General features: G+C 62.6%; 104 protein-coding genes and 1 pseudogene (1 of these 105 cut by a window edge). 58 read left to right on the forward strand and 47 right to left on the reverse strand.

The genetic code is table 11. The features are described from left to right. Window positions 1-110 precede the first annotated feature (110 nt). From GWC77_RS09755 to ppk2, 3 genes are all read left to right on the forward strand, one after another. Window positions 111-482, forward strand: a complete 372-nt coding sequence (locus GWC77_RS09755) for a hypothetical protein (protein ID WP_173256712.1) — start codon at window positions 111-113, stop codon at window positions 480-482. 561 nt (window positions 483-1043) lie between these two features. Continuing rightward, complete coding sequence (locus GWC77_RS09760; RefSeq protein ID WP_173256713.1) at window positions 1044-2018, forward strand: LysR family transcriptional regulator; 975 nt, start codon at window positions 1044-1046, stop codon at window positions 2016-2018. Between the two features lie 128 nt (window positions 2019-2146). Further along, window positions 2147-3073 (forward strand): polyphosphate kinase 2, encoded by a 927-nt coding sequence (gene ppk2, locus GWC77_RS09765; protein WP_173256714.1) that lies wholly within the window; start codon window positions 2147-2149, stop codon window positions 3071-3073. Window positions 3074-3151: 78 nt separating this feature from the next. Here the strand turns inward: ppk2 and GWC77_RS09770 are convergent, their stop codons facing one another. The 3 genes from GWC77_RS09770 to GWC77_RS09780 all read right to left on the reverse strand — a co-directional run bounded on the left by GWC77_RS09770 (window position 3152) and on the right by GWC77_RS09780 (window position 5932). Further along, a complete protein-coding gene (locus tag GWC77_RS09770) occupies window positions 3152-3532 on the reverse strand; it encodes a VOC family protein (protein ID WP_173256715.1) in 381 nt (126 codons plus the stop codon). A 14-nt stretch (window positions 3533-3546) separates the two neighbouring features. Continuing rightward, window positions 3547-4938, reverse strand: coding sequence for an FAD-containing oxidoreductase (locus tag GWC77_RS09775; RefSeq protein WP_173256716.1), 1392 nt, complete (start codon window positions 4936-4938; stop codon window positions 3547-3549). A gap of 91 nt (window positions 4939-5029) precedes the next feature. Continuing rightward, window positions 5030-5932, reverse strand: a complete 903-nt coding sequence (locus GWC77_RS09780; protein WP_173256717.1) for a LysR family transcriptional regulator — start codon at window positions 5930-5932, stop codon at window positions 5030-5032. A 120-nt stretch (window positions 5933-6052) separates the two neighbouring features. Here GWC77_RS09780 and GWC77_RS09785 point away from each other — a divergent pair, with 120 nt between their 5' ends. From GWC77_RS09785 to GWC77_RS09810, 6 genes are all read left to right on the forward strand, one after another. Next, window positions 6053-7045 carry a 2Fe-2S iron-sulfur cluster-binding protein gene (locus tag GWC77_RS09785; RefSeq protein WP_173256718.1) on the forward strand — a complete coding sequence of 331 codons (993 nt, stop codon included), beginning with the start codon at window positions 6053-6055 and terminating at the stop codon, window positions 7043-7045. A 92-nt stretch (window positions 7046-7137) separates the two neighbouring features. Continuing rightward, window positions 7138-8379, forward strand: coding sequence for an aromatic ring-hydroxylating dioxygenase subunit alpha (locus GWC77_RS09790; protein WP_254366892.1), 1242 nt, complete (start codon window positions 7138-7140; stop codon window positions 8377-8379). Between the two features lies 1 nt (window position 8380). After that, window positions 8381-8854 carry an aromatic-ring-hydroxylating dioxygenase subunit beta gene (locus GWC77_RS09795; protein ID WP_173256720.1) on the forward strand — a complete coding sequence of 158 codons (474 nt, stop codon included), beginning with the start codon at window positions 8381-8383 and terminating at the stop codon, window positions 8852-8854. An 8-nt stretch (window positions 8855-8862) separates the two neighbouring features. Further along, the gene (locus GWC77_RS09800) at window positions 8863-9174 is read left to right on the forward strand and encodes a non-heme iron oxygenase ferredoxin subunit (protein ID WP_173256721.1); all 312 of its coding nucleotides are present in this window, start codon (window positions 8863-8865) and stop codon (window positions 9172-9174) included. Between the two features lie 97 nt (window positions 9175-9271). Further along, window positions 9272-10606 carry an aromatic acid/H+ symport family MFS transporter gene (locus tag GWC77_RS09805; RefSeq protein ID WP_173256722.1) on the forward strand — a complete coding sequence of 445 codons (1335 nt, stop codon included), beginning with the start codon at window positions 9272-9274 and terminating at the stop codon, window positions 10604-10606. 79 nt (window positions 10607-10685) lie between these two features. Then, window positions 10686-11618 (forward strand): endo alpha-1,4 polygalactosaminidase, encoded by a 933-nt coding sequence (locus tag GWC77_RS09810; protein ID WP_367949030.1) that lies wholly within the window; start codon window positions 10686-10688, stop codon window positions 11616-11618. A gap of 24 nt (window positions 11619-11642) precedes the next feature. Here GWC77_RS09810 and GWC77_RS09815 read toward each other — a convergent pair whose 3' ends face one another. Together GWC77_RS09815 and GWC77_RS09820 are read right to left on the reverse strand one after the other, a co-directional pair. After that, entirely contained in the window at window positions 11643-12023 is a 381-nt protein-coding gene (locus tag GWC77_RS09815; RefSeq protein WP_173256723.1) for a DUF4148 domain-containing protein, read from the reverse strand. Window positions 12024-12125: 102 nt separating this feature from the next. Beyond that, window positions 12126-12275 carry a hypothetical protein gene (locus tag GWC77_RS09820; protein ID WP_173256724.1) on the reverse strand — a complete coding sequence of 50 codons (150 nt, stop codon included), beginning with the start codon at window positions 12273-12275 and terminating at the stop codon, window positions 12126-12128. A gap of 392 nt (window positions 12276-12667) precedes the next feature. Between GWC77_RS09820 and mprF the strand changes: the two genes are divergently transcribed. From mprF to GWC77_RS09850, 6 genes are all read left to right on the forward strand, one after another. Continuing rightward, window positions 12668-15262, forward strand: coding sequence for a bifunctional lysylphosphatidylglycerol flippase/synthetase MprF (gene mprF / locus GWC77_RS09825; protein ID WP_173256725.1), 2595 nt, complete (start codon window positions 12668-12670; stop codon window positions 15260-15262). Beyond that, window positions 15259-16692, forward strand: a complete 1434-nt coding sequence (locus GWC77_RS09830) for a virulence factor family protein (protein WP_173256726.1) — start codon at window positions 15259-15261, stop codon at window positions 16690-16692. Before mprF ends, GWC77_RS09830 begins: the two co-directional genes overlap by 4 nt. Window positions 16693-16905: 213 nt before the next feature. After that, window positions 16906-17295, forward strand: a complete 390-nt coding sequence (locus GWC77_RS09835) for a hypothetical protein (protein ID WP_173256727.1) — start codon at window positions 16906-16908, stop codon at window positions 17293-17295. 73 nt (window positions 17296-17368) lie between these two features. Further along, complete coding sequence (locus tag GWC77_RS09840; protein WP_173256728.1) at window positions 17369-18517, forward strand: transporter substrate-binding domain-containing protein; 1149 nt, start codon at window positions 17369-17371, stop codon at window positions 18515-18517. Beyond that, window positions 18514-19134, forward strand: a complete 621-nt coding sequence (locus GWC77_RS09845; RefSeq protein ID WP_173256729.1) for an ANTAR domain-containing response regulator — start codon at window positions 18514-18516, stop codon at window positions 19132-19134. Before GWC77_RS09840 ends, GWC77_RS09845 begins: the two co-directional genes overlap by 4 nt. A gap of 38 nt (window positions 19135-19172) precedes the next feature. Then, entirely contained in the window at window positions 19173-19646 is a 474-nt protein-coding gene (locus tag GWC77_RS09850) for a CreA family protein (protein WP_173256810.1), read from the forward strand. Window positions 19647-19692: 46 nt separating this feature from the next. On the opposite strand, the gene GWC77_RS09855 is transcribed toward GWC77_RS09850, so the two are convergent. Then, a complete protein-coding gene (locus GWC77_RS09855) occupies window positions 19693-19860 on the reverse strand; it encodes a hypothetical protein (RefSeq protein ID WP_173256730.1) in 168 nt (55 codons plus the stop codon). 399 nt (window positions 19861-20259) lie between these two features. On the opposite strand from GWC77_RS09855, the gene GWC77_RS09860 reads away from it, so the two are divergent. Next, window positions 20260-21801: a methyl-accepting chemotaxis protein gene (locus GWC77_RS09860; protein ID WP_173256731.1), complete on the forward strand. Its 1542-nt coding sequence runs from the start codon at window positions 20260-20262 to the stop codon at window positions 21799-21801. A gap of 5 nt (window positions 21802-21806) precedes the next feature. On the opposite strand, the gene GWC77_RS29570 is transcribed toward GWC77_RS09860, so the two are convergent. Together GWC77_RS29570 and GWC77_RS09865 are read right to left on the reverse strand one after the other, a co-directional pair. Next, the gene (locus GWC77_RS29570; protein WP_254366893.1) at window positions 21807-22064 is read right to left on the reverse strand and encodes a hypothetical protein; all 258 of its coding nucleotides are present in this window, start codon (window positions 22062-22064) and stop codon (window positions 21807-21809) included. 22 nt (window positions 22065-22086) lie between these two features. Then, entirely contained in the window at window positions 22087-22959 is an 873-nt protein-coding gene (locus tag GWC77_RS09865) for a DMT family transporter (protein WP_367949031.1), read from the reverse strand. Window positions 22960-23194: 235 nt separating this feature from the next. Here GWC77_RS09865 and GWC77_RS09870 point away from each other — a divergent pair, with 235 nt between their 5' ends. Beyond that, a complete protein-coding gene (locus GWC77_RS09870) occupies window positions 23195-24751 on the forward strand; it encodes a methyl-accepting chemotaxis protein (RefSeq protein WP_173256732.1) in 1557 nt (518 codons plus the stop codon). Between the two features lie 25 nt (window positions 24752-24776). Here the strand turns inward: GWC77_RS09870 and lhpI are convergent, their stop codons facing one another. Together lhpI and GWC77_RS09880 are read right to left on the reverse strand one after the other, a co-directional pair. Next, a complete protein-coding gene (lhpI, locus tag GWC77_RS09875) occupies window positions 24777-25697 on the reverse strand; it encodes a bifunctional Delta(1)-pyrroline-2-carboxylate/Delta(1)-piperideine-2-carboxylate reductase (protein WP_173256733.1) in 921 nt (306 codons plus the stop codon). A 120-nt stretch (window positions 25698-25817) separates the two neighbouring features. Further along, the gene (locus GWC77_RS09880) at window positions 25818-26726 is read right to left on the reverse strand and encodes a LysR family transcriptional regulator (RefSeq protein ID WP_173256734.1); all 909 of its coding nucleotides are present in this window, start codon (window positions 26724-26726) and stop codon (window positions 25818-25820) included. Window positions 26727-26826: 100 nt separating this feature from the next. Here GWC77_RS09880 and GWC77_RS09885 point away from each other — a divergent pair, with 100 nt between their 5' ends. Continuing rightward, a complete protein-coding gene (locus GWC77_RS09885) occupies window positions 26827-27855 on the forward strand; it encodes a DUF1338 domain-containing protein (protein WP_173256735.1) in 1029 nt (342 codons plus the stop codon). Window positions 27856-27879: 24 nt separating this feature from the next. Here the strand turns inward: GWC77_RS09885 and GWC77_RS09890 are convergent, their stop codons facing one another. Continuing rightward, window positions 27880-28530, reverse strand: a complete 651-nt coding sequence (locus GWC77_RS09890; RefSeq protein WP_173256736.1) for a helix-turn-helix domain-containing protein — start codon at window positions 28528-28530, stop codon at window positions 27880-27882. 366 nt (window positions 28531-28896) lie between these two features. Here GWC77_RS09890 and GWC77_RS09895 point away from each other — a divergent pair, with 366 nt between their 5' ends. The 3 genes from GWC77_RS09895 to GWC77_RS09905 all read left to right on the forward strand — a co-directional run bounded on the left by GWC77_RS09895 (window position 28897) and on the right by GWC77_RS09905 (window position 32952). After that, window positions 28897-30396, forward strand: coding sequence for an aldehyde dehydrogenase family protein (locus tag GWC77_RS09895; protein ID WP_173256737.1), 1500 nt, complete (start codon window positions 28897-28899; stop codon window positions 30394-30396). Between the two features lie 105 nt (window positions 30397-30501). Further along, window positions 30502-31674, forward strand: a complete 1173-nt coding sequence (locus GWC77_RS09900; RefSeq protein WP_173256738.1) for an FAD-binding oxidoreductase — start codon at window positions 30502-30504, stop codon at window positions 31672-31674. A gap of 63 nt (window positions 31675-31737) precedes the next feature. Continuing rightward, entirely contained in the window at window positions 31738-32952 is a 1215-nt protein-coding gene (locus tag GWC77_RS09905) for a PLP-dependent aminotransferase family protein (protein ID WP_173256739.1), read from the forward strand. Here GWC77_RS09905 and GWC77_RS09910 read toward each other — a convergent pair whose 3' ends face one another. The 9 genes from GWC77_RS09910 to GWC77_RS09950 form a co-directional block, all read right to left on the reverse strand. Continuing rightward, complete coding sequence (locus tag GWC77_RS09910) at window positions 32953-34023, reverse strand: DnaJ C-terminal domain-containing protein (protein WP_173256740.1); 1071 nt, start codon at window positions 34021-34023, stop codon at window positions 32953-32955. A gap of 125 nt (window positions 34024-34148) precedes the next feature. After that, window positions 34149-35585, reverse strand: a complete 1437-nt coding sequence (locus GWC77_RS09915; protein ID WP_173256741.1) for an aminotransferase class V-fold PLP-dependent enzyme — start codon at window positions 35583-35585, stop codon at window positions 34149-34151. A 110-nt stretch (window positions 35586-35695) separates the two neighbouring features. Next, window positions 35696-36730, reverse strand: a complete 1035-nt coding sequence (locus tag GWC77_RS09920; protein ID WP_173256742.1) for an XdhC family protein — start codon at window positions 36728-36730, stop codon at window positions 35696-35698. After that, window positions 36703-37269 (reverse strand): CoxG family protein, encoded by a 567-nt coding sequence (locus tag GWC77_RS09925; RefSeq protein WP_173256743.1) that lies wholly within the window; start codon window positions 37267-37269, stop codon window positions 36703-36705. The genes GWC77_RS09920 and GWC77_RS09925 overlap by 28 nt, the downstream gene beginning before the upstream one ends. Beyond that, a complete protein-coding gene (locus tag GWC77_RS09930) occupies window positions 37260-38465 on the reverse strand; it encodes a VWA domain-containing protein (RefSeq protein WP_254366899.1) in 1206 nt (401 codons plus the stop codon). The genes GWC77_RS09925 and GWC77_RS09930 overlap by 10 nt, the downstream gene beginning before the upstream one ends. Before the next feature lie 63 nt (window positions 38466-38528). Further along, the gene (locus GWC77_RS09935) at window positions 38529-39416 is read right to left on the reverse strand and encodes a MoxR family ATPase (protein WP_173256745.1); all 888 of its coding nucleotides are present in this window, start codon (window positions 39414-39416) and stop codon (window positions 38529-38531) included. Between the two features lie 29 nt (window positions 39417-39445). Further along, window positions 39446-40246 carry a xanthine dehydrogenase family protein subunit M gene (locus tag GWC77_RS09940; protein WP_173256746.1) on the reverse strand — a complete coding sequence of 267 codons (801 nt, stop codon included), beginning with the start codon at window positions 40244-40246 and terminating at the stop codon, window positions 39446-39448. A gap of 22 nt (window positions 40247-40268) precedes the next feature. After that, the gene (locus GWC77_RS09945) at window positions 40269-42656 is read right to left on the reverse strand and encodes a xanthine dehydrogenase family protein molybdopterin-binding subunit (protein ID WP_173256747.1); all 2388 of its coding nucleotides are present in this window, start codon (window positions 42654-42656) and stop codon (window positions 40269-40271) included. Further along, window positions 42653-43153, reverse strand: coding sequence for a (2Fe-2S)-binding protein (locus GWC77_RS09950; RefSeq protein ID WP_173256748.1), 501 nt, complete (start codon window positions 43151-43153; stop codon window positions 42653-42655). Before GWC77_RS09950 ends, GWC77_RS09945 begins: the two co-directional genes overlap by 4 nt. 250 nt (window positions 43154-43403) lie before the next feature. On the opposite strand from GWC77_RS09950, the gene vapB reads away from it, so the two are divergent. The 3 genes from vapB (at window position 43404) to GWC77_RS09965 (ending at window position 45364) form a co-directional block, all read left to right on the forward strand. Continuing rightward, window positions 43404-43640, forward strand: a complete 237-nt coding sequence (gene vapB, locus GWC77_RS09955; protein WP_173256749.1) for a type II toxin-antitoxin system VapB family antitoxin — start codon at window positions 43404-43406, stop codon at window positions 43638-43640. After that, the gene (locus tag GWC77_RS09960; RefSeq protein WP_173256750.1) at window positions 43640-44047 is read left to right on the forward strand and encodes a type II toxin-antitoxin system VapC family toxin; all 408 of its coding nucleotides are present in this window, start codon (window positions 43640-43642) and stop codon (window positions 44045-44047) included. The genes vapB and GWC77_RS09960 overlap by 1 nt, the downstream gene beginning before the upstream one ends. An 84-nt stretch (window positions 44048-44131) precedes the next feature. Then, entirely contained in the window at window positions 44132-45364 is a 1233-nt protein-coding gene (locus GWC77_RS09965) for an FAD-binding oxidoreductase (RefSeq protein WP_173256751.1), read from the forward strand. A gap of 35 nt (window positions 45365-45399) precedes the next feature. Here the strand turns inward: GWC77_RS09965 and GWC77_RS09970 are convergent, their stop codons facing one another. Next, window positions 45400-46278 (reverse strand): alpha/beta fold hydrolase, encoded by an 879-nt coding sequence (locus GWC77_RS09970; protein ID WP_173256752.1) that lies wholly within the window; start codon window positions 46276-46278, stop codon window positions 45400-45402. Between the two features lie 118 nt (window positions 46279-46396). Here GWC77_RS09970 and GWC77_RS09975 point away from each other — a divergent pair, with 118 nt between their 5' ends. The 5 genes from GWC77_RS09975 to GWC77_RS09995 all read left to right on the forward strand — a co-directional run bounded on the left by GWC77_RS09975 (window position 46397) and on the right by GWC77_RS09995 (window position 51194). Beyond that, complete coding sequence (locus GWC77_RS09975; protein ID WP_173256753.1) at window positions 46397-47293, forward strand: LysR family transcriptional regulator; 897 nt, start codon at window positions 46397-46399, stop codon at window positions 47291-47293. A gap of 106 nt (window positions 47294-47399) precedes the next feature. Next, the gene (locus GWC77_RS09980) at window positions 47400-48296 is read left to right on the forward strand and encodes an NAD-dependent protein deacetylase (protein ID WP_173256754.1); all 897 of its coding nucleotides are present in this window, start codon (window positions 47400-47402) and stop codon (window positions 48294-48296) included. Window positions 48297-48387: 91 nt separating this feature from the next. Next, window positions 48388-49797, forward strand: a complete 1410-nt coding sequence (gene gndA, locus GWC77_RS09985) for an NADP-dependent phosphogluconate dehydrogenase (RefSeq protein ID WP_173256755.1) — start codon at window positions 48388-48390, stop codon at window positions 49795-49797. 161 nt (window positions 49798-49958) lie between these two features. Further along, window positions 49959-50318, forward strand: coding sequence for a DUF4148 domain-containing protein (locus GWC77_RS09990; protein ID WP_173256756.1), 360 nt, complete (start codon window positions 49959-49961; stop codon window positions 50316-50318). 189 nt (window positions 50319-50507) lie between these two features. Continuing rightward, window positions 50508-51194: a peptidoglycan DD-metalloendopeptidase family protein gene (locus tag GWC77_RS09995; protein ID WP_173256757.1), complete on the forward strand. Its 687-nt coding sequence runs from the start codon at window positions 50508-50510 to the stop codon at window positions 51192-51194. A gap of 68 nt (window positions 51195-51262) precedes the next feature. On the opposite strand, the gene GWC77_RS10000 is transcribed toward GWC77_RS09995, so the two are convergent. Beyond that, on the reverse strand, window positions 51263-51508 hold the full coding sequence (locus GWC77_RS10000; RefSeq protein WP_173256758.1) for a hypothetical protein: 246 nt from the start codon (window positions 51506-51508) through the stop codon (window positions 51263-51265). A 210-nt stretch (window positions 51509-51718) separates the two neighbouring features. Between GWC77_RS10000 and GWC77_RS10005 the strand changes: the two genes are divergently transcribed. Continuing rightward, entirely contained in the window at window positions 51719-54172 is a 2454-nt protein-coding gene (locus GWC77_RS10005; protein ID WP_173256759.1) for a glycogen/starch/alpha-glucan phosphorylase, read from the forward strand. Here the strand turns inward: GWC77_RS10005 and GWC77_RS10010 are convergent. Continuing rightward, window positions 54160-54546: a DUF6232 family protein gene (locus GWC77_RS10010; protein ID WP_173256760.1), complete on the reverse strand. Its 387-nt coding sequence runs from the start codon at window positions 54544-54546 to the stop codon at window positions 54160-54162. The two genes, GWC77_RS10005 and GWC77_RS10010, sit on opposite strands and share 13 nt — an antisense overlap. A 9-nt stretch (window positions 54547-54555) precedes the next feature. After that, window positions 54556-54810: a DUF2866 domain-containing protein gene (locus GWC77_RS10015; protein WP_173256761.1), complete on the reverse strand. Its 255-nt coding sequence runs from the start codon at window positions 54808-54810 to the stop codon at window positions 54556-54558. 493 nt (window positions 54811-55303) lie between these two features. Here GWC77_RS10015 and GWC77_RS10020 point away from each other — a divergent pair, with 493 nt between their 5' ends. The 8 genes from GWC77_RS10020 to GWC77_RS10055 all read left to right on the forward strand — a co-directional run bounded on the left by GWC77_RS10020 (window position 55304) and on the right by GWC77_RS10055 (window position 60436). After that, window positions 55304-55522 (forward strand): glycine zipper 2TM domain-containing protein, encoded by a 219-nt coding sequence (locus GWC77_RS10020; protein WP_173256762.1) that lies wholly within the window; start codon window positions 55304-55306, stop codon window positions 55520-55522. A gap of 49 nt (window positions 55523-55571) precedes the next feature. Further along, a complete protein-coding gene (locus GWC77_RS10025; protein WP_173256763.1) occupies window positions 55572-55730 on the forward strand; it encodes a DUF3309 family protein in 159 nt (52 codons plus the stop codon). A gap of 155 nt (window positions 55731-55885) precedes the next feature. After that, entirely contained in the window at window positions 55886-56356 is a 471-nt protein-coding gene (locus tag GWC77_RS10030) for a PRC-barrel domain-containing protein (protein WP_173256764.1), read from the forward strand. A 141-nt stretch (window positions 56357-56497) separates the two neighbouring features. Continuing rightward, window positions 56498-56671: a CsbD family protein gene (locus GWC77_RS10035; protein WP_173256765.1), complete on the forward strand. Its 174-nt coding sequence runs from the start codon at window positions 56498-56500 to the stop codon at window positions 56669-56671. Between the two features lie 280 nt (window positions 56672-56951). Next, window positions 56952-58109, forward strand: a complete 1158-nt coding sequence (locus GWC77_RS10040) for a methionine aminotransferase (protein WP_173256766.1) — start codon at window positions 56952-56954, stop codon at window positions 58107-58109. Between the two features lie 8 nt (window positions 58110-58117). Next, window positions 58118-58783 (forward strand): DUF2848 domain-containing protein, encoded by a 666-nt coding sequence (locus GWC77_RS10045; protein ID WP_173256767.1) that lies wholly within the window; start codon window positions 58118-58120, stop codon window positions 58781-58783. A 17-nt stretch (window positions 58784-58800) separates the two neighbouring features. Continuing rightward, entirely contained in the window at window positions 58801-59196 is a 396-nt protein-coding gene (locus tag GWC77_RS10050; RefSeq protein ID WP_173256812.1) for a cupin, read from the forward strand. Window positions 59197-59233: 37 nt separating this feature from the next. Next, entirely contained in the window at window positions 59234-60436 is a 1203-nt protein-coding gene (locus GWC77_RS10055; RefSeq protein WP_173256768.1) for an MFS transporter, read from the forward strand. A 75-nt stretch (window positions 60437-60511) separates the two neighbouring features. Here GWC77_RS10055 and GWC77_RS10060 read toward each other — a convergent pair whose 3' ends face one another. The 4 genes from GWC77_RS10060 to GWC77_RS10075 form a co-directional block, all read right to left on the reverse strand. Next, window positions 60512-61627 carry a succinylglutamate desuccinylase/aspartoacylase family protein gene (locus GWC77_RS10060; protein WP_173256769.1) on the reverse strand — a complete coding sequence of 372 codons (1116 nt, stop codon included), beginning with the start codon at window positions 61625-61627 and terminating at the stop codon, window positions 60512-60514. Between the two features lie 208 nt (window positions 61628-61835). Continuing rightward, window positions 61836-62618 carry an ABC transporter substrate-binding protein gene (locus GWC77_RS10065; protein ID WP_173256770.1) on the reverse strand — a complete coding sequence of 261 codons (783 nt, stop codon included), beginning with the start codon at window positions 62616-62618 and terminating at the stop codon, window positions 61836-61838. Window positions 62619-62984: 366 nt separating this feature from the next. Then, entirely contained in the window at window positions 62985-64451 is a 1467-nt protein-coding gene (locus GWC77_RS10070; protein ID WP_173256771.1) for an NAD-dependent succinate-semialdehyde dehydrogenase, read from the reverse strand. Window positions 64452-64482: 31 nt separating this feature from the next. Then, complete coding sequence (locus GWC77_RS10075) at window positions 64483-65772, reverse strand: 4-aminobutyrate--2-oxoglutarate transaminase (protein ID WP_173256772.1); 1290 nt, start codon at window positions 65770-65772, stop codon at window positions 64483-64485. Between the two features lie 252 nt (window positions 65773-66024). Here GWC77_RS10075 and GWC77_RS10080 point away from each other — a divergent pair, with 252 nt between their 5' ends. From GWC77_RS10080 to GWC77_RS10100, 5 genes are all read left to right on the forward strand, one after another. Beyond that, entirely contained in the window at window positions 66025-67062 is a 1038-nt protein-coding gene (locus GWC77_RS10080) for a M14 family zinc carboxypeptidase (protein WP_173256773.1), read from the forward strand. Next, window positions 67059-67832, forward strand: coding sequence for an alpha/beta fold hydrolase (locus GWC77_RS10085; RefSeq protein ID WP_173256774.1), 774 nt, complete (start codon window positions 67059-67061; stop codon window positions 67830-67832). The genes GWC77_RS10080 and GWC77_RS10085 overlap by 4 nt, the downstream gene beginning before the upstream one ends. Before the next feature lie 151 nt (window positions 67833-67983). Next, a complete protein-coding gene (locus GWC77_RS10090) occupies window positions 67984-72852 on the forward strand; it encodes an NAD-glutamate dehydrogenase (protein ID WP_173256775.1) in 4869 nt (1622 codons plus the stop codon). 163 nt (window positions 72853-73015) lie between these two features. Continuing rightward, complete coding sequence (locus GWC77_RS10095; RefSeq protein ID WP_173256776.1) at window positions 73016-75655, forward strand: mechanosensitive ion channel domain-containing protein; 2640 nt, start codon at window positions 73016-73018, stop codon at window positions 75653-75655. A 178-nt stretch (window positions 75656-75833) separates the two neighbouring features. Beyond that, window positions 75834-76895, forward strand: a complete 1062-nt coding sequence (locus GWC77_RS10100) for a purine nucleoside permease (RefSeq protein ID WP_173256777.1) — start codon at window positions 75834-75836, stop codon at window positions 76893-76895. 117 nt (window positions 76896-77012) lie between these two features. Here GWC77_RS10100 and GWC77_RS10105 read toward each other — a convergent pair whose 3' ends face one another. Both GWC77_RS10105 and GWC77_RS10110 read right to left on the reverse strand, forming a co-directional pair. After that, entirely contained in the window at window positions 77013-77306 is a 294-nt protein-coding gene (locus GWC77_RS10105; protein WP_173256778.1) for a DUF4148 domain-containing protein, read from the reverse strand. Window positions 77307-77493: 187 nt separating this feature from the next. Next, window positions 77494-78498 carry a LysR family transcriptional regulator gene (locus GWC77_RS10110; RefSeq protein ID WP_173256779.1) on the reverse strand — a complete coding sequence of 335 codons (1005 nt, stop codon included), beginning with the start codon at window positions 78496-78498 and terminating at the stop codon, window positions 77494-77496. A 179-nt stretch (window positions 78499-78677) separates the two neighbouring features. Between GWC77_RS10110 and GWC77_RS10115 the strand changes: the two genes are divergently transcribed. The 6 genes and pseudogenes from GWC77_RS10115 (at window position 78678) to GWC77_RS10140 (ending at window position 86471) form a co-directional block, all read left to right on the forward strand. Then, on the forward strand, window positions 78678-79523 hold the full coding sequence (locus GWC77_RS10115; RefSeq protein WP_173256780.1) for an alpha/beta hydrolase: 846 nt from the start codon (window positions 78678-78680) through the stop codon (window positions 79521-79523). Window positions 79524-79568: 45 nt separating this feature from the next. Continuing rightward, window positions 79569-80711: pseudogene (locus GWC77_RS10120) on the forward strand (efflux RND transporter periplasmic adaptor subunit); the annotation flags it as partial. A gap of 130 nt (window positions 80712-80841) precedes the next feature. Then, the gene (locus tag GWC77_RS10125; RefSeq protein WP_173256782.1) at window positions 80842-84045 is read left to right on the forward strand and encodes an efflux RND transporter permease subunit; all 3204 of its coding nucleotides are present in this window, start codon (window positions 80842-80844) and stop codon (window positions 84043-84045) included. A gap of 75 nt (window positions 84046-84120) precedes the next feature. After that, window positions 84121-85611, forward strand: coding sequence for an efflux transporter outer membrane subunit (locus GWC77_RS10130; protein ID WP_173256813.1), 1491 nt, complete (start codon window positions 84121-84123; stop codon window positions 85609-85611). 220 nt (window positions 85612-85831) lie between these two features. Next, window positions 85832-86065, forward strand: coding sequence for a DNA-binding protein (locus tag GWC77_RS10135; protein ID WP_173256783.1), 234 nt, complete (start codon window positions 85832-85834; stop codon window positions 86063-86065). Then, complete coding sequence (locus GWC77_RS10140) at window positions 86052-86471, forward strand: type II toxin-antitoxin system VapC family toxin (protein ID WP_173256784.1); 420 nt, start codon at window positions 86052-86054, stop codon at window positions 86469-86471. Before GWC77_RS10135 ends, GWC77_RS10140 begins: the two co-directional genes overlap by 14 nt. On the opposite strand, the gene GWC77_RS10145 is transcribed toward GWC77_RS10140, so the two are convergent. The 10 genes from GWC77_RS10145 to GWC77_RS10195 all read right to left on the reverse strand — a co-directional run bounded on the left by GWC77_RS10145 (window position 86451) and on the right by GWC77_RS10195 (window position 95677). Next, window positions 86451-87683, reverse strand: coding sequence for an ROK family transcriptional regulator (locus tag GWC77_RS10145; protein WP_173256785.1), 1233 nt, complete (start codon window positions 87681-87683; stop codon window positions 86451-86453). The genes GWC77_RS10140 and GWC77_RS10145 overlap by 21 nt on opposite strands. A 37-nt stretch (window positions 87684-87720) precedes the next feature. Beyond that, window positions 87721-88515, reverse strand: coding sequence for an ATP-binding cassette domain-containing protein (locus tag GWC77_RS10150; protein WP_173256786.1), 795 nt, complete (start codon window positions 88513-88515; stop codon window positions 87721-87723). A 27-nt stretch (window positions 88516-88542) separates the two neighbouring features. Then, entirely contained in the window at window positions 88543-89541 is a 999-nt protein-coding gene (locus GWC77_RS10155; protein ID WP_173256787.1) for an ABC transporter permease, read from the reverse strand. An 80-nt stretch (window positions 89542-89621) separates the two neighbouring features. Then, window positions 89622-90617, reverse strand: coding sequence for a sugar ABC transporter substrate-binding protein (locus GWC77_RS10160; RefSeq protein ID WP_173256814.1), 996 nt, complete (start codon window positions 90615-90617; stop codon window positions 89622-89624). A 323-nt stretch (window positions 90618-90940) separates the two neighbouring features. After that, on the reverse strand, window positions 90941-91501 hold the full coding sequence (gene flhC / locus GWC77_RS10165; protein ID WP_173256788.1) for a flagellar transcriptional regulator FlhC: 561 nt from the start codon (window positions 91499-91501) through the stop codon (window positions 90941-90943). Window positions 91502-91511: 10 nt separating this feature from the next. Continuing rightward, window positions 91512-91832 (reverse strand): flagellar transcriptional regulator FlhD, encoded by a 321-nt coding sequence (flhD, locus tag GWC77_RS10170; RefSeq protein ID WP_173256789.1) that lies wholly within the window; start codon window positions 91830-91832, stop codon window positions 91512-91514. A 471-nt stretch (window positions 91833-92303) separates the two neighbouring features. Continuing rightward, window positions 92304-93059, reverse strand: a complete 756-nt coding sequence (pcaD, locus tag GWC77_RS10180) for a 3-oxoadipate enol-lactonase (RefSeq protein WP_173256790.1) — start codon at window positions 93057-93059, stop codon at window positions 92304-92306. Window positions 93060-93092: 33 nt separating this feature from the next. Continuing rightward, window positions 93093-94295 (reverse strand): 3-oxoadipyl-CoA thiolase, encoded by a 1203-nt coding sequence (pcaF, locus tag GWC77_RS10185; RefSeq protein ID WP_173256791.1) that lies wholly within the window; start codon window positions 94293-94295, stop codon window positions 93093-93095. 37 nt (window positions 94296-94332) lie between these two features. Next, window positions 94333-94983 carry a 3-oxoacid CoA-transferase subunit B gene (locus GWC77_RS10190; protein ID WP_173256792.1) on the reverse strand — a complete coding sequence of 217 codons (651 nt, stop codon included), beginning with the start codon at window positions 94981-94983 and terminating at the stop codon, window positions 94333-94335. A 10-nt stretch (window positions 94984-94993) separates the two neighbouring features. Then, complete coding sequence (locus GWC77_RS10195) at window positions 94994-95677, reverse strand: 3-oxoacid CoA-transferase subunit A (protein WP_173256793.1); 684 nt, start codon at window positions 95675-95677, stop codon at window positions 94994-94996. 327 nt (window positions 95678-96004) lie between these two features. Between GWC77_RS10195 and GWC77_RS10200 the strand changes: the two genes are divergently transcribed. After that, on the forward strand, window positions 96005-96745 hold the full coding sequence (locus GWC77_RS10200; protein ID WP_217283234.1) for an IclR family transcriptional regulator C-terminal domain-containing protein: 741 nt from the start codon (window positions 96005-96007) through the stop codon (window positions 96743-96745). Window positions 96746-96787: 42 nt separating this feature from the next. Here GWC77_RS10200 and treA read toward each other — a convergent pair whose 3' ends face one another. After that, window positions 96788-98440, reverse strand: a complete 1653-nt coding sequence (gene treA / locus GWC77_RS10205) for an alpha,alpha-trehalase TreA (protein ID WP_173256794.1) — start codon at window positions 98438-98440, stop codon at window positions 96788-96790. A gap of 168 nt (window positions 98441-98608) precedes the next feature. After that, on the reverse strand, window positions 98609-99025 hold the full coding sequence (locus GWC77_RS10210) for a hypothetical protein (protein WP_173256795.1): 417 nt from the start codon (window positions 99023-99025) through the stop codon (window positions 98609-98611). A 198-nt stretch (window positions 99026-99223) separates the two neighbouring features. Between GWC77_RS10210 and GWC77_RS10215 the strand changes: the two genes are divergently transcribed. Further along, entirely contained in the window at window positions 99224-99634 is a 411-nt protein-coding gene (locus GWC77_RS10215; RefSeq protein WP_173256796.1) for a response regulator, read from the forward strand. A gap of 335 nt (window positions 99635-99969) precedes the next feature. Then, the gene (locus GWC77_RS10220; RefSeq protein WP_254366894.1) at window positions 99970-101544 is read left to right on the forward strand and encodes an ATP-binding protein; all 1575 of its coding nucleotides are present in this window, start codon (window positions 99970-99972) and stop codon (window positions 101542-101544) included. A gap of 26 nt (window positions 101545-101570) precedes the next feature. Here GWC77_RS10220 and GWC77_RS10225 read toward each other — a convergent pair whose 3' ends face one another. Next, window positions 101571-102197 carry a glutathione S-transferase family protein gene (locus tag GWC77_RS10225; protein ID WP_173256798.1) on the reverse strand — a complete coding sequence of 209 codons (627 nt, stop codon included), beginning with the start codon at window positions 102195-102197 and terminating at the stop codon, window positions 101571-101573. 105 nt (window positions 102198-102302) lie between these two features. On the opposite strand from GWC77_RS10225, the gene GWC77_RS10230 reads away from it, so the two are divergent. Continuing rightward, window positions 102303-103955, forward strand: a complete 1653-nt coding sequence (locus GWC77_RS10230) for an ATP-dependent helicase (RefSeq protein WP_173256799.1) — start codon at window positions 102303-102305, stop codon at window positions 103953-103955. 513 nt (window positions 103956-104468) lie between these two features. Next, complete coding sequence (locus GWC77_RS10235) at window positions 104469-104735, forward strand: YodC family protein (RefSeq protein WP_173256800.1); 267 nt, start codon at window positions 104469-104471, stop codon at window positions 104733-104735. 55 nt (window positions 104736-104790) lie between these two features. Here the strand turns inward: GWC77_RS10235 and GWC77_RS10240 are convergent, their stop codons facing one another. Continuing rightward, window positions 104791-105102, reverse strand: coding sequence for a superinfection immunity protein (locus GWC77_RS10240; protein WP_173256801.1), 312 nt, complete (start codon window positions 105100-105102; stop codon window positions 104791-104793). Window positions 105103-105218: 116 nt separating this feature from the next. Between GWC77_RS10240 and GWC77_RS10245 the strand changes: the two genes are divergently transcribed. The 3 genes from GWC77_RS10245 (at window position 105219) to GWC77_RS10255 (ending at window position 109935) form a co-directional block, all read left to right on the forward strand. Then, on the forward strand, window positions 105219-106676 hold the full coding sequence (locus GWC77_RS10245; RefSeq protein ID WP_173256802.1) for a M20/M25/M40 family metallo-hydrolase: 1458 nt from the start codon (window positions 105219-105221) through the stop codon (window positions 106674-106676). Between the two features lie 96 nt (window positions 106677-106772). Continuing rightward, complete coding sequence (locus GWC77_RS10250; RefSeq protein WP_173256803.1) at window positions 106773-107351, forward strand: NnrU family protein; 579 nt, start codon at window positions 106773-106775, stop codon at window positions 107349-107351. Window positions 107352-107715: 364 nt separating this feature from the next. Beyond that, a complete protein-coding gene (locus GWC77_RS10255) occupies window positions 107716-109935 on the forward strand; it encodes a hypothetical protein (RefSeq protein WP_254366900.1) in 2220 nt (739 codons plus the stop codon). Here the strand turns inward: GWC77_RS10255 and GWC77_RS10260 are convergent. Continuing rightward, a complete protein-coding gene (locus GWC77_RS10260) occupies window positions 109913-111193 on the reverse strand; it encodes an MFS transporter (RefSeq protein WP_173256804.1) in 1281 nt (426 codons plus the stop codon). The two genes, GWC77_RS10255 and GWC77_RS10260, sit on opposite strands and share 23 nt — an antisense overlap. Window positions 111194-111327: 134 nt before the next feature. Between GWC77_RS10260 and GWC77_RS10265 the strand changes: the two genes are divergently transcribed. Beyond that, the gene (locus GWC77_RS10265) at window positions 111328-112245 is read left to right on the forward strand and encodes a LysR substrate-binding domain-containing protein (RefSeq protein ID WP_173256805.1); all 918 of its coding nucleotides are present in this window, start codon (window positions 111328-111330) and stop codon (window positions 112243-112245) included. 54 nt (window positions 112246-112299) lie between these two features. Here GWC77_RS10265 and GWC77_RS10270 read toward each other — a convergent pair whose 3' ends face one another. After that, window positions 112300-112512: a DUF1059 domain-containing protein gene (locus GWC77_RS10270; RefSeq protein ID WP_173256806.1), complete on the reverse strand. Its 213-nt coding sequence runs from the start codon at window positions 112510-112512 to the stop codon at window positions 112300-112302. Between the two features lie 179 nt (window positions 112513-112691). Next, on the reverse strand, window positions 112692-113929 hold the 3' portion of the coding sequence (locus GWC77_RS10275) for an MFS transporter (protein ID WP_173256807.1). 160 nt of this gene lie beyond the right edge of the window; 1238 of the gene's 1398 nt are visible here — the last part of the coding sequence; its start codon lies beyond the right edge, outside the window — the gene reads right to left on this strand; it ends in the stop codon at window positions 112692-112694.

A 113929-nucleotide genomic window follows, 5' to 3' on the forward strand; every position in this document is an offset into this window, starting at 1 on the left:
GCCACACCGATTCCAATTCTTCTCTTGCGAAGGCCGTCATCGCTTGCCCCTCCTGAGCGAACTCAATGGCGGCATTGTGCGATTGCCTTTACGCGAACTCTATAACGCCCATGGCTTACCGCTTACGTTCAGACGTAATCCCTGACGATCTTGAGCGATGCTTCCATCCAGCCGGCTCCGGCGAGGCTGACAAGCTCAAAAAAGGGCTGGAGGCCATCATCGACCTCTCCGAAAACGACCGTATCGAACTGATCGACGAGCAAACCCTGGCATCGGCGATGCAGTCGTTCAAGTCCGATCTGGACGCAGCGAAGCTTCAATATTTTGGGCCGGCATTCGAGAGCATTTTTCCTCACCAAGGAACCAGTACGCCGGAACAGTTCATGGAACTGCTCAAGAATGGTTCGCGTGCCCCTGCAGTCGGCGCTCCGATAAGCGAAGTTGCGACGCTACCGGCGGAGCCTTCGGACTCAGTCGGCTAGTGGGGATCCACCGGTGATCTGAGCTTTTGGAGCGGCATGGCAGAAGTGGCGAGAGTAGAATCATCGTCGGCTGCAGCCGTCAGGAAAGTAGCCCTGCGATCGACCCCTGAGGAAATCTTGAACCAAGTGCACCAGCCCATGCTTCCGGAAATGGCCGAGTTGCCGGAGCCCTTGCTCGTCGATTTCTTCGTCCGACGTCATCGGTGTGATCAGCGCGGGCACGATTCCTTTGAGTGCCACTGATATCTCTCCTGCTCGATGGTGCGCCCGATCGCGGGTGCAGTGTTTTGATCGGTTCGGTCAATCCGAGGCGGCGCGTGGGAGGAGTGTTGCGCTAGCGCGCGCTGAAGAGCCGTCACCGATGATCGATGTAAGCATGTTTGACGACTGAATCGGTCGTTCAAACTCTATGTAAACCCAAATTGTGATCGAATCGATCAGATTATATGCGTCTCCTCGGAGTATCGGTGCGGTTTCCGGCGAAGCGTTACGAAGCCGGAGACTTGTGCCGTGCCCACCCGGTGACCTATTCTCGACTGTTGGCTATTGGGAGGGGCGAGCATGGATCGGCTACAGGCGATGGAAGTCTTTACCCGCGTGGTGGAGGCGAACAGCTTCACGCGGGCGGCGGAAACGCTGCGCATACCGCGCGCGACCGTCACGACCGTCATTCAGAATCTCGAGGCCCTGCTGGGCGTGCGTTTGATGAATCGCACGACACGGCGGCTGGCGCTCACGTCGGATGGTGCGGCGTACTACGAGCACTGCATCAAGATTCTTGCGGAGATCGCGGAGACCGACGCGAGCTTTCAGGTGGGCAATCGCAAACCGGGCGGCATGCTGCGCGTCTATATGCCGGGCGCGCTTGGGCGGCGGCTCGTGATTCCGGCGTTGCCGCTCTTTCACCAGCGCTATCCGGACATCACGCTCGATCTCGGGTTGTCGGACCGTGCCGTCGATCCGGTCGAGGAGGGCGTCGATTGCATGATTCGAATCGGGCCGCTCGAGGATTCTTCGATGGTGGCGCGTCGCATCGGGATGTTGCGGCGGGTCACATGCGCATCGGCAGGTTATCTCGACCGCTACGGCGCGCCGCAAAGCATCGACGATCTCGTTTCTCATCGTGCCGTCAACTACCGCGCAAGCCATGACGGACGCGCCGTGCCGTGGGTGTTTCTGATCGACGGCAAGCCGGTGGAAGTGAAGATGAATGGCGTTGTCACGGTCAACGATTCGGATGCCTATGTCACTTGCGGCTTGGAAGGATTCGGCCTGATTCAGCCGACGCTTTTCATGGTGTTGCCGCATCTGATCGACGGCTCGTTGAAAGAAGTCTTGCCCGATTGCAATCCGAAGCCAAAGCCTATTTCGATCGTTTATCCGCATAACCGGCATTTGTCCGCGAAGGTGCGCGTATTTGCGGAGTGGATCGCCGAGCTCTTCGAATCGACGCCCGCGTTGGAAGGCGGGGAGCCTTGGCGTTCGGCGGTGAACAATCGGACGGCCAAGCAGGACAGGGGGCAACTGGTGGCGTGACGGGCATGAATGGACCCGGAACCGAAGCGAAGCGCCCCAGGTAATATGGTCGTCATGATCCGCCCCGAAAATCGGGGCGGGTTGGACCGTCCGTATTCGCCGCCGCGCATTGCATTGGGAGAACCGCCATGAAGGAAGAGGATCCGAGATCCGACACGTTCGCGCTCGACGAGCGGCAGCGCCGTCTCCACGAGGACCTCATCGACGCCTACGACGAAGAAGTCGAAATGGAAGTGGATGACCGGCTTCTCGACGGTGCAGGCGTGCTTTCGCCCGAAGCACGCGAGGCGCGCAAGCATTATTTTCGCGAGCTCTTCCGATTGCAGGGCGAACTGGTCAAGCTGCAGGACTGGATCGTGGCAACGGGCCATCGCCTCGTCGTCATCTTCGAAGGACGCGATGCGGCCGGCAAGGGCGGCGCGATCAAACGCATTACGCAGCGGCTCAACCCGCGCGTGTGCCGTGTCGCTGCCTTGCCTGCGCCGAGCGACCGCGAGCGCACGCAATGGTATTTTCAGCGTTACGTGGCGCATCTTCCGGCCGGCGGCGAAATGGTGCTGTTCGATCGGAGCTGGTACAACCGCGCGGGAGTCGAGCGCGTCATGGGATTTTGCAGCGATGACGAGTGCGAAGAGTTTTATCGCTCCGTGCCCGAATTCGAAAAGATGCTCGTCAGAAGCGGTATCCAGATCCTCAAATACTGGTTCTCGATTACCGACGAAGAGCAGGAAATCCGCTTCCAGGCTCGCATCAAAGACCCGCTCAAGCAATGGAAGCTGAGCCCGATGGACCTCGAGAGCCGGCGCCGCTGGGAAGCCTATACGCAGGCGAAAGAAGTGATGCTGCAGCGCTCGCATATTCCGGAGGCGCGATGGTGGGTCGTCCAAGCCGTCGACAAAAAGCGCGCACGCCTGAACTGCATCCATCATCTACTGAGCCAGGTGCCGTACCAGGAAGTCGAGCACCCGGCCATTACGCTGCCGGAGCGTGTCTACAATGAGGACTACATTCGAAATCCCGTCCCGGCTGAAATGATCGTGCCCGAGATCTATTGAACGACGCAGCGCGGCATGAGGCACTGCGTCGAGCGACGAACGGCAAACGGCAAACGGCAAACGGCAAACGGCGCCTCCTCAAAGTCCGCCGTACGGTCGCGTGATGATCTCGAGTAAGTGGCCGTTCGGATCTTCGAAATACGCGCCGCGGCCGCCATCGTTCGTGTTGAGCTCGCCCTCGCGTCGCTGGGCAGGATCGGCCCAGTACCGCAGCTTGCGGGCTCGTATGCGTCCCATGATGTCGTCGAATTCGGTCTCGCTGACGAGGAATGCATAATGCTGCGAGGCGGGCCGTTCGTCGGATGCCAGAAAGTCCATCGTTACGCCGTTGCTCAGCTGCACGGCGAGAAACGGGCCGAACGCAGTAGGGGCGGGAAGCCCTAGAATCTCCGTCAAAAACGCAGCGGACGCATCCCTGTCCTGCGCATGGACGATCGTGTGATTGAGCGCCACGCTCATCGTCACTACCTCCTTCAAGCATCGCTATCGGTCAAAGGCTTCAACTCGCCAAGCACCGTTGGCAGCAGCTCCGATACCGTCGGATGAATATGCATCGCATGCTGCATGACGGTGTAGGGCGCTTTGGCATACATCGTATCGAGCACGCAATGAATGGCCTCGTCGCCACCGACCCCGAGAATCGCCGCCCCGAGGATTTCTTTCGTATCGGCATCGACGACGATTTTCATGAAACCTTGGGTTTCTCCCTTTTCGACAGCACGCCCCACGCGCTCCATCGGCCGCATGCCGATGAGCGCCTTGCGTCCCGCGCGGCGGATTTCCTCGAGCGTCATGCCGGCGCGGCCGAGCGGCGGATCGATGAACAGGCCATAGGCCGTAATCCGGTCGCGCACGCTACGGTTATCGCCATTGAGCAGATTGTCGGCGACGATCTCGTAGTCGTTGTACGACGTATGCGTAAAAGCCCCGCGGCCATTGCAGTCGCCGAGCGCCCAGACGTGCGGAACAGTCGTCTGAAGCCGGTCGTCGACTGTGATGTAGCCGCGTTCGTCCACGGCGATACCGGCCCGATCGAGGCCGAGGTCGTCGGTATTCGGTTTGCGTCCGACCGCAACGAGCAAATGCGAGCCGAGGATCTCGCGTTTGCCGCCCTTGCAGTCGAGCTTGACTGCAATATGCGCGCCGCGCTTTTCCACTGCCATACACTCGGCCTGCAGTTCCACCCCGATGCCTTCTTTCGCCAAAATATCGCGCACCGCTGAAGAGACATCCTCGTCTTCGCGGCCGATCAGGCGCGGGCCTTTTTCAACGACCGTGACGTGACTGCCGAAGCGCCGATACATTTGAGCGAATTCGAGGCCGATATAGCTGCCGCCGATAATGATCAGGTGTTCGGGCAGAAAGTCGACGTCCATCATCGTGGAATTGGTCAAAAAGTCGACTTGGTCGAGCCCCGGCATAGGGGGAATGAAGGGACGAGTGCCCACGTTGACGAAAATGCGTTCGGCACTGAGCACGCCGTCGCCGACGCGCACGCTATTGGCCGATTCGAAGCGGGCGTGCCCTTCGAGCACGGTGCAACCCTCGAGCCCTTTCAACCATTTCTCGACATTGGTCCTCGATTTGCCCGATATCTCGTCTTTGCGGGCCTTGACGCGACGCATATCGACGTCGATCGCCCCGCCGATTTCGACACCGAAATCGGCGGCACGACGCGCCAGATGCGCGGCGTAGGCGCTGGCAACCAATGCCTTGGTCGGGATACAGCCCGTGTTCACGCACGTGCCACCGAAAAGATTGCGCTCGGCGATCGCAACGCGCATTCCCGCCGACGAAAGCCGCGCCGCCAGTGCGGGCCCGGATTGCCCTGTGCCGATGATGACGGCGTCGAATCGATCGGTCATGCTGGCCTCCGCATATCGCATGGACGAAACATCGTCCCATCATAGGCGAAGCATCGGCGCTTTGCCGGTTTGCGCGCAGGCGTCGCCGGACTCAAAACGAAAACACGTCGGACACGATTTGCCTCAGCCATTGATTGGCGGGTTCGCGATGGTTTTTTGCGTGCCAGAGTACGTTGATCACGATATCGGGAATTTTCACCGGACACGGTGCCGATTCAAGACCGAACGGCGCGAGCGTCCTGTCCGCGTACGCCTGCGGCACCACCGCGATGAGATCGGTGTTTTGCAGGATGTGCCCGACCGCGACGAAGTGCGGAACGCGCAAGCGGACGTCGCGCACGATGCCCGCGCGCTGAATGACCTCGTCCACCATCCCGTGCCCCGTGCCTTGCGCGACGACAGCGACGTGATGCGCCGCACGGAACGCTTTCAGCGTCATACCGTCTTCCGCCAACGGGTGCCGTTTGCGATACAGGCAGACGTAACGCTGACGGAACAGTCGTCTTTGAAAGAACCCGGTCTTCAGGCCCGGGACGAATCCGATCGCCAGATCGATCTGCCCGCTTTCCATCAGCTCGTGCAAATCGGGCCGACTCGTCGGCGTTGTGGAGATCGTCACGCCCGGCGCGGTCAACGCCAGCCGCTTCATCAGTTCCGGCAGGAAGTAGATCTCCCCGATGTCGGTCATGGCGATCGAGAAATCGCGGCGGCTCGTACCGGGATCGAACGTCACCTTTTCGTTGAGCGAGGTATAGATCGCGCCGAGCGCGTATCCCACCGGTTCGGCCAACCGTTCCGCGAACGGTGTCGGCGCCATGCCCTTGGCGGTGCGCAGGAAAAGCTCGTCACCCAAAAGGCGCCTGAGCCGATTCAACGCATTGCTGACCGCCGGCTGCGACACGTCGAGACTCTCGGCGACGGCGGACACGCGCCGCAGCCGCAATAGCTCGTTGAATACGACGAGCAGGTTCAGATCGATGTCCCGCAACTCCATGCCATTTCCCCGCGTTATCACTGAAATTGATACAGGATATTCACCTGTTTCTATTTATCAATACTATCGGTGCGCGCACTATCTCGCCACACCCAACGATATTTGGAGACGAGCACTGCCATGGAAGTCGCCGTTTTGCCGCTGCAGCGCACGATCGCCGCCGAGCCCGGAGCCAATCTGTTGGACACGCTGCGCGAGCACGGCATCCCCGTTTCGTACAGCTGCATGGCTGGCCGGTGCGGCACTTGTCGATGCAAGGTGGTCGGCGGAAAAGTGATCGAGGCGGGCCCCGAGCAGGCGCGCGCACCGATGGGAGCCGGCGAATCCGTGCTTGCCTGTCAGGCGACGCTCATCGAAAGCTGCGCGATCGAAATCCCCGAGCCGGACGAGATCGTCGTGCATCCCGCGCGTATCGTCAAATCGACAGTCGTGGGCCTCGACCGCGTCACGCACGATATCGTGCGTCTGCGGCTGGCGCTGGCGAAGCCGCTTCAATTCTCGCCAGGGCAATACGCGACACTTCAGTTCGCGCCGGATCTGAGTCGGCCCTATTCGATGGCCTGTACCGATTCGGCGAACGAACTCGAATTCCATATCCGCGTCGTGCCCGACGGCCGCGTGACGTCCTATGTCGCATCGACGCTGAAACTCGGCGATACGGTCCGTGTCAGCGGCCCGATGGGGACCGCCTATCTGCGTCGCAAGCACGAGGGGCCGATGATTTGCATCGCGGGCGGAACCGGGCTCGCCCCCGTGCTCTCGATCGTCCGAGGCGCGATCGCAGCCGGAATGACGAACCCCATTCATTTGTATTTTGGCGTGCGCTCGTCGGCCGATGTCTATGGCACCGAGTGGCTCGACGCATTGAAAGCCGAATATCCGCCGCTGCGCAGCCATATCGTCGTCGCCTCCGCGTCCGAACCCGTGGCGAAGAGCGGGCGAGCCGGCGTCGTCACGCATGCGATCGATGAGGACTGGAAAGAGATGAATGGCTGGCGCGCCTACGTAGCCGGCTCGCCGCTGATGGTCGACGCAGCCACGCTCATGCTCGCACGTAAAGGCATCGCACGCGAACACATCTTCGCCGATGCCTTTTACCCCAGCGGCGTTTGATCGATGAAACCTGCCGACGCGGCGGCGCCGGCCGGCAACGAGGAAATGTGAGTATCCGCGGAAAAAGACAGGAGACGACGATGGCGGACAGCATGAAGCGATCCCAGCCAGCCTGGGGTTCGGAAGGATCGAGTCGCATTCCCTTTTGGGCTTATACCGATGCCGACATTTACCGGCGGGAACTCGACCGGTTCTTCTATTCGGGCCATTGGTGCTACATCGGCCTCGAAGCGGAAATCCCGAACGCGGGCGATTTCAAACGGACTGCCATCGGCGAGCGCTCGGTCATCGCGACGCGAACGGCGGACGGCGAAGTGCATGTCGTCGAAAACGTATGCGCCCATCGGGGCGCGCAGTTCTGCCGCGAAAAGTTCGGCAACCGCAAGGACCTCACGTGCCCGTATCACCAGTGGAACTACGACCTCAAGGGCAACTTGGTGGGCGTACCGTTTCGCCGGGGCGTCAAACAGGACGGCAAGGTCAACGGCGGTATGCCGGCCGATTTCGATCCGAAGGAGCACGGGCTCACGAAGCTGAAGGTCGCTTGCCGCAACGGTGTGATCTTCGCATCGTTCGATCACGACGTGCAGCCGCTCGAGGACTATCTCGGTCCGACCATTTCGCGATATTTCGATCGGCTCTTCGATGGCCGCAAGCTGACTGTGCTCGGCTACAACCGTCAGCGTATCCCCGGAAACTGGAAATTGATGCAGGAAAACATCAAGGACCCGTACCACCCTGGCCTGCTGCACACCTGGTTCGTCACATTCGGCCTTTGGCGGGCCGACAACAAGTCCGAACTGCGGATGGACGAGCACTTCCGGCACGCCGCGATGATTTCGACGCGCGGCGCCGGTGGCAAAGGGGACGTCACGAGCGGTGTCACCAGCTTCAAGGAGCAGATGGCGCTCAACGACGACCGGTTTCTCGATGTCGTCCATGAACCATGGTGGGGCGGGCCCACCGCCGTCTTGATGACGATTTTTCCGAGCGTGATCATCCAGCAGCAGGTCAACTCGGTCTCGACGCGCCATATCCAACCCGTCGGGCCGGATGCGTTCGATTTCGTCTGGACGCACTTCGGATTCGAAGACGATTCCCCGGACATGACGCAGCGCCGTTTGCGGCAGGCGAATCTGTTCGGTCCCGCTGGCTTCGTTTCCGCTGACGACGGCGAGGTCATCGAATTTTCGCAGGAGGCATTTTCGAAGAAGCGAAACCACCGGACGCTCGCGGAGCTCGGCGGGCGCGGCGTCGAAGAGGCCGATCACATGGTGACCGAGACATTGATTCGCGGGATGTATGACTATTGGCGCCGCGTGATGGAGGTTTGAAATGCTGGACTTCGAAACTTTTCAAGCGGTCCTCGCGCTTTATGCCGACTATGCGGCGGTGCTCGATAGCGGCAACTGGGACAAATGGCCCGGGTTCTTCACCGAAGACTGTAGCTACAAGCTTCAACCGCGCGAGAACCACGAACGCAATCTGCCGCTGGCGACGCTTTCGTTCGAAAGCCGGGGCATGTTGAAGGATCGCGTCTATGGGATTTCCGAAACGATCTTCCACGATCCGTATTACCAACGTCATATCGTGAGCATTCCGCGCATCGTTCGCTCGGATGCGCAACGAATCGAGACCGAAGCGAATTACGTCGTGTTTCGTACGAAGCCCGATGGCATGACGACGCCGTTCAACGCGGGCAGATACCTGGACGTCATTCGCCGCACGGTCGATGGACTGAAGTTCGAATCGAAGCTTTGCGTCTTCGACAGCGAAATGATTCCGAATTCAATCATTTATCCCATTTGAGGCGAACCATGGCGGCACAATGGACGAAAGTCATTTCCATCGCAGAGCTTCCAGCCGACGACGTATCGGTGGTCACGCTCGAGAAACGGGAGCTCGCGCTCTATCGTATTGGCAGCGCGGTCTACGCTACGGACAACCTTTGCACCCACGGCAATGCCCGCTTGTGCGACGGGTTTCTCGACGGACATGAGATCGAATGCCCGCTTCATCAAGGCAAGTTCGATGTTCGCACCGGACGCGCGATGTGTGAGCCGCTCACCGAGGATATCGCAACTTATCCCGTCGAACTGCGCGGCGACGACGTGTACGTCGAAGTATGAGCGCCTCGTAAAACGATTCGATCGGCGCGCAGCGACATCGCGCCTGCCCAGACTCAGACTCATAAAACACCAGACGACATCTGGAGGAGACATAGCTATGCAATCGCACCCTGCGAGTGTGGACGTGCGCGCATGGATGGACGCGCAACGTTTTTCGCCATTCCAATGGTGGGTTCTTATTTTGTCGTTTTGCGTCGTGGCCGTGGATGGCCTCGATACCGCATGTGTCGGCTTCATCGCGCCGGCATTGAGACAGGCGTGGCATATTGGGCCTTCGGTGCTCGGCATGCTGTTCGGTGCCGGCCTTGCAGGCTTGATGATAGGGGCGTTCGTGTTCGGACCGGTCGCCGACAAGATCGGGCGTAAGAGAACGTTGATTGCGTGCGTCGCGTTCTTCGGTCTCGCAAGCCTCGGATGCGCCCGCGCTCCGACGATCGAATCGCTGATCGCGCTGCGCTTCGTCACCGGCCTGGGGCTTGGCGGAGCGATGCCGAATGCCATTGCGTTGACGTCGGAGTACTGTCCGCAAGGCCGGAAATCCTTCCTGACCACAGTGATGTTCTGCGGTTTCACATTGGGTTCCGGCTTGGGCGGCGTGTTGTCGGCGCATCTCGTGCCCGAGTATGGGTGGCGCTCCGTGCTCATTGCCGGAGGCATCCTTCCGCTCGCGCTCGTGCCGGTTCTGATCGTGTCGTTACCGGAGTCGGTTCGCTATCTCGTCGCCGTAGGGGAAAAGTCCAAGCGCGTCGCGAGTTTGCTTGCGCGCATCGCCAAGCATCAATTCACCGAAAAGACGACATTCGTCCTAGCCGAAACGAAGGCGGAAGGATCGCCGGTGCGCCAATTATTTGCCAACGGGTTTCGCGCGGGAACGCTGCTGCTGTGGGGCATCTTCTTCATGAGCTTGTTGATCGTCTATCTGATGACGAACTGGCTTCCCACGATCGCACATAACGCCGGCATGAGCTTGACCGACGCTTCGCGTTTGATGATGCTCTATCAGGTCGGTGGGACCATTGGCGCGGTGGCGATCGGCAAGACGATGGATCGGATCAAGCCACCCGTCGTACTCGGTGCGGCTTATGGCGCAGGCGCGCTGCTGATTGCGGCGCTGGGCCAGGCGCAGGGCGTGCCGTTGATGCTTGCGGTAACGGGAGTCGGTTTTTGCATCAGCGGTTCGCAGATCGGCGCGAATGCTTACGCGGCTCAATACTATCCGACCGAAAGCCGTGTGACGGGCATCAGTTGGGCGTTGGGTGTCGGGCGTCTGGGATCGATCGTCGGATCGCTATCGGGCGGCTTGTTGCTCGCCATGAACATTTCGCAATCCTCATTGTTCATGCTTGCAGCCGTCCCCGCGCTGCTGGCTTCGCTAGCGGCATTTCGTTGCTACCCCCGGGAGCCTGACGGCATCGCGACAATAACGACATGACAACCGTCTGAGTTATCATCGGGCCTGCTTCGGACTTGAGTCCCGATCTTCTGCGCGGTTCGAGGCGCATGACAGTTCAGTGTCGACAGTAACTCAGGGGGAAGTCATGCGCCTTGCGGAGCTTTGCATCGGCGCCGTTGCCGCGATGGGGCTCGCAGCCTGCGGCGGAGGCGGGTCGTCATCGGCCGCGGACGCGTCGTCGGCCGCTGCCGGTTCCATCGTGGCATCTTCCGCGGCGAGCACTTCGTCGGTAGGCGCTTCGGCTACGACGGCATCGGCCGCGACGCACTGGATGCCGGTACAAACCGACACGTGGCAGTGGCAGCTGACCGGCGCAATCGATACCAGTTATCAAGTCGGCGTCTACGACATCGATCTTTTCGATGCGCCGCAATCGGTCATCGACAGTTTGAAGGCCCAGGGCCGTAGGGTGGTTTGCTATTTTTCGGCGGGTAGCGCGGAAAACTGGCGGCCCGACTACTCGCGATTCCTGCCGTCCGATCTCGGCAACAGCGTGCAAGGGTGGTCCCGCGAACGCTGGGTGGATACGCGATCGACGAACGTGCGCAACATCATGTCGGCACGGCTCGATATGGCCGTCAGCAAAGGATGTGATGGCGTCGAGCCCGACAACGTGGACGGGTACACGAATAACCCCGGATTTCCGCTCGACAGCTCGACGCAGGCCGACTTCAACCTATTCATCGCAAACGCCGCGCATGCGCGGCACTTGGCTGTCGCGCTGAAAAACGACATCGACCAATTAGGCGAGTTGGGTACGAGTTTCGACTTCGCGGTCAGCGAGCAATGCCATGCTTTCAACGAGTGCAGCGCTTATGGCGCATTCCTGGCCTCGGGCAAGGCCGTTTTCAATGCGGAATACGCGTCCCAATACGTGCAAAACACCGGCGGCGCGCGCGACCAGCTCTGTCAGACCGCGAAAACCGAGCACATACGCACGCTAGTGTTACCGCAGGCCCTCAACGACAGTTTCCGCTTCAGCTGCGATTGAGGGCCGCTGCGGCGGCGCGGACGCTCAGTGATGTCCGAACATCGACCGTTTGCTCATATCGGGTGTCATGGCGGGCATGGTATGTCCAGTTTCGGCAGTGCCCGTCGCCGTTCCGCCGACGCCGGTCGCCGCTCCGCCGACGCCGGTCGCCGCTCCGCCGACGCCGGTCGCCGATGCATCGTTCGTGCCGTTGTGCTTTGCGGCGACGCGCGCTTCGGCGGCCTGAATCTCGGCCGGATAGGTTCCTCGATTGCCATGCGCCGGGTTGTAGCCAGCGTGCTCGAGCTCGATCAGCTGAGCCCGTACCTGGTCGCGCGTCAGCGGGCCATTGGATGTTTGAGCGGATGACAGGGCCGGTACGACGAGTGCGATGGCAATGGCGGTGGTTCTGACGATGGCTTTCATGGTGCGACCTCCCGATCTGTTTGCCAGTCGCGAGCAAAATCGTTCGCGCTCGGCAATATCAGCGTAGGGCGCCAATCTTAAGGTTGGCTTAGCGGCAGTCCGTCACTCGCCGCCGGTCCGTTTGCCGGGCGATTCCCGCGGCGGCCGCGCGCCGCGTTTTCCGAGCAGGCTCAGCAGATGGCCACCGTAAAAAAGCAGTGCGACGATGGCAAACAGTAGACAAACACCCACGAGGAGCTTGATCACAATCATATCGGTCGATGCGCGAGGTTATTGTCCGCGTAATGATATGCCTGGTTGCGACTCCTTTCCCGAAACGCATGCGTGCGCCGCTGCGCGCGGGTCACGGCGCCATGACCGCGGTTCGAAGGTGCGTCCGACAATGCGAACGAATCGCCTAAAGCTTTGCCGGCCTGCTGTCGATATCGAGGAAAGGCCTTTTGCGGTAATGGCGAACGTGCGGTCGGGGTTTCCTCGGGGTGCTATCGAAGTCAACCGGATGCATCCTTCCAACGTTTGTTAGGTCACAATTTGCTACATCGATCGGTAAAAGGGGCTTGATCGCTCTTCTCGACGGTCGGCGACGGGCGTCAATGCTGTCGCGGGCCGGGAGCGGCTGGTCGTGTTACCGGTGTCCAGGAAATATGCAGCGACATGAGGGGGAGTACTGCCGAAAAGCGCTGACAGCGCTTCGCAGTACGTATCGAAGCATCGATTACAAGCGCTTGGTGTCGCCCGCGCTCGCGCTGGGTATCTGCGTACTGCTGCTGGTGGCCATTCAGCACATGTCGCAAGGCATCAACTATCACTCCGTCAGCCGGCAGTTGTTCGCCATTGCTCCGGACAGATGGCTGATCGCACTCGGTGCGACGGCGCTGAGCTTCGTCGCGCTCGTCGCGCGCGACGCTATCGGGCTGCGCCACGTAGCGGCCAAGGTCCCGCGCCCATTGCTCTGGGTGGGGGCAGCGACCGGCTCGGCGCTCGGCAATGCCGCAGGCTTCGGCGCCTTGACGGGCGGCGCGGTGCGTTGTCGCGTTTACGGTGCGGTGGGCGTGACGCCTGCCCAGGTCGGCCGCCTCACGGTGTTCACTGGCGTCTCGCTGGCCCTTGCGCTGTTGCTGTCGAGCGCGCTGGGCGCGCTCTGGGACACGGCGCCGCTCGCGGCCATGATGCATGTGGGCCGCGCGAGCCTCTCGGTCGGCAGCGCGCTCGTGCTAGCACTGTTGGCGGTCATCGTCGCTTGCTGCGGCACTGCAACGCGACAACTGCGTACGCGCTGGCGGGCTATCGCATTCGACGTTCCCTCGCGAGCCGATCTGATCTGGGAAATCGCGCTTGGCGTAGTGGATGTGGTCGGCGCCGGTGCGGCGCTCTGGGTCTTTCTCCCGCAAACGGATGTAAGCTTCGTCAGCTTCCTGACCGTCTATTCGGCGGCGCTGCTGCTCGGCATGGTGGGCCATACGCCGGGCGGCGTCGGCATATTCGAGTCCGTCATGGTCTTTGCGCTGGGCGGGGACTTGAGCGCACCATCGCTGGTGGCGGCTCTCCTCGCTTACCGCGTGGTTTATTTCGGGCTGCCGCTTCTGCTGTCGGCCGGCGTGCTGGCCGGCTTCGAAGGGCGTGCGCTGCGCCAGCGCCTGCCGCTACGGCGTGTCGCGGGTCTGGCGCAACTCGCGCCGCTTTTTCTGTGCCTCATTACGTTTCTCGCGGGCTCGATGCTGATCGTTTCGGGCGCGACGCCGGCTTTCGGACGCCGGCTCGCGATTCTTAGGCATCTCGTCCCGCTTTGGGCGCTCGAGAGTTCGCAACTGGTCAGCGCCGTGCTCGGCGTGCTGCTGCTGTTCGTCGCTCGCGGGTTGCTGCGCCGATTGGATGCGGCTTGGTGGCTCACGCTGACCCTCGTGGCCGTCAGTCTCGTCCTTTCCGTCATCAAGGGGCTGGCATTCGTCGAAGCCGGCATCCTCGCTTCGCTGGTCGTATTGCTGCTTTGTACGCGTCGCCGGTTCAGCCGGCGCTCGTCGCTTTTCGCGGAGCGTTTCACGCTTGGATGGGTCATGTCCGTGGCGATCGTCATCATGTGCGCCGCCTGGGTCATGTTCTTCGCGTACCGCAACGTTCCCTACAGCAACGATCTCTGGTGGCAGTTCGCGTTCGACGAGCGCGCCTCGCGCTCGCTGCGCGCCATGTTGGCGGCCGGATTGTCCGCGGCGGCTTTCGCGCTCTGGCAGTTGCTGCGTCCCGCCAAGGGGCGTTTCGTCCATCCGAGCTCTGAAGACCTGACCGATGCGGTTCAGATCATTCGCGCGCAAGAGCGCAGCGACGCCGGACTCGCGATGATGGGGGACAAGAGTTTTCTTTTCTCGGATTCGCGGCAGGCATTCCTGATGTTTGCCAAGCACGGTCGCACGTGGGCGGCCCTGCACGATCCGGTAGGCCCCCGGTGCGAATGGGCCGAATTGATCAACAAATTCGTGGCCCTCGCGCATGCGCATGGCGGCCGCGCGGCGTTCTATCAGGTCCGCGCGGATTCGTTGCCGCTCTATCTGGATTCGGGCCTCACGCTGATGAAGCTCGGCGAAGAGGCGCGCGTCGGCCTCGATGCGTTCGATCTGAACGGGCCGAAGCGGGCGGCGTTGCGTTACTCGCTGCGCCGCGCGCAACGTGACGGCTGCACGACGGAAGTCATCGATGCGCCGGATATGCCCGCTTACTTTGAAATACTGCGGGATATTTCCGATCGCTGGCTCGACAGCCGGGCCGGCCGCGAGAAGAGTTTCTCGGTGGCCGCATTCAGCGAGGCCTACCTTGCCGCGCAATCGGTGATGCTGGTCCGTCAAAACGGCGTGCCGGTTGCATTCACGACTTTCATGACGACCGATCTGAATGTCGAAGCGACGGTGGGCGTGATGCGGCATCTGCCGGAAGCTTCGCCGTATGTCATGGACTATTTGTTCATCGAGCTCGCGATGCATTTGAAAAGCGCGGGATATCGGTTCCTCAGCCTCGGCATGGCGCCGTTTTCCGGCGTGCAGCCGATGCCGCTCAGTTCGCCGCTTCATCGGCTCGGATCGATGGTCTGGAAATTCGGCGGGCGTTTTTACAATTTCCAGGGATTGCGCGCATTCAAAGGCAAATTCCAGCCGGGCTGGGAGCCGCGCTATCTCGCGGTCTCCGGCTGGATGGGCGCGCTTCTGACCCTGGTCGATCTTTCAATTTTGGCGGGCGGTCGCCGTTCATGACAATTCGTTTGGCAGTACGAAAATTCAGCGCGCTCGCCATGGCGGCGGGCATGTCGATTTACGGCGCGGCGCATGCCGAGCCTGCGCGTATTTCGGGCGGTCGCTACGGCGACATTACGGTAGCGTGGCCTACGGGCGAGTTGCGCGGATTCGTCGTGCTCTTCTCGGCCGGCAAGGGTTGGAAGCCCGCCGATCAGCAAGCCGCCGAGGCATTGGCGCATGAGGGGGCGCTGACCGTAGGCGTCGATACCGAGCGCTACACGGCTCGTCTCGCGGCGGACCCGAATGCTTGCCAGCAATTGGTTGGAGACGCGGAGGCGGTAAGCCATCAGCTGGAGCGGCAACTGAAGTCGAGCCGCTATTTCGCACCGATCGTCGCGGGGATCGGCGCGGGCGGCACGCTTGCGCTGCACGTGCTCGCCCAGGCGCCGGCGAATACGGTGGCGGGCGCCATGTCGATCGATCCGAACGGCACCTTGGACAAGCGGATCAAGCTCTGCCCTCCCGATCCGACGATCAGCCGCGGCAGCGTATTGCCCGGTTTCGTGGAAACGGGCGTGACGAGCCCGGGCGGCATTGCCCCGATGCGCCAGGCCGAACGTTCGGCCGTCAAGGAAGGCGCCGATTCGCCCAGTTTTCGGAATCGGAAGGACGACAAGAGTCTGAGCGCACCGGTCTTGACGCAGCCGCCGCATCTGTTTGCCGCGACCGTGACGCGCAGCGAGCAATTCGTCACGCTGGTCCGCCCGCATCTGCTTGCCGATACGGTCGGCGAACAGGACGTTTCGGATTTGCCGCTGATCGAATTGCCGTCGGCTCATCCGCGCGGGATGCTCGCGATCGTCATGTCGGGTGACGGCGGCTGGCGGGATCTCGACAAGAGCATTGCCGAGGAATTCGCCAAGGATGGCGTCTCAGCGGTTGGCTGGGACAGCTTGCGTTATTTCTGGAGCGAGAGAACGCCGGAGCAGGTGAGCCGCGACCTCGCCCGCGTGATTCGTTTTTACTCGGCGCGGTGGCATATCAAATCCGTTGCGTTGATCGGCTACTCGTTCGGTGCCGACGTGATGCCGTTCGCCTACAATCGGCTGCCGGCCCCGGTGCGCGAGAAGGTTGCGCTCGTCTCGCTGCTGGGCTTTGCGCCGACGGCCGATTTCCAGGTCCGGGTAACCGGTTGGCTTGGCCTGCCGCCGAGCGACAAGGCGTTTCAGGTGCGCCCGGAGGTCGATCGGCTCCCGGCAGGACTCGTCCAGTGTTTTTACGGCGAGACCGAGGAAGACAGCCTCTGCCCAGCGCTTGCCGGCACGCGTGAGGTCATTCGCACGCAAGGAGGCCACCACTTCGGCGGCAGTTACGGCGGGATGGAGGATCAGATTCTCGCCGCCTGGGAAAAGCGCATGCCGGTGCAGGTCACGGGCGCCAAGCCCTGAGCCCGATGGGCGCGCGCAACGCGCGCCGTTTCGCCGCCGACGGATGTCGTCCTGCTCGAACGAGACGCTCAAATAGCTTATATTGAGCGGGCTTGTTCGCAGGGAGTCGTCAGTCGGCCGCGACGTTCGTTTTCGTCTTATCGCGTGCTTCCTTTGCTTATCCATTCGACGCCGCGGTTTTCCGTACCGCCGGCCCCACCAGGAGATCGCCTCATGGACGCACAGCAGCTCATTTCCGAATTTCTTTCCTCCGAACATGGGAGCCAGGCGGCTCAAGCACTGGCGTCGCAAGGCATTGGCGCCGACGATGCTCAGCAGATGCTGAGCCAGGCGGCCGAGACGGCGCATGCTCACGTCGAAGAACAGGGCGGGGGCTTGCTCGGCGAAAGCCCGGGCAAGAGCTTTTTCGCCGCGTTTGCCGCAGGTATCGTGCGCGGCGACGGTGTTTTCAAATCGCTGATGGAAGGCGGCGAAGGCGTGCTCACTGGACGCGTCGCCGAATCGATCGCGAACCGGATGGGCGTCGATCCATCCGTCGCATCGACGGTCGCTGCCGCCGCGACGCCCTATCTCGTCGCCTTCCTGAAGGAACGACTGGGCTGAGGCTCGCAATCGCGATGCCAGTGTGGGCCGCGCCGCGCGGCCGGAGCGCGGCGCGCGCAACGAGGGGACTCAAATGACGCGGGACGACGAAGCGGCTTGGCGCATAGGCATTCTCTATTCGCGTAGCGGCGTCACGGGCGCGACCGAGTCGGAACATTTCTTCGGCACGGTGCTCGCGATCGAAGAGATCAATGCCAGCGCAGGCGTGGCAGGGCGTCTGCTCGATCCGGTCGCATACGATCCCAAATGCGATGCCGACGAGTATCGCCGGCTCGCCACGCGCATGTTGCAAGAAGACGACGTGACCGTCATCTTCGGCTGCTCGACGTCGTCGAGCCGCAAGGCCGTGCTACCCGTGATCGAACGCAACAATGCGCTGCTCTGGTACTGCTCGATCTACGAGGGGTTCGAGTATTCCCCCAATGTGATTTATACCGGCGCCGTGCCCAACCAGAACAGCATGCAGTTGGCCGCTTGGTTGTTGCGCAACCGGGGCCGCCGGTTTTTCCTGGTCGGAGCGGACTACATCTATCCGCGCGAATCGAACCGGATCATGCGCGATATCGTCGAGGAGCACGGCGGCGAAATCGTGGATGAAGTCTATTTGCCCAGCGACGCGGAACCGGCGGCGCTCGAAACGGTGGTTGCCGAAATTGCTCGCATGCGGCCCGACGTCGTCTTTTCAACGCTGATCGGACGCGGCGCACGCGCGTTTTACAAGCTTTATCGCGACCGCGGGCTCGATCCCGCCGACATCCCCATTGCCAGCCTCACGATGACCGAAGGCGAGACACGCATGATCGGCCCCGAGTTGTGCGGCGGACATATCGTCTCCGCCACGTATGTCAATTCGTTGGACAATCCGGGCAATCGGCGCTTTCTGCAAGCGTGGCGGGCTCGGTTTGGCGACCATCCGGCCAGCATGTGGTCGGAGATGGCGTACAACCAGGTGCACCTGTTTGCGCTTGCATTGGCGCGCACGCAAAGTCTCGACACGTCGAAACTCGTCGATGCGGTGCATGAAGTCGAGTTCGAGTCTCCCGAAGGTCTGCTCCGGATCGATGCGGGCAACAATCATGCGATGCTGACGCCACGTATTGCCGTGTGCAAGCCGGACGGGACTTTCGACGTGGTGTGGGAGGGGCGCCAGCCGGTCAAGCCCGACCCCTATCTGACCACGTACGGATTCGCCGAATTCTGGCTGGACGGAGATGCAGCATGAGCGCCACCGCACGGCGTCTGTTCGACGATCTGCGCTCGTTGCGGGTTGCTGTCATCCATCCGCCCGGGGACGATCGAAGCATCCTCGAGGAGCAGCTGCGCCGGATCGGCTGTCCGGTGCGCATCGTATGGCCGTTCCCGCCCCAGCTGCCTGCGGACGCGGACGTCATCCTGTTTTTGGTCGGACCGGAGCTTCGCAGTGCAGGCAACTGGTGCGCGGCCGATACGGCGGCGACGCTGATTGCGTTGTCCGACTACGAAAATCCGACGGCATTGAAAATGCTCGTCGATACCCAGGCGCACGGCGTGATTGCCAAGCCGTACCGTTCGACGGGCATTCTGAGCACGCTCGTGCTCGCGCGCGCATCGTCAGGCTTTCAGCAGCGTTTGCAGAGCAAGATCGGCAAGCTCGAGGAGGCGATCAAGTCTCGGCGCCATGTGGAAAAGGCCATTCGTACGCTGATGGACGCACATCGCCTCAGCGAAAGCGAAGCGTATGAGCATATTCGCTCGCGCGCGACGGAATTGCGCGTGACCATCGGCGAGGTCGCGACGATGGTGATCGATGCGCACGAAGCGATGGAAAAGCTCGGGCTGGGTAAGCCGGCGAAACGGTGATGGACACTCGAAGCAAGCTATCCGTGATGAATATTCAGATGCACCGGCACATTGCCGCCGCTTTGTGGCTCACCACTGCGTTAGGGACTTCGCACGCGCTCGCGGAAGAAATCGGTAGTGTCAATACGAACTTCCGATTGGCGAAATCGGACCGCGTGGTGGTCGAGGCTTACGACGATTTGGCCGTGCCCGGCGTGACCTGCTACGTCTCGCGTGCAAGAACGGGCGGCCTGAAAGGGGCGTTCGGCGTAGCCGAGGACCCGACCGAAGCATCGATCGCGTGCCGGCAAGTCGGCCCGATCCGCTTTCAAGGCACGGTGCGCCAACAAGAAGATGTCTTTAGCGAGCGGATGTCGCTGATTTTCAAAACTTTACACGTCGTGCGAATCGTCGACGCCAAACGCAATGCGCTCGTCTATCTGACCTATAGCGACCGCGTCGTGTCGGGGAGCGCAAAAAACAGCGTGAGTGCGGTGCCGCTTCCCCCGGGAACACAGATTCCGCTCAAGTAGAGGTTCCGGTCCGTCGATCGCGTCTGCGTACTCGCGTACCCACGCATCAACGAACCCGGAAGACGCCGCCGATACCGACGCTGACGGGTGGCGGGGCATAGTACGCCGGCGCATAGGTGTAATAGCCCGGCGCCGGTCCATAGGCATAGGGCGGGGCGACCACGCAGCCGCCGAGACCGATTGCGAGCGCAAGTGTAAGAAGAAGCTTTGGCATCGTATTGTTCTCGTAGAGTGTCAAAGAGTGGCCACAGGGAATTCGCGCTGCAATGATGATTTGGAGCGGTTCCCAATTGAGGCGACGACCGGAGTCTAATGCGCAACAACCTCGGAATGGGTTTCGCGCAGCCTTACACGTGTTACCGGTTGTGACGGCTGGGGGTTGCGCACTTTGTCGTTGCGCGGTGCGTTGGCTCGGCGCGTACTGCCATACCATTAGTAGAACTAAATAGTAATTATGAGGATTAGCCTATCGTTCAAAAAAGTAGGTTTTCCGGGTTTATTCCAATCAAGTCTCTGCCGAATCTGCCGATAGTGCATAAAGGCGCCATGCCCCGGTATTCGTAACACGAATGCTTCGAATATGCTTCGGCGTTGCTCCAAAAACAGGGACGAAATGAACTCGAAACTCACGATCAAGGGACGCATTGCATTAGCGATGGGTTCGCTCGGCGTATTGCTGATTGCGGTAAGTATCTTGGGGCTGATCGGCATGAGTCGCGCAACCGACGCGACATATGCGGTCTTTTCGGACAACCTTCCTAGCGCGGTCGCGACGGGCAACGCCGCGGCATTCGTTTTGCGCGAGCGCGTCGTGCTGGATCGCGCCGCGTTGACGCCGGATGCGCCCGACGTGCAAGCCACGTTCGATCGTGCCAGACGGTATCGCGATGTTTCGAATCAATGGTGGAACCGATATCTCGCGCTCCCTCGCGATGCCGAAGAGGACCTGCTTGCCAGCAAGGTGACGGCGACCCGTCAGCAGATGTATGAGGCGATCGATCGTGTCATCGACGCGATCAAGGGAAAGGACGCGACCGAGATCCGCGCGAAGACGTCTGCTCTGACCGCGCCTTATGTGGCGCTGGGCGCGGCGACCGATGCCTTGACGGATCTCCAGGAGCGCAAGGCGAAAGCGCGCTATGACGGCGCCAGCAGCCAGTACCGGCTGTTTCGTGCGCTCGCGATCGCTATGTTGCTGATCGGTGCCAGCGCTGCGGTCTTTGCTTGGGTGTCTTTACGCCGCGCGATCGGCCGGCCGCTCGACGTGGCGCGCACGCACCTGAGCGCCATAGCCGAGGGCGATCTGAGCCGTGCGGTACCCGTCACGAGCCGCGACGAGATGGGCCAGATTCTCGAAGGGCTCGCGCGCATGCGCGACGCGTTGCGCGACACCGTGCGCTCGGTTCGAGACGGCAGCGAATCGATCGCACAGGCCACGCAGCAGATCGCCGCCGGAAATCTGGATCTGTCCGCGCGCACCGAGGAGCAGGCCGCGTCGCTGCAGCAGACCGCGGCCGGCATGGAGGAGTTGACGGGCACGGTCCGTCAGAACGCCGACAATGCGGGGCATGGCAGCAAGGTGGCCGAGGACGCCACGACGGTCGCCCATCGCGGCAGCGAAGTGTTCACGCGCGTGGTTGGGACGATGGGCGAGATCAGCGACAGTTCGTCGAAGATCGCCGACATCATCGGCATCATCGAAGGCATCGCTTTTCAGACGAACATTCTGGCGCTCAATGCCGCCGTCGAAGCCGCGCGTGCAGGTGAACAGGGGCGCGGTTTCGCCGTGGTGGCCGGTGAAGTCCGCGCGTTGGCGCAGCGATCGTCGGGCGCCGCCAAGGAGATCAAGCAATTGATCGACACATCCGTATCGCGTGTGCAAGCCGGTGCGTCATACGTCAACGAGGCGAGTACCGCCATGCACGAGATCATGGGCTCCGTCGCACAAGTCCGGGAAATCATGACCGGGATTGCATCGGCATCGTCCGAGCAGCGGGTCGGTATCGACCAGATCGCGCTGGCCGTGACGCAGATGGATACCGTCACTCAGCAAAATGCCGCGCTCGTGGAGCAGGCCGCCGCGGCCGCACAGTCGCTCGACTTGCAGGCAGTGAAGCTCAAACAAGCCGTGGCGATTTTCAAGCTGGACGCGTAGCGTTTTCAGCCCACATCGTCATCCGCTGCTTTGCGCTCGCGCCGCGCTTCGTTGCCGCGGCGCGCCCGCAGACGCTGGCGCGAGAGCACATGGATGACTTCCCCGGTGCTGGCGCCGGGGGGTATTTCGTTCCGGATCACATTGGGCAGCATCGGGCGCCCCGCGCGATGTCGGCGCAGCGCGCGCGCAATGGCTTTACGGCAGTCTTCCCCGTGGCAATCCCATTCGTCCCGGATTCTTCCGCAGTATTGACACTTTTCCATAGCGAACAGTCTAGCGGCAATCTCATGAGATGTCCGTGCGCGTGGCCAGATAGACGCCCAGCGCCGCAAGCGCCATGCCGAACCACGCGCGCAACGCGATGGGCTCGTGCAGCGCCACGAGCGCGATAGCGGCGGTCGCGGGTGGCACGAGAAAGAACAGCGCCGAGACGCGCGAAGCTTCGCCGTAGCGCACCATCGCCAGCAGCAGATAGATGGCGACGAGCGAATTGCAGATGACGAGATAAGTCAGCGAGCCGAGCAATTCGATTGTCCACTGCACGTGCATCGGCTCGAGGAAAAACGCGAGCGGTGCGCTGACGGCCAGGCCGACCGCGTATTGCACGAGGCTCGCGGAAACCGGATGCGTCGTCGTGCCGAAACGTTTTTCCCATAACGTGCTGCCGGTGATCGTCAGCAACGCGAGCACCGCGAAGATCAGCGCCCATGTCGACGAGATATGGATGGACGATTGAGCGGTAATGACGATGACGGCACCTGCCACCCCCAGCGCCAGTCCGAGCCATCGTTTTCGCCCAACATGCTCGCCTGCCATCGCGGGTGCGAGCAAACCGATGAGGATCGGCTGCTGCGACGTGATCAGCGCGACGGCGCCGGCGGACATGCCGTATTTGAGGCTCAGATAGGTGAAGGCAAAGTAGCCGGCCTGCAACAGCAGACCTGTCATCGCGAGATGAAGCCAGGTTATCGGCCGCGAGGGAAACCCGGGCTTGAGCAACAGCGCGAGCGCAACGAGAATGCCGACGACGATGGCGTAGCGCAGTGCCAGGAACGTCAGCGGATCAGCGTAGCGCAGCCCGAGCTTGAGGAACACGAATCCGCTGGACCAGAGCAGCAAAAAAAGCGACGGTGCAGCTTTGAGCCAGCGCGGCCGCACGGCGGTGACGGGTTCGGTGGTATGCGTCGGTGGTATGCGACATCGCGTGTCTGTCTTTCGATTCGAAAGGAGCGGTCCGTTTTACCACATCGCACGAATTTGCGAGTCGAGGCGCGCGTGCTTACCATCGGGTGCAGTCGCGTTTTCCCGCTCTCAAGAAACGATTCACGCTGCCGTAAAAAGCGTCGATAGGAGGTGAAATCCTTTCGCCGGCCAGATAGCAATAGAGGAAAAAGTGAATCGTCTCAGCCTGAACGCCAAATTGTGGCTAGCGTTGGTCGTAACGTGGCTCGGCCTGTTGTTCCTGGGCGGCTGGGCCGCCATGCAAACGCGCGACATCATGCTTACGGAACGTAAGGCGGCTATTCGCAATGTAGTCGAGGCTGCCGGTGGCATCGTCGCCGAATATGCGAAGTTGGCCGACAACCATACGCTCACCGAGGAGCAGGCCAAACACGAGGCGATGGCGCGTTTGTCCGAGATGCGTTATCCGGGCTTCGGATACCTGATGATTGCGAATGCGAAACCCGTCGTGCTCATGCACCCGACGCTCGCCGATTTGCGCAACAAGGATGTCAGCAACTATGCCGATTCGAACGGCAAACTGCTGTTCGTCGAGATGGTGAAGGTGGCGCAGGCGAACGGGCAGGGCTTCGTTCCCTATATGGCGCGTCTGCCGGGCAAGACCGACCGCGTGCCGAAAATCAGTTACGTCAAGCGCTTTGCCCCGTGGGATTGGTATTTGATGTCCGGGCTTTATATCGACGACATCGATACTGCGTTTCATGCCGATCTGCTTCGCTATTTCATCGCAGTGCTGATTATCGGCGCGCTCGGCTCCGGCGCACTGATCACGATCATTCGCAACGTCAAACGCAGCCTAGGGGGTGAGCCGGCCTATGCGGCCTCGGTTGCGCAGGTCATTGCCGAAGGCGATCTTTCGCATCGTGTCGTCGTCGATTCGGGAGACGGCAACAGCATGCTGCTCGCGATGCAGCGTATGCAACAGCATCTCGCGCAGGCGATCCGACGCATTCGCGGCAGCACGAAGACGATCGAGGATGCCGTGCAGCAGATTGCCTCCGGCAACCTCGATCTTTCGTCGCGCACGGAACAACAGGCGGCGTCACTCGGCGAAACAGCCGCGAGCATGGAAGAACTGACCGCGACGGTCAAACAAAATGCCGACAACGCGCGGCAGGCGAACCAGATGGCGACGGACACCTCGCGCATCGCAAACGAAGGCGGCGAGGCGGTTCAGCAGGTGGTCGCGACGATGCAGAACATCGCCAACAGCTCGACGCGCGTGGTGGACATCATCGCCGTCATCGAGAGCATCGCGTTCCAGACGAACATCCTTGCGCTGAACGCGGCTGTCGAAGCAGCGCGAGCGGGCGAGCAAGGCCGGGGCTTTGCAGTGGTCGCCTCGGAGGTGCGTAATCTGGCGCGGCGCAGCGCCGATGCGGCGAAGGAAATCAAAGCGCTCATCGAGGATTCGGTGAGCCGCGTGGAGGACGGCAAGTCGCTCGTCGCGGTGGCCGGCACGAAAATGGAGTCGCTCGTGCAGTCGGTCAGGCACGTGAGCGAGATCATTCGCGAGATTTCCTCGGCGTCCGAGGAGCAAAGCCGCGGTATCGAGCAGGTCAATATCGCTATCGCACAGATGGATCAGACTACGCAGCAAAATGCGGCGATGGTCGAAGAGGCGGCTGCGGCGGCCCAGTCGATGCAGGAGCAGGCGCGCACGCTCGCCGACGTCGTCGACGTTTTCCGGTTGCCCGCGGAGGTTTGAACGTCCCCGAGCGGCCGCGCCGACATCAATCGGACCGCCCCCCGATAGCGGCGCGCGCGACACGGCACGCGGCGAGATCCCAGGCACCGCTACCCACGGTCTTCAGCAACACCGGGGTGTTGGCGGGCGCACGCGCGGAGATTGCCGCGCCGATCGGCTGCACCGAGGACCAATCGATACCCGCTTGCAGCAGATCGCCGGCCTCTTCGCGCGCGGCCGCGAAATCGTCCACGAAGACGCGGCTCGCGCGAACGGTGTCGGGACCGATCTCCGCGGCATCGGGCGTGAATGCGCCCACGGCCACGATCAGGCGGTCTGCTCGCGCAGGCTCGTTGTAAACAGGCGTTTTGCTCGTCGTCGCGGTCACGACGACGTCGACGTCATCGGCGATCGTTCCATTCGCCGGCAACACACGGATGCCTTCGCGGCCCGTCTCGTCGCAAAAGCGCTGTTCCGATGCGAGCGCCTTGCCCGCGACGAAGATTGTCGCGCTCGGATACAACCGCGCAATGGCCGCGGCATGATGGCGTGCCTGTTGTCCCGTCCCGATGATGAGGAATCCGCGCGGAGCGCGCGGATAGAGATACTTCACGCCGAGCATCGACAGCGCGGCGGTTCGGCGTCCCGTAACCGTCGGCCCGTCGAGGATGAACTCCGGCGCACCGGTCACCCCGTCGCAAACGGTGACGGTTCCGAAGATGGTCGGCATGTTGCGCGCGGCGTTGCCAGGGCACACGCTGACGAGTTTATGGATGGCCACGTCGCTGGCGGCGGCGGGCATCGAAAGCAGCACGCCGTTGTCCGCCAACGGCACCGCGGTGCGTACCGGCGAGCGAATCGCGCCCGCTTCGAGCTCATGCGCCGCTTGGCTCAGCGCTTCGATGAGCGAAGCGAAATCGAGGAGTTGGGCCGTGGCCGCGGCATCGAAGGTGGGAAGCGTCGACATGATGGGATCGGCAGATCGGATGTTCAAGGGCGGATGAGATGGGATGCGAGTGCGTCCCGCCGATGCTATCTGAAAATGTTTCTGATTGGAAACGCATTTTGACGGCGCGGGTGGCAGGACTCACGTCGTCGGCGAACCGTCGTAGGCGCTGGCCTGTTCCAGGAGCCAGGCGCGAAACTGCTCGAGCGGCTTGCCGTGGCTCAACTCGGTCGGGTAGACCAGGTAATAGGCCGATTCCGCAACGGCAGTCGCCTCGAACGGGATGACGACGCCGAACTGCTCGAGCCGCCCTTCGACGAAGAACTTCGGCACGAGTGCAATGCCGAGTTCGGCTGCCGCCGCACTGAGGAGCATCGTATGAAGCTCGTAGCGCACGCCTTGCATCGCCCGGTTGTCGTCTACGCCGAGTTCGGCGAACCAGCGAGACCATGCATCGGGCCGCGTCGTCGAATGCAGTAGTGGGTAGGCCAGCAACTCGCGGACGTCCTCGAGGGGCGTGGGGATCAGCGCGGGCGAGCATACCGGTACCACTTCTTCGCCGAAAAGGTAATCGGACGATGTGCCGGGCCATGTGGGCTGTCCGTAGTGGATCGCAGCATCGAAATGCGACTCCTCGAACGAGAACGTATCGGTGCGCACGCCCATGTTGACGCGAACGTCAGGGATGCGCGCGTAGAAGTCTTTCATGCGCGGAATGAGCCATTGCGAGGCGAATGTCGGCAATACGGCCAGCTCGAGCGAGCCGCCGCCGCTGCCGTGCGCGATGATCGACAAGGTGTCGCGATCGAGATATTCGAGGATGCGGCGTACTTGTGTGCCGTAAAGCTTGCCGGCTCGCGTCAGGACGACGCGTTGCTTCGAGCGCACGAAAAGGCGAACGCCGAGGTTCGATTCGAGCGACGCGATTTGCCGCGACACCGCACTTTCCGTCAGGAACAGCTCGCGGGCGGCGTGCGTGAAGCTTTCGTGGCGAGCCGCCGCCTCGAACGCGAGCAGCGCACTCATGTTAGGAATCCTGAACTTTCGCACGGTCATTCCAAAAACGCATCAAGTCCCGATTTTATCTCGCTTTACGCAAGCTGGATTCGTTTCGATAATGCGCGCGGTGAAGATTGGATGAGAAAGAGCGATGCGTAACGCGAATGTCGAACTGTTGTTGTCGAACCTGTTGGGCCGGGAAAAAGCCGATGCGCTTTTCTCGACGCTGAATTTCCCGTCGATCCTCGCCGACTGGGAGGCCGGGACCGTAACGCGGGCAGAGCTGGCGCAGGCCATGAACATGGCGCTGTTCGAAGACTTGCTCGCGCGCTCGCCAAACGGGCGGACCTATACGCAGCAGACGGTTGCGCACGGCGGCTCGGTCTACTTCGATCATGGTGCGCTGCGTACCGTGCGCTGGACGCACACTGGCGCTTTGCCGCCGGGCGAAGCGGCCTTCACCCGCATTCTGCGTCCGCTCGGGTTTCGGCTCAACGGCCGTTATCCGCTCGATAAGCTGGGCATGACAGGGCGCGCGTATGCGCACGAGGACGCCCCCGACGAGATCGCCCAATTCTTCGTGAGCGAGCTGCATCCTGAACGTTTTTCGGCGGCGTTCCAGCAAGCGGTGACGAACGTTATCGGGACATCGAAGGACCCGCTGACGCCGCGCTCGCTGGCACAGCTCTGGGAACTCGAGCGCGATGGGGCGCTTCCGATCGATGCGGCGCAAGCGTTGCTCCCGGTCATCGTCGGCGCATTCGCGCGCCAACACGATGTGCCGAGCGAAGCAGATTACGAAACGCTCCTGAGCGAATCGGCCGAAATGGCGTGGATAGCCACAGAAGGCAATGCGTTCAACCATGCGACGGATCGCGTTGCCGATGTCTTCGCCTTGTCGGAAAGCGAAAAAGCCAAGGGCCGGCCGATGAAGCCCGAGGTCGAGCGTTCCCGCTCGGGGCGTGTCTTTCAGACGGCGTACCGCGCGGATATCGTGACGCGGACGTTCAGGGCGCCCGACGGCGCGCTCGTCACGCGAGACGTTCCAGGCTCGTTTTACGAATTCATCACGCGCAAGCGCGAATTCGATCAGGCCACGCGTAGCTGGGTGACGGATCTGCGCTTCGATGCAGGCAATGCGCAAGGAATCTTCAAGATGACGGCGCATGCCGCCGCGTAATGTCCGGAGGGCGAGTGCCGGCGCTCAGGCGGGTCTGGCGCTGCGACCGTTCGCAAGCGGCTTGGCCTCGCTGTCGTAGGGCGCGTAGCCTTCGTCGATGATCCAGAGGACCTCGGCGTCCTCGTCGCTCGTCGATACGGCGGCGTGGCCCATGCGGCTGTCGAAATAGATGCTGTCGCCCGCTTCGAGATGCGTTGGTGCGTACAGCTCGGAGTACAAGCAAACGCTGCCGCTCAGTACGAAAAGAAACTCTTCGCCTTCGTGCCGTCCCCATTCCGTGAATGCGTCGAGCGAGTGCGCCGTAATCCGGATACGAAACGGATGCATGGCCTTTTTTGCCAGCTCGGTCGCGAGCAATTCCATTTCATAACAGCCGGCCGCATGCGGTTGTCCGGCGCCTTTGCGCGTGACCGCGCGCCGGCCGCCGACGTTCGGTTTCGACGCGGAGCCGAACAACTCGCTCAAGTCGATCTTGAGGCCGTGAACGATCTTTTGGAGGACGTCGAACGTCGGAGACATCACCCCGTTTTCGATCTTGGACAGCGTCGAGCGCGATACGCCGCATACGCGGCTTGCTGTTTCGAGCGTGTAACCGTGGAAGAGCCGCGCGGCTCTGACGCGCTTGCCGAGCTCCGACGGCGCCTGCTCGGCCGGCTTCAAAATGGTCCTGTCCATGCGGGGGGATGGGGTAGTACGGTCTATCGGTCCTGCGAGTTTCGCATCATAACATCGGCTCGTTGCCGCGTCGGGTGAGGCGGCAACGAGCCGCCGTGCATGGACGGATTCATCCGGTTTGATGAGCAACGCGCATCATCTGTTGCGCAGATATCGTTTGCTAGTTGTTTAAAGCCTGAACACAATCGCGGCACGCGTTTTCGATCACGGCTACGATCCGTGCAATCGGGTCGGCAGGCTTGCCGCGCCGCGCCAGCATCCGCGTGAATCGGAGTGCAATCGGCGTGGTTGCCGCACCTGTCGCAGGCGTGTATAGTTTCCTAACGTCCCAAAATTTCCTATCGGAAACAATCGAGGTACTTCCCGATGAACGCATCGACCATTCTGTCCGAGCTCGGCATTTCGCACCTTGCGGAAAGCGGCGACATCGCCGTTCGCTCGCCTATCGACGGCGCACTGATCGGTCGTGTGCCGAGCCATACTGCCGCGGACATCGACGCCGCACTGGCGAAGGCGCAGGCTGCCTTCGTTGCGTGGCGCGACGTGCCCGCGCCGCGGCGCGGTGAACTGGTGCGATTGCTGGGCAACAAACTGCGCGAGCGCAAGCACGCGCTCGGCAGCCTCATCACACTGGAGACGGGCAAGATCCTGCAGGAAGGGCTCGGCGAAGTGCAGGAGATGATCGATATCTGCGATTTCGCGGTCGGCCTGTCGCGTCAGCTTTACGGTCTGACGATTGCATCGGAGCGGCCCGGCCATCGAATGGGGGAAACCTGGCATCCGATGGGAGTGTGTACGGTCATTTCGGCGTTCAATTTCCCGGCGGCGGTGTGGTCCTGGAATGCGGCGCTCGCACTGGTATGCGGTAATGCCGTGATCTGGAAGCCTTCCGAAAAAACGCCGCTCACCGCGTTGGCGGTGGACAGCATCCTGCAAGAGGCGCTGCAAGCGTTCGGCACGGCGCCTGCCGGCTTGACATGCCTCATCAACGGCGGTCGCGAAGTGGGCGCGCAACTCGTGGCCGATCCGCGTTCGAACATCGTCAGTGCCACGGGTAGTACTGAAATGGGACGTGCTGTCGGCGTCGAAGTGGCGCGCCGCTTCGGTCGTTCGCTGCTCGAACTCGGTGGCAACAACGCGGGCATCGTCTCGAACACCGCGGACCGGGAACTCGCGCTGCGAGCCATCCTGTTTTCGGCGGTCGGCACGGCCGGCCAACGTTGCACGTCGCTGCGGCGTCTGTTCGTCCATGAAAGCGTGTACGACGAGACGGTCGAGCGCTTGAAGGTGCTTTACGGGAAGGTCGCGATCGGTAACCCGTTGGAACAGGGCGTGCTGATGGGCCCGCTCATCGACTCGCAATCGTTCGAGCGCATGCAGGCTGCCCTCGAAGCGGCGAAGCGCGACGGCGGCAAGGTATTCGGCGGAGAGCGCCATACGGTGGCGGGTTGCGAGCAGGGCTTCTATGTGCGGCCGGCGATCGTCGAGATGCCGGCGCAGACCGGCATCGTGCTCAAGGAGACGTTTGCTCCGATCCTTTACGTCATGAAGTATCGCGAATTCGGCGAAGCCATCGCGGCGAACAATGCGGCGTCGCACGGCTTGTCGTCGTGCGTCTTCACGACCGATCTGCGCGAGAGCGAACGGTTCCTGTCCGCATCGGGTAGCGATTGCGGTATCGCGAACGTCAATATCGGGCCGAGCGGCGCGGAAATCGGCGGCGCCTTCGGCGGCGAAAAGGAAACGGGCGGTGGGCGCGAGTCGGGTTCCGATGCATGGAAGGCCTATATGCGTCGCGCAACCAATACGGTCAACTACTCGTCGGCACTGCCGCTCGCGCAGGGCATCGATTTTTCGATCGAATGATGCGGCTGCCGGGCGCTTGCTACAAGGCACGTGCCCGGCTCGCCAATCCGCGCGCCGCCGTTCGGTGTGCGCGTTTTTCCGACGCAATCCAAGGCGGGGCAACTCGTGAGCTCTCAAGTCGTTATCGTGGGCGGTGGCGTGATCGGCAGTTCGATCGCCTATTTTTTGCGCGCATCCGATCCGACGGTTTCGGTCACCGTCATCGAGCGTGATCCGACCTACGCGAAATCGTCATCGGCGCTTTCGGCCGCATCGATCCGGCAGCAGTTTTCAACGCCGTTATCGGTGCAAATGTCGCTGTACGGTATCGAGTTTCTACGCAATATCGGCGAGCTGCTGGAAGTCGATGGGACAAAGCCGTCGATCGATCTGCACGAAGGCGGCTATCTCTTTCTGGCGACGTCCGCCGGTGCTCCGACGTTACGTGAGAATCATGCGCTACAAACGCGTCTCGGTGCCGATATCCATTTGCTCGATCGAGAAAAGCTGCAGGCGAAATTTCCTTGGCTGAACGTCGAGGATCTCGAGGCGGGCGCGTTCGGCGCGAGCGGCGAAGGGTGGTTCGACGGGTACGGTCTCGTGCAGGCGCTGCGCAAGAAAGCGCAATCCCTCGGCGCGCGCTATGTTGCGGCGGAGGTCGGCGCCGTCGCGCGAGACGGGCGCCGCGTGACACACGTCGAGACGACCGACGGCGAGCGTTATCCGTGCGACATGCTCGTCAACGCGGCCGGGGCATGGGCGCGGAAGCTGTCGGCGATGATGGGCATCGAGATTCCCGTCTTCGCGCGCCGGCGCAGCATTTTCAACGTGTCGTCGCCGGCGCGTCTTTCGCCGTGCCCGTTGTTGATCGACCCGAGCGGGGTTTATTTCCGCCCGGAAGGCAGGACTTACATCTGTGGCACGTCGCCGAGCGCCGATAACGATCCGGACGATCTGCCGCTCGATGAAGTCGACCATGCCTTGTTCGACGATGTCATCTGGCCCACGCTTGCGCACCGCGTGCCCGAATTCGAGGCGCTGCGCGTGGAGAACTGCTGGTCCGGCTATTACGAATACAACGTCTTCGATCACAACGCGATCATTGGCTTTCACCCGGATATCGACAATTGCATCTTCGCCAACGGCTATAGTGGCCATGGCCTGCAGCAAGGACCGGCGACGGGGCGCGGCGTGAGCGAGCTGATCTTGCGCGGTAGATACACGTCGCTCGATCTTTCGCCGCTGGATTGGAGCCGCGTTATCGAGAACCGGCCTATCGTCGAGAAGAACGTCGTTTAGGCCGCGGCACTATCGAAACCGATAGCACCCCATAAGAAGCGAATGCCGAAGCGAGAGGGCGCCATGTACCGATTCACCGAGCCGTTTGCTCATCCGTCCGGCTCGCCGATTCGAGAGCTGTTCAAGTATGTCGGCCAGCCGGGCATGATTTCGTTCGCGGGCGGTTATCCGGCTGCCGATCTATTCGATGTCGAAGGACTGAACGCGGCTCAGACTCGTGCGTTCGAATCGCCGGTTCGCTGCCTGCAGTATGGCCCGACGGATGGTCTGCCCGAACTGAAGCAGGAAATCCTCGCTCTGATGGCGCGGCGCGGTGTTAAGTGCTCCACCGATGAACTGCTGATGACCACAGGATCGCAGCAAGGCTTCGATTTGCTGCTGCGCGTGCTCGTCGGTCCGGGCGACGTCGTGCTGACCGAGCAGCCGGCCTATCCTGCCGTGCTGCAAGCGCTGCGGCTTCAGCAGGCGAAGATCGTGACGGTGCCGATCGACGACGAAGGGATCGACGTGGCGAAGCTGGCCGACATGCTTGCAGCGGGCACGGTCCATCGGCCAAAACTGCTGTACACGGTGCCAACTTTCGCCAATCCTTCCGGCGCGATGCTCACGCACGCACGCCGCATCGCGCTGCTCGAACTGGCCGTTCGTTATGGCTTCCTGATCGTCGAAGACGACCCGTACGGCGATTTGCGCTTCAAGGGCAGTGCACTGCCCTCGATCCTGGCGCTGGCGAAAGAAGTCGACGGCGCGCTTCCGTGGGTGGTGCACTTCGGGAGCTTGTCGAAGATCGTCGCACCGGGCTTGCGCGTCGGCTGGACGATCGCCCCGGCCGAGATCGCCCGCCGCTGCGTCGTCGCCAAACAGACCGCCGATCTTTGCAGCTCGCCGTGGACTCAGGCGATCGCCGCGCATTATCTGGCCGCGGGCTCGCTCGAGCGGCATTTGCCGCACATCGCCGCGATGTACGGTCGCAAGTGCGATGCTCTATGCGACGCGCTCGAGGCGGACTTCGGCACGGCGATCGCGTTTCATCGTCCGCAAGGCGGGATGTTCGTCTGGGCCCGCATCGAGGGCATCGAGGGCATCGACTCATCGGCACTGCTCACGAACGCGATCGAACGGAAGGTCGTATTCGTGCCGGGCAAAGCGTTCTTCTCGGACGATGTCGACATCCATTCGCTCAGGCTGTCATTCGCGGCGCCGGGGATCGACGATATTCGCGAAGGCGTGCGCCGGCTCAAAGCGGCTTTCGACGACGGGGCGCAGCGGCGTTCGTAGCTATGTGCCGCCTGCTCGCTGCGCGGCCAGCGCGAACAGTTCCCGAAAGCGGCACCGCTCCTCCGCGTTCAGATGCAATGCCGCCTCGGGCATCACCAGAACAATGCGCAGCCTCAATTCGCCCCGGTTACCCGAGGCATCGGAGAGACCCTGCGCCGGCAGGCGGATCGTGCTGCCATGCCGGGCGTTCGCGGGAATCGCGACGTTCAGATCGCTGCCCAGTACTTTGACCGTGAGTGGGCCGCCCAGCGTCGCGGTGACGAAATCGACTTCGAGTTCGCCGCTCAGGTGCAGCCCTTCCCGCTGAAAATCGGGCCCGCAGACGATGACGACCGTAAACGTCGCGTCGCCGGGTTGTCCGCCGTGCATCCCCGCGAACCCGCCGCCGGGCACGACGATGCGCTGGCCGTCCCATGCGCTGCGCGGCACGTTCACCGGCTGCAATTTCGTTTGATATTCGACGCCCTTGCTTTGGCATGTCGCACACCAGTGCGCGCTTTTCATACGCCCCTCGCCGCCGCATGCGGTACATGACGCACCGTCGTAACGGATGCCGTAGCCGGCACAGTGCGAACAGGTCAGCACCGTGGCACGGGCGCTCGCGCCCCGGCATTGTCGGCACGTTTCGCTGACCTGGTAACTGGCGAGTACTTCGCCGCCGTTCAATGCCACATCGAGCGGCACGTGCAACTGGGTATGCCGGTTTGCGCCACGCACGGGCATCGGGCCGCCGCTCGCCCCGCAGTACTTCGACCATGCGCCGGCCCCGTCCGCTCCTGCGCTGCGCTCGGCGTCGCGAGTCGACGCGCCTGCTGGCCGCATCTCGGTCCTGCGTGTGCCGGCGGGTGGAGCCGGCTGGGCACGCACGGGCGCCTGCCGCTGCCCCGTGAGAATTTCGAAGGCTTCCTGGACCTTTTTGAATAGCGATTCGGCGGCCGATTCCTCGCCCTTATTGCGATCGGGGTGGTATTGCGCTCTCAGGCGGCGATAGGCTCGCTTGATCTCCGCCGCCGATGCGGCGCTCGGCAAGCCCAATCGTTCGTAGTACTCATCGAGGCTCACGGGTTCCACCCCAACTCTGCATTTCGCAAAGCCGCCAGTTTATCGCGTCCGGTTTCGGAATCGGGAAACGGCGATTCGCCTTCGCTCGCGTCCATGCGCCGGTCGAATCGTTCTTACCTTGGCAAACTCTTCGGTTATTGCTCGATACGGGCTGTACGCATGGCGCGCACGACTTCCGTTACGGCCGCTATGGTTCGAGCCACGTCACTTGCATCGGTCTGCCAATTGCATACCGAAATGCGCATGCACCGTTTGCCGCGCCAAGTCGTGTTGCTGAAAAGCGCCTGGCCGGTTCGAAGGACCGCCTCGGTGACGGCGTCGGTCCATGCGTCATGGTCGCTTTCGGTTGCATCGGGCCGTGGGTCGAGAAAGCGGACCAGCCCTTGGTTGATGCGCGGCGCCCAGACCAACTCCACGCCTGGCTGTGCCGCTATGCCGACGGCCAACGCGTGTGCCGCCTCGCAACAGCGCTCGACAAGCGCCGCGACACCTTCGCGGCCCAACTCGCGCAGCGCCGCATAGGCGGCAAACCCACGGCCCCGCCGCGACCAGACGGGCGTCCAATCCTTTTGCTCGCGAACTGCTTCGTTGTACGAAACATAGCTTGCGTAATGCGACATCGCCGCTCGGTGCACGTCGGCGTGGGCGACGAATGCAAAGCCGCTGTCGTAGGGCACGTTGAGCCACTTATGCCCATCGGTCGCCCAGGAATCGGCGTGCTCGACGCCGGTCAGCAACGACCGGTAGCGTTCGCTCGCATTCGCCCATAGCCCGAAGGCGCCGTCGACATGGACCCATGCGCCGTGGCGATGCGCAAGCGGAATCAGTTCGGAAAACGGATCGTAGGCGCCGATGTTGAGATCTCCCGCCTGCAGCAGGACGATCGTTGCGGTGTCAGGCTCGGCACGCAGCGCTTCCTCGAGCGTCGCCGTTTCCAGTTGACCCATCGCATTCGATGGCAGTGCCTGCACGCATGCAGTGCCCATGCCGAGCAGCCGCACAGCCTGTGTGACGCTGCCGTGGAATTGGTCGCTGCTGAGTATCCGGATGCGCGGCGCACCGAAGAGCCCGTCGCGCTCGACCTGCCAGCCCCGCTGTTCGAGCAGCGCATGGCGCGCGGCCGCGAGTGCCGTGACGTGGGCAGTCTGGCAACCGCTCGTGAGCGCGAAGCTTGCGTGAGACGGCAGGCCGAGCAACTCCTTCAGCCATGCTCCGCAGACTTCTTCGACGACAGCCTCCGCCGGTGCACTGGCGAACGATGCGGCATTCTGATCCCAGGCGCTCGTGAGCCAATCCGCGCCGAGCGAGGCAGGCACCGCGCCGCCGATCACCCAGCCGAAGAAGCGGCCGCCCGCGCTTCCGACGATGCCGCCCTCGGTATCGGCAACGAGTTCGTCAATGACGCGCGCGGCCGGTATCGGAGCACGGTTGAGCGGCTTGGCGAGCCGGCTTCGCAATGTTTCAAGCGAGGCGGTAGCGGCGACCGGCCCGTCTTCGAGATTCCCGAGGTGCGAGAGCGCATGATGCAGCGCGCGTTCGAGCGCAGGGCGGAACGGAGAACGTTCGCTCATGACAAATAGTGTCCTCAGTCTTCGGGTGGACGTGCGTAACGGATGGGAATGATGCTGCGACAGCGCTTCGGGTTCACCCTCTGCATTGGCTGCAGTAAAACGCCGAAGCGCTAACTCCGGCTGGCAGTAGTACAAGCCGGATGTTCACTCTCGGCCCGCTCTCTCGCCGCTTTCGCGCCTTCGACTTGCAGTAGCGTGGGCAACGATACACCGTTCTTGGCGGCCGTTACTTCAGCGAGAATCGAAATGGCGATTTCGGGCGGCGTACGGCTGCCGATATAAATACCGACCGGCCCATGCAGCCGCGCGAGTTGCGCATCGCTCAGATCGAACTCCTTGAGCCGCTCGCGCCGTGCCGCATTGTTACGACGAGAGCCGAGCGCGCCCACGTAGAAGGCGGGCGTTTTCAGCGCTTCCATCAACGCGAGATCGTCGAGCTTCGGGTCGTGCGTCAGCGCGATCACCGCGCAGCGTTCGTCGAGCTTCATGTCCGCAACGGTATCGTCCGGCATCGTATGGACGACCGTCGTGCCCGGAATATTCCATTCCTCGGTGTATTCCTCGCGGGGATCGCAAACAGTCACCTGATAATCCAAGCCCACGGCAATACTGCAAAGATAACGCGAGAGCTGCCCGGCCCCGATGACGAGCATGCGATAGCGCGGACCGTGGATCGTCGATAACGTGTTGCCGTCGAACTGCACGCCGTCGGTTGCCTGCGCGGGGGCGAGCGTGGCCGCGCCCGTTTTCATATCGAGCGTGCGCGCGACGAGCCGGCCGGCTTGGACCGCGCGGTAGAGTTCGTCGATGCCGCTTGCCTTCGTCAGCGGTTCGAGCACGAGTTCGATCGTGCCGCCGCAAGGCAGGCCGAAGCGATGGGCTTCTTCCGCCGTGATGCCGTACTTCACGGCCTCGGGGCCGCTGCCGCCTATGCCGTGTCGGCGCACGCGGTCGATCAGATCGTCTTCGATGCAGCCGCCCGATACGGAACCGGCCACGAGGCCATCGTCCCGCACGGCGAGCATCGCGCCTTGCGGGCGCGGGGACGACCCCCACGTCTTGACCACTGTGACGAGCAATACGCGATGCCCTTCGTCGAGCCAGCGCGCGCTCGATTTCAGGACTTCGAGATCCACGCTTTCCATGATTTGTGTCCTTTGCCAGCGGGTGCCTGTTCGGCTGCTTCGCCAGCCTGCGCCGGCGCTGCGCCTTCATCGGTGCTTTCGGCGCCTGCGCCTGTCTCACCGGTCATCTGTGCTGTAAAGCGCTTGAAGAATTCGCCCGCGACCTTGCGCGCGGCCCCGTCGACGAGGCGCGAGCCGATCTGTGCGAGCTTGCCGCCCACCTGGGCGTGCGCTGTATACGATAACTTGGTCGACGATTCCCCGTCGGCTTCGAGCGTGACCGCGGCGCTGCCTTTCGCGAAGCCGGCGACGCCGCCCTGGCCTTCGAATACGACGGTATAGCTGTTCGGCGGGTCGATGTCGGTCAACGACATGCGTCCCTTGAAATGCGCCTTCACCGGTCCCACGGCGGCGAGCATGGAGACGGTATAGGCATTCTCGCCGTCGGCCTCGATGCTTTCGCAACCGGGAATGATGGTCCGGAGCACCGCCGTGTCGCGCAGCGCTTCCCATGCGTGCTCGCGCGAGACGGGCAGGAGGTATTGCTCGGTCAGTTCCATTGCGGCACTCCTTGGATCGGCGAAATGGGCATCGAGTGGCGGGGCACGCGCGCGAGGTGCTCGAAGTCGTGCGCGAGCGCATCGAGGCTCTCGAGGTTGTGGACGGGGCGATGCGCGTCGACATGCGGCAGGATGGCACGCACGCCGCGCGCTCGCGCGGAGAACCCGGCATAGCGCAGCAGGGGATTGAGCCATACGATGCGGTGGGCATTGCGAGCCAGGCGCACCATTTCCGCATCGAGCAATTCGATCGCTTCATGATCGAGGCCATCGGTCACGAGCAACACCGTCGCGCGCCCAGTGAGGACCCGCTTTGCCCAGAGCCGATTGAATTGCGCCAGCGCCGCGCCGATCCGCGTGCCGCCGGCCCAATCCTCGACGCTTCGCCCAAGCGCGGCGATCGCCGCATCGGGATCGCGCTCGCGCAACACGCGCGTCGCATGCGTGAGGCGTGTGCCGAACACGAATACCTGCAGTCTCTCGCGCGATTGCAGCAGCGCATGGCAGTAATAGAGCACGGCACGTGAGTAGTTGGCCATCGAGCCGGAAATATCGAGCAGCAGGACGAGCGGCGGTTTGCGTTCTCGCACGGTGCGGTACTTCCAGACCAGCCAGTCTCCGCCGACGCGCACGGCTTGGCGCGCGCTGGCGCGAACATCGGCATGGATGCCGTGCGAGGCTGCCCGCAGCCGGCGAGTCGGTTCGGTCGCGAACGACATGCGGCGGTTGCGGATCGCGTGCTGCAACGCGCGCCATTCGTCGGCGCTCAACGTATCGAAATCGCGGTGACGCAGACGCTCTTCGGCGCTGAACGTTGCGTGCGCATTCAGCTCACGCTGCTGCGGCTCGCTGGCGGCGGGCTTGTCCGACTGAGACGTACGCGTCGCGAGCGCATCCGCCAGGCGGTTGTTGCGCATCGGGGGTGGCATGCCGGCACGCGCTTTGGGCAGTAACAGTGCACGCAGCTTCCCCGCCCAATCGGGATCGCGCCAGAACAGGTCGAAGGCCGTATCGAAGAAGGCCCGCTCGTCGGCCGAGTGCGTGAGAATGGCGGCCAGCGCGTCGTGCACGTCGTCGCGCCTTCCGATTTCGATCAGCCGCAGCGCGTCCAATGCATCGATCGCATGGGCGGGCGACATCGGCAAGCCTGCTGCGCGCAGCAACCGCACGAAGTGCACGACGTTGCGCGCGAACATCGGCAGGCCCGGGCACGAAGCGGGCGACGCGGGCGATAGTTGCGAGCGGGGCGAGGCCATCGGCTACTCCGCTTCGGCCAAGCATCGCGCGATTTGATCGGCGTCGAGCCGTGCGAGGTCGTCCTGATACTTGAGCAGCACGCCGAGCGTGTCATGCACGGACTGCGGATCGAGTTCCGAAATCGACAGTGCCGCCAGCGCGCGGCACCAGTCGATCGTTTCCGCGATGCCCGGGGCCTTGAATAGGTCCATCGAGCGTAACCGGTGCACGAACGCCACGACGCGCCGCTGCAGGTGTCCCGCCGCTTCGGGAGCACGCGCCGCGACGATCGCGAGTTCGCGGTCCTGCTCCGGATAGTCGATCCATTGATAGAGGCAGCGACGCTTGAGCGCGTCATGGACTTCGCGCGTGCGGTTCGAGGTGACGATGACGAGCGGCGCGCGCTCGGCGCGTACCGTGCCGTATTCGGGAATCGACACCTGGAAATCCGAAAGCAGTTCGAGCAGAAAGGCCTCGAACGGCTCGTCGGCGCGATCGATTTCATCGATGAGCAGCACACGTTGCGCACCCGGATGTTGCTCGTCAGGCATCAACGCTTGCAGAAGCGGGCGCTTCAGCAGGAATTCGCTGCGATAGAGCGTATCGTTGCCGGGCCGTTCTCCGGCCGCTTCGGCCAGACGCAGCGCCATGATTTGGCGTGGGTAATCCCATTCGTAGAGCGCACTGGCCGTATCCAGCCCTTCGTAGCACTGCAGGCGCAAGAGTGTCGTGCCGAGGATTTCCGAGGCCGCTTTGGCGAGCTCGGTTTTGCCGACGCCCGGCTCGCCTTCGAGAAAAAGCGGCCGGTCCATCCGCAGCGCGAGAAAGAGCGCCGTGGCGAGCTCGCGACTCGCGAAATAGCGGTGCGCGGCGAGCTCGGCGACGGTTGCGTCGATCGTGGCCGGCTGCATCGTTGTCGGTCCGGAGCGAAGGCGAGCCGTTAGCGGGCCCGCTCGACGGCGCGCGCGGCGAGGATCGGGATCAGATGGGCACGATACTCGGCGCTCGCATGCAAATCCGTGTTCAATTCGTCGGGAGACAGCGTGACCTGCCGAGCCGCATCGCGCGTGAACTGGCTGCTCAACGCCGTTTCGAGCGCGGTCGGTCGGAACACCGAAGGAGCGGCGCCCGTGACGGCAACCCGCACGCCGTCGGCCCGCTTGGCCACGAACACCCCGACGAGCGCAAATTGGGAAGCGGGGTTGCGGAACTTCTCATAGGCGCTTTTTTCCGGCACGGGAAATTCGACGGCAACGATCAGTTCGTCCGGTTCGAGCGCCGTTTCGTACATGCCGACGAAGAAGTCGTCGGCCGCGATGCGTCGGCGATCGGTGACGATCGTCGCGCCCAGTGCGAGCACCGCGGCCGGATAATCTGCGGCAGGGTCGTCGTTGGCGAGCGAGCCGCCCAGCGTGCCGCGTGCGCGCACCTGCCGATCGCCGATCATGCTAGCGAGTTCGGCCAGCCCAGGCACGGTGCGTTGGATGCCGTCATGTTCAGCGACATCGGCATGGCACACGGCGGAGCCGATCGAAACGGTCTGAGCGTCGACGCGGATTTCCTTCAGGGCCGCAATGCGTGTGATGTCGACGAGCTTCGTCGGCTGCGCCAGGCGCAAACGCATGGTCGGCAGCATGCTTTGCCCGCCGCCGAGATATTTGGCGTCGCTGTCCGCTTGCAGGGCCGCCACGGCGGCCTGCGCATCGGCCGCGCGCTCATAGTCGAACGAATATGAATACATGGAGCTGTCTCCTGTCGACCGTTCAATGGACCGATGACTGCGCGGCCTGGATCGCGGACCAGACGCGGTGCGGGGTGGCGGGCATTTGCAGGTCTTTTACGCCAAGCGGCGCTAGGGCGTCGACGATCGCATTGATGACCGCCGGCGGCGAGCCGATCGCACCTGCTTCCCCGCATCCTTTGACCCCGAGCGGATTGTGCGTGCACGGTGTGCCTTGACTCGTCTCGACCGTGAACTCGGGCAGATCGGAGGCGCGCGGCATCGCGTAGTCCATGTAAGAGCCCGACAGCAACTGCCCGGTATCGGGGTCGTAGACACACCGCTCGAGCAGCGCCTGGCCGATACCTTGGCCGAGCCCGCCGTGCACCTGCCCTTCGACGATCATCGGATTGATGACGTTGCCGAAGTCGTCGACAGCGGTGAACCGCTCGATGCGCGTTTCGCCTGTATCGGGATCCACTTCCACTTCGCAAATATAGGCGCCTGACGGGTACGTGAAATTGCTTGGATCGTAGAACGCGTTCTCGTCCAATCCCGGCTCGAGTTCCTCGAGCGGATAGTTGTGCGGAACATAGGCGGCAAGTGACACTTCGGCGAATGTTTTGGTACGGTCCGTGCCGGCCACGCGAAAGACACCGTTGCCGAATTCGATGTCGCTGGCGGAGGCTTCGAGCAGGTGCGCCGCGATCTTCTTCGCCTTTGCTTCGATCTTGTCGAGCGCTTTCATGATGGCGGTGCCGCCTACGGCGATCGAGCGCGAACCGTAGGTCCCCATGCCGAATGGAATGCGGCCCGTATCGCCATGGACGATTTCGACTTGATCGATCGACAGGCCGAGCCGGTCCGCGACGACTTGCGCGAACGTCGTCTCGTGTCCTTGCCCGTGGCTGTGCGAGCCGGTGAAGACCGTGACCGTTCCCGTGGGGTGCACACGCACCTCGCCCGCTTCGAACAGGCCGGCGCGTGCGCCGAGGGCGCCCGCAATTTTCGACGGCGCGAGACCGCACGCTTCGATGTAGCACGAGTAGCCGAGGCCGCGCAGCTTGCCGTTTTGCTTCGCCGCATCGCGGCGCGCCGCAAAGCCCGCCACGTCGGCGAGTTCGATGGCACGCGCGAGACAAACTTCGTAGTCTCCCGTGTCGTACGTGAGCCCGACGGGTGTCGTGTAGGGAAACGCGCGGATGAAGTTGCGCCTGCGGATTTCAGCGGGGTCCATGCCGAGCTCGTGCGCCGCGGTTTCGACGAGCCGCTCGACGACGTAGGTCGCTTCGGGCCGTCCCGCCCCGCGATAGGCATCGACGGGCACCGTGTTCGTGAAAACGGCTTTCACCTCGGCATAAATGGCGGGCGTCGCGTATTGGCCCGCGAGCAGCGTCGCATACAGAATCGTCGGCACCGACGAGGCGAACGTCGACAGATAGGCGCCCATGTTCGCGGTGGTATGCACGCGCATCGCAAGAAAACGGCCGTCGCGATCGAGCGCCAGTTCCGCTTTCGTCACATGATCGCGGCCGTGCGCATCGGAGACGAACGATTCCGAACGTTCCGCCGTCCATTTGACGGGACGGCCGATGCGCTTGGACGCCCAGGTCAGGGCGACATCCTCGCCGTAGAGGAAGATTTTCGAGCCGAATCCGCCGCCGACGTCGGGCGCGACGATGCGCAGCTTCGATTCCGGCAGCGACAGAACGAATGCAGCCATCAGGAGCCGCTCGACATGCGGGTTCTGATTGGCGACGTAGACGGTGTAGCTGTCGTCTTGCCGCGAGTAGCTTGCATTGACCGCACGCGGTTCGATGGCGTTCGGCACGAGGCGGTTGTTCACGATCTCGAGCGTCGTGACATGGGCGGCCTGCGCGAAGGCTGCGTCGGTCGCGGCCTTGTCCCCATGGCCCCAGGTATAGCAGACGTTGTCGGGAACCTCGTCGTGCACGGCGGGTTGACCCGAGTCCGCCGCGTGGGCGGTATCTGCCACGGCCGGCAGCAGGTCATAATCCACTGTCACGAGTTCGGCTGCGTCCTTGGCCGCTTTGGCGGTTTCGGCGATGACGAGCGCGACAGGGTCGCCGACGTGCCGGACCTTGCCTATGGCGAGGACCGGATGCGGCGGCTCGCGCATCGGCGAGCCGTCGGTGCTGTGGATGAGCCAGCCGCAGGGCAGGCCGCCCACCTTTTCGGCGGCGAGATCGGCGCCTGTGAAGACGGCGATGACGCCGGGCGCGCCGCGGGCTGCTTCCACATCGATTTTGCCGAGACGTGCATGCGCATGGGGCGAGCGCACGAAGACGCCGTAGGTTTGCTGCGGCAGCACGATGTCGTCGGTGTATTGGCCGGCACCTGTGAGGAAGCGGTAGTCTTCCTTGCGTTTGACGGAGGCTCCGATCAGGCGGCGTTCTTCAGGTGCGTTCATGATGCCTCCCGGAGGGTCGATGCCGCCTGTTGGCGCATGCCTGCCGCGCCCTCGAGTACCGCTTTCACGATGTTGTGGTAGCCGGTGCAGCGGCAGAAGTTTCCGTCGAGCTGACGGCGCACGTCTTCGGCACTGGCATCGGGCTTGGCCGCGATCAGCGCGGTGGCGCTCATGACCATGCCCGGTGTGCAAAAGCCGCACTGCAGGCCGTGGCATTCGCGAAAGGCGGCTTGCATCGGATGCAGGGCACCGTCTTCGGCGAGCCCCTCGATGGTGGTGAGCCGGGCACCGTCGGCTTGGACGGCGAGGACATTGCAGGCTTTGACGGCGCGTCCATCCATATGGATCGTGCAGGCGCCGCACTGGGCGGTATCGCAGCCGACATGCGTGCCGGTCAGGCGCAATGTATCGCGGATGAAATGGACCAGAAGGGTGTGAGGCTCGACTTCGGCGCTCACCGGGGCGCCGTTGACTGTCAGACTGATGCTGATTGCCATGGATTGTCTCCGGTCGGCCAGAGTCGGGCAAGGCAGGGGGGCGACAGCCGGCACCTTCGATGCGTGCAGTGCCGCTTGTCCGGCTATAGCGCGTTATTTTCTAGATGCACCGGGAAGTAAAGCACAATTTGGCGGGCTCTGCTGTTATAGGAGACCCTCGATAGCCTCAAAAAATGTACACACACGGATTTACGTTGCGCCGGAGCCGCGTTATAGTACATCCATCGTACATCCGCGGACGGGCTCAACCATGCATACCACCAGGGTTTTCAAGAACGGCAATTCGCAGGCAGTGCGTATCCCCGCCGATCTGGCGTACGAGCGCACGGACATGGAGCTCGAAATCGAGCGTGTTGGGGACGAGCTCCGCATTCGGCCAGCGCGGCGAGCGCTGGGCGGGGTGCTCAAGAAGTTCGCCAAATTCGGGCCCGATTTCATGTCCGAGGGGCGCGGTAGCCAGGAGCAAACAGAGCGCGAGGCTCTCTGATGCCGCGCTTCATGCTCGACACCAACATGTGCATCTACTTGATGAAGAACCAGCCGGAGCAAGTGGCGGAGCGCTTCGCACAATGCTACGTCGGCGACGTCGTGATGTCCGCCATTACCTATGCGGAATTGGAGTACGGTGTGGCAGTTTCGGCCAATCACGCACGCGAGCGCCGGAATCTCGCTGCGCTGATCGAGGACATTCCGGTCGCGCCCTTCGATGTCGCCGCCGCCAAGGCCTATGGGCCGGTTCGCGAGGCGACGCGCGAGCGAAAGAAAGATCATCTCGACAAGCTCATCGCGGCGCATGCGTTGGCGCTCGATATTGTGCTCGTCACCAACAACGAACGCGACTTTGCCGCCTATCCAGGCCTGAAGCTGGAAAACTGGATCAGCGGCGGGGCGTAGAGGCGAAGGAACGGCGCGGTTCGACACGGAAGTAGTGTGTCGTTGCATCGTTTCAGCCGCAAAAATGGGGCATGTTAACTTCCGATGAAATTCGATACCCTCGTGCTTGGCGCCGGCATGGTCGGCGTTTCGATCGCCGCTCATTTGCAGCAGCGCGGTCTGTCTGTCGCGCTCATCGACCGAAAAGCGCCCGGCAATGAAACATCGTTCGGTAACGCGGGACTGATCCAACGGGAGGGCGTTTATCCGTACGCGTTTCCGCGCGGGCTGGGCACGCTGCTCGGCTATGCCGGCAATCGCGCACTCGATGTCCGGTATCACCCGGGTGCGATGTTCAAGCTCGCACCGTTTCTCTGGCGGTATTGGCGCAATTCGGCCCCCGATCGTCACATTGCAATTGCGCGCGCCTATTCCACATTGATCGAAAAATGTGTCAGCGAGCACAAGGCGCTGGCAGCGGCCGCCGGCGCGGCGGACATGTTGCGTCCGACTGGATGGATACGGATCTTTCGCACCGGGGGCAAATTCGACGAGGAATTGAAGACGGCCGAACGCTGGCAGCGCGAATATGGCATCGAGTACGACGCGCTCGATGTGGCGGCGCTTCACGCGGTGGAGCCCGATCTGTCGTCGGCTCTCGTCGGCGGGGTGCGCTATGGGCAATCGTATTCGGTAGCGGATCCGAATGCCCTCGTCACGGCGTACGCCCGTTATTTCGAGCGGATCGGCGGGCGCATCGTTTTCGGCGACGCGAGCACGCTCGAGCCGCATTGGCGGGTGAACACGGAGGAGGGGGTGCTGGAGGCCAGTTCAGCCGTGGTCGCGCTGGGCCCTTGGTCTCAGCCGCTCAGCGCCAAGCTCGGCTATCGGCTTTCGCTGGGGATCAAACGCGGGTATCACATGCACTACCGCGCAAAATCAGGGGCGCGCCTCAATCATCCCGTCCTCGATGCCGAAAAGGGCTATCTGCTCGCGCCGATGGCGCGCGGCATCCGGCTCACGACGGGGGCGGAACTCGCGTTGCTCGACGAGCCGAAGACGCCCGATCAGCTCGAGGCTGTCGAACCGATCGCCCGGGACTTGTTTCCCCTCGGCGAGCGAGTCGATTCGGAACCATGGATGGGGCAACGTCCGTGCACGAGCGACATGCTGCCTATCATCGGTCCGGCTACGCGACACCCGGGTCTTTGGTTCGCATTCGGGCACGCTCATCATGGGCTCACACTGGGCCCGGTGACGGGGCGCCTCATCGCCGATATGGTCACGGGCGAGAAACCGTTCGTGGATCCGCGCCCATTCCGCATCGATCGGTTTTGAGCGCGGATCGAAGTTCGATCGGTACCCCCGCTCAGTCAAGAACGCCCGAGTTCTGTCAGAAAGGCATGCGTCAACGTGCCGATTTCATCGCAGGCTTCGTCGAGTGCAAAGTGGCCCGCTTCGAGCAGATGGATTCGGGCGTCGGGTAGATCGCGTCCATAGGCACGCGCGCCTTCCACCGTGAACGACGCGTCGTACTTGCCCCAGACGACGAGCGTGGGCGGGCGATGTTCGCGCAGGTAACGCTGCCATTGCGGATATCGCTCGACATTGCTCCGGTAGTCATAAAACAGCTCGGTCTGAATATCGATCTGCCCCGGGCGCGATAAAAAGGCAAATTCGTCGTTCCAGGTATCGGGATCGTAGCGATCCGGATGCGGACTCGTTCCCACGTGACGCAAGCGCGTAGCGTCATACGACAGCAAGCTCGTGCGCAACGCGGCCTCATGCGTTGCCCGGTCCTTCCAAAAAGCCTTGCGGACTTCCCACAGCGGACCCAGACCTTCCTCATGGGCGACGGCGTTTTGCACGATCAGGCCGCGAATGCGCTCCGGATGCGCCTGTGCAAGACGAAAGCCGACCGGCCCGCCGTAGTCCTGTACGAACAACGTGAAACGGTGCAATTCGAGCGTTTCGATGAAACGCTCCATCACGCCGGCGACCGAATCGAAGGTGTAAGTAAACGCGCTCGGCTCAGGCGCGCTGCTGTGTCCGAAGCCGGGATAGTCCGGCGCGATGACACGAAACTGATTCGAGAGCAGCGGCATCAACGTTTCATACATGCGTGACGATGACGGAAAGCCGTGCAGCAGCAGGAGAACCGGTGCATCTTGCGGGCCTGCTTCGCGATAGAAGATGTCGAGTCCGTCGATCTGTACGGTGCGGTAACGCATGCTTGCGCGCGTCGAGTCCATCTTCGTTCTCCTGGTGAGTTGGGTAGTGAAAGAGCCGGTGGACCCATGCTACTCTTCGATTTCAAATTGATAATCCGTCATTCAGTGGATTCAATATCGCGATTTCAGGGAGAATGACGTGCAATCGCTGCGGGAACTGGAAACCTTTGTTGCGATAGCCGAAGAAGGGAGCCTGACAGCAGCCGGACGCCGCCTGGGCCGTTCGTTGCAAGCGGTGAGCCGCGGGCTGCAGACGTTGGAGCAGTCGATGGGCGTCACGCTCGTCTTGAGGACGACACGCACGTTGCAACTGAGCCCCGCCGGGGCGCGGTTCTATGAACGCGTCAAAGCCGTTCTCGCGGATCTCGAGATTGCGCGCACCGAACTGGCGGAAGATGCCAAGCGGCTGACGGGGCGGCTGCGCATTCATGCGCCCACGCTTTTCGGACCGCGGTATGTCGTGCCGCTCGTCGCCGAGTTCCTCGCACGCCATCCCGAACTCCATGCATCGTTGGAGTTCGACGACGAATTGCGCGATCCGCCGGAAAGCGGTGCCGACCTTACGTTGCGCGTCGGCGCCACGCCCGATTCGCGCCTCGTCGCGCGGCAGCTTGGGCAAGTGCGCCGTGTTGCATTCGCGGCGGCTTCGTATCTCGCCGAGCGCGGCCATCCTCGGACGCCTGAAGACCTGGCCGCCCATGAGTGCGTGATTCGAACCGGTGTGCCCAACGCGAACCGCTGGACGTTCGATTCGCGCGACGGCACGCGGTATTCGGTTCTCGTTTCGGGCCGTATCGAATGCAATCGACTCGCCGCCGTCAATGCCGCCGTGGCCGAGGGGATGGGCGTGGGGCTCGCAGCATTCTGGCAGATTCGCGAGCTCATCGAAGCAGGCCGCGTCGAGATCGTTCTGCCCGAATACGAGCCAGCACCGCTGCCGCTTTGCGCTGTCTGGATGCGCACGCGGAAGATGCCGGCCCGCTTGCGCCTGCTGATCGATTTCCTGGCCGCGCGGCTCGCGGGCGAGCGGCTGTAGGCCCGGCCACGGATCCGCGGGTTGCCGGCACGCCGATTCGGAACGGCGTAGAATTCGCGTCGTCGCGCCGCCTCGACGGCAGCGGCATTGATCACTTTGCCGTGCCATGACTGAATCCACCGCAGTAACCGCGCATTCGTCACCGTCTTCAACGGCCGCCGCCGCAAGCGGCGAAACGTGCGCGGATGCGCTCGAAGCGTTGTGCGCTTTCGTGCAGCGGCATCCGCGTCTTTTCGTCTTGACGGGGGCCGGCGTCAGCACGGACTCCGGTATTCCCGGCTATCGCGATGCCAACGGCAATTGGATGCGCGCGCAACCGATCGAGTACAAGGCGTTCGTGAACTCCGAGCGTGCCCGGCGCCGCTACTGGGCGCGCAGCATGGTGGGCTGGCCGATGCTGGCCGCCGCTCGCCCGAATGCCGCGCATACCGCCCTCGCGCGTCTCGAACAAGCTGCTTGCGTCGCCACGCTCGTGACCCAGAACGTGGATGGACTGCACCAGCGCGCCGGGAGTACCGGTGTGATCGAGCTACATGGCAGCATACGCGACGTGATCTGTCTCGCCTGCGGTGCCGGGCATTCGCGTGAGTCGGTGCAAGACATCCTCGCGGCGGAAAACCCGGGGCTCGCCGGTGCGTTCGCGCAGCCGTCCGCGGATGGCGATGCCCACCTCGAATGGGCGGACCTGGATACGTTTCGTGTGCCGGCATGTCCGCACTGCGGCGGCATGCTGAAACCGTCGGTCGTTTTCTTCGGCGAGAACGTGCCACGCTCGACCGTGGAGGCGGCTGCCGCGGCGCTCGAGGCGGCCGACGCGATGCTCGTGATCGGCTCGTCGTTGATGGTGTACTCCGGTTATCGGTTTTGCGTCTGGGCCGCGCGTGCAGGCATGCCCGTTGCCGCAGTCAATCTTGGGCGCACGCGCGCGGACGCGATGCTCGCGCTGAAGGTGGCGGCTCCGTGCGGCGATGCGTTGGCGGCATTGGCCGAACGCATGGCGTAACCTGTTTCCACTCAATCGTCGACGGACGCCGTTCCGTCATGCCGCGCGGCAAACGGGCCGTCGCAGGCAGCGTTCCAAGGAGAATTCGACAATGGGCAAACCCGCCATCGGTGTCATCGGCCTCGCCGTCATGGGCCGCAATCTCGCGCTGAACATCGAAAGCCGCGGCCATGACGTGGCGATCTACAACCGCAGCCGTGCGAAGACGGACGATATGCTGGCCGCGTGCGCGGGGCGCCGGCTCGTTCCCGCCTATTCGCTCGAAGAATTCGTCGCGTCGCTCGAGAAGCCTCGCCGCATTCTCATGATGGTCAAGGCGGGCGAGCCCACGGACGCGACGATTGCCGCGCTCAAACCGCTGCTCGAGCCGGGCGACACCCTGATCGACGGCGGCAATACGCACTTCACCGATACGATCCGCCGCAACCAGGACCTCGCGAAATCGGGCCTGCACTTCATCGGCACCGGTGTATCCGGTGGCGAGGAGGGCGCGCTCAAGGGGCCATCGATCATGCCGGGCGGCCAGCGCGAGGCCTACGATCTCGTTGCGCCGATCCTGACCGAAATTGCGGCGAAGGCGCCAGACGGCGAACCCTGCGTGGCCTATATGGGCCCGGACGGCGCCGGCCACTTCGTCAAAATGGTCCACAACGGAATCGAGTACGGCGACATGCAATTGATTGCCGAAAGCTATGCCGTACTCAAGCAGGTGGCGGGACTCTCGAATGCCGAGCTCGGCAGCGTTTACCGCGAGTGGAACGCGGGCGAGCTCGACAGCTATCTGATCGAGATCACCGCAAAGATTTTCGGTAAGCGCGACGACGAAACCGGGAAGGATCTCGTCGACGTCATTCTCGATCGTGCGGCGCAAAAGGGAACCGGCAAATGGACGAGCCAGAACGCGCTCGATCTGGGCGTGCCGCTGCCGCTCATCACCGAATCGGTGTTCGCACGCGTGCTGTCATCGTTGAAAACGCAACGCGTGGCGGCGAGCAAGGTGCTGTCCGGGCCACGGCCCGGTGCAATGGCGGGCGAGCGCGACGCGTTCATCGAAGCCGTCCGGCGCGCACTTTACTTCAGCAAGGTGATTTCCTACGCACAAGGATTTGCGCAATTGGCCGCCGCGTCGCAGGAATATGGGTGGAATCTCGACTTCGGTACGATCGCGAAGATTTTCCGGGCCGGCTGCATCATCCGCGCGCGCTTCCTGCAAAAGATCACCGACGCATATAAGAGCGATCCGCAATTGCCGAACCTGCTGCTCGATCCGTACTTCCGGACTATTTCGGAGAACTATCAATCGGCACTGCGCGATGTGGTGGTCTCGGCTGTCACGGCGGGCGTGCCGGTACCCGCGTTCGCATCGGCCATCGCTTATTTCGACGGCTACCGCGCCGAACGGCTGCCGGCCAACCTCGTTCAGGCACAGCGCGATTTCTTCGGCGCGCACACGTTCGAGCGAGTGGACAAGGAAGGCAGCTTCCACGCGCATTGGTCTTGACGGTTTTGCCGGGACCTACGGAGATTGACAGGGATTGTTGCGGGACCGGAAACACTATTTGACTAAAATAGTGGTTTTCCCTAGGTCTTCGGATGACTAGACTGATCTCAATCGCTTCGGACATGGTGTGTGGAGCGAATACCAATATCGGAGGTCTAGTCATGAAATCCCTGATCTATGCAGTGGTTGCCGCTTCTGTCCTCGCTACCCCGCTCGCCTCGATGGCGCAAACGCAATCGAATCAGCCTGTCACGCGCGAACAAGTCCGACAGGATCTGATTCGCCTGGAACAAGCGGGCTATGAACCGCGCGCAAACGACATCAATTACCCCGCGAACATTCAGGCGGCCGAAGCGCGTGCCAATGGCACACAAGGGCAGGCAGTCGCGGATACGTCCGCAACGGCCGGCGACAACAGCGGCTATGGCGGTGTCGCGGGCCAGAGCGGCCAATCGGGTGCGCCCGCTGCCGAGCGTCCTGCAAACCCGAACGGCGAACACTCGCTGTTTTTCGGTCAGTAAGCATCGCAACGTCGCGTGATCGCAATCGATGCGTAATAAACGTAATCGAAGCGAAAGCAGCGCGATCGATTGAGTCGACCGTTTGAACCGAACCGGCTCGTGCTCTCGAAGGGGGCGCGAGCCGGTTTCGTTTTGGCGTCCCCGCGTTAATATGTGCCATTCTCGGCTGACTAGGGAGACGCTCGCTTCATGAAAATCGATCGCAGCGCAGTATTGACGGTGTTGTGCGCGGCCGGCGCGATGTGGGTCGCGGGTTGCACGACCGAGCAATGGCCGGGCTCGCGCGGCAATGCCGCTCAATGGAATGCGCCACCGCGTCCAGTCGCCGTGCAGCCCGGCTATTATCGCGTCGCGCCCGGCGATACGCTGGCCAGTGTTGCGGCGGGGTTCGGCCAGCGGCCGCAGGACATTGCCGAGTGGAACCGGCTACCGGCCACGGCCTCGCTCGTTCCGGGACAAGTGCTGCGCGTGGCGCCGCCGGTCGGCGCGAATGCGAACGTCGGCGGCGGTCCAGCGATTCACTTTGCGTGGCCCGCTTATGGGCAGGTGCTCAAGTCGATGCAGGCCGGCGGCTCGAAAGGCATTGTCATTGCCGGTAGGGCGGAGGACCCGGTGCGTGCCGCTGCCGACGGAACGGTCATCTATGTCGGCAACGCGATCGAGCAATATGCAGCCTTGGTCGTCGTGAAGCATGGCGACGGAATCGTCACGGCGTATGCAGTGAACGGTCCGGTTGACGTCAAAGAGGGCGACAGTGTGCGCAAAGGGCAACAGATCGCCCAGATGGGCACCGACAAGACGGGCCGCAGCACGTTGCAGTTCGAAATTCGCCGCGATGGCACGCCTATGGATCCGCTTGCCTACCTGCCGCGCTAGCAGCCGGCAGATCGTCGGGCAATAACCCGCGCCACTGTGCCACTGTGCCGCCGAGCCGATGCCGGGGCTCAGGCCAGCGATGCAAGCACGATCGAAAGCTTGCGGCTATGCGCGCGGAACGCCTCGATCGTATCGCGCTCGCTTTCGGGGCTGACGTGTGCAAGTTCGGCGCGCTCGACTTGCGCCTGATATTCGTCGACGAGTCTCAGACGCGTCTCGGGCGGCAGTGCTCGAATCAGTGAAATCATCAACAGCTCTTGCGCGCGGATCATGCCGAGCACGGCTTGCGTGTTGGTATAGGTATGCGTCGTCATCTCGGTCTCCTGGGCCTGTCGACGCTTCAATCATAGTGCAGCGATTGCGATGCCCCCATGCGGTGACCTCGCATTTTTTGCATTTTATTTAGCACTCCGATGCGCTCCGCAAGACATCAAAAAGGGGTAATCTGATTCCTCGCGGCACGCGCCACTGGCGCCAGTCGAGGGTAGCAATGCGCATGCCGCCATGCTAACCAGGAGGGCTCGATGACAGCCGTCGATCTGGAATTCGACCAGCTCAACAGCACAGTTGAAGCGCTGCGGCGCTCTATCTCCAATCGCTTGATCTACGGTGTCGGCAAGGATGCTGTCGCGGCCCGGCCGCAAGACTGGCTCAACGCCGCTGCCCTCGCGGTGCGCGACAGACTGGTCGCGCGCTGGATGAAAACCACGCGTCTGCAATACGAGCAGGACGTCAAACGCGTCTACTACCTGTCGATGGAGTTTCTGATCGGCCGCACGTTTACGAACGCGCTGCTTGCCCTCGGTATTTACGACCAGATGAACGAAGCGCTTGCGAGCCTCGGTGTGGATATGTCCGCGGTGACCGAACTCGAGCCGGACGCCGCGCTCGGCAACGGCGGTCTCGGACGGCTCGCGGCGTGCTTCCTCGATTCGATGGCTACGCTTGCGATCCCGGGCTTCGGCTACGGCATCCGTTACGACTACGGCATGTTTCGTCAGCAGATCGTCGACGGCGAACAAGTCGAGACGCCCGACTATTGGCTGCGCGCCGGCAACCCTTGGGAGTTTCAGCGCCCCGAAGTGCAATACATCGTCCATTTCGGCGGACGCACGATTCAGCACGGGGACCGCGTCGAGTGGGTGGAGACCGAGCACGTCAACGCCATGGCTTACGACACCGTGATCCCGGGCTTTGGCACGAGTGCGACGAATACCTTGCGGCTTTGGTCTGCGCGCGCGACGGAAGAACTCGATCTGTCGGCGTTCAACCAGGGCGACTATCGTCGCGCGGTCGAGGCAAAGGAGTATTCCGAAAACGTCTCGCGGTTGCTCTACCCCGACGATTCGACACCAGCCGGGCGCGAGCTGCGATTGCGGCAGGAGTACTTCTTCGTTTCGGCGACGATGCAGGATCTCATTCGCCGCTATCAGCGCACGCATAGCACTTTCGGCCGGTTCGCGGAGAAAGTCGCGATTCATCTGAACGACACGCATCCGGTGCTGGCCATTCCCGAACTGATGCGACTGCTCGTCGACGTCCACCAGGTACAGTGGGATCGTGCGTGGAAAATAGTGCAGCAGGTATTCTCTTACACCAACCATACGCTGATGCCGGAAGCACTGGAGACGTGGGACGTCGATATGCTCGCGCGGCTTTTGCCGCGACATCTCGAGATCATCTTCGAGATCAACGCGAACTTCCTCAAAGAGGCAAGCGAGCATTTCGGACATGACGTCGATCTGATCCGGCGTATTTCTCTTGTCGACGAGTACGGGCAACGCCGCGTGCGTATGGCGCATCTCGCGATCGTCGCAAGCCAGAAGGTGAACGGGGTTTCGAAGCTTCACTCGCAATTGATGGAGCGCGAGTTCTTCAACGATTTCGCGCGCATGTTTCCCGAACGCTTCACCAATGTCACGAACGGCATCACGCCGCGCCGGTGGCTCGCGCAGGCGAGCCGGCCGCTTTCCTCGCTCATCGATTCGCGCATCGGAACGAACTGGCGCAAGGATCTTTTCGAATTATCGAAGCTTCGCGAATTCAAGGAAGATGCGGAATTCGTTGCCGCATTCCGGGCCGCGAAACGCCGCAACAAGATTCGTCTCGCTCAGCGTCTTTTGCACGATACGGGCGTCGCGGTTCACCCGGATGCGCTCTTCGATATGCAGGTCAAGAGAATCCACGAATACAAGCGGCAATTGCTGAACGTGCTGCATGTCATCGTTCGCTACAACCAGATTCGCGCGCATCCAGATGAAGACTGGGTGCCGCGCGTCGCCATTTTTGCGGGCAAGGCCGCTTCCGCCTACAAGATGGCGAAAACGATCATTCGCCTGATTGGCGATGTTGCACAGACGATCAACGGAGACCCGGTCGTCGGCGACCGCCTGAAAGTCGTCTTCGTGCCCAATTACGGCGTGAGTTTGGCCGAGACTATGATTCCCGCAGCCGACCTCTCCGAACAGATATCGATGGCGGGCACCGAAGCGTCCGGTACCGGGAACATGAAGCTCGCATTGAACGGCGCGTTGACGATCGGAACGATGGACGGTGCCAACATCGAAATCTGCGATGCAGTCGGACACGAGAATATGTTCATCTTTGGATTGAACGCGAGCGACGTCGGCGAGTTGCGAGCCAGCGGTTATCGGCCGCGGCAGATCTACGAGGAGAACGAAGCGTTACGCGTCGCGCTCGATCAGATCCGTACCGGACACTTTTCCAACGGCGACTCCCACCGCTTTTCTGACATCTTTCATACGCTTGTCGACTGGGGCGATCACTACATGGTGTTGGCCGATTTCGCTGCGTTTGCGCGAGCGCAGGAGGCGGTGGACGCCCGTTTTCGCAATCCGCGCGCATGGACGGCGAGCGCGATCGAGAATGTGGCGGGCATGGGGCAGTTTTCGTCGGACCGGACGATTGCCGAATACGCGCGCGATATCTGGCGCGTGAAGCCGCTTCAGACGGGCTGAGCGGCACGGCCGAGTGCGTCGCGCAAAACGCGTTCGACGTGCTCGGCGAAGGCGCGGTCGGGGCTCGTCAGCGCTTCGCGCTCGCCGTTCGCCGTTGTGACGATCAGCCGGTGCGTGACATCCTGCGTGTACCAGGCAAGTACCCCGACGACGACGAGCATCACGCCGACGACGAGTGCGGCGCTGCTGCCATAGATGCCGCCCGCTATGGCTGCGGCGGCGCCGAGGACCGAGATGCCAATCGGCACGACTTTGTTCTTGTGCACAGTCACGACGCGCACATCGCGAATCTCGCGCAGCGGAAACGTCTGGCCGCCCGCACTGAGTCCGCCGCGTGTGATCGTCACGCCGCGTTCGTTGAAAGTGTTTTCCATTGAGGACGCTTAGCGCTGTTCGTCGAAATAGACCCGGCCCGGTACGTGCGATGCGACGCACTGCGCGATCTCGCTGTCGGTCAACTCCGCTGGGACCACGCAACGATAGGACGGCGCGTCTTTGGCCATGCTCCATTCGACGAGCCGGTAGGTCCTGCCCCACGGGCGCTGCACGGGCAACGAGACGCGGCAGCTTTGAACGGGCAGCGCGTGCTTGCGCTTGAGCATGGTTCGTAGATGCTTGAACACCGAATCTTCAGTCATTGCCGTTTCCTTCCCAGGGTCGCAGGGATTTGCGCACCGCATGAAGAAGACAAAAAGATGCCGCCGATGTTCCGGCGGCTCAACAGGGGTGGTATGGGGGCCATGTTGTCAGCCGAGAATTAAGCCAGACTTAAAAAGCGGGGCATCTCCGCATGTGTCACGATGCCCCATCGAGGGCTGGAAATACGGGTAGGGCTATGAAATATAAGAGTTTTCTGGTGTCGCTGCGTACGGGCGCGTAACGTCGTGTCACACTTTCAATGGTGACTGGAAGCTGCGCATTCCTATCCGACTTTGCTCGCCGATCTCGACGTAATTGTTTTCGAAAGTGCGTCCTTGAACTGACGTCCGGGCCGGTACGTTAGCGGACCGACTGCATCCGGCTGATCGCTCACCATGAACTGGCGTTTCGAATTCCGTCGAGATGTCAGGCATGGGCCCGCGTACGTCGTGCAGGACCGGACGCCGCTGCGGCAACCCGAGGGAGAGGGTCATGAGAAAGCTACATTTCGCCGCAGTCGAGATGGCAATGGCAACTATGGCGATTGTCTTGCTGGTGGGTTGCGGCGACATGTCTCGCCGCGGAACGGACACGGTGATCGGTGCGGGTGTCGGCGGCGTTGCCGGCGCAGTCCTGACCGGCGGCAGTGCCCTGGGCACGGTTGGCGGCGCGGCCGTCGGCGGGGTTGTCGGCAATCAGGTTGGGAAATAGTGCTGCCGTATCGCGATATGACCCGCCGACTGGATTGAGGAGAGATGACATGTCACTGGGATTCCTTCTATTGATCGTTGTCGCACTGCTGCTGGTCGGTGCGGTTCCGACATGGCGCTATAGCAGCGGCTGGGGTTATGGTCCAAGCGGCGTGCTGGGCTTAGTACTGGTCGTGGTGCTCGTCTTGATCGTGCTGGGCAGACTGTGATGCGGTACGGCACCGTACCGACTTCTTAACCGGTCGCGCGCATCGTTGTAGCTCGGTGACCCCGATGCTCAATACCGTGGATATCGAGCGTGATACTCGATCACTGCGCGGTCGACCTGCATTGACATGCAGTGAAATGAACTCAGGAGAAAACCATGACGACACCAGACCCGATCCACCGCCCATCGACCAGCGATACCGGTGCCACCATTGTGGGCAGCGGGGCCGGCGAGGGGCCGGGCCCGAACGTAATGGAGGCCGATACGCTGAAGGGCAATAAGCTCTTCACGTCTGACCGGGTGGACATAGGGAAGATTTCCGAAATCATGCTGGATGTACGCAGCGGCCGCATTGCCTATGCTGTGCTGTCGAGCGGGGGCTTTCTCGGCATCGGTGGCAAACTTTACGCCATTCCATGGAGTGCGTTGACTCTTGATACAGACGAGAAATGCTTCAGGCTGAACGTTACCGCGGACCACATCAAGAACGCACCTGCATTCGATAAGGACCACTGGCCCTCGATGGCCGACGAGCAGTGGGGTTCGTCGCTTCACCAGTTCTACAATCGGCAGCCGTACTGGTTAGGTCCGCGGGACGTTGTGCCCAATCGTCCGCTGGAACACTGACGCACCCGCGCCGACCAAGCGGGAAGCGATAAACGGCCGGCGATTTTCGTCGAAGGCGGATCCACCGGTTGCACTTCGTCGAATGGGACGACAACCGATATCGGCAACATCCGCAATACATTTGCGCGTTGGAGACCAACCATGAACAAAGATCAAGTCAAGGGAACGGCAGAGAAGGTCAAAGGCAAGGTGAATGAAGCCATTGGCCGGACGACAGGCAACGCAAAACAGGAAATCAAGGGAGAGGTGCAGCAAGTGGCCGGCCAGGCGCGAAAGAATCTTGGCGACCTCAAGGAGGCTGTCAAAAAGGCCTGATCACTCACGCGATGGCTGGCGGACGATCACGCAGTAAAACAAACCGCAAACAATCCAACTCGCGACAGCCATCGCTATCGAGTACTAGCGCCCTACGCCGAAATGCGCTTTCCGCCATATGCCCTGTAAGGGCATCGCAAAACAATTCAATGCACCGCATAAACTTTTTTTGTTTGCCAGGCCGCGCGACCTGAACGATAGTATATGGAAAGGGAAATAGCATTAAATAAGAATCACGGAAGATGCTGACCCGGTCAATAATCTAAAAGAAATCCTACTTATGCATTCAAATTTGCCGCTTGGTAGCGTCAGATCAAGGCTTCCTCATGTCAAGGGTTCGATATTTTCCGCGTTGAGTCGCGTTGCGAAACAATACGACGCTATCAACCTTTCCCAAGGATTTCCCGATTTCGCCCCCGATCCGAGGTTGCTCGAATCATTATCGATCGCCACCAAAGGCGGACATAATCAATACGGCATGCCAGAAGGCTCGGAGGCGCTGCGCCGCTCAATTGGGCACATGTACGAGGATCTTTATTCGCTGCGGATTTCACCCGACGCGGAGATGACTATTACTGCCGGCGCGACACAGGCTATTTCCGCGGCTGTGAGTGGCCTCGTTCATCCCGGTGAGGAAGTGATCTTTCTGGCGCCTGCGTTCGAATCGTATGCGCCGAGTATTCTGATGGCCGGCGCAACTCCCGTCTGCGTGGACTTGCCCGCGCCTCGTTTCGAAATCGACTGGGACGAAGTGGAAAGGCACGTCTCTCCACGCACCCGGATGATTATCGTGAATAGCCCACACAACCCGTCCGGTCGGTGCTGGAATTCGAACGATGTCGATCGCTTGGCAACGCTCGTGCAGCGGCACGACTTGCTGGTGCTTAGCGATGAGGTCTACCACAACATGGTGTTCGATGGGCCTCATATCACCGCGCTCTCAGAGCCGCGGCTACGCGAGCGAACGATCGTGGTGGGCTCGTTGGGCAAAACGATGCACGTGACGGGATGGCGCATCGGGTACGCCGCTGCTGCCGCACCGCTCACGGCCGAATTGCGCAAGATTCTCCAATTCACTACTTATGCTGCCCCGACTCCCTTGCAGCAGGCGATGGCCGATGTCCTCGATGCTTCCACTTATTTGAGCCTTCCTGCGTTGTTTCGCGGAAAACGCGACCGTTTCCTCGCGGGTTTGCGGGGCTCGCGCTTCGAATTCGCGCCGACGAGCGGCGGATATTTCCAATTACTTGACTATTCGGCTATTTCCACGGTGCCGGATACTCAATTCGCAGATCTGCTGATCAGCGAGCACGGGGTGGCCGGCCTGCCGGTTTCCGGGTTCGGTGCTCAGTACGCGAATTCACGTTTGTTGCGTTTTTGCTTTGCAAAATCCGACGAGACGATCGACAAGGCTACCCACCTTCTCCGTGCTTTGTAGGGCAAACCATGAAAACCATTCAATTCGATGTTCTGGGCAAAGAACCGCGATCAGTGCAACTGGCTGCGAGCAAACTCACCATCGCCGGATGGACGGGGCGTAATTCAGCGCAGGTGCTGCATCACATCAAGGAGTTGGCCGATCTCGGCGTGACTCCGCCGAAGCGCATCCCGACTTTCTATCGGCTCTCCCATGCGCTACTTACGACAGACGCCGTCATTGAAACTGTCGGCGCCAGTTCGAGCGGGGAGGCGGAATATTGCCTATTTACGCTGGATGGCGAAATGTACGTTGCGGTTGGCTCCGACCACACCGATCGTGCTCTCGAGGCGCATGAAGTCACGCTCTCGAAGCAGGTTTGCGCTAAGCCGATCAGCCGCGATTGTTGGCGGCTTTCGGATGTCGAGCAGCACTGGGATAGCCTGATGTTGCGCAGTTATATCGAGGAGAACGGCGCAGAAACGGTCTATCAGGAAAGCCCGGTATCGGAGCTATTGCATCCACGCGAGCTGATTTCGAAGCTGGAGGCGCCGCTACGCGACGGCGAGGTGCTATTCGGGGGCACGGTGCCGGTCAAGGGAGGCATACGTGCCGCGCATGCTATCCGCGTCGAATTACATGATCCCGTGTTGGATCGGACGCTCGTTTGCCAATATCGAACAGAAACGCTTTGACCGAAGAAAAGGAGGATATCGAAATGACAAAGCCGCACCTCGAGTTTGTTGCGCTGGACTTGAACGAGGGCTGGAGCGTGCCGCCTGGCTACCCGGAAGGAATCGAGGAAAAGGTACTTTGCGGGTCGCTCGCGGCCGAGGCGCGCACGGGAAGCAGGACACGTTTGTTGCGGTTTGCTCCTGGCGTCTATACCACTTCGCCCTTCGTCCATGATCACTGGGAAGAGGTCTATCTCCTGCAAGGCGATCTGATCGTGGGCAACGATGCAAACGGCAACGGTGGGACCGCATTTCAGCCGCACACGTATGCTTGCCGGCCGCCGGGTGCGTTCCACGGTCCTTTCAAGTCGGAGAGTGGATGTATGTTGCTGGAAATTCACTACTACGCGAACGACGATATCACGTCGATGTAAGTGCCAAGTGTCCGACATGCAAACCAAGCGCGTATCTATGACGACGAATGATGGGAATAGCCCTGCCGGCTATCTGGACCGTTGGCGATTGCTCAACGCATGGGTGACGATGTACGTGGTGGGCGCGGATCTGTTCATCATGTCGCCGCTCCTGCCCAGTATGGCGAATGCGCTGCATGTGAACGTCGATAGTGCGGGTTGGCTCGTGAGCGGATTTTCCATCGCCTACGCGGTTGCCTCGCCGTTGATGGGACGCATCAGCGATAGGTACGGTCGCCGCCGCACGATCTGCTGGGGGCTTTTGGCGTTTGCCGCTGCGAATCTCGGCACTGTCTGCGCCAGCAGTTTCACGTTGGCATTGCTGAGCCGGATATTCGCCGGCATCTCGGTGTCGGCGATCTCGCCTTCCATCTATGCGGCCGTGGGCGATGCTGCTCCAGAGGGCCGCCGAGCTCACTGGATCTCGATCGCGGTATCGGGATTGTTGACCGCGCTATGGACCAGCGCCCCGCTAGGTGCATTGCTGGCGCACGTCATGCCTTGGCGAGCGGTCTTTATTCTCTTGTCGGCAGCCGCGTTCGTTCTTGCATGGCCCAATTTGCGGCTATGGCCATCGTCGAAGTCTGCCGGCGGTCGCGCCTCGAGAATGCGCGTCCCGTTGCGCGCAGCCGTCTCGGCAGTCTCACCGATGGTCGCGTGGGGGGCTGCCTTGTACGGCTTGTACACGTACCTGGGCACAGGATTGACGTTGAATACGTCGCTGTCGGCCTCAGCGGTATCGCTGTGCTTCATTGGCTGGGGTGTCGGTGCCATTCTGGGTAATCACTTGGGCGGATGGGGCGCGGACAAGATCGGCATACATTTCACCGCGATAGCCAGCTTGTGCGGTATGGCATTGGCGATGTGGCTGCTTGGCCTGGGACTGAGCGGTGCAATGGGCGGAGGGGTACTTGCCGCAACGCTGTGCCTGCTTGCGCTCGTCTCCTACCCATTTCAACCGGCCCAACAGACTCGATTGGTTCAGTGGGGGCAATCGACTAAAGCGTCGTTACTCGCGTGGAACAGCAGCGCGCTGTACCTGGGTATGACGATCGGCTCCGCGTTTGACGGCTATGTCATGAAGCACTGGTCATTTAATGCATTGCCTTATGCCGGGATGGCCATCGCAGCCGCCGGCGCGGCGTTGTCCTTGATCGCGCAGAGCGCTTTCCGTTCGGACGCCGCAGTCAGCGCTGCCTGATTGAGCCTGCCTTCTCACTGACCGTCGCGGCCGCTACCTTTTCCACGAGATCATCGGCAACGCCACCTACGCACCCTACGCCGAAAGCAGGCTTCCCGTACGGAAAGGCGTTGCCCCCGCAATGCGCGCAACCTCCATCCCCGCCGTGGCAAAGCGCGTTTTATGGCGCGCATACATCACGCCAGCCATCGTATTGCGGATCGTCGCGACGCGATCGCCAAGCGGATCGACGATATCGGCGATTTCCTGGTGAGGCTCGACCCAACTGCCCACCGGTACGCGAAACACGAGCACGCCCGACATCGGCGCCACGAGCGGCTCGCTGCCGGCAAGCGGTGTGGCCGGGTGCGCGAGCGGTGGCAAGTGCGCGGGCGTGCCGTCTATCACGCCGCGATGCGTCAGGTATTCGAGGATGGCCTGCGAATCGTGCTCCGCATGGGAGTACGAGACATCGGCTTGCCCGCGCAATTCGACGGTGACCGAAATCGAGCCGTTCGGAATCGGGTAACGATCGCCATAGCGCGTGCGCAACTCGGACCAGCAAAAGCTATGAATCTCGTCGAACGGGTTGCCGATCGAATTGAGCGCGAGCAGCGATGCTTTGGCATCGAGGTAACGCGCGAGCGGTTCGACGTCGGGCCAGAGATCCGGGTTGGTATACAGATGCATCGCGCCTTCGAAGTCGCAATGCAGATCGAGCACGATGTCCGCATCGTACGAAAGGCGCTGCAGCGCGAGCCGCTGCGATTCCAGTTCGGTATGCGGGACCTGTTCCGCCAGCGCTTCGCGCATCGCGCCGCGGATGGTCGTCAGATTCGCGCCGATATCGTCCGACAGCCGGCCTTCGATGCGCGGCGCGACGAGCGCGGCGAGATCGTGAAAGCCGCGGTTGAAGTTGCTTGCGCTATAAGTCTCGAAGCGGCCGATATGCTGGCCGAGCAGATGCTGATTGAGCCCGATCGGGTTCGGCACCGGCACGACGACGATTTCGCCGCGCAGTTTGCCTGCTGCCTCGAGAGCCGCCAGCTTGCGCCGCAGCGCCCACGATACGAGCATGCCCGGCAGCTCGTCGGCATGCAGCGACGACTGAATGTAAATTTTTTGCGCGCCCGCGGGCCCGTAATGAAAGCTCTGCAGTTGCCGCTCGGTGCCGAGCGCGGGGGAGATCAACGGATGGGTCTGTATTTGCATGTTTCCTGGCGCCACGGTTGGAACAAACGTTGGACAGGCGTGCCCCGCCTGTTAGACGCGAGAGATGAATGACAAACAGGTCACGATTGTACGCCGGGCGCGAAGCGCTGCGAACTGCCAAGCAAAAGGGGCTCCGTGCAACACGGAGCCCCTGGCGGTACCTACGACGCAACGAGTCATCAAGCGGCGCAATCGGCGCCGCCGGGCATCACTTGCCGTAGACGTCGAAGTCGAAGTATTGTTTCTCGATCTTTTGGTAGGTCCCGTCCTTGCGGATATCGGCGATCGCCTTGTCGATCTTCGCCTTCAGATCCGTGTCTTCCTTGCGCAGACCGATGCCGGCGCCTTCACCGAGGGTCTTCGGGTCGTTCAGATCGTTACCGACGACCTGAAAGCCCGCGCCGCGCGGCGTCTTCAGGAAGCCGATCTCAGCCTGCACCTTGTCTTGCAACGCCGCATCGAGGCGCCCGGAAATCAGATCCTGATAGACCTGATCCTGGTTCTGGTACGGCTGGACCTTCACGCCTTGACTGGCCCAGTTCGCCTTCGCATAGGCTTCCTGGATCGTGCCTTGCTCGACGCCCACGGTCTTGCCCTTGAGCGCTTCGGCCGTCGGCAGGATAGACGAACCCTTCTTCGCCACGAGCGCGGTCGGCGTATTGAAGAGTTTCGACGAGAACGCGATTTCCTTTTCGCGCTGCGGCGTCATCGACATCGACGACAACACGCCGTCGAACTTCTTCGCCTTCAATGCGGGGATCATGCCGTCGAAGTCGTTTTCGACCCACACGCACTTGGCGTTCAGGCGTTTGCAGATTTCATTGCCCATATCGATATCGAAGCCTTTGAGCTTGCCGTCCGCGCCTTTCGATTCGAACGGGGGATAGCTCGCATCGACGCCGAAACGGATCGTGGACCAGTCTTTGGCGTGCGCCACACCGGCCGAAACGGCGCATGCGGCAATGGCTACGGCGGCTATGAGTTTTTTCACGGTGACTCCTCGAAGCAGTTCGATCGACCCCTGATGCGCGGTTGTGCCGCGCGAAGGGGCGGTGGGATTTATCAAGGCTGTTGGCGTGCGCCAGCCAGCGCGGCGCCAAGCATATCAAACCAAAAATAATGGCCGCGCTAGTAAACACCGGATGGCCGGCCGATGCAACGTTTGGAAAGAAACTTGGAGCCCGTGCTCGAATGGCCTGGCTACACGCCGAATCGATAAAAATCAAATGCGGCAAATAGTTAGCAGACCGAGACAATCGGTTGCGGCGGGAAAAGATTGGAAAAGCGTGTGTCGCGCCGGCGCAAAAAAGTTTTCAGGAGTCGAGCTATTTTTGCGCCGGCGGAAAGAGCGGCAGGGTCAAATACCGAGGCAGAGATACTTGATGACGGTGTACTCGTCGATACCGTAATGCGAGCCTTCTCGTCCGACGCCCGATTGCTTGACGCCGCCGAAAGGTGCGACTTCGTTCGAAATGATGCCCGTATTGATGCCGACCATCCCGTATTCGAGCGCCTCGGCCACGCGCCAGACGCGTGCAATGTCGCGGCTATAGAAGTAAGCGGCGAGGCCGAATTCGGTGTCGTTGGCCATTCGAATCACTTCGTCGTCCGAACTGAATTTGAACAGCGGGGCCACGGGGCCGAACGTCTCTTCCTTGGCGAGCTGCATGGCAGCCGTCACGCCGGTCAGCACCGTCGGTTCGAAGAACGTCTGCCCGAGCGCATGGCGCTTGCCTCCGGTGGCAACACGTGCGCCTTTAGAAAGCGCATCGGCGATATGGGCTTCGACCTTGCGTACGGCTGCTTCGTTGATGAGCGGCCCCTGCACGACCCCGTCCTCGGTGCCACGGCCCACTTTGAGCTGTTCCACCGCGGCGAGCAGCTTCTCGGCGAACGCATCGTAGACGCGCTCGTGTACGTAGAGACGATTCGCGCATACACAGGTCTGGCCGCTGTTTCGATACTTCGAAGCGATCGCCCCGGCCACGGCGGCGTCGAGATCGGCATCGTCGAACACGATGAAGGGCGCATTGCCGCCCAATTCGAGCGAGAGCTTCTTGATCGTCGACGCACACTGTGCCATCAACAGCCGGCCCACGCCCGTCGAGCCGGTAAACGACAGTTTGCGCACGAGGGCATTGCCCGTCATCTCGGCACCGATTTCCTTCGGCTCGCCCGTGACGATGCTGAGCACGCCCTTGGGCAGCCCGGCACGCTCGGCCAGCACGGCCAGCGCGAGCGCAGAAAGCGGCGTGGCCTCGGCGGGCTTGACGACGATCGGGCAGCCCGCCGCGAGTGCCGGTCCGACCTTGCGCGTAATCATCGCCGCCGGGAAATTCCAGGGGGTAATGGCGGCGCACACGCCGACGGGCTCTTTGACGACGACGATGCGCTTGTCGTTCGTGGGGCTCGGGATCGTATCGCCATAGACGCGCTTCGCTTCCTCGCCGAACCATTCGAGGAACGACGCGGCGTACTGGATTTCGCCTTTGGCTTCGGCAAGCGGCTTGCCTTGCTCGGCCGTCATGATGCGCGCGAGGTCGTCGGCGTTGTCGATCATCGACTGATACCATTTGCGCAGGATCGCGGCGCGCGCCTTGGCCGGCTGCGCACGCCATGCGGGCCATGCGGCATTGGCGGCTTCGATCGCACGACGCGTTTCCGCGCTCCCCATCTTCGGCACGGTGGCAAGCACTTGGCCCGTCGCCGGATTGCGTACCTCGAACGTGCCGCCGTCATCGGCGCCTTGCCACTCGCCGGCCAGGAATGCCTGATTTTTCAGCAGCGAGGGATCCTTCAGGTCGATCGATTCGAATGTGTTCATGTCAACTCCAATGAGCGGCGAAGCACACGGGTTAGGCCAAAGCCCCGACGCTGTCCTTCAACGCCTCTTCGAGCAGGCCGAGCGCTTCGCTGAATACGGGCTCCTCGATGGTGAGAGGAAACAGGAAACGAATGACATTGCCATACGTGCCGCAGACGAGCAACAAAAGGCCGCGTTCGAGCGCGCGTTGCTGAACGCGCTTGGCGAATGCCGCATCGGGCTCGCGCGTACCGGGTGCGAGGAATTCGGCGGCAATCATGGCGCCAGGACCGCGCACCTCGGCGAGCTGCGGCACGGCGGCCTTCAGCGTCTCGAGCCGATCCTTCAGGCGATTGCCGAGCGTGTTCGCGCGTTCGCAAAGACGCTCATCGTCGATGATGTCGAGCACCGCGTGTGCAGCCGCCACGGCGAGCGGATTGCCGGCGTAGGTGCCGCCGAGTCCACCCGGCGCCGCGGCATCCATGACATCGGCGCGGCCCACGACGCCCGATAGCGGCATGCCGCCGGCCAGACTCTTGGCCATCGTCGTCAGATCGGCGGCAACGTCATAGTGCTCCATCGCAAAGAGCTTGCCCGTGCGGGCAAAACCGGTTTGCACTTCGTCGGCGATCAGCAGGATGCCGTGCGCGTCGCAGATACGGCGCAAGCCGCGCACGAAGTCCGCCGGCGCGGGATAGAAGCCGCCTTCGCCCTGCACGGGTTCGAAAATGATCGCGGCAACGCGCGCCGGGTCGATGTCCGATTTGAAGAGGCCTTCGAGCGAGCGCAGCGCATCGTCGGTGCTCACGCCGTGCAGCGGAGTGGGGAACGGGGCGTGGAACACATCGGAAGGAAACGGCCCGAAGCCGAGCTTGTAGGGGGCGACTTTGCCCGTGAGGGCCATGCCCATCAGCGTGCGCCCGTGAAACCCGCCCGCGAACGCAATGACGCCGGGGCGCCCCGTGGCGGCACGTGCGATTTTGACGGCGTTTTCGACGGCTTCGGCGCCCGTCGTGAAAAACGCGGTTTTCTTGGCGAACGCGCCCGGCGCCCGCTGGTTGATCTTTTCGGCGAGTTCGACATACGACGCATAGGGTACGATCTGATACGCCGTGTGCGTGAAGCAATCGAGTTGCTCGCGGATGGCGGCGACCAGGCGCGGATGCCGGTGTCCCGTGTTGACCACGGCGATGCCCGCGGCGAAATCGATGAAGCGGCGACCTTCGACGTCCCAGAGCTCGGCATTCTCGGCGCGGGCCGCGTAAAAATCGCACATCACGCCGACGCCGCGCGGCGTGGCGGCATCCTTGCGGGCCTTCAGTTCGTCATTTCGGTTCGTCATCGTGTTCTCCTGTCCGATGCAGAGCGATCGCTTCGCGGGTACGGCGACTATAGCCAGCTTTGGCTCTCATAATCAGAACCATTTTTGCGGAAACGATGGAGCCAATTGGCGCGATGACGCGGGGCGAGGCGAAGCCGATGGCTACCAATATCGGCGCAGGCGCTCGCACACCCACATTGGGCGGTTTCGCGCGTGCAATCCGACCTATATTGGACATACCGCCTATTCATATTTCGATGCTCGGCCCGAGCGATGACGACAACACTAACTTCCGTGTCCGAGACGAGCTTCGCCGAATACGAGGATCTGAAGTCGATCCTCGACGCCGGTAGCCGTCGCATGACGATCGAAACCGTCGGCGAAGTGCAAGCTGAAGGCCGCCGGTTCGCCGTCCACGTCGCCACGTTGGGCTCGACCGATCCGCTCGCCCCGACGATCGGACTGTTCGCCGGGATTCACGGCCTCGAGCGCATCGGTACGCGGCTCGTGCTCGATTACATGCGCGTGCTGCTATGCCGGCTCGAATGGGACGAGTTGCTTTATACGCAGCTGCAGCGCGTTCGGTTCGTCTTCATGCCGATCGTCAATCCGGGCGGCATGTGGGCGATGCGGCGCTCGAACCCGAACGGTGTGGATCTCATGCGTAATGCACCGCATAACGCCGAAGGACGCGTGCCGTTTTTGGCTGGTGGCCAGCGCATCGGACCCTGGCTGCCGTGGTACCGCGGCCGCGGCGGCGCGCCGATGGAACTCGAGGCAGCGTTGATGCTGCGCGTCGTCGAAGAACAACTGCTCTCGCGCCCACTCAGCTTCGCGCTCGATTGCCACTCCGGTTATGGCTTTCGCGACAGCATCTGGTTTCCGTACGCGAAATCGACGCGGCACATCGAACATCTGCCGGAAATGTTTGCATTGAAGGGCATGCTCGAGGGCGCTCATCCCCATCATCGCTATCTGTTCGAGCCGCAGAGCCTGCAATATCTGTCGCATGGCGATTTGTGGGACTACGCTTACGACCGTGCGCGGGCGCCGGCCGTTTTCCTGCCGTTGACGCTCGAATTGGGATCGTGGCTGTGGATCAGGAAGAATCCGCTGCAAGTGCTCAAGCGCGAAGGGATCTTCAATCCCGTGAAGGCACACCGCACCGAGCGCGTACTGCGCCGGCACACCGATCTGCTCGATTTTCTCGCACGTGCCGCTTATGCGGCCCCGGGATGGCTACCCCAGGGAGCCGAGCGGCAACAGACGATGACGCGCGCCATCGAACATTGGTACAGGCGGCGGCATTGAGCACGTGGATCCTGCTGCGCGGCCTCGCACGCGAATCGCGTCATTGGGCGGAGGTTCCCTCGCAATTGCAGGCTGCGGGGCTCGACGGCGACATCGTCTGTGTCGATCTGCCCGGCTGCGGCGTGCATGCGCCCGTCAAGGCGCCGCCGAGCGTGCGCGCGATGGCGGAGTTCGTCCGTGCCGATGTCGTTTCGCGCGGCCTTGAACCGCCGTTTCGAATCGTCGGCCTCTCGCTCGGTGCAATGGTGGCGGTTGCGTGGGCGCAGAACCGGTCCGCCGAGATCGAGCGGCTCGTATTGATCAATACGAGCATGCGGCCGTTCAGCGGGCCGTCGATGCGCCTGCGCGTGGGCGCCTGGCCGATGCTCGTGCGTGCCGCGATCGGCTGGCGAGGCCGCCGCGCGGCCGAAGCGGCGATTCACGCACTGACGTGCGAGCGGCGCGATCGCTACGATACGGACTTGGCGGTCTGGATTGCGATCTATCGCAGCGCGCCCGTCACGCCGGGCAATGCGCTACGGCAGCTCTGGGCCGCGGCACGATTCGAAGCCGCGCCCGCGGCACCGGCGTGCCCGACGCTCGTCCTTGCATCGAGGGCGGATCGCCTCGTCCACCCCGACTGCTCGCGTACGCTTGCGCGCGCCTGGGGTGCGGCGTACTGCGAGCACCCTTGGGCGGGGCATGACTTGCCGCATGACGACGCACCGTGGCTCGCCGAGGCAATTCACGCGTGGGCCATCGAGGTCGAATCGAGAACGGTGCCTTCGTAGCGCTGGCGCGTGGCGCCCATGCATGCGGGCAAATGAAACCCGCTGCTGCGAAGCAAAGTGCTCAATGATTGCAAGCCGGCGCATAATCCGAATGGCCGTACGCATGCCCAGTAGCCCGATTGTCTGCAGCGCCCTGGTCGCGGAGGAGTCCATGCTAGCGAAGAACGAAGATGCCGTCGCACACCTGCTGGCCGATGTCGTCGACTATGCAAGAGGACGATGGCCGGCCGAGGCGTTCGCTCCGATCGAATCGTTTCTGCGTTTCTATTACGAACTCGTCGATGTGCAGGACCTGCAAAGCCGCTCGATTGCCGATCTTTACGGCGCGGCAATGGCGCATTGGCAGACGGCCCGAAAGTTCGTGTCCGGCTCCCATTTGCTGCGCATCTATAACCCCGTCGTGGACGAGCACGGCTGGCATTCCGATCACACCGTCATCGAGATCGTCAACGACGATATGCCGTTTCTCGTCGATTCGGTCACGATGGAGATCAATCGCTGCGGATTGACGCTGCATTCGGCCATTCACCCGGTCTTTCGCGTCTGGCGCGATGCAGCAGGCGAAATCGAGCGCATCGAGCCCGGCGTCGCGGGTCAGCGCGATGAGGAGGCGGTGCACAAGGCGCGCCTCGAATCGTTCATTCACTTTGAAATCGATCGCTGCGGCGATGCGGCGCGCTTGGCAGAACTGCGCGCCAATATCTCACGCGTGCTCGGCGACGTGCGCGCCGCCGTCGAAGACTGGCCGCGCATGATCGCGACGGCCCGCCAGACCATCAAGAGCATGGCGTCGCGCGAATCGAGTGCCGATGCCGCCGAAGCCCGTGCATTCCTCGAATGGATGGTGGCCGACCATTTCACGTTCCTGGGCCAGCGCGACTATGCACTCGTGCCGCACGGCGCGGGGCTCGGCCTGCGCGCCGTGCCCGGAACCGGGGCCGGCATCCTGCGGGCGAGCGATGCAACCGAGGTGACGCCGTTGCCATCCTCGGCGACGGCCATCATCGGCGACCCGATGCCGATCTTCCTGACCAAAGCCAATTCGCGCGCCACGGTGCACCGGCCGGGCTACCTCGATTATGTCGGCGTGAAACTCGTAGGGGAGGACGGGAAGCTGGTCGGCGAGCGGCGCTTTCTCGGTCTATACACGTCTACGGCCTATACCGGCGCCAGTGCCGACATTCCGATCGTGCGGCGCAAATGCGCGAACATCATGCGCCGCGCCGGCTTTCTCGCGAAAGGGCACCTGCATAAATCGCTCGTGACCGTGCTCGAGCAATATCCGCGCGACGAGTTGTTCCAGGCCAACGAGGACGATCTGTATGAAATCGCCCTCGGCATCCTGCGCCTCCAGGAGCATCAGCGCACGCGGCTGTTCGTACGGCGCGACCGCTTCGAGCGCTTCGTCTCGTGCCTCGTCTTCGTGCCGCGCGAAAAGTACAACACCGATTTGCGGCGCCGCATGGCCAAGCTGCTCGCGGGCGCATACAACGGCACGAGCGTCGAGTTCACGCCGCTGTTGTCGGAATCGCCGCTGGCACGCATTCATATCGTGGTGCGGGCAGGCACGGGCGCCCTGCCGCAAGTCGATACGGTGGAGCTCGAGACTCGTCTCGTCCAGGTGACGCGCCGCTGGCAGGACGATCTTGCCGATGCGCTGCTCGAACGTTTCGGCGAAGAGGCCGGTAACCGCTTGCTGCAGCGCTATGGCGAATCGTTTCCGGCGGGCTATCGCGAGGACTACGCGGCGCGCACAGCGGTGCGCGATATCGAATTGATCGAAGCGGCGCGCGAGGGCCAGGCGTTGGCCATGAACCTCTATCGTCCAATCGAGGCTTCCTCGCGTGCGTTTCGTTTCAAGGTCTATCGCATCGGGCAATCGATCGCGCTATCACGCAGTCTGCCGATGTTGGAACACCTCGGCGTGCGCGTGGACGAAGAGCGTCCGTATCTGATCGAGCCTCACGGCGCGACGGCAGCGTGGGTGCACGACTTCGGTCTAGAGTTGACCGACGACGTCGAGTTCGACATCGAGCACGTCAAGGCGCTGTTCGAAAATGCGTTCGCCCGCGTATGGGCCGGCGACATCGAGAACGACGACTTCAACCGGCTCGTGCTGCGCGCGCAGCTCGATGCGCGCGAAGTATCGATTCTGCGGGCTTATGCGAAATATTTGCGGCAGGTCGGCTCCACGTTCAGCGATGCCTATATCGAGCGTGCGGTGACGGGCAACCCGGCGTTGGCGCGTCAGCTCGTCGAGCTTTTCCTCGCGCGTTTCGATCCCGCGCTCGACGGCTCGCGCGAGCGCCGTACGGCACAGTTGCTCGATGCGATCGGCGCTGCGCTCGATCAAGTGCCCAACCTCGACGAGGACAGGATTCTGAGGCAGTTTCTCGGTGTCATCACGGCGACGGTGCGCACGAACTACTTTCGGCGCGATAACCATGGCGAGCCGTTGCCGTACGTCTCATTCAAGCTCGACCCGTCGCGCGTGCCGGGGCTGCCCGAGCCGAAACCGATGTTCGAGATCTGGGTCTATTCGCCGCGTGTCGAAGGCGTGCATTTGCGAGGGGGGCGCGTGGCGCGCGGCGGTCTGCGCTGGTCCGATCGGCGCGAGGATTTCCGCACGGAAGTTTTGGGCCTCATGAAAGCGCAGATGGTGAAGAACACCGTGATCGTGCCGGTGGGCTCGAAAGGCGGCTTCGTCGTCAAGAATCCGCCGCTCGCTGCTGATCGCGAAGCGTTCCTGCGAGAAGGCGTGTCGTGCTATCGCACGTTCCTGCGCGGGCTGCTCGATGTGACGGACAACCGCACGCCCGGCGGGATCGTACCGCCACCCGAAGTCGTGCGCCACGATACGGACGATCCGTATCTCGTCGTCGCCGCGGACAAGGGCACCGCGACGTTTTCCGACTACGCGAATGCGATCGCGCGCGAGTATGGTTTCTGGCTCGACGATGCATTCGCCTCGGGCGGCTCGGTCGGATACGACCACAAGAAGATGGGCATCACGGCGCGTGGGGCATGGGAGTCGGTCAAGCGGCATTTCCGTGAAATGGGCATCGATACGCAGACCACCGATTTCACGGTCGTGGGTGTGGGCGACATGTCGGGCGACGTATTCGGTAACGGTATGCTGCTTTCGCGTCATATCCGCCTCGTTGCTGCATTCGATCATCGGCACATCTTTCTCGATCCCGATCCGGACCCGGAGGCGAGCTTTGCCGAACGCGCGCGCCTGTTCGGGCTCGAGCGTTCGAGCTGGGCGGACTACGATACGGCGCGCATCTCGGCGGGCGGCGGCGTCTACCCGCGCAGCGCGAAGACGATTCCGCTTTCGCCGGCCGTGCGTGCGGTACTGGGCACGGAGGCGCCCACGCTCGCGCCGAACGAGCTCATTCGAGCCATTTTGCTTGCGCCGGTCGACCTGCTGTACAACGGCGGGATCGGCACCTACGTGAAGGCGACTCGGGAAACGCATGCGCAAGTGGGTGACCGCGCCAGCGATGCAGTGCGCGTGAACGGTGCCGACTTGCGCGCGAAAGTGGTCGCCGAAGGCGGCAATCTCGGCCTCACGCAACTGGGGCGTATCGAGTACGCCCTCAAAGGCGGCCGCGTCAATACCGATGCGATCGACAACTCCGCGGGGGTCGATTGCTCGGACCATGAGGTCAATATCAAGATTTTGCTGGGACTCGTCGTGGCCGAAGGCGAGCTCACGGAGAAACAGCGCAACGCGCTGCTCGCCGAAATGACCGACGAAGTGGGCGAGCTCGTGCTGCGCGACAACTATCAGCAAACGCAGGCGCTTTCCATCGCGGGCCGTCATTCGGCGGAGCGCCTCGATGCCGAAGTACGCCTCATGCGTTCGCTCGAGCGCGCCGGGCGCCTCAATCGCGTCATCGAATTCTTGCCGACCGACGAGGAAATCGCCGAGCGCCAGTCGGCGCATCTGGGCCTCACGTCGCCCGAGCGCGCCGTGCTGCTCGCCTACAGCAAGATGTGGCTCTTCGACGAGTTGCTCGATTCCGATCTGCCCGAGGATCCGCTCGTCGCTGACTTCTTTCGCGATTACTTTCCGAAGCCGCTGCAGGTGCGGTTCGCAGCCGCGAGCGAGCGGCACCCGCTCAAGCGTGAAATCCTCGCCACGCATGTGGCCAACATTCTGGTCAATCGCCTTGGGTGCGCGTTCGTGCATCGGCTGCAGGAAGAGACCGATGCGAAAGCCAGCGATATCGCGAGGGCGACGATCGTCGCGCGCGATGTCTTTCACGTCGACGCGCTCTGGCGCCGGATCGATGCCCTCGACAACCGCATTGCGGGCGACGTGCAAGCGCGCATGTTCGTCGAAGTGGCGCGGCTCGTCGAGCATGCCGCGCTCTGGTTCCTTCGGCAGATGCAAGCCGGCGGCGTCGCGCGAGATGGGGCCGACGCCGCGGCGGGCGTCCCCGTTGCAGCACTCGTCGAGCGTTGCCGCGAGGCAGTCGAACGCTTGTCCTCACAGCTCGAGCAGCTGCTGCCCGCCGCGGACCGCGAGGCCCTTTCGCAACGCAGGCAGTCGCTCGAATCGGCCGGCGTGGATGGCGAACTCGCGACCTATGTCGCGCGCGGCGACATCTCGGCTTCGCTGCTCGATATCGCCGATATCGCGGCGACGACGGGCGAGCCGCTGGAACTCGTTGCCGGGGTATATTTCGCACTCGGCACCGTGCTGCACTACGGCTTCATTGCGGAACGTGCGAACGCGCTCCCCACGCCGACGCACTGGGACGTTCTTGCGCGCGCCGCGGCGCTGACGGAGTTTGCGCGGCTCAAGCGTACGCTGACCGCCAGTGCGCTCGCCCAAACGGACGCCCAGAGCAAGCGGCCCGAAGCCATCGCCGAGGCGTGGCAGGAAAGGCGCGCCGTGCCGCTCGAACGCTACGGCCGGCTGCTGGCCGAGCAGCGTGCGGGCGGCGGCGCGAGCCTGTCCATGCTGCTCGTGCTGGTGCGAGAAATCGCGGCGCTCGAGCGGGCGTAGCATTTCAGGGCAATCCGGCAGCGCTTGTCAGATGAATGGTACAAATGTTGCTGCATTGCAGCTTTTCTGAACCGTTCGCGCACTAGTGAAGTCGTATCCAGACCGGTCAGGGCCGCATCGCCGCGGTCCGGTCCCGTCTTCGGTATGGCCTTCCCCCTTTGTTATGCGCAAATTCATCGTCCTCGCGTTGTTTTTATCGTTTTTGTCTTTTACGGTCTGCGCCGAGCCCGCCGCGACCGCATCGGCATCTGCGCCCGCGCCCGCGTCCGCATCCGCATCCGCATCCGCATCCGCTGCCGCGGGCGCCTCGAATCCCTCGCCCGTCACGCTCACGCCAGATCAGGCCAAGCGCGCACTCGACGCACTGAACGACCCGAGAACGCGCACGAAAATCACCGATACGCTCCGTGCCATCGCCGCGGCCGGCGCATTGAGCGCGCCACCGGCCAGCGCCGCGTCGGCCGCGAGCGCGGCGCCAGCACCGGCTAGTGGCGCGTCGGTCGTCCTGGCCGCGATCGCCCAGAACGGACTGGTCTCGCAGCTCTCGCGGCAGACCGCCGCCACGATTCGTCATGCGGCGTCGTCGGTGAAGGCATCGGCGGCGGCGTTGCTCGACGTCCATTCCGTTCGTGCCTGGTGGGGATATGAAATCGAGAGCATCCCCGGCCGCGCGCAATTGCGGGAGTTGGCGGCTACGCTCTCGGCCTCGCTGTTGCCGGCGTGGCTGGTCGGAGTGCTGTTGGCTCGGCTGCTCAAAAAGCACATCGAGGCGCTCGGCAACCGTGGTGTCGCGCGTGAGGCGCCGGCCGTGGCGCCCGAGGCGATGACCGAGGCTGAGGCCGGCACGGCGGCCGATGGCGGGATGACCGCCGGCGGGGCGCAGGCCGATGCGGCTTCGGCCGATGCCATACCGTTGCAGGCCGCAGGCATCGATGCACGATCGATCGAATCCGACGCCGAGCGCGCCGCGCGCAGCCAGCGCAATGCCGCGCGCGCGGTGCAGCACTGGTCGCTCTTGCAGCGGCTGCCGTTCGCATTGCTGCACACGCTGTTGAAGGCGGTGCCGCTTGCGGTATCCGTCGTCATCGCGGTCGTTGCGATGTCGTTGCTGACCGACGATGGGACGCCCGAAGAGGCGGTGCTCGACACGCTGATCCAGGTCTATGCGATCGCGCGTGTCGTGGCGCTGGCCTGCGGGCTCCTGCTGGCAAGCGATGCGCCGAAGCTGCGCCTGTTGCCGATCAGCGACGAATCGGCCGTTTTCGTCGAGCGATGGCTCATGTGGCTCGTTGCCGTGGTGGCCGTCGGCATTGCGTTGGCGGAGGCTCCGGTGCCGTTGGGCCTGTCGCCCGAAGCGCATCTCGGCATCGTCAAGACGGTGACGCTCGTCGGCCATATCATGGTCGCGATTCTGATTTTGCAGATTCGCCGCCCCGTGCGGCAATGGATTCGCGACGCCACCGGGCGCACGCGCGCGTTCAAGCTCGTGGGCCAGTGGCTTGCGGGCGCCTGGGCCTACATCGCGGTATTCGTCGTGATCGCGCTGTGGTTCATCTGGGCGCTCGATGTTCGCGATGGTTATCGCATCGTGCTGGGGCGCGGCGGGATATCGCTCGGGATCCTGATCGGCGCGCGTCTTGCGGCGATCGTGGCGTCCGGCGTGCTTGGCCGCATGTTCCGTTCGACGAACGGCGAGAAGGGTTCGATCGCGCTCGCGCGGGCGCATCGTTACTATCCGATGCTGCGCGGGATCATCACGGTTGCGATCGTCCTCGCAGCTGCAAATTTCGTCCTGTCGATCTGGGACCTTCACCCTTGGCAGGCATTCGTCCAGAAAGACCTCGGGCGGCGGCTCGTATCGGCGGTCGTGACAGTGGCGATCGCGGCATTCGCGGCCATTGCCGTATGGGAGGCAATCAACGTTTCGATCGAGCGGCGCCTGCTCAAATGGACGACCGCGGGCGATCTCATGCGGGCGGCGCGCTTGCGCACGCTGTTGCCGATGCTGCGCACGACGCTGTTCATCGGTATCGCGCTCGTGGTCGGTCTCACGGGATTGAGCGAAATCGGCGTGAACATCGGTCCGCTGCTGGCGGGCGCCAGTATCTTCGGCGTTGCGCTCGGCTTCGGTTCGCAAAAGCTCGTGCAGGATTTTATTACCGGCATGTTCCTGCTGATGGAAAACGCGATGCAGGTGGGCGATTGGGTCACGGTGGCGGGCGTCTCGGGTACGGTCGAATATCTGTCGATTCGCACGGTGCGCCTGCGCGGCGGTGACGGGTCGCTCCATACCATTCCGTTCAGTTCCGTCACGACGGTAAACAATTCGAATCGCGGACTCGGCAATGCTTCCGTGAAGATCAACATCGCTTATGGTCAGGACGTCGATCTCGCCGTGCAGACCTTGAACGATATCGGCGCTTCGTTGCGCGAAGACCCGAAGTTCAAGGATGGCATCGTGTCGGACTTCAGCTTCTGGGGCGTGGATCAAGTCGATGGTGCGATGGTGACGCTGGTCGGTCAGATGCAGTGCCGCGATACGGCACGCTGGCCCGTGCAGCGCGAATTCAACCGGCGCATTCTCGAGATGTTCCGGGCGAGGGGTATCGAAATCGCGAATCCGCTGCGAAGCACCGTGGTCGTTCCCGCTCGAGGTGCCAATGGTGCAGTTGCGGAAAACTCAGTGGATGATCCCGCACAAAGCGACGACGAGCAGCCTGGGCCGCCCGCACCGAAGTCGGACGGCAGCCAGCATGCGCTGGGTGGACCGGATGCCTCCCGGCGAACCGGATCGAAGCACTAAAAGACAGGTCGTTGAGTATTGGCGTAATCCGCTCGTTATACTGAGCCCGCTGCCGAAACCAGTCCTCATTGGCACAAAGCGCCCACGCGCGAACGGCAGCAGACGTAGCAGTACAAGCACAGGCAATAGCGAGCGGTCTTCTTCTTTTCCACCCTCAGGAATTCAACAAGGAACGCCCATGCTTACTCGCTCCATCTTATCGGTCGCCGCGTTGGCGCTTGCGGCATGCGCGGCGACGGCCTCCAATGCGCAGGACAACGCCGATAGCTTTACGGAAACCGCCTCGGCCGGCCATCCGGTCAAGGTCATGATCGTTTCGATGTTCGGTCCCGAGGGCCAGGTATGGCTCGATCATCTCGGGCCGTGGAAGCCGATTCCCGTCGCCGGTTTATCGCCCGACTATCCAGAGGTCAAGTGCAACCGGCAGGATGTCTGTGTCGTCACGACCGGAATGGGCCACGCGAATGCGGCGGCCTCGATCATGGCACTGACGTTCTCGCACCGATTCGATTTGCGCCATACCTATTTCCTGATCGCCGGAATCGCGGGCATCGACCCCGCGCAAGGTACGCTCGGTTCGGCAGCATGGGCGAAGTATCTCGTCGACTTCGGCATTCAGTGGGAGCTCGATGGGCGTGAGATTCCGCCGGGTTGGAATACCGGCTATCTCGGCATCAATACGAAAAGCCCTACCGAGAAGCCGCCGCTCGATTACCGCACCGAGGTCTTCCAGTTGAATACGCGCCTTGCCGATGCAGCGTTCGCGCTCTCGCGGAACGTGACACTGTCGGATAGCCAACAAGCGCAGGCTGCGCGCGCCAAATACAGTTACGCGCCGGCCAACCAGCCGCCTAAGGTCGTTCAGTGCGATACGCTAGCCGGCGATACCTGGTGGTCCGGGACGCTGCTTGGCGAGCGTGCGCGCGAATGGACGAAGATCATGACCGACGGCAAGGGGGTCTATTGCACGACCCAGCAGGAGGACAATGCGACCTACGAAGCCTTGAAGCGTGCGGCCAGCGTGCACCGCGTGGATCTGAACCGCGTAGCCGTGCTGCGTTCAGGCTCGGACTTCGATCGGCCCTACGCGGGTCAGACGAGTGCCGATAACCTGCTCAACTACGCGGACCAGGGCGGCTTCGGTCCGGCCGTTGCCAATCTGTTTCTGGCCGGCAATCCGCTCGTTCAAGAGATCGTGACGCACTGGGACGATTGGCGCAACGGCGTGCCGCAGCACTGAGGGGCGCACCCGTCGCGGCGGCATCGCGCCGCCGCGACGAGAACGGCACCCAATTCGGCGTGTCGACATCCCAGTTATCGAGCAGCGACAAATCCGTATCGAACATGATCCGGCTCGTCATTGACGGGCAAGCGAAACACCCGTGCTGCCTTCGCGGTCCGCGATACGTGCCGCCTGCGTTTGGCCTTCGAGCCCGATGTTCGGATAGCTTTGCTTGTTCATCGAGGGGAGCGTGCCATCGCGTTGAGCGGCGGCCACTTCGGCTCGCACTTCGGCACGCGTTTTCGTGCTCGTGCCGATCCACGATTGATCGTTGTAAGTGCCGTTGTGTCCGATGCCGCCATCGGCGAATGCAGCGGTGCTCGCGACGAGCGAAGTCAAAAGGGCGGCGATGAGGGAAGTGCGCTTCATGATGGATGCTCCTGTCTGTTCGATGCGGCGTCTGACGATCAGTGCCGCGACAGTTGCAAATGTAGTGTTCGAAGCGCGCTCGATAAATCTACGAATCGTGAATTGATTTGTCGCGCGGACAAAACAATGAAGCGAAGTCAAACGTATCCAGGCGCCCGGAAAAAGCGGCGCCCGCAGGTCTCGCCCCTTACGCGACCCATTCCGACAGCACAGGCGTATCGAGCGGCTGGGCCGATTCCAAGTCTTCGAGCGTACGCTTGCTGCAGGCCTTGTCGAGGCTTTGACGGCCGCTGAGCAACGGGCAGCGATCGAACACTTCCGCCACCCAATCGACGAAGACGCGCACTTTCGGCGACAAATGACGGCTGTGCGGATAAACGGCGGAAATCGGCATCGGCAGCGGCTTCCATTCGGGCAGCACTTCCTTGAGCGCGCCCGATCGCAGATGCGGCAGCACCATGAACAGCGCCATCTGGATCATGCCGAACCCTTCGACCGCGCAGGCCACATAAGCGTCCGCGTCGTTGACCGAGATCGAGCCCTCCATCTTGACTTCGACTTCCTTGCCGTCGACGAGAAACGACCAGTTCATGATGCGGCCCGTGCGGCTCGAGAAGTAATTGATCGCACGGTGCTGGCTCAATTCCTCGAGCGTGCGCGGCACGCCTGCCTGCGCCAGGTAATCGGGCGACGCGCAGGTCACGCCCTCGAACAGGCCGATGCGGCGCGCCACCAGCGACGAATCCTGCAGGGCGCCGACCCGCACGACGCAATCGACGCCTTCTTGCAGCAAGTCGACGGGCCGGTCCGACAAGCCGAGCTGCACGTCGATATCCGGATAGCGCTCGCGGAATTCGCGCAGCGCGGGAATGACGATCGTTCGCCCGATCGAGCCCGGCATGTCGACGCGCAGCTTGCCGTGCGGCTTCTTGTTGCCGTTTTGCAGGCTGCTCTCGGTTTCTTCGACATCGGCGAGAATGCGCACGCAGCGTTCGTAGTACGCTGCGCCATCGGGCGTGAGACTGAGACGGCGCGTCGTCCTGTGCATGAGGCGCACGCCGAGATGGGCCTCCAGGTTCTGAATGATCGTGGTGACCGATGCCCGTGGCAAATCGAGCGTTTCCGCTGCCTTGGTGAAGCTGTTCGTATCGACCACGCGAGTGAACACCTGCATGGCTTGTAGGCGATCCATCGTTGCTCTCCGGAGGAAATGACCCACCGCCGCGCTCGCGCCGGACGCCGGCAGCGACATGCAGACAATTGTTCGGAAGCGGTGAATTGTGTTGCCGGATTATAGGCATTTATCGGAATTCCTGCCGAACCCACAATTCGGATCATTGTGAAACTGCCGCGCCTTTGTGCGCTCGACCCATGCGTACTACGCACTCTCGTAGCATTTCGGAAGGCGGCTCGTCCGCCGCGCCTTCGCTCGAGATCAACGAAATTCAGATTGCCGGATATCAGCGCAATATCGCATTGCGGATTTATCGCCGTGACGGCTTGCGCTCAATGCCCGTCTTGCTTTATTTTCATGGCGGCGCGTTCGTACGCGGTTCGCTTGACGATGGCGATGCGGCGGCGCGTCATTTTGCCGAGCATCTTTCGGCCTTGGTCATATCCGTAGATTATTCGCTGGCGCCGAAACATCCGTTTCCAGCCGCGCTCGAGGATGCCTATCGCGCCGCGCGATGGGTCGAAGCCGTCGGGCGCACGTACGGTGCCGGCGGAAAACTACTGTTCGTGGCGGGGCATTGCGCGGGCGGACATATCGCCAATGGGCTCGCGTTCGTCGCGCGCGATCGCGGCGAAGTCCGCATCGACGCACAGGCGTTGTTCAGCCCGATGCTCGATCCGAGCATGACTTGCCTTGCCGACGAGCGGCGCGTTGCCTCCGACATCTCGGCGCGCGAATGCGCGGCGAGCTATCGTGCCTATCTGCCGCAAGCCGCGCAACGGCTGCATCCCTACGCGGCACCGCTCGAATCGGCCCGGCTTGCCGGGCTGCCGCCGACGTTCGTCGCCACCGCGCAAAACGACGTGCTGCATATCGAAGCGGAACGGTACGCCTCGCGCCTCATCAGCGCAGGCGTGCCGACCCAGGTCGTCCGTTATCCGAGCGCATCCCATGAGCAGGTGGGAAGCGATGCTCAGGCACTGCAGGATGCAGTGCGGTTTTTTCAAAGCCGTCTTGCACCGCCCGCAGTCACGATTCGCTGATCAGAAACGTCATACAACAATCAATCAACACACCGGAGCTTCCTTATGTCCAAGCAGCGTTTTTCCCGTACACGTATCGCCGGCGCGGTGGTCGCCGTCGCCGTGCTGGCGGGCGTCGGCACTCTGACGGCCGTGCGCGTGAATGCCAATGCGCCGGCACAGGCGGCGCCGATGGCACCCGAAGTCGACGTGGCCGCGGTTCTCGACAAGACCGTGACCGACTGGCAGGAGTACTCGGGCCGGCTCGAGGCCGTGGACAAGGTCGAGGTGCGCCCGCTCGTTTCGGGCACGATCGTCTCGGTCAACTTCAAGGACGGCTCCCTCGTGAAAAAGGGCGACGTGCTGTTCGTCATCGATCCGCGTCCCTATGCGGCCGAAGTCGATCGCGCGCAGGCGCAGCTTGCGGCCGCGAAGGCGCGCAACGGCTACGCGCAAAGCGATTGGCAGCGCGCGCAGCGTTTGATCGAGGACAACGCAATCGCGAAGCGCGACTTCGACGAGAAGAAGAATGCGGCGGTCGAGGCCGCAGCGAACGTACAGGCCGCTGAAGCCGCGCTGGAGACGGCGCGCATCAATCTCGGTTATACGAAGATCGTCGCACCCGTGTCCGGCCGTGTTTCGCGTGCCGAAGTCACGCTCGGCAACGTGGTCTCCGTGGGGTCCGGCACGCCGCCGCTCACGACGCTCGTTTCGGTGTCGCCCATCTACGCCTCGTTCGATGTCGACGAACAGACCTACCTCAAGTACATCGGCCGCGCACGCACGGGTACGTCCGTGCCCGTCGAGCTGGGGCTGGCCGACGAGTCGGGTTACTCGCGCAAGGGCGTCGTGGCGTCGGTCGACAACCGGCTCGATACCGCATCGAGCACGATTCGGGTGCGCGCGCGTTTCGACAATCCGGACGGCACGCTCGTGCCGGGCCTGTACGCGCGCATCAAGGTGGGCGGCGGTGCGCCACACCGCGCGCTGCTTGTCGAGGAAGCCGCCATCGGTACCGATCAGGACAAGAAGTTCGTGCTCGTCGTCGATGCGAAGGGCCAGGTCTCGTATCGGCCGGTCTCGCTCGGCGCCTTGCACGGCAACCTGCGCGTGATCACGGCCGGTCTTGCTGGCGGCGATCGTATCGTCGTCCACGGCATTCAGCGTGTGCGCCCCGGCGCAACGGTGCGGCCGCACGTGGTGGCGATGGACGACGGCAGCGATGGCCAGCCGGGCGCCAATCAGACGGATGCCAATGCCTCGAATGCCGGCGACTCGTCGAATTCGTGAGTGGTCCGTTGCGCTCGAATTCGATGCGCTCAATTGAACAGAACGCGATATGAACATTTCAAAATTCTTTATCGATCGGCCGATCTTTGCAGGGGTGCTATCGGTTCTGATCCTGCTGGCGGGCGTGATCGCGCTTTTCCAGTTGCCGATTTCCGAGTATCCGGAAGTCGTGCCGCCTTCGGTCGTGGTCCACGCGCAGTATCCGGGCGCGAATCCGAAGGTGATCGCCGAAACGGTGGCTTCACCGCTCGAGGAACAGATCAACGGCGTCGAGAACATGCTCTACATGCAGTCGCAGGCCAATAGCGACGGCAACATGACGCTCACGATCACGTTCCGCCTCGGCACCGATCCGGACAAGGCGCAGCAGCTCGTGCAAAACCGGGTGTCGCAGGCGCTGCCGCGCTTGCCCGACGACGTGCAGCGTCTGGGGGTGACGACGATCAAGAGCTCGCCGACGCTGACGATGGTCGTGCACCTGATCTCGCCCGACAATCGATACGACATGACGTACCTGCGCAACTATGCGCTGCTCAACGTCAAGGATCGGCTCGAGCGCATCGCGGGCGTGGGCCAGGTGCAACTATGGGGTGCGGGTGACTACGCCATGCGCGTATGGCTCGATCCGCAGAAGGTGGCCGAGCACGGATTGACGGCGAACGATGTCGTTGCCGCGATTCGCGAGCAAAACGTGCAGGTCGCCGCGGGTGTGATCGGCGCCTCGCCGACGGGCCCCGGCGTGCCGCTGCAGTTGTCGGTCAACGCGCGCGGCCGGTTGCAAACGGAAGAGCAGTTCGGTGCCATCGTCGTGAAGACTTCGCCGACGGGCGGTGTGACGTATCTGCGCGACGTGGCGCGCGTGGAACTCGCCGCGTCCGAGTATGCCCTGCGTTCTCTGCTCGACAACAAGCCGGCCGTTGCGCTCGCAATCAACCAGCAGCCGGGTGCCAATTCGCTCGCGATCTCCGATCAGGTCCGCAAGGATATGGCCGACCTGAAGAAGGACTTCCCGGCAGGTATCGACTACAGCATCGTCTATGACCCGACGCAGTTCGTGCGCTCGAGTATCGAGGCCGTGATCCATACGCTGCTGGAGGCGATCGCGCTCGTCGTCATCGTCGTGATCGTGTTTCTGCAGACGTGGCGCGCGTCGATCATTCCGCTCGTCGCGGTACCGGTTTCTATCGTCGGTACGTTCTCGCTGCTGCTGGCATTCGGGTTCTCGATCAACGCGCTATCGCTGTTCGGTATGGTGCTTGCGATCGGTATCGTCGTCGACGATGCGATCGTGGTCGTCGAAAACGTCGAACGCAACATTGCCGAGGGGCACAGTGCCCATGCGGCGACCGTGCGCGCGATGCGAGAAGTGAGCGGGCCGATCATCGCCATTGCGCTGACGCTCGTTGCCGTGTTCGTGCCGCTCGCGTTCATGAGCGGCTTGACGGGGCAGTTCTACAAGCAGTTCGCGATGACGATCGCGATCTCGACGGTGATTTCCGCGTTCAATTCGCTGACGCTTTCGCCGGCGCTTTGCGCGATCCTGTTGCGCAGCCACGATGCGCCCGAGGATTGGCTCACGCGAGTCATGAACCGTCTTTTCGGCGGGTTCTTCCGTGGGTTCAACAAGGTCTTCAAGCGCGGTTCCACGGCCTATGGACGCGGTGTGCGGGGCGTGCTCGGCCACCGCACGATGATGCTCGGCGTCTATGCGGTGCTCGTCGGTGCGACGGTCCTCGTCACGCAGATCGTGCCGGGCGGCTTCGTGCCCGCGCAGGACAAGGAGTACCTGATCGCGTTCGCCCAACTGCCGACCGGCGCGACACTCGATCGCACCGAGCGCGTCATTCGCGAGATGGGCGATATCGTCGCGCAGCAGCCGGGCGTCGAACACGCCGTCGCATTCCCGGGGCTGTCGGTGAACGGCTTCACGAACAGCTCGAGCGCCGGCATCGTGTTCGTTTCGCTCAAGCCGTTCAAGGATCGCGGTTCGCGCGCCCTCTCGGCCGGCGCGATCGCGGGCGCGTTGAACCAGAAGTTCGGTGGCATCAAGGACGCCTTCGTTGCGGTGTTCCCGCCGCCGCCCGTGTTGGGTCTCGGCACGCTCGGCGGCTTCAAGCTGCAGCTCGAGGATCGCGGCGCACTCGGCTATACGCAACTCGAGAAGGCGACCGAGGCGTTCATCAAGCGCGCGCAAACGGCGCCTGAACTCGGTCCGCTCTTCACGAGCTACCAGATCAACGTGCCGCAGTTGAACGTCGATCTGGACCGCGTGAAGGCCAAGCAACTCGGCATTCCCGTCACCGATGTGTTCCAGACGATGCAGGTCTATCTGGGCTCGCTTTACGTGAACGACTTCAATCGCTTCGGACGCGTCTATCAGGTTCGCGTGCAGGCCGATGCGCCGTTCCGTTCGCGGCCCGATGACATCGGGCAACTGAAGACGCGCTCGGCGTCGGGCGAAATGGTGCCGCTGTCCTCGCTGGTCAAGGTGACGCCCACGTATGGCCCTGAGATGGTGGTGCGCTACAACGGCTACACCGCCGCCGACATCAACGGCGGGCCCGCGCCCGGTTATTCGTCGGGGCAGGCGCAGGCCGTCATCGAGAAGATCGCGAAGGAGACGTTGCCGCGCGGCGTGAAGTTCGAGTGGACCGACCTCACGTATCAGCAGGTGCTGGCCGGCAACTCCGCCATCTGGGTGTTCCCGATCAGCGTGCTGCTCGTGTTCCTCGTGCTCGCGGCGCTCTATGAAAGCCTGACGCTGCCGCTCGCCGTGATCCTGATCGTGCCGATGAGTGTGCTCTCCGCGCTGGCCGGGGTCTGGCTGCTGCGCGGCGACAACAACATCTTCACGCAGATCGGCTTGATGGTGCTCGTGGGGCTCGCCTCGAAGAACGCGATCCTGATCGTGGAGTTCGCGCGGGAGCTCGAGCACGACGGTCGCACGCCGATGGCCGCGGCCATCGAGGCGAGCCGGCTGCGGCTGCGGCCGATTCTGATGACGTCGATCGCGTTCATCATGGGTGTCGTCCCGCTCGTGCTGTCGACGGGGGCCGGCTCCGAGATGCGGCATGCGATGGGCATTGCGGTGTTCTTCGGCATGCTGGGGGTGACGCTGTTCGGGCTCATGCTGACGCCGGTCTTTTATGTCGTGCTGCGCACGCTGGCGGGCGGCAAGATCCATGTCGCCGGCAAGGACTCGAAGGACGAGACCGATTCGAAAGTGCGCGAGCTGGATGTTACCGACGCATAAGGCTTGGGAGAAAAAATGAAACGATTGGAAAAAACGGCCGGCGCACGGGGCACGCGGGCCACGCGAGGCGGTGCCATGCAGATGCTGGCGAGCGGCTTGTTGATTGCGCTGTTGGCCGCATGCTCGCTCGATCCGGCCTACAAACGGCCGGACATGAACATCCCGAGTGCGTTCAAGGAAGCGCCGCATACCGATGCGACGGACGCATCGGCGGCATCGGCGGGGCAATGGAAGCCTGCGCAGCCGTCCGATGCGCTTTCGCGCGGCGAATGGTGGACCGTATTCGGCGACGACATGCTCAACAAGCTCGAAGAGCAGGCGCTCGAGGCGAATCAGGATTTGAAGGCGGCAGCGGCGCGCGTGCGGCAATCGCGGGCGGCGCTCAGTTCGGCTCGCTCGGCATGGTTCCCCGAAATCGACGCGGGCTTCGGGCCGACGCGCGAGAAGTTGTCGCCGGCCTCGCAGGGCCTGCCGCAAAATGCGAACGTGCCGCCGCTGACACTGTGGCGTGCGCAGTCGACGGTGTCATACGAAGCGGACCTGTTTGGACGGGTCAGCTCGAATGTCAGGGCTGCGCGTGCCGACTCGCAGCAAAGCGAAGCGCTGTTTCGTTCGGTCCAGCTCGCGTTGCAGGCGGACGTGGCGGCGGCTTACTTTTCGCTGCGCGAGCTCGATGCCGAGCGCGATCTGTACAACCGTACGATCGCGCTGCGCGAAGAGGGCGTGAAGCTCGTCAAGCGCCGCTTCGACGAAGGCGAGGTGAGCGAGCTCGACTTGTCGCAGGCGAACAACTCGCTCGCGACGGCGCGGGCCGAAGCGGTGGGCGTGGAGCGGCAGCGCGCGGCGGCTGAGCACAGTCTTGCGATTTTGCTCGGCAAGACGCCGGCGGAGTTCACGTTCCCGCAGCAACCGCTCGTGCCGGTCACGGCGCGCGTGCCGGCGGGTCTGCCCTCGGCGTTGCTCGAACGGCGCCCCGATATTGCGGCGGCCGAGCGCGCGATGGCCGCGGCCAATGCGCGGGTGGGGCTGGCGAAGTCGGCATTCTTTCCGAAGCTCGATATCACCGGGTCCTTCGGCTATGAATCGGCGGGGCTGGGCGAGCTCTTCATGTGGTCGAGCCGGACTTTCCTGCTCGGGCCGTTCGCGGGCACGGCGCTCACGCTGCCGATTTTCGACGGTGGCCGACGCAAGGCTCAGCTCGCGCAGGCACGCGCGCAGTTCGACGAAGACGTCGCGCTGTATCGCTCGCAGGTGCTGACCGCGTTCAGGGAGGTCGAGGACAACCTCGCCGATTTGCGGTTGCTCGACGATCAGATTCGTGCGCAAGGCGATGCGGTCAGTTCGGCGCAGCGTGCGGCGCATCTGTCGCAGACGCAGTATCGGGAAGGGCAGGTCAGCTATCTCGATGTGCTCGATAGCGAACGATCGGTGCTCGTTGCGCAGCGGCAGGCGAGTCAGCTCGCGGGCTCTCAGGCGGTGGCGACGGTCAACCTGATTCGTGCGTTGGGTGGCGGATGGGGTGACGTGAAGGCGAGTGACTCGACCGACCAGGTCGCCAAGCGGTAGAGCAAATCGCCAAGCGATCAGGCTTGGACGCCGCCCTAGCTGTTGTTCGCTGGGCGGCGTTTTTCATTCGGGCGTGGAGAAGTGCAACCATCGCGTCATACGGCGTCAAGACCGGGTAGTCGTCCGCGTGGCATCGGCTCACTCTCGCTCGCGACATCAGTGATTGCACTTTGCATATTGCGTGCTAGCATTGATAGCAATGAGCGTTTGGAGGTACGGTATGGCAAATCTTCTGGTGAGAAACGTGGACGAGGCAATCGTCCAGACCCTGCGCGAGCGAGCCGCCGCACACGGCCGAAGCGCGGAAGCGGAGCATCGCGACATTTTGGCAAAAGCACTGCGGACGCCGCAGCGCAAGACCTTCGCACAAGTGTTGATGAGTATCCCAAACGTCGGCGCCGACGAGGATTTCGCACGTGTGGATGATGGCGAGGCTTCCAATGTATTTGGTTGATACGGACGTCATCAGCGAAATTCGGAAGCGAGACCGAGCAGACAAGGGCGTAATGGCCTTCTTCCGCAAGGCATCCCGGGACGATGCGGATCTGTACCTCTCGGTGGTGACGATTGGGGAAATCCGACGAGGCGTCGAACTCATTCGCCACCGGGGCGACAAGCCGCAGGCAACGCGTCTGGAAAACTGGCTTGACGATGTGCTTCTGGAATTCGGCCCACACGTCCTGGCAGTCGACGAAGAGATCGGGCAACTATGGGGGCGATTGCGCGTACCCCATCCGGAACACGCCCTGGACAAGTTGATTGCGGCAACTGCGTTGATCCACGACCTGACAGTGGTGACGCGGAACGTCGATGATTTCGCCGGTACAGGTAATCGCGTGCTAAATCCGTTCGACGCGTAGTGCAGGCTGACTTTCAGACTTCAAAAACAGCTCATGCATCGGTGCAAAATGCGCGTAGAGCGGCAAAATAGCGGCTCCCATCGCCCGAGCATCGGTGCCGATCGTCCCTTCGAGCAACTGCGGTCGTACCATTCCCTCCCATTCGATCCGATCGAGCTCGCGCTGTGTGCGTCGAATGATCTCGCGTACGAGTTGCCGATCGATCTCGCCATCCACCACCACAGCTTCGAGATCGATGAGTGCTGCCGAAGTCGCAATGGTCGAGGCAATGGCTGTGCAGGCTTCATCGAGCCAGCGGTCGGTGATAGGCCATACGTCGGCGTCAAAAGCCCGATGATCGTGCGCCGCCGCAGCCGGCGCTCCGCGCTCAGTCATACGCTGTTCGAGCACAAACCCCGACGCCGCATGCAGTAATTGCCGCGGCGCGTGTCCATTGCCGGCCGATAGTGGAATCGAGCCCACCGCGCCGGCATTACCATGCGGCCCGCTATGCAGCCGGCCGTCGAGCACCAGTCCTCCACCGATAAACGTACCGACAAAGAGATAAAGAAACGTCCGGATTCCGCGCCCTTGGCCCATCACGAGTTCGGCCGCGCAAGCGGCAGTCGTATCCTTTGCGAACTCGACAGGCAATCCGCTCATTGCCGCTATACGCGTGCGAATGTCGATGGCATTCCAGCCATCAAGCACCCCAGGTGGCGCGCCCAGAAACTCGCGCCACCCGCCAAGCCAGAGCGGTGCGGCGACCCCCATGCCAACTACCTTGGCAGCCCCATCCCCCAGCATCGTCATCACGCGCCCGAGGTTGCGCTCGAGCGTGGGAAAAAGCGTCTGCGGGTCCGGATAGGCGTACTCGAACACTTCGCGACTGCGGACGTGTCCAACGAAATCCAGCGCCAGCACATCCAGGCTGCGACGCCCGACTTTGATGCCGATGGTATAAGCGCCGTCAGGCTGCAACGCAATCGGCACCGACGGCTGCCCGATGCGTCCGCGCACACGAGCCTGCTTGACGAGCAGCCCATCCTCGATAAGCCGATCGACAATCATCGACGCCGTCTGCATCGACAGCCTCGTGAGGCGAGCGACATCTGCCTTGGCGAGCGAGCCATGGAGCCGGATCGCCTGCAGCACGATCCGCTCGTTGAACTGCCGCATGCCGACTTGGTTCGACCCGACCGGGCGTGTTGCGGGGGGATGTGCCCGGCTCATCGTCGCCGTACCGCTGACGCGATTGCGCGATCGAAAATCATGCGATCGCCTTGACGTCGGCCTCTTTGGCACCGGTCATGATCGCGACGGCTTCCGACATATGGATGTCTTTCGTGTTGACGAGCGCGGCGCGCCGGCCGAGACGCTGGATATGGATGCGATCGGCAATTTCGAAGACATGCGGCATGTTGTGACTGATCAAGATGACCGGCAGGCCACGGTCGCGCACGCGCCGGATGAGCTCGAGCACCATGTTGCCTTCCTTCACGCCTAGCGCGGCCGTCGGCTCGTCGAGAATCACGACATGGCGCGCGAACGCGGCGCTGCGCGCCACGGCCACACCCTGGCGCTGTCCGCCCGAGAGCGTTTCGACCGCCTGCCGCATCGAGCGAATCCCGATCTGCAGGTCCTTCATGGCGGAAGTCGCTTCCTCGAGCATGCGGCGCTTGTCGATCATCTGGAGGATGGAGCCGCGCCAGCCCGGCAGTCGGCGTTCGCGTCCGAGAAAAAGGTTTTCCGCGATCGTCATCGCGGGCGCGACCGCGAGTTCCTGATAGACGGTCTCGATGCCTTTCTCGCGCGCATCGAGCGGGCTGCGGAATTGCACGCGTGCGCCGTCGAGCAGGATTTCGCCTTCGTCAGGCACGAGTGCACCGGAGAGCGCCTTGATCAGCGACGATTTGCCCGCACCGTTATCGCCGATGACGGCGAGGATTTCACCGGGCAGGACCTCGAAATCGCAACCGTCGAGCGCGGTGACTTGTCCGTAGCGCTTGACGAGGCCCCGGGCCTGCAGCACCGGCGCGGCCGAATGGGAAGAGGGTGTCGACATGGCGGTTCCTTGATGAATACAGGCGCGTCAGGCGCGGCGATGCGAGAGCTTGTCGGCCGCAACGGCCAGAATCACGAGAACACCGGTGATCAATACCTGATACACCGACGAGACGCCGATCAGCGTCAGCCCGTTGCGGAACACACCGACGATCAGCGCGCCGAGCAGTGTGCCGACGATCGACCCGCGCCCGCCGAAGAGGCTCGTGCCGCCGAGCACGACAGCCGTGATGCTGTCGAGATTCTCGGTCTGTCCGGCCTGCGGGTCGCCAACGCCGGTTCGCGAGACGAGCAGCAGGGCGGCAATGCCGTAGATGAAGCCGGCTATCGTATAAACGCAAACGAGGATGCGCTGCGACGACAGGCCCATGAGCCGCGCCGCTTCGGGGTTGTTACCGAGCGCATAGAGATGCCGGCCGGGGACGGTATTTCGGAGTACGAACCAGGTCGCGAGATACATGAGCAGCGCGAGCACGGTTCCATAGGTAACCTCGGCCGGGCCGATCGAGAATGTGTTGCCGAGGAACATCATCGCGTCGGGCAGATTCGAGACCGTTTCGGCATTCGAGTAGATCTGCGTGAGCGCGAACGCGATGTTGAGCGTACCGAGCGTCACGATGAAGGACGGCAGCTTGATGCGCGTGACCAGTACCCCGTTCAGAAGTCCGAACAATGCACTGGCGCCCATGCCGCAGAGAATCGCCAGTACGGGCGGCACGCCGAGGCCTACGGCGAACTTCGTCATGACGATGGAGCCGAAGGCCATCACCATGCCGCACGACAGATCGATACCCGCGGTGAGCACGATCAGCGTCTGGCCGATGGCGATCACGGCGACGACCATCGTCTGCTGCAGAATCAGCGAGAAATTCTGAAACGAAAGGAAGCGATGAGTCTGCGTGAAGAAGAATGCGCAGGCGGCGATCAGTGCGATCAGCGGGCCGGCTTCGGCGATGGTCGGCATGCGGTGCTGATGCGGCCGCGAGACGGGTGCCGGTGCGACCGGCGGAGCGGATCGAGTCGTCATGGTGCGTCTTCTCGTCAGTACGGGGGATAACGTGGCGCGGACTTCGTCAGAGGGCCCGAAGGCCGCGCCGGAGGGAGGGCTTAGCTGCCCCAGCAGTTTTCGAGGCCGAACTTCGTGTCCTTGCTGTCCACGCCTTGCATCGGCTTGTCGGTGATGAGGGTCACGCCGGTGTCCTTGTAGCCGCTGACCTTCTTGCCGGTCTTGGCATACTCGGCTCCGGCTTCCACGCCGAGCGCCGCCATCTTGAGCGGGTACTGCTGCGCGGTGGCGGCGATCTGGCCGGCCTTCACGTTGCGCACGCCTTCGCAGCCGCCGTCGATCGATACGATCAACACGTCTTTCTCCTTGCCGGCTGCCTTCAGTGCGCGATAAGCGCCGGCTGCCGCAGGCTCGTTGATCGTATAGACCACATTGATATCGGCGGCCTTTTGCAGGCAGTTTTCCATTGCCGTTTGACCCTTCGCCCGGTCGCCGCGCGTGTCCTGGCTGCACACGATGCTCGGATCGCCTTCCTTGATGCCGAAGCCCTTCAAAAAGCCGTTATGGCGCAGAACGCCGACGGAAATTCCCGGTGCGAGATCGAGCGTGGCGATCTTGGCGGGCTTGCTGCCGAGCGCGGCTTTGGCGTATTCGCCGATCAATTCGCCGGCCTTGAAGTTGTTGGTGGCGAACAGCGCATCGGTCGCATCCTGCGGATCGGTCGGCGTATCGAGCGCAATGACCATGACACCGGCCGAGCGCGCCTTCTTGATGGCCGGAACGATGGCTTTCGTATCGCTCGGCGTGATGAGGATGGCCTTGGCGCCCGCGGCCGTCATGTTCTCGATCGCGGTCATCTGGCTGGCGTTGTCGCCGTCGAACTTGCCGGCGGCCGTTCGCAGCTCGACTCCGTCCTTCTTCGCGGCGTCCTCGGCACCTTGTTTCATCTTGACGAAGAACGGATTGGTGTCGGTCTTGGTAATCAGACCGACGACAACCTTGTCGGCCGCGCGAGTGCCGCTCGCGCAGAGCGCTGCGGCAACGGCCGTGGACAACATGGCGGCGCGCGCGAGCGCGGCATAGGGGCGAGTCTTCATCAAGGGTTCCTCCTCCGATGGGTGCAGCGGTTCTTGTTGGTGATGGCTTCGAAGACTAAATCAACTTGCGTGATTTAGTACAGCAGCGCGGAGACGAGGAGTCAAGAAACAGGAAATGCGGCGGTGCGGCATAACCGTGGCAGGCGAGTGCGCGGAGCGGCCCGTAAAAAGGCCGCAGTGTGCTTATGTTGCTTTGCGCAAATGCGATTGCCGGCTACGGGTAAATCCGGAGGAAAAAGCAAAGAAAAAGCCCGTTCGAAAGAGCGGGCCTTTTGAAAAGAGAGCGTGAAGCGCTCGCGTGGCGGAGACGATATGCGGCGGTTTTACGCCGCGCAGGCGGCTTGGACCGCTTCTTTACCCGCGGCGGCTTTCTTGGTCTTACCGGCCCTCGAAGGCGGTTGACACGCGCCGCATACGACGTTTTGCTGAAGGTCGTGCTTGTGCGCGATGAATTTGCCGCTGCAGCGGCAGCAGGGCGTGAGCTGCAGCATGTCGGCGTCGAAAAAGCGCACGAGCGTCCACGCACGCGTGAGATCGAGCACCGGCTCGCATTCGCCGTGTCTGCAGTGCTCGAGATAAAGCCGGTAGCCTTTGGTCAATGCGTCCAGATGCGAGCAGCCCGCTTCGTTTTTCAGAAAGAGGTACGTGTTATAGAACAGCGACGCATGGATGTTGGCCAGCCAGGTCATGTACCAGTCCGCCGAGAAAGGCAGCATGCCTTTGGGCGGCGAGGCGCCCTTGATCTCGCGATAAAGGCGAATCATCCGATCCCGCGACAGCGACAACTCGCTTTCGAGCACCTGCATGCGCGCGCCGAGTTCGATCAGGGCGATGGCGCGAAAGACTTCCTGGGCGTCTTCGGTGAGGCTTTTCTTCGGACCCATGACGCGCCCCTTAAGCGAATTGTTCGACCGGCTGACCCGCGAGGAGAATCGCGGCATGCGTTGCGGCGACATCGGTATTCTTGGCCGTTTGGGTGAGGGCCGAGAGCATCGAATGGTCGTTGAAGCGGAAAAAGCACAGCAACTGGTCCGACGAGGCCAGCTTGACGCATTGCGCGAGCGAAAGACCGGCGAGCAGATCGGCCAGTTGCGACGACAGGCCAAGGCGGAACATGCCGATCGCCTTGTCCTCGCGCAGCATGCGCTGCGCGAGCATGATGTACGACAGGTTAATTTCGCGGATTGAATCCAGCGTCTCGCCGTTGCGGTCCATTTGTCACGCTTCCGAAGCCCCGTTGGTTTGTTTCCGGTAATTTGTACCGTGTAATTCTTTCTTTTTTCGGCCGACAACGTTTGCTCGACCGTTCCAGTAACTTTGATACAAGGCGTTACATTTCGTAACAACCAATGAAGCGCATTGTACGAACTGAACTTCGGTAAATCAATCCCTTCCCATAAAATGTACGAAAAATTTATCTAAGGGTTTTCGGCAATTTTTTCGCGAATGTGTAACAGGGAAAGTTGACCGATGTCGCTCAGACGTTTGATTCCGTTACCGAAACGGGGCTCGCTGGATGGAAGAGGAAAAAAATGCGGCTGCCGCGCGGCGGTGGGCGCCGTGTGACGAACGAGCGGGGAAGAGCAACCTATTGGCTCGATCTATTTGCGGCGCCCGCGCCGATAGTTGCTGGCGAAGACCGCAGACGCGGGCGCCGTGCTCAGGGTGACGCTGACAGCGAGCGTGTCAGGCGAGGAACTTCAGCAGTGCGTCGGTAAATGCGGGCGCAGCTTCGACGTTCGACAAATGCGCAGCGTCGATCGGGACGAGTTGCGCGCCACGAATGCGATCCACCATGAACCGAGCATCGGCTACCGTCGTAACTGGATCATGCTCGCCTGCTATCACGAGCGTGGGGCATTCGATGCGCTCGATCTCGTCGCGCAGGTCCGTGCGGGCCAGTACCTCGCAGCCGGCTATGTAGCCTTCGGGTGAAAGCGTGCGCAAGCGCGCGGTCAGCGCGTCGACGGTCGATCCGTGCGCCGCCACGAACCCCTGCGTAAACCAGCGCGCGGCGGAGCCTCCCGCCACTTCGTCGAGCCCGCGCGAGCGTACCAGCTCGATGCGCTCGCGCCAGCCCTCCGATTTGCCGATGCAGGCCGCCGTATTGCAGAGCACGAGCTTGTCGATGCGCGTCGCCGCATGAATGCCGAGCCACTGCCCGGTCAAGCCTCCCATCGAAAGGCCGACGAAGTGCGCGCGTTCGATATCGAGCAAGTCCAGCAGCGCGAGCACGTCGCGTCCGTAATCGTCGATGGCATAAGGCGGCGGTGGGAGTGCCGAGCGGCCGTGTCCACGCGTGTCATAGCGCAGCACGCGAAAGGTGCGCGCGAGGACTTCGGCTTGCGGGTCCCACATTTCGAGCGTGGTGCCGAGCGAGTTCGACAGTACGACCACCGGGGCGCCCGCCGGTCCGGCAAGCTCGTAATGAAGCGTCGTCATGATTGTGGTGTCTCCGGTCGATGGCGTAGCCGATCATACGCGCTCGATGACGAGCGCGATTCCTTGACCGACGCCGATGCACATCGCGCACAGCGCGTAGCGGCCCCCCGTGCGGGCAAGCTGATAGGTGGCCGTGGTCGCGAGGCGGGCACCCGATGCGCCGAGCGGGTGCCCAAGCGCAATCGCGCCGCCGTTCGGATTGACGCGGGCATCGTCGTCCGCGAGCCCGAGGCTGCGTGTCACGGCGAGCGCCTGCGCGGCGAAGGCTTCGTTCAGTTCGATGACATCGATGCGATCGAGTGCGAGGCCGGCTTTGTCCAAAACTTTGCGGACCGCCTGAGCCGGGCCGAAGCCCATGATGCGCGGCGCGAGGCCGCTCGTGGCCATCGCGATCACGCGCGCGCGCGGACGCAGTCCGAAGCGCGCAGCCGTTCGTTCGTTGGCGAGCAACAGCGCGCAGGCGCCGTCGTTGACGCCCGATGCGTTGCCCGCCGTCACCGTGCCGTCGGGACGCACGACGCCCTTGAGCTTGGCCAGCGCTTCGAGCGTCGTCGCGCGCGGGTGCTCGTCCTTGGCCACGACGAGCGGCTCGCCCTTTTTCTGAGCTACGTGAACGGCGATCAGCTCGTCATCGAAGCGCCCGGCTTCCTGCGCGGCTGCGGTGCGCATTTGCGAACGCAGGGCGAAGGCGTCCTGGTCTTGACGGCTCACGCCGAACTCCGTTGCGACGTTTTCCGCGGTCTCGGGCATCGAGTCGACGCCGTACATCGCTTTCATCGCCGGGTTGACGAAGCGCCATCCGATCGTTGTGTCTTCAACTTTCATCGAGCGGCTGAACGCGCTGTCGGCCTTGCCCATGACGAACGGCGCCCGGCTCATGCTTTCGACGCCGCCCGCGATCATGAGGCCCGTCTCGCCGGTCTTGATCGCGCGTGCCGCGATGCCGAGCGCATCGAGCCCCGAGCCGCAAAGCCGGTTCACGGTGCTGCCCGGAACCTCGACCGGCAGCCCGGCGAGCAGCGCGGCCATGCGGGCGACGTTGCGGTTGTCTTCGCCGGCCTGATTCGCACAGCCGTAGATGACGTCGTCGATCGCCTGCCAGTCCACGCCGGCATTGCGTTCGACGAGTGCCTTGATCGGCAATGCGGCGAGATCGTCGGCGCGAACCGGGGCCAATGCGCCGCCGTAGCGGCCGAATGGGGTGCGCACGGCGTCGCAGATATAAGCATCGTTCATGGGTGTCTGTCCTTTGGCGTTCGTTCGGATGCTTTCGTCAAGCAGCGCGCGGTGCGTGGATGAGCGGCACGGGCGTTACGTTCTGCAGTGCTTCGAACGAAAGGCCTTCGACGATCTCGATCACTTCGAGACCGCGAGGCGTGATGTCGATGACGGCCAGATCGGTATAGATGCGATCGACGCAGCCGATGCCGGTCAAGGGATACGTGCAGCGCTCCACGATCTTGCATTCGCCCGTCTTCGTCAGATGATCGGTCATGACGAAAACTTGCTTGGCGCCGATCGCGAGATCCATGGCGCCGCCCACCGCCGGAATCGCGTCCGTTGCGCCGGTATGCCAGTTCGCGAGGTCGCCCGTGGCCGAGACCTGGAACGCACCGAGCACGCAGACGTCGAGGTGCCCGCCGCGCATCATCGCGAACGAGTCGCCATGATGAAAGAATGCGCCGCCTTCGAGCAACGTGACGGGCTCTTTGCCCGCGTTGATCAGTTCGGGGTCCTCATGACCCGCAGCTGGAGCAGGCCCCATGCCGAGCAGGCCGTTCTCGCTGTGAAGAAAGATCTCGCGGTCTTTCGGCAGATAGTTCGCGACCTTCGTCGGCAGGCCGATGCCGAGATTGACGTAAGCGCCTTCGGGGATGTCTTGCGCAACGCGCCGGGCGATATCGTCGCGGGTCCATTTGTTCATGCTGAGCTCCTTACGCGGCGAGCGCCGCGCTGCCGGCCACGGCAACCACGCGCTTGACGAAAATGCCCGGGGTGACGATGGCTTCGGGGTCCAGTGCGCCGAGCGGCACGATCTCGCTGACTTGCGCGATCGTGGTCGTCGCGGCCATCGCCATGATCGGGCCGAAATTGCGAGCGCTTTTTCGATAGACGAGGTTGCCCCAGCGATCGCCGCGGTGAGCCTTGATGAGCGCGAAGTCCGCCTTGATCGGATACTCGAGCACGTAGTGCCGGCCGTCGATTTCGCGCGTTTCCTTGCCTTCGGCCAACAGCGTGCCGTAGCCGGTCGGCGTGAACACCGCGCCAAGACCGGCACCGGCTGCCTGGATGCGAACCGCGAGATTGCCTTGTGGGACCAGTTCGAGCTCGATCTCGCCGGCGCGATAGAGCCCATCGAACACTTGCGAATCCGCCTGACGCGGGAAGGAGCAGACGATCTTGCGCACGCGCCGCGCTTTGAGCAGCGCGGCCAGGCCCAGTTCTCCGTTGCCTGCGTTGTTGTTGACGATGGTGAGATCTTTCGCGCCTTGCGCGATGAGCGCGTCGATCAGCTCGGCCGGCTGTCCGGCCGTGCCGAAGCCGCCGATCATCACGGTCGCGCCGTCGAAGATGCCGGCTACGGCCGCTTCGAGCGAAGTAACGGTTTTGTCGATCATGGTTGCGTGCCCGGTGAGTCGGAGCCTGTGCTCTGACTGAGTTGACGGGTGTCAATGTAGGGTTGCGGGGCGCCCGGCGTCAATGGCGATTATCGAAAATATGTTCGGTAATCGAACAACGGCGTGGCCCATTGAGCGGGAGAATGGCCTCCGGAGTGCGCCGATGTTCGATTACCGCACATATAGGCTAGAATCCGGCCATTGAAATAGGAGGTAGCGATGTCCCCGCATTCAGAAACCGACCCTCGGCCGGTCGACCCGGAAATCCCGGCGAGCATCGAGCCCGAAGCGGGCGCCGCAGCGGTAGCCGAGTCCGACCCGGATTTCATGACATCGCTGGCACGGGGCCTCCTGGTCATCCAGGCCTTCTCGGCTCAGCGCCGCGTGTTGACGACTTCGCAAATCAGTCAGCGCACGGGCATTCCGCGCGCGGCCGTCAGGCGTTGTCTGCATACGCTCGGGAAGCTCGGCTTCGTCAGTGCCGAAGATGGCCGCAATTTTTCCTTGCGGCCACGCATTCTCGCGCTCGGTCATGCGTATCTTGCGTCGACGCCGCTCGCCAATGCCGCGCAGCCGGTATTGCGGCATATGAGCAATACGCTGAATGAATCCAGCTCGGTCGCCATTCTCGATGGCGATGAAATTCTTTATATCGCGCGAGCCTTCACTTCGCGGATCATGACGATCGACCTGCACGTGGGCAGCCGGTTACCGGCGTACTGCACCTCGATGGGCCGGGTGCTGCTTTCGCATCTGGGTGCCGATGCGCTCGATGCGTATTTCGAGCGCGCCAAGCTGATTCAATACACACCGCGCACGATCGTGACGCGCGAGGGCTTGCGCGAGGCGCTCGATTCCGTCCGGCGCAACGGTTATGCGATCAACGATCAGGAGCTCGAAATCGGACTGCGCTCGATCGCGGTGCCGATCCAGGCGCCCGACGGCCGCGTGGTCGCGGCGCTCAATGTCGGCGTTCAGGCCGCGCGCATCTCCGTGGCCGAAATGGAGAGTCGTTTCCTGCCGGTGTTGAGGGACGGTGCGCGCGAGCTGGGACTGTTGCTCGTTTGAGGTGGCTGCCGGACCACGCTCGTCAGCTCGCGCGCCCACGCGTCACTGTCCTGGCGCGTATAGATCGAGCAGCCTGAGCGTCACGCCATTGGTCCAACCGAAGCCGTCCTGCAGCGGATACTCACCGCCACCTCCGCCCCCTGCGTTCGGCCCCTCGACGACGTATTTCTCGACCAGTTTTTGCTGCGCCGCATAGACTTGTTTGACGTCGGCCAAAAAGCGCGTGCCGACGTCTTTCGCGAGGTCGTCGCGCCCATAGCGGCGCGCGCCTTCGATCGTCAGCCAATGCAATGGCGCCCAACCGTTCGGCGCATCCCATTGCTGGCCCGTCTCGAACGTCGTCGTCGCGAGACCCCGCTCTTTCAGCAGGTTCTGGTTGACGGCCGACAGCGTGCGCTGAGCACGCTCGGGCCACGCGACACCGGCAAACAGCGGATAAAGCGCGGCGGCGGAAAGGTTGTCGCGCGGCTTGCCGAGCCGCCAATCGTAGTCGCCGTAGTAGCCGTTGCGATTCCACAGATAGTGATTGATGCCTTCGGCCCGCCGCTTGGCTCGGCCGATGAACTCGGCGACGCAGCGAAAATCGCGCGCCACGCCGCAGCCTTTGACGATCGTGATCTCGAGCCCGAACATCAGGCTGTTCAGGTCGACCGGAACGATCGACGTCGTGCGAATCGTCGTGAGGGTGCGGTTATCGCCGAACCAGCGCGAGCTGAAATCCCAGCCCGACTCGGCAGCGGCACGCAGATCGCGATAGACCTCGTTGGCCGGGCGTGACGTGACCTGCTGCGCGGTCTTCACGTCCTCCAGATAGGATTCGTCACGCGGCGTATCGCGTTCGTCCCAATAGCGATTCAGCACCGTCCCGTCCTGCATCACCACGACGTTGCGCGTCGCCTGCCCACGCTGCGTCGCGTTTTCGCCGGTCATCCAGTAGGCGTACTCCTTGCGCAACTGCGGCAGATATTTCTGATAGACGCGTGGGCCCTCGTTGTTGGCGGCGAGCGTGACCATCTGCGCGAAGAACGGCGGCTGCGAGCGGCTCAGGTAGTAAGTGCGATTGCCGTTGGGAATATGGCCGAAGCGGTCGATCTCATAGGCGAAATCGTCGAGCATGTCGTCGACGAGATCTTCGTGCCCCGACTCCTGCAGGCCGAGCATCGTGAAGTAGGTGTCCCAGTAGTACCCCTCGCGAAACCGGCCCCCCGGCACTACATACGGCTTCGGTAGGGCAATCAGCGAGCTGAAGGGCGGGGCGCTCGTCGTGGTGCGCGTCAGTTTCGGCCACAGCCAGTTGATATGGTCGCGCAATGACTGTCCGCTTGGCGGTGTGATAGGCGGCTCGGTCGGCAGCGTGAAATTGGCGAGGACAAAACTTTTTAAATCGAAATTCGGTTGATTCTTTTGCTGCGCGTAAAGCTGCAGGATAGTGGCGGGATCGCTGTTCGGCGTGGCATCGACGAATGTTTTCTGGTCGTCGAAGATTTGCTGCGTCTGCACGGCAACGAATAAATCGCCATAAAGTTCGGACGGGGGCGGCGGCAGCGTGGCCAGCGCATCGGCGCGGGCCAGCCCGGCGCCGGCGAGCCCGCCCAGCAACAGCAGGCCGGCGAGCTTCGAAGCGGTACGCTGCGGGAATGGTTTGACCTGGGAAAAACGCGGACGAGAACAACGGAATTCGGACGATGCGAACATTGCTCCTCCTGATCGATGACGATTGATTGCGTCTGGTCTCCTCTTTTTCGTAGTCGTGCCCGGAATCGGGGCAACGCGATTTTGCCAGATCGCGCATAAAAGAAAATCGCCGCCTGACTTTTAAAAAACAGGCGGCGATTTCGAATGCGGGAAAACTGCCGGATCGAATCAGGTGGTCCCGATGCCGGTTTCGTCGGAGGAGGCAGATGTGCTATCCGAATCCAGACCCTCGCCGAACCACGGGACGTCTTCGCGCAGCGCGCGCAAATAGGCTTCCCAACCGCGGGGATTGCCGTCGAAGAGATGGCGGCGCACGGACAGCGCCAGCGCGTCGCGATCGAGCGGATCGTCGAGCAGCAGTTGGGGCCATAGACAGAAAGCGTGCAGCACGTTGGCGCCGAATTCACGCACCGTCATGCGTTCGAAGACGTACTCGACGAACGGAACGTCGGCGAGCAGTTGTTGCGTTGCGATCAATTCGCCGATCGTTTCGTCGCCGCGCTCGTACTCGAGGATGTGGCTCAACGTCTGCAAAGCCGCGCCGAGATGCAGCAGCAGGGCTCGGCGTTCGAACGCGTCGTTCATTTCCAGTTTCCTCCCCCGGTAGTGACTTCCGTGAGCGCACAGGCGAACACGGACAGTCCCGTCATTGTAGGCGTATCGGCCATCGACCTGGATCGAATCTTGAATGTCCAAAGCGGGTTCGCCGCGCTCGATGCAACTTGCCTCCCGCCAGCGAGTCCCAAGCAGCGTTTCGGATATGGGCGGGCAGGCACAAGTCATATGAATGGAGCTTTGAGACTGGAGCAGGTCAGCATCGTCGTCGTGGACGATGATCTCGCCAGCCGGGAATCGCTGGCGCTCCTGCTCGAATCGGAGGGCGCGCGTGTAGTGACCGCCCACGATGCGGAGGAAGGTGTCGATGCCATCTTGCGCACGCGACCCGATGCGGTGGTGTGCGACATCGATTTACCCGGTATGGACGGGTTTTATCTGATCCAGCGCATGCGCGACGATGAAATCCGCAGCGATCGGACACCCGCCGTCGCGGTGGCGGTCACCGGCCATTCGGGCGACGCCTACCGCTTGCGCAGTATCGGCGAGGGCTTTCAATATTTCATGACGAAGCCGATCGAGCCCGCGCAATTCGTCGCATGGTTGGCCGACGCGATAGGGGAGCGCACCACGAATTAGTGTGGACAGACCTGGCTCCAACCGCCAGACGGGCGCCCGGCAGACCTGTATGCGTCCGAGGTAGTTTTTGCAAATTTTCCTGTCAAAGTTGCGTTTCGATTAGACGCCGCGCACCGGGCGAGTGCGAACGTCGCGAGGCGAGCGCGCCACCGCCGTATTTTTTCGAGCAGCAGTTAGCCCGCGGCAGTGCCAACAGCGGCGGCGACCGGCGGATACCGCATAGGCATATATCATGCTTGAAGGGTCATCCAATGCGATACCGTGCGCTTGCCCTCAACGAATTCTCATCGTCGTCGCTTATGCATTCGGATCTCCCCGCCTGGGACGCTCGGCCAATGTCGGTGCCGTCTGCGCTCGAAGCGCCCTTCGAGGAGCGTTTCCGGATTCTCGTCGAATCGGTCCAGGACTACGCGATTTTCATGCTGGACGCCGATGGATATGTCATCAGCTGGAATCCGGGCGCGCAAAAGATCAAGGGTTATGCGGCCGACGAAATCGTCGGCCGGCACTTCTCGACGTTTTATCCCCCTGAGGACGTAGCCCGCGGCAAGCCGGCGGCCGAACTCGCGGCGGCAGCCGCCGATGGTTCGGTGGAAGACGAAGGCTGGCGCGTGCGAAAGGACGGCACGATGTTCTGGGCCAACGTCGTCATCACGGCGGTCTACAAGAACGAGGACGGCATGCGCAAGCTGTGCGGCTACGCGAAGGTCACGCGCGACATGACGGAGCGCAAGCGGCTGCGCGATCTCGAAGCGGCGAGCCAGCACATGAACGAGTTCCTCGCGACGCTCGCTCACGAACTTCGCAACCCGCTGGCGCCCGTGACGAACGCGTTGAGCGTCATGATGCTCGAGCCGCTCATTAGTCCGACACTGAGGCAATGCCGCGATCTCATCGATCGGCAGATCGCGCATTTGACGCGGCTCGTCGACGATCTGCTCGACGCCGGGCGCATCACCACGGGCAAGATCGCGCTGCGGCTCGCACCGGTCGATCTGCGCGAGGTGGTATCGCGCTCGGTCGAAATGATTCGGCCGCATGTTGCCTTGCGCCAGCAACGGGTGGACGTTCACGTGCCCGAGGAGCGGGTCGTCGTCAACGGCGATATGGCGCGGCTCGTGCAGATTGCGCAGAACGTGCTCAACAATGCGTCGAAATTTTCCGAACACGGCGGCCGCATCGTGGTGTCGGTGACGGAGGAGAGACAGACGTTTGCCGTTCTGCGCGTTTCCGACAACGGATGCGGCATCGAAGCCGGAGCGCTCGAATCGATTTTCGATCTGTTCGTGCAGGCGGACCACCGGCTCGAACGAACGGAAAGCGGGCTCGGCATCGGTCTGACGTTGTGCCGGTGGCTCGTTCAGATGCATGGCGGTGCCATCGGCGCGTCGAGCGATGGCCCCGGTTGCGGCGCGACTTTCACGATTCGCTTGCCGCTCTACGGGGCGCAGCTTGCGGCCAACGACGATGCGCGCATGGGCGCCGCGGCCCCCAAGAACCTCGAGCCGGCGCTGACCGTTCTCATCGTCGACGACAACCACGATTCGGCCGACAGCATGGCCATGTTGCTGCGAATGAGAGGCCATAGCGTCGATGTGGCGTATAGCGGTGCCCAAGCGCTCACGTTCGCCCACGAAAACGCCCGCATCGACGTGGCGCTGGTCGACATCGCGATGCCCGGCGCGGACGGCTTCACCGTCATGCGTCGCCTCAAGGAGACGCCGGGGCTGCAGCACGCGCTATTTGCCGCCATGACGGGGTTCGGCCAGGCCAGCGACATTGCCCGCTCGCTCGACGAAGGCTTCGATGTCCATCTCACGAAGCCCGTGCAGTTGCCGCTCGTCGATGCATTGCTGCAGCGCGCCATCGAACGGCGTTCCGCGCCCGGGCAACCGGGCGCATTGACTTGAAACGCGCCCGGGAGCGCTGCGCGGGCTTACGTGAGCTGTCGATCGATATGTTTCTTGAACGGCGCGCGCTGCGCCAGCCGCTGATACCAGCGCTCGAGACTCGGCATGGGCGGGCGTTCGATGCCTTCGAGGCCGAACCAGCGCTTCGCAAAGGCGCCAAGGACGATATCGGCGATCGTGAACTTGTCGCCTTCGATGTGAAACCGGCCTTGTAGATGCTCGTCCAGCAGTTTCCATCGCTTCGTGAGCGTTTGCAGGTTAGCCGCGAGTGCGGCCATATCGCGGTTTTCCGGCAGCGTGCGCACCAGGGTGACGAAAACCGGGCGCTCGGCCGGCTGCAGCGTCGAGAGCGACCAATCGAGCCACCGGTCGATGCTGGCGCGCAACTTCGGTTCGCTCGGGTAGAGCGAGCTCGACGCGCCGTATTGCATGGCCAGATAACGCAGAATCGAATTCGATTCCCACAGCGAGAACGTTCCGTCGACGAGTGTCGGAATCTGTCCGTTCGGATTGAGCGCGAGGTAATCGGGATCGTCGACGTGGCCGAACTGCATGCCGGCGTCGATGCGCTCGAACGACAGACCGAGTTCGTCGCAGCACCAGAGCACCTTTTGCACATTGACCGAGTTCGCACGTCCCCAAATCTTCAGCATCTTCGAAAGCCTCCCATTGAAAAAATGCGGCGCCCGAAAAGGAGCCGGCGCGCGCGGTTTGTACAATACGCCGAATTCGAACCCTGACGCGAGAACCCTTTCCCCATGGCCCGCCTGATTCCCGACGATTGGAAGAACGTTGCCGCAACCGGCGCGGCCGAGCGCGAGCGCGAGACACTTGCGCTGCTCGAAGCCATGCTGCCGGCGAGCTACACCGTTTATCACGGCGTGCACTGGACGCGGCTGAATCGGAGTTTCTCCGTCTTCGGCGAGGCCGACTTCGCGATCGTGAGTCCGGCCGGCCGCGTGTTGCTCGTCGAGCAAAAGGCCGGCTTTCTGCGCGAGACCCCAAAAGGCCTCATGAAGGTCTATCTGCAGACGGAACGCAACGTCTCGGTCGAACTGGCTCGCACGCTCGAAACGATGCACCGCCGCTTTACCGCGGCCTTCGGCACAGGTACCTATGGCATCGAAGGCTTGCTTTATTGTCCGGACTATATCGTGAAGGACACCGCGATTGCCGGGCTCGCGCCCGAGCGGATCGTCGATGCCACGCGCAGGGAAAGACTCGTATCGATCATTCTCGACGCGTTGCCCGCCGACGAGCCGCGTTTGCCCTGTGCGCCGAAGATCCACCACTATCTTGCCGATGAGCTCTCGCTGACACCCGATGCGAGCGCGCTGGTCGGACAGGCCGGCACGCTCGTCACGCGGCTTTCGGGCGGTTTGGCGACATGGGCGCGCCGCCTTCGATTCGAGCCTTTCCGGTTGCGCGTGATCGGCACGGCCGGTTCCGGCAAGACGCAACTCGCGGTGCAAGTGATGCGCGATGCCGCGGCGAGCGGCAAACGCGCGCTTTATGTCTGCTTCAATCGCCCGCTCGCGGACCATATCGCGCGCGTTGCCCCGGAGGGAGCGAAGGTCGCGAACTACCACCAGCTTTGCGATTGGATCGCGCGCGATGTGGGCCGTGCTCCGGACTTCCAGTCCGCCGACGTCTTCGCGCGTCTGGAGGCCGTTTTTGCGCAAGCGCCGATCGACGAACATTGGCGCTTCGACGTGCTGATCGTCGACGAGGGCCAGGACTTCCAGGAGCCGTGGGTCGAGGCGCTTGCACGTCTCGTGCAGCCCGGCGGTGCATGGTGGTGGCTCGAAGACCCGCTCCAGAACCTCTATATGCGCGAGCCGGTGGCGCTGCCTGGCTGGACCGTCCTCACGGAAACGACGAACTACCGCAGCCCGCGCGACGTGCTCGATTACGTGCGCGACAAGGTTGGCGACGCTGCCCCGCGCGCGGCGGGGCTCGGTTCGGGCAGCCCCTTCGATGGTTCACAGGTCGTTTTGACGTCCTACGAGGATTCGACCCCGTCGGCCGTCGTCGAAGCGACCAAGCGCGCGATCACGCAGGCGCTGGCGCTGGGCTTCCGGAAGCAGGACATCGCAGTGCTTTCTTACCGGGGCCGCGAAGGCTCGGTGTTCACGGCGCTCGATCAGCTCGGGCCCCATCGCCTGAAGAGTTTCACCGGCAAGTACGATCTGTTCGGCAGTCCTGAATACCGCGACGGCGACGTCCTACTCGAATCCATATACCGCTTCAAAGGGCAGTCCGCTCCGTGCGTAATTCTGACCGAGGTCGATTTCGACGCGCTCGACGAGCGAGCGGCGCGCAAGCTCTTCGTCGGCGCCACACGGGCGACGATGAAATTGATCGTCGTTGCATCGCAGCGCGCATCGGTATCCCTCGCGCTACCGCAGTGATCGAATAGTGAAGCGCCGGTTTTTGCCGAAAACCCGATGCTCGCGTATAAATCGAGCGTTCATCTATGAAATTTCTGGCGATCATTTGATCCAGCCGAAATCAAATGCAACGAACGCTCGATTGACTTAGATCAAATCAAAGGGCCAAGAAACGATTATCTGCTTGCGCGTATATTGCGCCATGTCGGACATGCTATAACCGACAAAATGGCGAGATAAAATAGTATTGTTTCGAGGGCGCGACTGGCCGCCCCTTATTTGAGGCGGCGCACGCCCGCACGGCGCATCGAGGCGTATCCGCGGCGGATAGTCACGCAAGGGTATTCGCCGGCCTCAGGATTACCCTGAATCCGCTTGTAGAATAAAAATTCTATAGGTAATCTGTGTCTACCCCTTGCGTTAATCGACGAGGGGACAAACAGCAGGTGGTTTCGATAATTCGCTTTTCCGTTCGCCCGCGAACATTCCGGCATTATCGATTCGGTTCGATAACTTTTGACGGGGCGCAAATCTATGTATACAGGATCATTCGATCGGCAGGAGCAATTTTGCTCCGGCGATGTCGTGACGCTGAAGACGGGCGGTGCACGCATGACGGTCACGCACGTCGGCTCCACCGACGATGGCGGCAGTTGGTTGCTGTGTCAATGGTTCGACGAGCACGGCGAGCTGCGCCAGGAAAAGTTTCTGCAAGATGCGCTATCGCGCGAGCCGCGCTCCATCTCCCCGGGACTCGTCCGGCTTCGCGCACACGCGGGCTCGGCGCGCTCCCAAGCGTAGCCCCCATTCCGCTTGAACCGCGCGCGCCGCATTGGCGGCGTGCCCGGTCCGTGTCTCACCGATCCCGAGCTGTTCTGTCGCGAGCCTCTCTTCGCGCCACGCGCGCAGCGAGCGCTTGAGAGAATGCGACCATCGTGTGCATGCGGCGTTTGCGCACCACCTCGTGTTCGACACCGGCAGGGGGATTCGGCAAGGTCGCCCAATAGAGCGCGATCAGCCAGCCGAAGCCGGTCCAGCCAAGGCATGCGTTGAACAGGGCAATCGTCAGAACATCGCGGCGGCGCCGGCGATCGGCGATGATCGCCGGCAGGAAGTACAGCGCGAGCGCCGCGAAAACTTCGACGCCTTCGATGATCTCATCGAGCATGGTTCGCGCTAATCGACGGTAGTGAGCCGATTGTCGCGCGTTCCCGGCGTTCGTGCACGACGCGGCGGCAGGCACTATCATGTGCGCTTTGACCGATTGCGACAGTGCACTGAGCCATGACTGCAGCCGATGCCACGCAACCGCCGCTCGATCGCGGCGCCCTGAGTAAATTCGTCGAGCGCAAATGGGACGACGAGATCGTTCCCGCCTTGACCGATTACATCGCCATTCCGGCAAAGAGCCCCGCATTCGACGCGAACTGGGCCGAGCACGGCTATCTCGAGCGCGTGGTAGCCGATGCCGCGGCCTGGGCCGAGGCGCAGCGCGTGCACGGATTGACGCTCGAGATCGTGAGGCTGCCAGGGCGCACGCCGGTGATTTTTTTCGAGGCGCCTGCCACGCGTTCGGGCAGCGGCGAGTCGATCGTCCTTTACGGACATCTCGACAAGCAGCCCGAGTTCGAGGGCTGGCGCAGCGATCTCGGGCCCTGGACGCCGAAGTACGAGGACGGCAAGCTCTACGGGCGCGGCGGCGCTGACGACGGTTACGCCATCTATGCGAGTATCTGTGCGCTCGCGGCACTCGATGCGCAGGGCGTGGGGCGGCCGCGGTGCGTCGGCCTCATCGAGACTTGCGAGGAATCGGGCAGCTACGACCTGTTGCCTTATGTCGATGCGCTGCGCGAACGGCTTGGCGACGTGGGTCTCGTGGTCTGCCTCGATTCCGGTGCCGGCAATTACGATCAACTGTGGCTGACTACATCGCTGCGCGGCTTGGTCGGCGGATCGCTCGAAGTCGAGGTGCTCGACGAAGGCGTGCATTCGGGATCGTACGGCGGGATCGTGCCGTCGAGCTTTCGCGTCATGCGCCAGCTTTTCGAGCGGCTCGAAGACGCCGCGACGGGCAGGCTCCTGCCCCAGGCGTTTCACTGCACCATTCCTGAGAACCGGCTGCAAGAGGCCCAGGAGACGGCGCGGATTCTCGGCGACGAGGTCTGGAAACCGGCGCCCTGGGCGTGCGGGCAGGACGGCAAGCCTGTCTTGCCCGTCACGACCGATGCGCGCGAAGCGCTGCTCAATGCCACCTGGCGTCCGTCGCTTTCCGTGACCGGGGCGGCCGGACTTCCTGCGCTCGCCAGTGCCGGCAATGTCTTGCGCCCCCGCACGGCGTTCAAGCTGTCGTTGCGCGTGCCGCCGCTCGTCGACGCGGCGCGGGCGGTTGCCGATCTCAAGGCACTGCTCGAACTGGACCCGCCTTACAACGCGCGAGTCACATTCAAGCCCGAGGCGAGCGCTGCGAACGGCTGGAATGCGCCTCAACTCGTTCCCTGGCTGGCCGATGCGCTCCAGCAGGCGTCGCAGGCTCACTTCGGCGCGCCGTGCGCGTTCATCGGGCAGGGCGGGACGATCCCGCTCATGAACATTCTGCAGGCGGGGTTTCCGCGCTCGCAGTTCGTCGTATGCGGAGTGCTCGGCCCGAAATCCAATGCGCACGGACCGAATGAATTCCTTCATGTCCCGTTTGCCAAGCGGCTGACCGCGGCGATGGCCGAGATAGTCGCAGCTGCACCCTGATCTCGATCGAGCGCCTTCCCGCGCTACCGTAGGCTCGACCCGTTCCTATCGGGGAGCCGAAACACGAACGAAACAATAAATAGTGGAGAGTTCGACGTGGGGACGTTGATTCTTGGCTTGATCGTCTTTCTTGGGGTGCACTCGTTACGTCTCGTCGCTGAGCCCTGGCGCAACGCGAACTTCGCCCGGCTGGGCGAGGCCCGGTGGAAGGGCCTTTACTCGATCGTTTCGATCGCCGGTTTCGTGCTCGTCGTCGTGGGATACGGCATGGCCAGGCGCGCGCCCGTCGTGCTATGGGCGCCGCCTCCCGGTGTCCGTCATCTGACAGCGCTCATCGTCGCCGTGGCGTTCGTGCTCATTGCCGCCGCCTATGTGCCCGGCAGCCGCATCAAACGCATCGTCGGGCACCCGATGTACGCCGGGATAGCGCTATGGGCAGTCGGCCATTTGCTCGCGAATGGAACGGCCCAGGCGCTCGTGCTGTTCGGTGCATTCTTCATCTGGGCTACCGCCGGATTGCTGGTGTGGCGCCATCGAGATCGGCTCGCGCACGTGCAATATGCTGCAGGCTCGGCGGTCGGCGATTTCCGAGCGGCGGCGGTCGGCCTCGTCGCGTGGGCGCTTTTTGCCTTCCTTTTGCATGGCTGGCTGATCGGCGTTCGTCCCCTCGCCTGAGCCGCAGCTCTCTCTCTTTTCTCGTCCGCCGCTGTGCGCCATGCTCCGGCGCCTTCCCCGCTTGCTGGCCGGATCGGTAAAAATACCCTCATCTCCCGGCTATGTCGGACTAATCCTACGGCGGTTCGGTATATCCTACGCGACTCTCCGTCTTGCGCCGATTGTTACGCCAGTTACATTAAGTAACAATCACGCTCATAACAAAGGGTGACCTGCCCTCTGTTGCAAGGATTACCGGCTCGCGTCCGCTTTCACACCCGCACGATGCCCTGATTCAACGCAACGGCAGATCGATAAGAGCGCAAACGTTTGGCAGTCCTAACTAAAAACAGGGCGCCATTTCGCGGGGAAGACCATGCAACAAATGATTCGCGAGGCGCAGGCCTCGCGCGGGGATGCTTTTGTCAAAACAGTGCGGCGCGTCTGCGTTTCACTGGCTCTGGTTTCGGCGCTCGTGCCCGCGGCCGCATCGGCGCAGACCGCGCTGAGCTATACCACTTCCTGGATCGGCAACACGTTCGGCTATGGCGATGGCAAATGGGTCCAACTCGATGTCGAAGCGATGGCGGTCGGCACCGACGGAACCGTTTATACCGACGCGCCGTGGGACGAGAGCGGCAGCGAGATCAGTGCCTACAAAGCCGGTACGAAGGTGGCCTATGCCGGGCAGACCCACGGTTGGGGCAACGGGGGCGGCGACGCCGTCGCCGTCAACGGTTCTTATCTTTATGCGGCAGCGTCGATCGGCAACCAGAACGGTACGCTCATTGGCACCGGTTATCCGCCGAGCGGTTCGCAATGGTTCGGCATTACGCGCCGCACGCTTTCGAACATCGCGCAGGGCGCACCGTTCGCGAGCGGCGTCGGCAATCTGGCCAATCCGGCCAAGAACAGCTTTCTCATTCTGAATACCGTCTCGAACGGCACGGACGCCGGCATTCGCGGCCTGGCCGCGACCAGCACCGCGCTCTATGTCGCCAACACCTACAAGAACCAGATTCAGGTCTTCGATGCAAATACGATGGCGCCCGTGCGCTCATGGAGCGTGCCGTCGCCGGGCAATATCCTCCTCGATAGCGACGGATCGCTTTGGGTCATCCAGGGGCTCGCGACGAATCGCACCGTGAATCACTACTCGTCGACCGGCGGTGCGCTGGGCGCCGTGACGTTGCCGACCGGTACCGTGCCGGTCAGTCTCGCTTTATCGCCGTCGAACCAGATATTGATTGCCGACGGCGGCGCGTCGCAGCAGATCCTCGTCTACGGCAAGACATCGACGGGCGGCCTGCAGGCGGTGACCGGGATCGGTACGCGCTATGGCATTTTTGCGTCGACGCCCGGTGCGCCGGGCGACTGGCGCTTGAATGGCGTCACGGGCCTCGGCTTCGATGCGAACGGCAACCTTTTTGTTGCGCAGAACGGATTCGGTCCGCGCGCGCTGGGCTCGACGCAAAACGGCGAGGGCACGGTGCTCGAAAGCTACAACTGGTGGACAAAGGCGTTGAACTGGCGTCTGCAGGGGCTGCTTTTCGTCGATGGGGCCGCGATCGATCCGGCTTCGCCGAACGACGTGTTCAGCGGCTCGAAGCATTTCAAGCTCAACTATGCGGCCAGCGCGGGTCAGGAATGGTCCTATGCGGGCTTCACGCTCAACCGGTTCCGTTATCCCGACGATCCCGCGTTCCATACGACGCGCGGTGTGCGCGGCGAACCGCTCGTGCGCCGTATCAATGGCGTGCGCTATCTGTATACGCAGGATATGTATTCGCACTACCTGAGCGTCTATCGATTCGATGCCGCGACGAGCGGCGAGGTGGCGATTCCTTCGGGACTGTTGTCGCAGAATCCGATTCCCGGTAGCTGGCCGGCGGGCCAGCCGACCTACGGCGAATGGATGTGGCGCGATCAGAACGGCGATGCAACCGTGCAGGCGAGCGAAATCCAGACGAATCCGGCAACGGGCAACAGCGTCTACAACGGCTACTGGTGGGTCGACGACGCGGCCAACGTGTGGCTGGCGACGGGGGGCAGTGGAATCCGCGAGATGCCGCTGCAAGGTGTCGATTCCATCGGCAATCCGATCTATAGCTACAGCACGGCCAAGACATTTCCGATGCCGCAGCCGTTCACGAGGATCGCCCGCATCGTCTACGACTCCTCGAGCGATACGATGTACATCTCGGGGTACACGAGCACGGCACCTTATAACTCGGCCAACTGGAAATCGATCGGCCGTGTAATGGCCCGCTACAACAACTGGAGCTCGGGTTCGCCGCAACTGCAATATGTGATTGCCCTCGCTTACAGCCCCACGCTGAGCCCGCCCGTGATCCCGGTCAGTCTCGCGCACGCCGGCAACTATGTATTCGTTGCCGAAGACACGACGGCAAAGCTCGACGTCTACGATGCACGCACGGGCCAGCAAGTCGGCTCGCTGGCGCCGGGTGCAACGGTGGGCGGTATCAGCGGCTGGATCGACACCGAAATGGGTATCAGCGCCGCCGTGCTTTCGACCGGCGAGTACATCATCCTTGCCGAGGAAGACGCGCGCGCCAAGGTGCTCATGTACCGGTGGAAACCTTGATTGCCGCGCGCAAGCCCGCGGCGGGCCGCGGAAACAGCGTGTAGACCGAAAGGGCGACGATGCCGGCAATGAGCCAGACGATCGTCCATGATGTCCCCGACAGCAGGTGTGCGATGACGAGCGGTGTGACGAAGAGGCCCGCATAGACGACCGTGTTCGCCATGCCGAGCGCCGTTCCGGCACGCGCCGCTCCGGCCAGCGTGGCCAGCTCGGTATAGGCCACGCCGTGCCAGGCCGACACGCAGATTCCGGCCGCCACCAGCAGCATCACGAGCATGCCGACCGGGACATCATGGCCTGCGCCGGTGGCGGCCGCGAGGATTGCGAACGATGCAGCCGCCACGAGCGTCGAGCCGCGCAAATAAGCACGTCGATTGCCGTGGCGGTCGGTATGGCGCCCGCTCCAGACGCGCATGACCATTGCGCCGAGCTGAACGGCGGCCATCGTTACACTGATGCCCGCTGTACCCAGTCGACCGAAGTCGTGCAGGAACACGCTGCCGAACGTGATGACCGCGAGTTGCGGCACGCACAGAATGCCGATGGCGAGCGCCACGCGCCAGATCTGCCAATCGGCGAGCGGCCCTCGCGTCGATGTCGGCGTCGGCGCCGACGAACTGCCGCCATCGTCCATCGGAGGGCGATGCAGCCAGCGCCACGTAAGCACCGCGGCCATCGTACACATCAGCGCGAGCGCACCGTACACGGCGGCAAAGCCGTACGAGGAAGCCAACCATGGCAGCAGCGCCGCGCCGATTCCGCCGCCGAGCGGCACGGCCGTCTGGCGGATGCTCATGGCCAATCCGCGCTCGCGCTCGCCGAACCATCTCATGACGGCCCGACCGCTCGAGCCGTTCACGCTGCCGCCGAAGATGCCCACGATGCACATGCCGGCCGCAATCAGCGCAAGCGGGGGAACCGACGTACCCGAAGGCACGCCGGCGAGCAGCAGCATAAAAAGAGCGAGGGCGAACCCGGCCAAGCCGATGAGCAGCACAGGCCGGTCGCCGAAGCGATCGGTTGCGACGCCCCACGGCAACTCCGATACGGCGAGCCCCAATCCGATCGAACCCAGTACGAGACCGAGGCCGGCGTTATCGAGGCGATAATCGGTCCGCATCCACACGCCCGTCGTCGGGATGCCGGCCGCTGCCGCGGAGAAGGCTGCGTTGGCCACGACGCCCGCCGCCAGAACTTTCCATCGATGCGAGGCGCCGAACGTTTTCGGCTGCCGTGCTGCATGACCCATCCAGCGCATGTGCATTCCAATGGCTCCCAATCGTTTGATATTCGTGTTTGACGGGCGCAGTGTCGCACTCTATGATCGTCCCGAAAATCACAAAATTTCGGATATGTAGTTCGGAAAACCAGGACAATAGAGCGAGAACCGCCATGAGTCATATCAACTTCGATGTCGCCATGCTGCGCAGCTTCATCATGGGCATGGACCTCGGCAGTTTCGCCAAGGCATCCGAGCGTGTGGGACGGTCGACTTCGGCGGTCAGCGCGCAGATTCGCAAGCTGGAGGAGCAGGCCGGCACACCGCTCTTTCTCAAAGCGGGGCGCGGCCTTGCGCTAACTGAGGCGGGTGAGGTTTTCCTGCGTTACGCCCGGCGGCTCGTCGAGCTCAACGACGAAGCCGTCGTGGCTACACGCGGGACCGACTTGCAAGGCTGGGTGCGCCTGGGCCTTCAGGAGGATTTCGGCGAGACTTTGCTGCCGGCCGTGCTCGGCCGTTTCGCGCGCGCGCATCCGAAAGTGCGCATCGAGGCGCGCGTGGCGCGCAATACCGATTTGCTCGCCCGGCTCGACGCCGGAGAGCTCGACCTCGCCCTCGTCTGGGACGACAGCGATCTGTCCGCCCATGCGCGGCGTGTGACGGGCCGGTGCGTCGAAGTCGCGAAGCCTGCGGTGCAATGGATCGCGTCCGATGCGTTGCAATGGACGGCGGAGCGGGGCGAGCCGCTGCCGCTCGTGCTGTTCGACGGCCCATGCACGATCTGCGGGATGGCCACCGCGGCACTCGATCGTGCCGGAATCGCATGGCGCATCGCGCTGACGAGTCCGAGCCTTGCCGGACTATGGGCGGCCACGGCGGCGGGGCTCGGCGTCACGATGCGTACGCACTATGGCTTGCCCCAGGGGTTGCGGCCGCTCGACGCCGACGCATGCGGGTTGCCGCGCCTGCCAGCCTTGTCGCTCGTGCTCGTGCGGGCGTCCAAGGCATCGAGTGCCCCGGTGGAGCAGCTTGCCTCGATCATGTTCGATGCTGTGCGGGGCTACGTCAGCCCGCTCGCCATTGCGGCGTGATGCGGGCCGAACATCGTTGCAGGCAGCGGGTTTTCGAGAGCATCCGAAAGCGGCTTACGCGCGCTGGGGTGCAGTGGCGGGCGGCGTGCCTTCGTGGAAGAGACTGACGAGTTGCGCCCGCAGCTCAGGGGAGTCGACATGGTGATGGACTGCAACGGCGTGCTGCACGGCGGCTTCGACGAGTTCTTCGTCGGAGTCCGCCGCCAATGCGACAGTACAGTTCATCTCGCTTGGAAACTCACGGCAATCGATATATTTACGCGTCATGGCATTGCTCCTTATGCGAGCGTGCGTGGGGGAGGGCGGTGTGAACCATCGCTGGCACCCGCGGTTCGAGCGGCCGGCCTTTCTTCAGTGTTTTGAAGGGAATATGAAAGCTTTCGCTCGGCCTCTAAGTGATAGGCCTTGCCGCGGCAAACTGGAAGAATGTAAACCCGGAGCGGCGCTCAGCCGCGCGAGCCGCGCGCGATTTCGTCGCCCGCGTTGGGCTCCAAACGGCGCGTGATCGGAATCGAGCCGAACGAGAAAAGACCGACGACGACGAATGCCGGCCAGAAGTCCGACCATGTCGCGTGGGTATGGCCGTGCGCCGCGCGTGCAATCTGCACGACGATGCCGCCGATGGTCACGCCGAGACCGAGGGACATTTGCTGGACGACGCTGCCGAGGCTCGTCGCTCGCCCGACGTCGCGGCTCGCAATATCGGCATAAATCATCGAATTGAGGCTCGTGAATTGCAGCGCGGGGAAAAACCCGCCGAACAGCACGATGATCCAGATGAGCCAGACGGGAGTACCCGGAAAGAACGTGCCATACGCGGCGATCGCAACGCCAGCAAAGGCTGCGTTATAGATGAGCACGGTGCGAAAGCCGAACGTTCGCAATACGAACGAAGTCAGCGAGCGCATGAACATGCTGCCGAACGCCGATGCGCACGTGATGAGGCCCGATTCGAAGGCGGACATGCCGAGCCCTTCCTGCAGCGCGAGCGGCAGCAGAAACGGCACCGCACCGAGGCCGATGCGGAACATCGAACCGCCGAGCACGCTGGCGCGGTAGGTCGGAATCCTCAGGAAGCTCAGATCGAGCACGGGGCGGGCGGCGCGTTGCGCGTACAACACATAAAAGGCGAGCAGCAGCACACCCGTCAGGCACATTTCATAAGCGGTCCGGTCTTCGATCAGTTCCGCGCCGATGAACGACATGCCTAGCAGTAGCAACGAAGCGCCAATGGCCGAGAGCAGGAAGCCGAACCAATCGAGCGGGCCCGGATGCGGTTCGTGCGTGTTGGCGATGTGGCGGTTCGTGAGATAGACGCCGAGTACGCCGATCGGCACATTGATGAAGAAGATGAGGCGCCAGTGCAAATACGTGGTGATGAAACCGCCGAGCAGCGGCGCCGCGGCCGGCGCGAACATTGCCGGCAGGCTCAGATAGTTCATTGCGCGCACGAATTCGCTTTTCGGCACCGAGCGGAAAATGATGATGCGCCCGACCGGCACCATCATCGCGCCGCCGATGCCCTGTAAAAAGCGTGCAAGTGTGAAGATGTGCAGCGAGCGCGAGGCGGCGCACAGCAGCGAGCCCGCAATGAAGATACCGATCGCAGTTCGGAACACGGTGCGCGCGCCGAAGCGGTCCGCAAGCCAGCCGCATATCGGGATGAACACGCCCAGACCCACGA

Source organism: Paraburkholderia sp. NMBU_R16 (genome assembly GCF_013282575.1).
Classification (GTDB): Bacteria; Pseudomonadota; Gammaproteobacteria; order Burkholderiales; family Burkholderiaceae; genus Trinickia.

Bases quoted from the DNA above. Each gene is read 5' to 3' on its own strand.
- GWC77_RS09800 (WP_173256721.1), top strand. From the start codon at position 8,863: ATGGCGGCACAATGGACGAAAGTCATTTCCATCGCAGAGCTTCCAGCC.
- GWC77_RS10255 (WP_254366900.1), top strand. From the start codon at position 107,716: ATGATTCGCGAGGCGCAGGCCTCGCGCGGGGATGCTTTTGTCAAAACA.
- GWC77_RS09925 (WP_173256743.1), bottom strand. From the start codon at position 37,269: ATGGAACTGACCGAGCAATACCTCCTGCCCGTCTCGCGCGAGCACGCA.
- GWC77_RS09995 (WP_173256757.1), top strand. From the start codon at position 50,508: ATGAAAATCGATCGCAGCGCAGTATTGACGGTGTTGTGCGCGGCCGGC.
- GWC77_RS10105 (WP_173256778.1), bottom strand. From the start codon at position 77,306: ATGAAGCGCACTTCCCTCATCGCCGCCCTTTTGACTTCGCTCGTCGCG.
- GWC77_RS09755 (WP_173256712.1), top strand. From the start codon at position 111: ATGGCTTACCGCTTACGTTCAGACGTAATCCCTGACGATCTTGAGCGA.
- GWC77_RS09835 (WP_173256727.1), top strand. From the start codon at position 16,906: ATGGACGCACAGCAGCTCATTTCCGAATTTCTTTCCTCCGAACATGGG.
- GWC77_RS10220 (WP_254366894.1), top strand. From the start codon at position 99,970: ATGTCGGTGCCGTCTGCGCTCGAAGCGCCCTTCGAGGAGCGTTTCCGG.
- GWC77_RS10150 (WP_173256786.1), bottom strand. From the start codon at position 88,515: ATGTCGACACCCTCTTCCCATTCGGCCGCGCCGGTGCTGCAGGCCCGG.
- vapB (WP_173256749.1), top strand. From the start codon at position 43,404: ATGCATACCACCAGGGTTTTCAAGAACGGCAATTCGCAGGCAGTGCGT.
- GWC77_RS09960 (WP_173256750.1), top strand. From the start codon at position 43,640: ATGCCGCGCTTCATGCTCGACACCAACATGTGCATCTACTTGATGAAG.
- GWC77_RS09885 (WP_173256735.1), top strand. From the start codon at position 26,827: ATGCGTAACGCGAATGTCGAACTGTTGTTGTCGAACCTGTTGGGCCGG.
- GWC77_RS10140 (WP_173256784.1), top strand. From the start codon at position 86,052: ATGTATTTGGTTGATACGGACGTCATCAGCGAAATTCGGAAGCGAGAC.
- GWC77_RS10230 (WP_173256799.1), top strand. From the start codon at position 102,303: ATGGCCCGCCTGATTCCCGACGATTGGAAGAACGTTGCCGCAACCGGC.
- GWC77_RS10060 (WP_173256769.1), bottom strand. From the start codon at position 61,627: ATGCAAATACAGACCCATCCGTTGATCTCCCCCGCGCTCGGCACCGAG.
- GWC77_RS10215 (WP_173256796.1), top strand. From the start codon at position 99,224: ATGAATGGAGCTTTGAGACTGGAGCAGGTCAGCATCGTCGTCGTGGAC.
- GWC77_RS09920 (WP_173256742.1), bottom strand. From the start codon at position 36,730: ATGGAAAGCGTGGATCTCGAAGTCCTGAAATCGAGCGCGCGCTGGCTC.
- GWC77_RS29570 (WP_254366893.1), bottom strand. From the start codon at position 22,064: ATGGAAAAGTGTCAATACTGCGGAAGAATCCGGGACGAATGGGATTGC.
- GWC77_RS09775 (WP_173256716.1), bottom strand. From the start codon at position 4,938: ATGACCGATCGATTCGACGCCGTCATCATCGGCACAGGGCAATCCGGG.
- GWC77_RS09815 (WP_173256723.1), bottom strand. From the start codon at position 12,023: ATGAAAGCCATCGTCAGAACCACCGCCATTGCCATCGCACTCGTCGTA.
- GWC77_RS09890 (WP_173256736.1), bottom strand. From the start codon at position 28,530: ATGGACAGGACCATTTTGAAGCCGGCCGAGCAGGCGCCGTCGGAGCTC.
- GWC77_RS09785 (WP_173256718.1), top strand. From the start codon at position 6,053: ATGGAAGTCGCCGTTTTGCCGCTGCAGCGCACGATCGCCGCCGAGCCC.
- GWC77_RS10245 (WP_173256802.1), top strand. From the start codon at position 105,219: ATGACTGCAGCCGATGCCACGCAACCGCCGCTCGATCGCGGCGCCCTG.
- GWC77_RS10045 (WP_173256767.1), top strand. From the start codon at position 58,118: ATGAAAACCATTCAATTCGATGTTCTGGGCAAAGAACCGCGATCAGTG.
- GWC77_RS09805 (WP_173256722.1), top strand. From the start codon at position 9,272: ATGCAATCGCACCCTGCGAGTGTGGACGTGCGCGCATGGATGGACGCG.
- pcaF (WP_173256791.1), bottom strand. From the start codon at position 94,295: ATGAACGATGCTTATATCTGCGACGCCGTGCGCACCCCATTCGGCCGC.
- GWC77_RS10125 (WP_173256782.1), top strand. From the start codon at position 80,842: ATGAACATTTCAAAATTCTTTATCGATCGGCCGATCTTTGCAGGGGTG.
- GWC77_RS10160 (WP_173256814.1), bottom strand. From the start codon at position 90,617: ATGAAGACTCGCCCCTATGCCGCGCTCGCGCGCGCCGCCATGTTGTCC.
- GWC77_RS10015 (WP_173256761.1), bottom strand. From the start codon at position 54,810: ATGACTGAAGATTCGGTGTTCAAGCATCTACGAACCATGCTCAAGCGC.
- GWC77_RS10145 (WP_173256785.1), bottom strand. From the start codon at position 87,683: ATGAGCCGGGCACATCCCCCCGCAACACGCCCGGTCGGGTCGAACCAA.
- GWC77_RS09980 (WP_173256754.1), top strand. From the start codon at position 47,400: ATGACTGAATCCACCGCAGTAACCGCGCATTCGTCACCGTCTTCAACG.
- GWC77_RS10035 (WP_173256765.1), top strand. From the start codon at position 56,498: ATGAACAAAGATCAAGTCAAGGGAACGGCAGAGAAGGTCAAAGGCAAG.
- GWC77_RS10210 (WP_173256795.1), bottom strand. From the start codon at position 99,025: ATGAACGACGCGTTCGAACGCCGAGCCCTGCTGCTGCATCTCGGCGCG.
- GWC77_RS09820 (WP_173256724.1), bottom strand. From the start codon at position 12,275: ATGATTGTGATCAAGCTCCTCGTGGGTGTTTGTCTACTGTTTGCCATC.
- GWC77_RS09860 (WP_173256731.1), top strand. From the start codon at position 20,260: ATGAACTCGAAACTCACGATCAAGGGACGCATTGCATTAGCGATGGGT.
- GWC77_RS09945 (WP_173256747.1), bottom strand. From the start codon at position 42,656: ATGAACGCACCTGAAGAACGCCGCCTGATCGGAGCCTCCGTCAAACGC.
- GWC77_RS09970 (WP_173256752.1), bottom strand. From the start codon at position 46,278: ATGGACTCGACGCGCGCAAGCATGCGTTACCGCACCGTACAGATCGAC.
- GWC77_RS10010 (WP_173256760.1), bottom strand. From the start codon at position 54,546: ATGGAAAACACTTTCAACGAACGCGGCGTGACGATCACACGCGGCGGA.
- GWC77_RS10130 (WP_173256813.1), top strand. From the start codon at position 84,121: ATGCAGATGCTGGCGAGCGGCTTGTTGATTGCGCTGTTGGCCGCATGC.
- mprF (WP_173256725.1), top strand. From the start codon at position 12,668: ATGCAGCGACATGAGGGGGAGTACTGCCGAAAAGCGCTGACAGCGCTT.
- GWC77_RS10265 (WP_173256805.1), top strand. From the start codon at position 111,328: ATGAGTCATATCAACTTCGATGTCGCCATGCTGCGCAGCTTCATCATG.
- GWC77_RS10005 (WP_173256759.1), top strand. From the start codon at position 51,719: ATGACAGCCGTCGATCTGGAATTCGACCAGCTCAACAGCACAGTTGAA.
- GWC77_RS09950 (WP_173256748.1), bottom strand. From the start codon at position 43,153: ATGGCAATCAGCATCAGTCTGACAGTCAACGGCGCCCCGGTGAGCGCC.
- GWC77_RS10095 (WP_173256776.1), top strand. From the start codon at position 73,016: ATGCGCAAATTCATCGTCCTCGCGTTGTTTTTATCGTTTTTGTCTTTT.
- GWC77_RS10025 (WP_173256763.1), top strand. From the start codon at position 55,572: ATGTCACTGGGATTCCTTCTATTGATCGTTGTCGCACTGCTGCTGGTC.
- GWC77_RS10080 (WP_173256773.1), top strand. From the start codon at position 66,025: ATGACGACAACACTAACTTCCGTGTCCGAGACGAGCTTCGCCGAATAC.
- GWC77_RS10020 (WP_173256762.1), top strand. From the start codon at position 55,304: ATGAGAAAGCTACATTTCGCCGCAGTCGAGATGGCAATGGCAACTATG.
- GWC77_RS09760 (WP_173256713.1), top strand. From the start codon at position 1,044: ATGGATCGGCTACAGGCGATGGAAGTCTTTACCCGCGTGGTGGAGGCG.
- GWC77_RS10225 (WP_173256798.1), bottom strand. From the start codon at position 102,197: ATGCTGAAGATTTGGGGACGTGCGAACTCGGTCAATGTGCAAAAGGTG.
- GWC77_RS10090 (WP_173256775.1), top strand. From the start codon at position 67,984: ATGCTAGCGAAGAACGAAGATGCCGTCGCACACCTGCTGGCCGATGTC.
- GWC77_RS10190 (WP_173256792.1), bottom strand. From the start codon at position 94,983: ATGAACAAATGGACCCGCGACGATATCGCCCGGCGCGTTGCGCAAGAC.
- GWC77_RS10100 (WP_173256777.1), top strand. From the start codon at position 75,834: ATGCTTACTCGCTCCATCTTATCGGTCGCCGCGTTGGCGCTTGCGGCA.
- GWC77_RS09850 (WP_173256810.1), top strand. From the start codon at position 19,173: ATGCACCGGCACATTGCCGCCGCTTTGTGGCTCACCACTGCGTTAGGG.
- GWC77_RS09830 (WP_173256726.1), top strand. From the start codon at position 15,259: ATGACAATTCGTTTGGCAGTACGAAAATTCAGCGCGCTCGCCATGGCG.
- GWC77_RS09930 (WP_254366899.1), bottom strand. From the start codon at position 38,465: ATGTTCGCGCGCAACGTCGTGCACTTCGTGCGGTTGCTGCGCGCAGCA.
- GWC77_RS09780 (WP_173256717.1), bottom strand. From the start codon at position 5,932: ATGGAGTTGCGGGACATCGATCTGAACCTGCTCGTCGTATTCAACGAG.
- GWC77_RS10235 (WP_173256800.1), top strand. From the start codon at position 104,469: ATGTATACAGGATCATTCGATCGGCAGGAGCAATTTTGCTCCGGCGAT.
- GWC77_RS09895 (WP_173256737.1), top strand. From the start codon at position 28,897: ATGAACGCATCGACCATTCTGTCCGAGCTCGGCATTTCGCACCTTGCG.
- GWC77_RS10075 (WP_173256772.1), bottom strand. From the start codon at position 65,772: ATGACGAACCGAAATGACGAACTGAAGGCCCGCAAGGATGCCGCCACG.
- GWC77_RS10135 (WP_173256783.1), top strand. From the start codon at position 85,832: ATGGCAAATCTTCTGGTGAGAAACGTGGACGAGGCAATCGTCCAGACC.
- GWC77_RS10200 (WP_217283234.1), top strand. From the start codon at position 96,005: ATGACATCGCTGGCACGGGGCCTCCTGGTCATCCAGGCCTTCTCGGCT.
- GWC77_RS09905 (WP_173256739.1), top strand. From the start codon at position 31,738: ATGTACCGATTCACCGAGCCGTTTGCTCATCCGTCCGGCTCGCCGATT.
- treA (WP_173256794.1), bottom strand. From the start codon at position 98,440: ATGTTCGCATCGTCCGAATTCCGTTGTTCTCGTCCGCGTTTTTCCCAG.
- GWC77_RS09795 (WP_173256720.1), top strand. From the start codon at position 8,381: ATGCTGGACTTCGAAACTTTTCAAGCGGTCCTCGCGCTTTATGCCGAC.
- GWC77_RS10030 (WP_173256764.1), top strand. From the start codon at position 55,886: ATGACGACACCAGACCCGATCCACCGCCCATCGACCAGCGATACCGGT.
- GWC77_RS10055 (WP_173256768.1), top strand. From the start codon at position 59,234: ATGACGACGAATGATGGGAATAGCCCTGCCGGCTATCTGGACCGTTGG.
- GWC77_RS09790 (WP_254366892.1), top strand. From the start codon at position 7,138: ATGAAGCGATCCCAGCCAGCCTGGGGTTCGGAAGGATCGAGTCGCATT.
- GWC77_RS10110 (WP_173256779.1), bottom strand. From the start codon at position 78,498: ATGGATCGCCTACAAGCCATGCAGGTGTTCACTCGCGTGGTCGATACG.
- flhD (WP_173256789.1), bottom strand. From the start codon at position 91,832: ATGGACCGCAACGGCGAGACGCTGGATTCAATCCGCGAAATTAACCTG.
- GWC77_RS09935 (WP_173256745.1), bottom strand. From the start codon at position 39,416: ATGCAGCCGGCCACGATCGACGCAACCGTCGCCGAGCTCGCCGCGCAC.
- GWC77_RS10040 (WP_173256766.1), top strand. From the start codon at position 56,952: ATGCATTCAAATTTGCCGCTTGGTAGCGTCAGATCAAGGCTTCCTCAT.
- GWC77_RS09940 (WP_173256746.1), bottom strand. From the start codon at position 40,246: ATGTATTCATATTCGTTCGACTATGAGCGCGCGGCCGATGCGCAGGCC.
- flhC (WP_173256788.1), bottom strand. From the start codon at position 91,501: ATGGGTCCGAAGAAAAGCCTCACCGAAGACGCCCAGGAAGTCTTTCGC.
- GWC77_RS09855 (WP_173256730.1), bottom strand. From the start codon at position 19,860: ATGCCAAAGCTTCTTCTTACACTTGCGCTCGCAATCGGTCTCGGCGGC.
- GWC77_RS10260 (WP_173256804.1), bottom strand. From the start codon at position 111,193: ATGCGCTGGATGGGTCATGCAGCACGGCAGCCGAAAACGTTCGGCGCC.
- gndA (WP_173256755.1), top strand. From the start codon at position 48,388: ATGGGCAAACCCGCCATCGGTGTCATCGGCCTCGCCGTCATGGGCCGC.
- GWC77_RS09915 (WP_173256741.1), bottom strand. From the start codon at position 35,585: ATGAGCGAACGTTCTCCGTTCCGCCCTGCGCTCGAACGCGCGCTGCAT.
- GWC77_RS10115 (WP_173256780.1), top strand. From the start codon at position 78,678: ATGCGTACTACGCACTCTCGTAGCATTTCGGAAGGCGGCTCGTCCGCC.
- GWC77_RS09770 (WP_173256715.1), bottom strand. From the start codon at position 3,532: ATGAGCGTGGCGCTCAATCACACGATCGTCCATGCGCAGGACAGGGAT.
- GWC77_RS09840 (WP_173256728.1), top strand. From the start codon at position 17,369: ATGACGCGGGACGACGAAGCGGCTTGGCGCATAGGCATTCTCTATTCG.
- GWC77_RS09965 (WP_173256751.1), top strand. From the start codon at position 44,132: ATGAAATTCGATACCCTCGTGCTTGGCGCCGGCATGGTCGGCGTTTCG.
- GWC77_RS09845 (WP_173256729.1), top strand. From the start codon at position 18,514: ATGAGCGCCACCGCACGGCGTCTGTTCGACGATCTGCGCTCGTTGCGG.
- GWC77_RS10155 (WP_173256787.1), bottom strand. From the start codon at position 89,541: ATGACGACTCGATCCGCTCCGCCGGTCGCACCGGCACCCGTCTCGCGG.
- GWC77_RS09990 (WP_173256756.1), top strand. From the start codon at position 49,959: ATGAAATCCCTGATCTATGCAGTGGTTGCCGCTTCTGTCCTCGCTACC.
- ppk2 (WP_173256714.1), top strand. From the start codon at position 2,147: ATGAAGGAAGAGGATCCGAGATCCGACACGTTCGCGCTCGACGAGCGG.
- GWC77_RS10195 (WP_173256793.1), bottom strand. From the start codon at position 95,677: ATGATCGACAAAACCGTTACTTCGCTCGAAGCGGCCGTAGCCGGCATC.
- lhpI (WP_173256733.1), bottom strand. From the start codon at position 25,697: ATGTCGACGCTTCCCACCTTCGATGCCGCGGCCACGGCCCAACTCCTC.
- pcaD (WP_173256790.1), bottom strand. From the start codon at position 93,059: ATGACGACGCTTCATTACGAGCTTGCCGGACCGGCGGGCGCCCCGGTG.
- GWC77_RS10070 (WP_173256771.1), bottom strand. From the start codon at position 64,451: ATGAACACATTCGAATCGATCGACCTGAAGGATCCCTCGCTGCTGAAA.
- GWC77_RS10270 (WP_173256806.1), bottom strand. From the start codon at position 112,512: ATGACGCGTAAATATATCGATTGCCGTGAGTTTCCAAGCGAGATGAAC.
- GWC77_RS10240 (WP_173256801.1), bottom strand. From the start codon at position 105,102: ATGCTCGATGAGATCATCGAAGGCGTCGAAGTTTTCGCGGCGCTCGCG.
- GWC77_RS10000 (WP_173256758.1), bottom strand. From the start codon at position 51,508: ATGACGACGCATACCTATACCAACACGCAAGCCGTGCTCGGCATGATC.